Consider the following 114,143-nt stretch of genomic DNA (forward strand, 5'->3'; position numbering starts at 1 on the left):
TTCATGGAGCCCGCGAGGGCGTACGCGACGACCAGCGGCGGGGAGGCCAGGTAGTTCATCTTGACGTCGGGGTTGATCCGGCCCTCGAAGTTGCGGTTGCCGGAGAGCACCGAAGTGACGGCCAGGTCATGGTCGTTGACGGCCTTGGAGACCTCCTCCGGCAGCGGGCCGGAGTTGCCGATGCAGGTGGTGCAGCCGTAGCCGACGAGGTTGAAGCCGACCTTGTCGAGGTAGGGGGTGAGCCCCGCCTTGTCGAAGTAGTCGGTGACGACCTTGGAGCCCGGGGCGAGGGTGGTCTTGACCCACGGCTTGCGGGTCAGGCCCTTCTCGACGGCCTTCTTCGCGACGAGCGCGGCGGCGACCATCACGTACGGGTTCGAGGTGTTGGTGCAGGAGGTGATGGCCGCGACCGTCACCGCGCCGTGGTCGAGCTCGTAGGTGGAGCCGTCGGGGGCGGTCACCGTGACCGGGTTCGACGGGACGCCGTTGGAGGACGCCGGGGAGTCGGAGGCCGGGAAGGACTCCTTGCCCGCCTCGTCGTCGTCGGCGACGTAGTTGCGCACGTCGCTCTTGAACTGCTCGGCGGCGTTCGCCAGGACGATGCGGTCCTGCGGGCGCTTCGGTCCGGCGATGGAGGGGACGACCGTGGAGAGGTCCAGCTCCAGCTTCTCGGAGAAGTCGGGCTCGGCGGCCGGGTCGAGCCAGAGGCCCTGCTCCTTGGCGTACGCCTCGACGAGCGCGAGCTGCTGGGCGTCGCGGCCCGTCAGCTTCAGGTACTTGATGGTCTCGCCGTCGATCGGGAAGATCGCCGCGGTGGAGCCGAACTCCGGCGACATGTTGCCGATGGTGGCGCGGTTCGCGAGGGAGGTGGCGGCGACGCCCTCGCCGTAGAACTCGACGAACTTGCCGACCACGCCGTGCTTGCGGAGCATCTCCGTGATGGTGAGCACGAGGTCGGTGGCGGTGGTGCCGGGGGTGAGCTCGCCGGTCAGCTTGAAGCCGACGACGCGCGGGATGAGCATCGAGACGGGCTGGCCGAGCATCGCGGCCTCGGCCTCGATGCCGCCGACGCCCCAGCCGAGCACGCCCAGGCCGTTGACCATGGTCGTGTGCGAGTCGGTGCCGACGAGCGTGTCGGGGTACGCCTGGCCGTTGCGGACCATGACCGTGCGGGCCAGGTGCTCGATGTTGACCTGGTGCACGATGCCGGTGCCCGGCGGGACGACCTTGAAGTCGTCGAAGGCGGTCTGGCCCCAGCGCAGGAACTGGTAGCGCTCCTTGTTGCGGCCGTACTCCAGCTCCACGTTCTGCCCGAAGGCCTCCGCGGTGCCGAACCGGTCGGCGATGACGGAGTGGTCGATGACCAGCTCGGCCGGGGAGAGCGGGTTGACCTTCGCCGCGTCGCCGCCCAGCTCCTTGACGGCCTCGCGCATGGTGGCGAGGTCGACGACGCAGGGTACGCCCGTGAAGTCCTGCATGATCACGCGCGCCGGCGTGAACTGGATCTCCTGCGACGGCTGGGCGTCCGAGTCCCAGCCGCCGAGGGCGCGGATGTGGTCGGCGGTGATGTTCGCGCCGTCCTCGGTGCGGAGGAGGTTCTCCAGCAGCACCTTCAGGCTGTAGGGAAGGCGCGCGGAGCCCTCGACCTTGTCCAGCCGGAAGATCTCGTACGACTCGTCGCCCACGCTGAGCGTGCTGCGGGCGTCGAAGCTGTTCGCCGACACGACAGTCTCCTTCATTTATGTGCGCGTACCACCGCATCCTGCCGCCACGCCCTCTTGGCGATCCGCTAAGGTAAGGCTAAGTTAGGTAACCCTTACCGGGGTGCGCGGCTGCGGTGCGCCTCGGCAGATATCTCGATGTCGAGATAACTCTAGTACACACGGGCCGACTGGTCATGTCCTGGGGGCTGTGACGCATGTCCTGAGGACCCTGCCGCAACCCCCGACCGCCCCACCGCACGGGTGGGGGCGGTGCGGCGGGGGCTTCTCCCGCGGGCCCGGCCTAGCGGGCCTGGACCGGGCGGTCGTAGACGTTGTCCGGGGTCACGATCTCGGTGATGGCGCGGGCGAACAGGGAGGACGGCTCCACGCCGTCGACCAGGACGTCGGTGTTGAGGACGACGACCAACGTGGCGTCCTTCGAAGGCAGATGGACCGTCACGTTCTCGTAGCCCGGCAGGGAGCCGTTGTGGCCGATCCAGCCGCCGGAGTTGAGCAGGCCCAGGCCGTAGCCCGTGCCGGGGATGCCCACGGACAGGAACCTGGTCCGCTGGCGCTGGGTCTCGGGGCTGAGCAGGGTGCCGTCGGCGACGACCTCGGCCCAGCGGCGCAGGTCGCGCATGTCGGAGATCATCGCGCCGGCCGCCCAGGCCCAACTGGGGTTCCAGTAGGTGGAGTCCTCGATCTCGCCGCTCAGCGTCTGGTTCGTGTAGCCGTGCGCGTGCGGTTCGGGGAACTCGTTGCCCCGCGGGAACAGGGTGTGGTGCAGGCCGGCCGGGCGGATCACCCGCTCGGTGACGACGTCGGCGAGCGGCCTGCCGGTGACCTTCTCGATCACCAGGCCGAGCAGCACGGTGTTGGTGTTGCAGTAGAAGAAGACCTCGCCCGGATCGGCCGTGTTCGCGTGCTGGAAGGCGTACTTGAGCAGCTCCGGCGGGGTGAACGAGCGGTACGGGTCGCTCAGCAGCGCCTGCACGAAGTCCGGGTCCTCGGTGTACGAGAAGAGTCCGCTGCGCATCTCGGCGAGGTGGCGCAGGGTGATGTGACGGCCGTTCGGTACCCCCTTGACGTACTTGCCGATCGGGTCGTCCAGGCGGACCCGGTGCTCGTCGACCAGTTCCAGCAGCGCCGTGACGGTGAAGGTCTTGGTCTCGCTGCCGATCCGGATGTGCAGGTCCTCCCGCATCGGCTCGCCGGTGACGGTGTCCGCGACGCCGGTCGAGCGGACGTAGCTGCCCTTGCCCGGCATCCAGAGGCCCACGGTGACGCCGGGGACGCCCGCCTCCTCGCGCACCTTCGCGACGGCCTTGTCCAGGCGGGCGGTCAGCTCCGGGCCGAGGCCGCCGCCCGGGGGGTTGTGGTCGTTGTCGTGCGGGGCGACGGAGGGGACGGAGGCGGTGGCGTGTTCGGCCGCGGCGGGGGTGGCCGCCATGGGGGCCAGCACCGCCGCCACCAGCGCGGTGGCGGCGAGGAGCGTGCGGTACGGGATACGGCGGGGGGTGTGTCGCATACGGGCGGCGCCTCTTCCAGGTCGGGACCGGTTCGGAGCGCCGGGCTCGGGGCTCCGCGACTCGGGGATCTCGGAGGGCAGGATCACCGTCCGGGTGCCGGGAAGGGTCCGCGGGAGAGGTGCCGTCCCGTGAGTCCACTCGTTCGCAGCAGGAGCGGCCGGGGGCGGCGTGGTGCTGTCTGTGCGGGTCCGGGCCGGTCAGGCCACCGCCAGCCGGACGTGCTCGGCCGTGTCGCGGTGGATCGGCGACTCGGTCTCGGTGAGGGGGGCGCCCGAGCCGCCGCGGCGGGTGGCGACGATCTCCGCCGCGATGGACAGTGCCGTCTCCTCCGGGGTGCGCGCGCCGAGGTCCAGGCCGATCGGGGAGCGCAGCCGGGCCAGCTCCCCGTCGCCCAGGCCGGCCTCGCGCAGCCGCAGCTCGCGGTCGGCGTGGGTGCGGCGCGAGCCCATCGCTCCGACGTACGCGACCGGCATGCGGAGCGCCTCCGCGAGCAGCGGTACGTCGAACTTGGCGTCGTGCGTGAGCACGCAGAGCACGGTGCGCGCGTCGGTCTCCGTGCCGCGGAGATAGCGGTCCGGCCAGTCGACGACGATCTCGTCCGCCTCCGGGAAGCGGGCCGCGGTGGCGAAGACGGGGCGGGCGTCGCAGACGGTGACGCGGTAGCCGAGGAACTTGCCGGCCCGCACCAGTGCGGCGGCGAAGTCGATCGCGCCGAAGACGATCATCCGGGGCGGGGGGACGGACGACTCGATGAACAGGGTGAGTCCGCCGGGGCAGTTCGAGCCGTTCTCGGAGACCTCGACGCTGCCGGTGCGGCCGGTGTCCAGCAGGGCGCGGGCCTCGGCGGCGGCGAGGCGGTCGAGCCTCGGGGGGCCGCCGAGGGTGCCGGTGTACTGGCCGTCGGGGCGGACGGTCAGGGCGTGGCCCAGCCGGTCCGCGGGGCCGCGGGCGATACGGACCACGGCGGTGGCGTCGCCCTGTGCGGCGGTGGCGAGGGCGGTGGCGAGGATCTCGCGGTCCGCGTTGCCGGCGCGGACGGGGGTGACGAGTACCTCGACGGTGCCGCCGCAGGTAAGGCCTACGGCGAAGGCGTCGTCGTCGCTGTAGCCGAACCGTTCGCGGACGGGCCGGCCGTCCTGGAGGGCCTGTTCGCAGAGTTCGTAGACGGCGCCTTCCACGCAGCCGCCGGACACCGAGCCGATGGCTGTGCCTTCCGTGTCCACGGCGAGGGCGGCGCCGGGGTCTCTGGGGGCGGAGCCGCCGACCGCGACGACGGTTGCCACGGCGAAGTCCCGGCCCTCTTCGAGCCAACGGTTCAGTTCTTGGGCGATGTCCAGCATGGGGGCCTCCCGGGTTGTCGTGCGGGTGCGGGTGCGGGTGCGTGGTGGCATTTCGCGCAGTTCCCCGCGCCCCTAAGAGGTGCGTGTGTGGCCGCGGGCCCGTCGGGGCTGGTCGCGCAGTTCCCCGCGCCCCTTGTCGGCGTGACCGTGCCGCCGGACGGGCAGAACCCGGCGCCTGCAAATCGGGGGTGCGACACACCCCGCCAGGGGCGCGGGGAACTGCGCGACCAGCCACAGCGCACCCACAGCGACACACGCACCCTCAGACCTCTCAGGGGCGCGGGGAACTGCGCGAACGCCCACGACGGGCCCGCAGCGACACACGCACCCTCAGACCTCTCAGGGGCGCGGGGAACTGCGCGAACGCCCACGACGGACCCGCAGCGACGCACGCACCTTTTAGGGGCGCGGGGAACTGCGCGGATGGGTACGACGTGGCCGCGCTCCGGCTTGGTTACTCCGGCCCTGGGGTCAGGATTCGGTCGGGGCGGAGGGGGAGGTCGCGGTGGCGGACGCCCGTGGCGTGCCAGACGGCGTTGGCGATGGCCGCCGCAGTCCCGACGATCCCGATCTCACCAATGCCCTTGATGCCGACCGGATCGTCGTCGTCGTTCTCCTCGATCCAGTACGTCTCCACCGGCGGCACATCCGCATGCGCGGCGAAGTGATACCCCGCGAGGTCCGCCCCGACATGCGCACCGGAGACCTGGTCACGGGCGGCCTCCTCGTGCAGGGCCATGGACAGCCCCCACGTCATACCCCCGACGAGCTGGTTGCGCGCGGTGAGCGGATTGACGATCCGGCCGGCGGCGAAGACCCCGAGGAGGCGCCGGACCCGTACCTCACCGGTCATCGTGTCCACGGCGACCTCGGCGAACTGGGCGCCGTAGGAGTGCCGTTCCTTCTGCGGCAGCGCGCCGATCTCCGCGGTGGTGTCCGCGTGTGCCGTGACGCCCTCGGGCGGCAGCGCGGCCCCCGGAACCAGCAGTTCGCGCAGTTCGCGCGCGGCGGCACCGACCGCCCAGGCCCAGGAGCGGGTGCCCGCCGAACCGCCGGCGATCCCGGCAGGCCCGAGGTCGCTGTCGCCGATCCGGATCCGGATCCGCTCCGGCGTCACCTCCAGCGCGTCGGCCGCGAGCGAGGTCAGCGCGGTACGCCCGCCGGTCCCGATGTCCGCCGCGTTGACCCGCACGGTGAACGTGCCGTCCGCCTCGGCGGTGATGGACGCGGTGGACGGGAAGGCGATGACGGGGAAGAAGGACGCCGCGGTGCCGGTGCCGAGCAGCCAGCGTCCGTCGCGGCGCAGACCGGGCCGCGGATCGCGCGCGTCCCAGCCGAAGCGCTCGGCGCCCTCGCGGAAGCAGTCGAGCAGTTGGCGGCCGCCGAAGGGCAGTCCGGAGACCGGGCCGACGGCGGGCTCGTTGCGGGCCCGCACGGCGATCGGGTCGAGGCCGAGCTCTTCGGCGAGTTCGTCGATCGCGCACTCCAGCGCGAAGGAGCCCGGGGCCTCGCCGGGTGCGCGCATGTAGGTCGGCGAGGGCACGTCGAGCCGGACGACCCGCAGGTCGGTGTGGTGGGCCTCGGCGTCGTAGAGGACCCGGGAGACCGAGGCGGTGGGTTCGACGAACTCGTAGACCCGGGAGGTGAGGTTGAGCCCGCTGTGGTCCAGCAGCCGGAGCCGGCCGTCGGGGTCGGCGCCGAGCCGGACCCGCTGGATGGTGGGGCTGCGGTAGCCGGCGAGGGTGAACATCTGGCGCCGGGTCATGACCACCCGGACCGGCCGGTGCAGGTGGGTCGCGGCCATCACGGCGGCGACCTGGTGGACGCGCAGGCCCTTGGAGCCGAAGCCGCCGCCGACGTGCTCGGAGCGGACGCGGACCGTGCCGGCGTCGAGGGAGAACATCCGGGCGAGGTCGCCGGCGACCCAGGTGGTGCCCTGGTTGGAGTCGACCAGTTCGAGCCGGCCGCCCTCCCAGCGGGCGGTCGCGGCGTGCGGCTCCATCGGGTTGTGGTGGTGCGCGGGGGTGGTGTAGCGCCGGTCGACGACGACGGCCGACGCGGCGAGCGCGGCGTCGGCGTCGCCCTTGTGGGTCACGGCCAGGGCGTGCGGCGCGTCCTCGGGGGTGTACACACCCGGGTGGTCCTCGTGGAAGGCGACGTCGTGCGTCTCGTCCTCGTAGTGGACCACGAGCGTCTCGGCGGCCTCGCGGGCCTGTTCGGACGTCTCGGCGACGACGAGGGCGACGGGCCAGCCGCGGTGCTGCACCCGGTCGTCCTGGAAGAGGGCGACCGTGGGGTCGAGGGCGCCGAGCATGCCGACGAAGCCGGTCTCGACGCGCGGCGCGTTGCCGGGGTGCAGCACGGCGAGCACGCCGGGCAGCGCGAGGGCCGGTTCGGTGTCGACGCCGGTGACCCGGCCGCGGGTGACGGACGACAGCACCAGCCAGCCGTGGGCGAGTTCGGCGAACGGCTGCTCGGCCGCGTACCGGGCCTCTCCGGTGACCTTCTGCGGTCCCTCGACGCGGGTGCGCGAGGTGCCGACGGCCGCGGGGGGCGCGGTGGTCGTGGTGGTGACGGTCATCGTGTGGCCTCCTCGGCCAGTTCGGAGAGCACGGCCACGACGAGGTTGCGGATCAGCGTGACCTTGTAGGCGTTGTCGGGCAGCGGCGCGGCGGCGGCGAGTTCGGCGTCCGCCGCCGCTGCGAAGGCGTCCGCGGTGGCCGGTCCCCCGGTGAGCGCGGCCTCGGCGGCGTGGGCGCGCCAGGGCCGGGAGGCGACCGCGCCGAACGCGAGGCGCACGTCGTGCACCACGCCGTCCCGGACGTCGAGCGCGGCGGCGACGGAACCGATCGCGAAGGCGTACGAGGCCCGCTCGCGCACCTTGCGGTAGCGGGAGTGCGCGGCGACCGGGGCGGGCGGCAGGGTGACGCCGGTGATCAGGGCGCCGGGCGGCAGGGCGGTCTCCTGGTGCGGGGTGTCGCCGACCGGGAGGTAGAAGTCCGCGAGGGGCAGCTCGCCGGTGCCGTCGGCGGTCTCGTAGGTGACGCGCGCGTCGAACGCGGCGAGGGCGACGCCCATGTCCGACGGGTGGACGGCGACGCAGTGCTCGGAGGCGCCGAGGATGGCGTGATTGCGATGCTCGCCGTGGATCGCGGGGCAGCCGCTGCCGGGGTCGCGCTTGTTGCAGGCGCTGGTGACGTCGGTGAAGTAGGCGCAGCGGGTGCGCTGGAGCAGATTGCCGCCGACGGTGGCCATGTTGCGCAGTTGCCCGGAGGCGCCGGCGAGTACGGCCTGGGTCAGGGCGGGGAAGCGGTGGCGTATCTCGGGGTGGACGGCGAGGTCGCTGTTGGTGACGGTGGCGCCGATGCGCAGGGTGCCGTCCGCGGTCCGCTCGATCCGGTCCAGGGGGAGGTCGGTGACGTCGACGAGGCGGCCGGGGCGTTCGACGCCGGTCTTCATCAGGTCGACGAGATTGGTGCCGCCGCCGAGGAAGCGGGCGTCGGGGTCGGCGCCGAGCAGGGCGACCGCTCCGGCCACGTCGTGGGCGCGGCGGTAGTCGAATTCCCTCATGCGGCGGTCTCCTCGGCGGTGGTGGCGGACTCGGCGGCGGCGCGGGCGACGGCCTCGACGATGGAGACGTAGGCGCCGCAGCGGCACAGGTTGCCGCTCATCCGCTCGCGGATCTCCTCGGGGGTCAGGGGTGGCGGTCCGGCTTCGGGGCGTACGTCCTCGGTGGCGGCGCTGGGCCAGCCGGCCGCGTGCTCCTCGATGACGGCGATGGCGGAGCAGATCTGGCCGGGGGTGCAGTAGCCGCACTGGTAGCCGTCGAGGTCGAGGAAGGCCTGCTGGACCGGGTGCAGCCGGTCGCCGTCGGCGAGCCCCTCCACGGTGGTGATCTCGCGTCCTTCGGCAGCGACCGCGAGCTGGAGACAGGAGAGGGAGCGCCGGCCGTCGACGAGCACCGTGCAGGCGCCGCACTGACCGTGGTCGCAACCCTTCTTGGTGCCGTTGAGGTCGAGGCGCTCGCGCAGGGCGTCGAGCAGGGTGGTGCGGTGGTCGACGGACAGCGGGTACTTCTCGCCGTTGACCTGGAGGGTGACGGCGCTGGAGGTCGACGCGGGGGGCATGATCGCCTTCTTTCGCGGTTCCGGACGGCCCCTGCGGGCGCGGCCGGGCACGGTCGTTACGAGGAAGGGTGGGTGGCGCGGTACCTGGAAATGGGGGCAGGGACACGGAAGGATGAGGGGGAGCGCGCGGGCGCGGTGTGGGCACCGGAAGGTGCGGTACGCCGGTCGTGCGCACGACCTGCCCGGCTCGCCCGGTACCGTCCGCGACGGACCCGGCCCGTCCCCCGACCTGAGACCACTCGGCTCCGCCGGGGACAACCGGACAACTGTCCGCTACTCTCAGAACGTAGCGGACAGCTGTCCGGATCGCAAGGACGGACTCGGCCACGGACCGCGAGGAGGACCGATGAACCTGAAGAAGGACGTGCCGCAGCGCTCGGACGCGCAGCGCAACCGCGAGCGCATCCTGGCCGTGGCCCTCGACGAACTGACCCGGTGCCCCACCGTCCCGCTGAGCCTGATCGCCAAGAAGGCCGGCGTCGGACAGGGCACGTTCTACCGCAACTTCCCCGACCGCGAGGCCCTGGTCCTGGAGCTGTACCGGCACGAGATGCAGCAGGTCGCGGACGCCGCCGAGGAGTTGCTGTGCACCCGCCCGCCGGAGCGGGCACTGCGCGAGTGGCTGGACCGGCTGGCCCGGTTCGCGATGAAGAAGGCCGGTATCGCGGAGGCCATCAGACAGGCCACGAGCACGCCGGGCGCCCGGGCCAAGCCGGGCCACACCCCGCTGACGGACGCGGCCGAACTCCTGCTGCGCACCAACGAGAAGGCCGGCACGATCCGGCCGGGAATCACCGCCGACGATCTCATCCTCGCCATCTCCGGCCTCTGGGCGGTGGACCCGGAGAGCGACTGGCAGCCACGGGCGGAACGTCTGCTGGATCTGGTCGTGCGGGGACTGCGCGCGGGGGCGCCGAACCCGGGACCGTGAGGGCCGCCGAGGCCGGATCGTCCACCCCGGCGGGCGAGTTGGTGTGCCGACGGGCGGTGGAACCGTGCGGACGGGGTAGACGGGCGGAAAGCCACAGAGGCCGAAAGGAGGCAGGGATGCCGCTCACCTTCCGCAAGAGCTTCCGAATCCTGCCGGGTGTCACGCTCAACGTGAACAAGCGTTCATGGTCGATCACCACCGGCGGGAAGCACGGTCCGCGTCGCACCGTGAACAACAAGGGGCGTCGTACGACATCGATGGATTTGCCCGGACCTTTCGGGTGGCGTCGAACCCGTTCCGCCAAGCGTCACTGACGCCCCTTCACCCAGACGGCCCCCCCAAGAGGCGCCATCTCATATCTGAGATAGCCTCACCCTCATGGCAGACGACTACCTCGTACGTATCGGCAAGCTCATCCGTGACGCCCGGCAGCATCGGGGCTGGACACAGTCGCAGCTTGCCGAGGCACTCGGAACCAGCCAGAGCGCCGTCAACCGCATCGAGCGCGGCAATCAAAACATCAGCCTTGAGATGATCGCTCGAATCGGTGAAGCGCTCGACAGCGAAATCGTCTCACTGGGCTACGCGGGCCCGATGCATCTGAGGGTCGTGGGGGGCCGTCGGCTGTCCGGCGGGATCGACGTCAAGACCAGCAAGAACGCGTGCGTGGCACTGCTGTGCGCCTCACTGCTCAACAAGGGGCGCACAGTGCTGCGCCGGGTGGCCCGCATCGAGGAGGTCTACCGCCTCCTGGAGGTGCTCAACTCCATCGGCGTACGCACCCGTTGGATCAACGAGGGCAAGGACCTGGAGATCATCCCGCCGGCCGATCTGGACATGGCGGCGATCGATGCCGACGCGGCCGTACGGACCCGGTCCATCATCATGTTCTTCGGTCCGCTGCTGCACCGCATGGACCGCTTCAAGCTGCCCTACGCCGGCGGCTGCGACCTCGGCACCCGCACCATCGAGCCGCACATGATCGCGCTGCGCCGGTTCGGTCTGGACATCGCGGCGACGGAGGGCCAGTACCACGCGGTGGTGGACCGCTCCGTCCGCCCGGACCGCCCGATCGTGCTGACCGAGCGCGGCGACACCGTCACCGAGAACGCGCTGCTCGCGGCGGCCCGCCACGAGGGCGTGACGACGATCCGCAACGCGTCCTCGAACTACATGGTCCAGGACCTGTGCTTCTTCCTGGAGGCGCTGGGCGTCGAGGTCGAGGGCATCGGCACGACCACCCTGACCGTGCACGGTGTGCCCACGATCGACGTGGACGTGGACTACTCCCCGTCGGAGGACCCGGTCGAGGCGATGAGCCTGGTCGCCGCCGCGGTGGTGACGGAGTCCGAGCTGACGATCCGCCGGGTGCCGATCGAGTTCCTGGAGATCGAGCTGGCGGTCCTGGAGGAGATGGGCCTCGACCACGACCGCAGCCCGGAGTACGTCGCCGACAACGGCCGTACACGGCTGGTCGATCTGACGGTCCGCCCCTCCAAGCTGGAGGCGCCGATCGACAAGATCCACCCGATGCCGTTCCCGGGCCTGAACATCGACAACGTCCCGTTCTTCGCGGCGATCGCGGCCGTGGCCCAGGGCAAGACCCTCATCCACGACTGGGTCTACGACAACCGGGCGATCTACCTCACGGACCTCAACCGCCTCGGCGGCCGGCTCCAGCTCCTCGACCCGCACCGCGTGTTGGTCGAGGGCCCGACCCGCTGGCGCGCCGCCGAGATGATGTGCCCGCCGGCCCTGCGCCCCGCCGTGGTCGTCCTCCTCGCGATGATGGCCGCGGAGGGCACGTCCGTGCTCCGCAACGTCTATGTCATCAACCGGGGTTACGAGGACCTGGCGGAGCGGCTGAACTCGATCGGCGCGCAGATCGAGATCTTCCGGGACATTTGATTCGACGATGCCGCCGCACCCCGTCCGACCTGCTACTCGGCGGGCCGGGGAGGAGTGCGGCGGCATCTCTGGGACTTTGTGTCCGCGGGGGGGGCTTCGAGCCGCGCTCGGCAGGCTCTGCCGACCGGCTGCGGCTACGCGAAGACCGCGTGCCACTGTGTCACTTGATGGCAGGTGCGGGGAGAGTCAGGAGAACGTGATGGCGGCGGTCGGACGCGCAAGGGGTGGGATGAGTGACGCGCGGCGCCGGCGGCTGAGGCTGGAGATCTCCCGAGAGGCGTCACGCCTGTTCTGGGAGCACGGCGTCGACGCGACCAGCGGCGAGCAGATCGCCGAGGCCGTCGGGCTGTCGGTGCGCACTGTCTGGCGGCATTTCCGCAGCAAGGAAGCCTGCGCGGAACCGATCGTCGCGCAGGGTATGCGATGGGAGATGGCCATGCTCGCGAGCTGGCCCGCCCACCTCTCCCTGGAGGACCACCTCGCTGCCGAAACCCATGGATTCGGCCGACAGACCGACCCCGTCGCCTTGTTGGACAACGAACTCGCGATGAAGATGATCCGCCTCGCCGACACCGAACCTGCCCTGCGGACGGCCTGGCTGATGGCCTGCGACCAGATGGAACGCGAGATGGCCCACGTCATTGCCGCCCGGCTCGGAAAGGCTGCCGGCGACCTCGACGTACGCCTGCACGCCGCCACGTCGTCGGCCGCCCTACGCGTGATCAGCGAGGACATCGGCACAGCCCTGCTGGCGGGCGTCGACCCCGCGGATTTCTCCGACGCCCCGATCCGCGTCGCGGAAGCACTGCGCCGGGCCACCGGAGGAGCGATCGGTGACCCGATCGCTCCAGCAACCCCATAGCCCCGGGGGCCGGTGAAGGGTTCAGGGGGTGAGCAAGTTCGATGTCGGATCGTGCGCCGACCGATCGTTTCAAAACGGTCGGCGGGTCTCAGATGGTGCACTCCGTGTCGGGGTCCGGGGTGTGCAGGGTGATCAGGTAGTCGGCGACCGCCGTGTTGACGCAGGCGTTGGTCCCCGAGGCGGCGATGGTGTGCTGTTCGCCGTTGACCTTCAGCATGCTGCCGCCCAGGGTGCGGGCGAGCCGGACTCCGGCGTCGAAGGGGGTGCTCGGATCACCGGTGATCGAGATCGTGAGTGTGGACGGCAGTCCCTCGACCCGGTCGGAGAAGGGGTATGTGGTCTTCGGCTCGGCCGGCCAGGAGGCGCAGGCGTCCTGGGCACCGTCGCTGCCCCGGCCCGGGTCGGCGAACGGCAGCATGGTGTAGGCCTTGCTCCGGAACCGGGCGGCCTGTTCCGGGGTCAGACGCGCCTCGTCCATACAGTTGATCGCGAAGTTGGCCACGTCGTAGTTGCTGCCGCCGCCGTCGGGTTCGCGCCCGGCGAACAGCTGTGACGCCTTGACGAACCGGTCCGGCCTGCCCGCCCGCAGCTCGGTGAGGCCCTTGGTGATCACCGGCCAGCTCTCCTTGGAGTACAGCGCGACGATGACCCCGCCGATGAGGTCGTTGTATGTGAACTCCTGCCCTTCGCCGTAGGGGACGGGCCTGTCGAGAAGAGGACGGGCGATCTTGTGGAACTCTTGGGTCGCCTTCTTCGGGTCGTCACCAAGTGGGCAGTCCTTCTGGGTGGCGCAGTTCGCGGCCATCACGTCGAACGAGCGCTGGAATCCGGCGTACTGGGACAGCCGGCGCTCGCTGCCGAGTCGGGGGTCGACGGCACCGTCGAGGACCAGGGCGCGTACGTTCTGCGGGAAAGCCTCCGCGTACAAGGCTCCGATCCGGGTGCCGTAACTCTGCCCGAGGAAGCTGAGCTTGTCGTCACCGAGAGCGGCACGCAGGATGTCCGTGTCGCGGACGCTGTCGCGGCTGGAGACGGCGGCGAGGTTCTTCGGCCCGCCGGAGGCTTTGGCGCACTTGTCCGTCAGTGCTCGGCTGTCCTTCTCGGTGTAGGTGCCCGCGGCCAGCAGGAATTCGGTCTGGGTGTCGCCTGCGAGGTATTCCTCGTCGGTGAAGCAACTGATCGCCGGTTTGGTGGCCCCCACCCCGCGGGGATCGAAGCCCACGAGGTCGAAGTGTTCGGTCAGCGGGCTCTTGGCCAGCGCCTTGGCCGTCACCGCGGCGAAGGACATACCGGGTCCGCCCGGTCCGCCGGGGTTCAGTACGAGCGATCCCTTCGCCCTGCCGCGTGCCGGTACCCGCAGGAGCGCCACCTCGCCGCTCGGGCCGTGTGGTTCGGCGTAGTCCAGCGGCACCTTCAGGCGGGCGCACTCCAGGCCCGGGGCGGCGAAGATCTTCTCGTCGGCCTTGGTGGTGGCGTAGTCGGCGCAGGCGCCGAAGGAGAGTTTCTGGCTGTAGAAACTGTCCAGGTCGGCGGAGGGTGATGCCGACTCCGGGTGGGGAGCGGCGGTGGATTCGGTGTCGTTTGTGCAGGCGGTCACCGTCAGCAGCAGCGCCGTCGCCAGCACGAGCCCCGGCGCTTTGGTGGACAAGGACATGGGGGTCTCCTTACGAAGGGGGCGGACGGCAGCGGTCAGCGGTGCGAATTCGGCTGCGGGTGCCGGCGCGTGTGCGGGCGAGGCTGAGCGGGGGCCGTGGTCGACCGGGGCTGGGAGAGGGTGTGCAGGCGGTGGGCGGAGCGGCGGGCGGCCCAGGCGACGACCAGCAGGGCGAGGCCGAGGAGGGGGTAGCCCATGGCGATCTTCGCGAAGCCGAGCCAGCCCGTCTCATCGGAGTCGTAGAGCCACTGCTGGACCACGAAGCGCGCGGCGAAGACGGCGGCCAGTGCCAGGGTCGCGATGTCGTAGTAGAAGCGGCAGATCCTGTCCTTGCGCCAGGTGTCTCCCTTGCCGGTCACGCCGTTCCACACGAGGCCCGCCAGAGGGCGGCGGACGATCACGGACGCGGTGAAGAGGACGGCACCGGCGAGGCTGAGCCAGATGCCGAGAAGGAAGTAGTCCTTGGCGGAGCCGGTCCACCAGGAGATCCCGGCGGCGAGCGCGACGCCGAGCAGCCCGTTGACGGCAGGTGCGACTGATTCCCTGCGGATGATGCGCACGGCCATGACGGCCAGGGCGACGGCGAAAGCGGTGACGATCGCGCCGTTGAGGCCGAGCAGGGAGTTCGCCACGACGAACGCCATGACCGGAAGCGTCATGTAGACCATGCCGGGGACGCCGCCCCACTGTTCCAGCATCGTCCTGTTCCGGTGCGGCACGTCACCGGGTTGCTGTCGTGTGGCGCCGGCGGCTGTGGTGTCGCTCCCGTGCGGAGTGAGGTCAGTCATGATGCGTCATCAACTCATCTCTGTCGGATAGGACGGTCCGGCTTGCCGACCGCGATCACCGGATTCCCCCCAACCTGTTAGGCAAACAATGGCCTAGTTGATTAGGCAGAAAACCGGTGTGTGCCGGAGGGAGACAGGCAGTAAGTGGGTTTGAGGCATGGCTGATTGCCGCTGGGCGGCAGGTGCCGGGGGTCAGACGGTGCGTGCCTGCTGCTTGGCGGCGCGCATGTCGGCGACGACCTCGGTCACCATGCGCAGTGACGCGTCGTCCAGGACGTTGCCGAACTCGATGACCTCGACACGGCCTTGCAGCCGGGAGGCGAGGTCCGGCATTTCGGTGGGGACGACGGCGAGGTCGATGTCCGCGAGGTCGGCCTCCGCGGCGTCCGTGAGCACCCGGATGTTGGTGATGCCGGACTGGACCAGGGAATCCCGGATGCCGGCCGCCTGGTCGTCGGTTGTGTAGTAGATGCCGACGGTACGGTCCTGGGGGACGGAGGCGATCTGCACCAGGGTCTGGATGTGGGGGGCGACGACGATGCCGACCACCTCGGTGGTCCGCCTGTCCCACAGTCCCCGGACGGCCGCGAGGTGGAAGAACGTGGTGAGGACCAGATCGGCGGGCTCGTCGCCTGCCTCGAACTCGCCGAGCACCAGGGGCTTCACCCGCAGGCCGAGGCGTTCCTCGAACTCGTCGGCGAAGTAGCCGGCCCGGTCGGCGTTGCACTCGACGAAGCAGATCTTGAGCTGGTTCTCCTCGGCGCGGACGGCCAGGGTCGCGGCGAGCGTCTGGATCTCAGTGGTGGAGAGACCGAGTTCCACACATTCCGCCACTGCTGCGCCGAGGACGGCCCGTGCCCGGTCGCGGGCCGCGAAGCCCGGTTCGTCGGGCCCTGTCTCGGCCACTGCGGTGCCGCCGCGTCCCCGGCTCTCGACCAGGCCGCGTTCGCGGAGCTCGGCGTAGGCCCGGGCGACGGTGTTGCGGTTGACGCCGAGGTTGTCCGCCAGCAACCGGGCGCTGGGCAGGCTCGCTCCGGCTTCCAGGTCACCGCTCTCGATCATGAATGTCAGCTGGGTGATGATCTGGTGGTAGACGGGCATGCCGGACTGGCGGTCGAGCTGGATCCCGTTGCCCACCACGGCCGGTCACTCCCTTCGGACGACAGCCCACCGTACCCTTCGCCGCTGTCGGTTCGTCCGGTCGGCCCTGGCCCTCCGGCGCAGGTAGGGGCGTATCCGGCCGCGAGGCCGGCCGGGCCGGCGGGTCGGTGCCAGTTACGAACTCCAGCCACCGCCGACGGCCCTGCTGGAGAGGTAGGAGCCGCGCAGGGCCTTGCGCAGGCCCGGTACGGCGGTGTCGAAGTGGGCGGCGAGTTCGTGGAACCGCTTGCGGTGTGCGCGGGCTTCCTTCGCGGTCAGAACGGTGTCGACTTCCGTCTCCGCGGCGAGCACGGCCAGCGTGACGTCTTTCAGGGGAAGGGCGGAGGGGTCGGCGCCGGAGAGGACGGCGGCGCGGACCCGTTCCTGAAGGGTGCGGACCTGCTCGGGCTCCGTGACCGTGACCTTGTCGGTCCCGAGCACCCCGAGAAGGGCGGCCCGGGTGACGTCGAGAGCTCCGGCGTCGGCGAGTTGGTCGCGTACCGGGCGGTCGGCGGTGTGGGCCTTGTTGTGCACGAACTGGAGCCAGTTCTTCGGCTTCTCCGTCGGCAGGTCCTTCCAGACCTCCGCGAGGAAGGGGTCGTCGGGCGGGCCGTCGGTGAGCCGTACGACCTTTCCGCCGTCCGCCCCGAGGAGCCCGTCCAGGGTCATCTCGGCCAGCGCGCCGGCTCGCAGCAGCTGGCCGCGGCCCTGGAGGTTGAGCAGTTCGAACGTGCCTTTGTCGACGGTGTAGCAGAGCAGATAGAGCTGCTGGGGCAGAGTCCGTGCGGTCGGTGACATCACATCTCCTCGGCTGTGGGCGGGTCGGTCATGGCTGCGTCCGCCGGAGATGGCGGGCGAGGAAGTGATCGGCCATGCGGAAGAGGTCCTTGTTGTTTTCGGGATTGACGAAGCCGTGGCCCTCGTCCTGCTTGACCAGATAGGTGACCTCGACGCCCCGGGAGCGGAGGCTCTCGACGATGCGGTCGGACTCGGCCTGGACGACGCGGACGTCGTTCGCGCCCTGGACCACCATCAGGGGGGTGCGGATGTCGTCCACCCGGCTGAGCGGGGAGCGGGCCCACAGACGGGGCAGCTGCTCCGGGTCGTCGGGGTTGCCGGCGTACAGGTGCCAGTTGTTGGTCAGGTGGGGTTTCACGAACTCCGGTACGGTCCGCAGGAAGTTCGCCAGGTCCGAGATGCCGAAGCAGTCGATCGCCGCGGCGAAGACATCCGGGGTGAAGGCGGCGCCGACCAGGGCGGCGTAGCCGCCGTAGGAGGCGCCGAAGATCGCCACCCGGTCCGGGTCCGCGATGCCGCGGCCGACGGCCCAGCGGACGGCGTCCAGCAGGTCGTCGTGCATCGTGCCGGCCAACTCGCCGATGCCGGCCTTCAGATGGGCCTTGCCGAAGCCGGCCGATCCCCGGAAGTTGACCTGGAGCACGGCATACCCCCGGTTGGCGAGCAGCTGCACCGCCGGGTCGAAGCCCCAGCTGTCACGGCTCCAGGGTCCGCCGTGGACCAGCAGGACCAGCGGAATGCCCGACCGCTCGCCTGCCGCCGGCAGTGTCAGATAGGACGGGAGGGGCAGTCCGTCGCGGGCGGTGATCACCGCCGGCTCCATGGGTGCCAGCACGGCCGGATCCAGGTCGGGGCGGGAGCGGAAGAGCAATCGGCCGTCGCCGGTCGCGTGGTCGTACAGGTAGGTGACGCCGGGCGCGCGGTCGTCGGTGAAACCGACGACCCAGCGCATCCCGTCCCGGTCCGACGACAGGGCGGCGATGTCCCCGCCGGACAGCTTCTCCAGGTTCGCCAGCACCGCCGCGAAGTGCGGGTCCAGCGGGCGGATCACCTGGCGCGCGCCCAGATACCGCGCCCCGATCAGCTCCCCGGTGCGCCGGTGACGGATCAGCGGCGACGGCAGCGAGGGAAAGACCGCGCAGCGTGTGTCGAGGTCGAACTCCGGATGGCTGTCGACCTCGTCCTCCTCGCCGGTGGCAAGGTCGAGACGGACCAGACGGGTCCGGTCGCTGTGCCGGTTGGACCCGATCCACAGACCGGTGCCGTCCGGGGTGGGCGTGAACGGGTGCACACCGAGCGGGTAGTCCGGCCCCGCGAAGCGCACCAGCGGTTCCGCCGCCCCGGCTTCCGGAGTCCACCGGGACAGTCCGAGGTCGCCGTCGGGTCCGAGGCCGTGGACGTACAGGTCCCCGGACGGGGTGCGGAGGAAGTCTGCCGCTCCCCCGGGATTGCGCGCGAGCACGGTCGTCTCCCCGGAGGCGACGACGATCTCGTACAGGTCGAACGCGGCGGGATCCCGGCGGTTCATCCGCAGCAGCACCCGTCCGGGACGAGAGGGCGCGGACTCGACGCCCATGACCCGGACGCCGGGGAACGGAGTCAGATCGACGGCCGTGGCGCCGGGGTCGTCCAGATCGACCCGGTACAGATGCCAGTTCTCGTCGCCGCCCTTGTCCTGCTCGTACAGCAGCCAGCGCGGGTCGTCCGCCCAGTGGTAGTGATGCACGCTCCGGTTGTCGTCCGCGCTCACGCACCGGGCGTCGGACAGGTCGCCGTCGGCGTCGGCGACCCAGACGTTCAGCCGCTCCCGCCACGGCGCCAGAAAGGCGATCCGCCTTCCGTCGGCGGAGATCGACGCTCCCGCGCGCTGCGGCGGGTCGAAGAGCTCCTCCACGGTCAGATACGGCACCTCGCTCCGAGTACTCCGCATGCCCTTTACTCCTGACGTCTCATCCGTTTGTCACTGGACGACACTTTGTCACTTAGTGACATCTGCTGCAAGGTGCGCTTCCCCGATCCGCTCCCGGATCGACGCAGATCCCCAGGTCCGGCGGAGTTGCCCCTGAGCCGGCGGAGCCTGCCGCCTTCCCGGGTGACCGGGGTGTCCCGTCGAGCGAGCACCCCGGTCACCCGGTGCGGCCGGGGTGGCGTCAGTCGGTCTTGACGGGGGTGAGGGTGAAGCCGTTGTTGGGCTTGCCGGCGAGGAGGTCGGCCAGGCCGCCGCTGAGGGCGTAGGTGGTGCCGTCGGGGCCGGCGGTGACGTCGCTGGTGACGGGGTCGTCGACGGTGTCGGTGACCTTGACGGTGGCGCTCTTCCAGCCGTCGCGGGATGTCACGTGCTGGATTCGGGCGGGCTCACCGGTCAGCAGGCCGCTGCTGACGGTGGTGAGGGAGCCGTCCTTGAGCAGCCGCATACCGGCCACGGGTGCCGCAAGCGGTGCGGAGAGTTTGATCAGCCGGGCCCGGTCGGGGTGCTTGACCGGTACCCGGACGAGGGAGCCGTCGGCCATGGTGATGACCAGCTGGTCGCCCTTCACCCACTCCACGGCCGTCATGCCGACGTCGTCGAGGAGGTTGGGGATGTCCAGTTCGCCTTGGAGGAGGCTGTTGCGCGCGAGGACCGTGGCCCGGCCCTCGCGGTCGATACGGAAGATCGTGGGGGTCAGCTCGTCGACGGCGTAGGCGGTGCCGTCGGGCGCCATCGTGATGTCGGAGACAAGGTGCTGCCTGCCGTCCAGGAGGAGCGCGGTCAGGTCCACGCACCAGTCCTGCTCACCCGTCTCCAGGTCGTAGCTTCCCACTCCGGCGACGCGGAACGGAGCGTCTGTACGGGAGCGTTCGGCTGTGCCGTAGTCCACGTTGCCCACCAGGACGCGGCCCCGCCGGGGATCGGGGACGACGGCCTGGGCCGAGGTCATCTCGGGGTCGTCGACGAGGACCCGGACCGCTCCCTCCGGTGTGACGGCGTGGACCTTGCCCTGCTTGAGCGAGCCGACCAGGAACGTCTTCGACGCGGTGTCGTAGCCGAGGGAGTGGGGGAACACATTGGCCCCGTCCGCCTTGATCACACCGGGTCCCGGCCGTCCCTGTGCGGTCGGCGTGAGCCGGTTCTCCGTACGTTCGACGGCGGTGACCTTGCCGGAGCTGCCGGAGCTGCCGGAGGACCCGTTCACGGCCAGTGCCGTCCCGGTCGCCGCGAGCACGACGAGCGCCGCACCCGCGACCGCCGTCTTCAGCTTCAGGCTCCTTCCCCTTCCCGCCCGTGGGGCTTCTGCCGGCGCCATGGCGCCGTCCGTGACGTCGCGGCCCAGCAGGGCGGCCAGCCGGTCGAGCGCGCCGGCACCGGCCGGGGCGGCCTTGGAAGGACCGAACGGGCTGGGCTCACTCGCCGGCAGCCGGGTGAGCAGGCCGGCGGCGAACTCGGCCTCGGGCTCGACCAGGGCATCCGCGAACACCACGGTCCGGCCCAGAGCGCGGGCCAGGTCCCAGCCGTGGACCAGGTGCTCCAGGGTCTGGAGATGCAGGGCGACCGCCCCGGGCACCTCACCGAAAGGGATCCGCACCGTCCGCTCCGGCGCGCCGGGCTCGGCGAAGGCCGCTGCCAGCGCCGCGCCGCTCTGCCGGAAGGACTCGGACGCCGGCCCGGCCTGGCCGGTCAGCGCGATACGGAAGGAACTCTGGCCGTCCCGGAGGTGATCGACGAGTTCCCGGACGGTCCAGTCGGAACAGGGTGTGGGGTTGCCCCACTGGTCGTCGCCGATGGACTCGACGAGTACGGCGACGGTGTCGACGACGGTGACAAAGCTGGCGGACATGATGATGACCTCGCGAAGGCGTGCGGCATCGCCCGGCGACCACGGTGGTCCCGGCTGCGCACGCGAGTTGGGATGAAGGAAAGGAAGAAGGAATCAGGGACGAGGGATCAGGACGGAGCAAACCAGCGGGGCAGGGTGATGTCCGTGCCGAGCGGCCCTACGTGGTCGTTGGTGTGCGGCAGCAGACGCAGCGCCGCCTCTGACGCGGAGTCACGTTCGGCGGTGACCACCACCAGCCGCAGCCCCGGGTCCTGCGGAACGGCGATCGAATGCTGCATCACCTCCAGCTCTCCGACCAGAGGATGCGTCATCCGGTATGTGGCGAGGTCCCAGGCCCGTACCCGGTGCTCCGCCCACAGACCGGCGAAGGTCTGACTGTTCATCGACAGGTCACCAATCAACGCCGCAAGCTGCGGATCGTCCGGATACTCCCCCGCCAGCAACCTCAGCCGGCCCACGACGTCACGGGCCTTGTCCCGCCAGTCCGCGCCGTACAGATCCCGGGTGTGCGGATCGGTGAACACCATCCGCACCGTGTTGGGACGTGTCTCCGCACGCTCCGGAGCCGCCGGGTCCAGATGCCCCGCAATCAGCGCGTGCCCCGCCGGGTTCCACGCCAGCACATGACTGCGCCGGCCCAGAAGGATCACGGGTGCCGAAGTACCGACAGCATCCAGGAGCTGCCGCACCTCCGGCGTGACACGATCCGCCGGCAACCGGCGCCTGCGCACCCGGGGGCCAGCCTGTACGAGCGTGTGCAGATGGGAACGCTCCGCATCGCTCAGCTTCAGGGCACCGGCCAACGCATCCACCACCTGGGGCGACGCTCTGGAAGTCCCCTGCTCCAGCCGGATCAGATACGCCACGCTGACCCCCGCCAGCTGGGCGACCTCTTCACGGCGCAACCCCGGCACCCGCCGCCGCTCACCAAAGTCCGGCAGACCCAGATCAGCCGGCTTCAACTGCGCACGCCGCGCCGCGATGAACTCACCCAGTTCGCTCATGACCGGAAGTCTGCACTCACCCGCGAGAAACAGCCTGCTACAAACCGGGGCACCCACCTCCGGCCTCCGTGCACCGGCCCGGTGCGGTACTCGCTCGCCAGGAACCGGACGCCCGGCAGCGTCTCCACCCGGCACCTTCCCCTCCTCGGCCCGGAGATCACCGACGCCGCGGGAGTTGAGTGTTCCGTCCGGTGTCGGGATGTCGCCGTGGATCGTGCCGGACGAACTGTGGGACCGCCTTGAACCGCTGTTCAGGGCGGACCACCGATGCACGAACACCGGCCCGCACCGCCGCCCAGGTACGACGCAGCCCGGTGGCCGGCACTGTGGGTGCCGGCCACCGGGCTGTGTTGATGCTGCCTACTGCGGGGTGAGGGTGAAGGACTGGGCGGTGCCGCCGGTGCAGGTCCACTGCTGGAGCCGGGCGCCGTCGGCCGTGGAGACGTCGGTGACGTCCAGGCACTGGGCGGGATTGCTGCGTGGCGTCAGGGTGTAGGTGCCGCCCGCGCCGGGGACCGGCTTCCACTGCTGGTTGCTGCCGCCGCCGTAGGCCCAGAGCTGGATCTTCGCTCCGCTGCCCGCGCCCGCCCCGCCGGTGATGTCCCACACGGCGTTGGCCCCGTTGCGGCTGACGACCCGGTAGTAGCCGCTGTCGGTGGGCTGGAACTGCCACTGCTGGTTGGTGCTGCCCGGCACACAGGTCCACTGCTGGACGGCGGCGCCGTTGGCGGTCGAACCGGCCGCGTCGTCCACGCACTTGCCGCTGTTGGCGTTGGTGACCGTGTACCACTTCGCCGGGTCGACGGGCCCGGTGGTGCCGCCGCCCGCGTCGGGCCAGATGTACGTGCCCACCGTCTTGGCGGGCAGTGTGCTGCTCACCTGCTGGCCGCCGGCGCGCAGCGTGAACGGCTGGTTGGAGGCCGTCTGGTTGACCACGACGGTGACCAGGCTGCCGTCCGGGTTGAGGAAGGCGACGTTGGTGACCGTGCCGCTGTTGCCGTTGTTCGTCTGGACCCGGGTGGCACCGCGGGCGACGAACTTCGAGAACTGGCTGACGATGTAGTACTCGGGCAGCGCCCAGTACGTGTCCGGGTTGCTCGGCGACTGGATGAGCATGGTCGGGTCGGGTGCGCCGGACCACTGCTCGGGGCTGCGGTTCTGGTCGAGCATCGTGACCCAGTCCTGGTACATGATCGACTGGTTGCGGAAGTACTGGACGATCCGGTCCGCGCCCGCCGTGCCCCACACGGCACGCTCGGTCATGGCCACGTCCTTGGTCGGGTAGCTCGACTTGACCTGTCCCATGGCGGTCGGATCGCCGCCGTAGTCGTGAAAGGCGACGCCGTCGACCGCGTTGAACGCGCTGCTGGGTGAGCCCGGATTACCCAGGACACCGGCGGCGTAGGCCGGGCCGTCGCCGAAGTTGTGGTCGTAGGCCCAGATCTTGGTGGCCGCCGCGCCGTTGTTGTTCAGCTCGGTGCGCAGTGCGGAGGCGATCCTGCGTTCCTGGTCGGCGGTGAGCGTCATGCCCGGGTAGTCCGGCGGCGAGAACAGCGGTTCGTTCTGCATCGTGACCGCGTGCAGCGGCAGTCCCTGGGCGGCGTAGGCGGTGACCGCCTTGCGCAGGTACGTGGCGAGCACGGGGATGTTCGCGTCGGGAAGCGTGCCGCCGATCAGGCTGTTGTTGCTCTTCATCCAGGCCGGCGGGCTCCACACACTGCCGAACAGCAGCAGGTTGGGGTTGATCGCCTTCGCTTCCTTGAGAACCGAGATGATCTTGTAGTCGATGTCCTTCTGGATGGAGAACCGCGACAGGCTCGGGTCGGCCGCGCCGTCGTCGTAGGTGTAGAACTGCCGCGCGGTGAAGTCGCTCGAACCCAGCGCGATCCGGGCGATGTTGAACCCGGCGCCGTTGACCGGGTCGACGAGCTTGCGCAGTGCCGCGGTGCGCGCGGCGGGGGTCATCCGGGACAGGTTGTAGATCGTGGACTCCTCCAGGGAGGAGCCGACGCCCAGGATGGACTGGTAACGGGTGGACGTGTCCGCGGTGATGGTGGCCGTGCCCGAGGCGGTGACCGCGGTGAGGTCGGCCTGCCGCGACAACTGGTACCGGGTCGAGGCGAGCCCCGCCGCCGGGTTGCTGAACCAGTTGGCGTTGGCGGGGCCGAACCCCGAGGCGGTCGACTCCGAGCTGAAGTACACCTGGACGGGAGCGGCGACCGCTTGTGCCGCCGGTGCGTTCACTGTGGTCAGAGTGAGGGGCGCGAGCAGCGCGCCGACCGCCGTCGCGGTCAGCGCGAACCTGGCCCGGCGGCTGCGCACCACGGGCCCGGCGGCTCGGGAGCGCGGTCGCCGCCAGTGGGGGTGTCTCAGAGGCACGGAAACTCCTGATGCGACCGCGGTGGACGGTCAGTGGGGTGACACAGGGGATTCATGACTTTTTACAAGCCGTGAACTTAGAGCGGTGCCGAAGGAGCGTCAACCCTCGCGTCACAACGAGCGGCGTGGGCCGCATCCGGTTTCGCGTTTCGCCGGGCGGCCCGCGCCGAGCATCCGGGAAGGGTCAGGCACGAGCGAAGTGGAGATGTATTCTCCAATTAGGCTCCGCGGTGCGGGACCCCCGGCCGCCCACCCCGAAAGCGAGACGCTCCGCATGGCCGCACCCCACTCGTCCGGTGCGTCCGAGGAGACCGGTGGGCCGGTCAGGCCGCGGCTGCGGCGGGACGCCGAGCGGAACCGGAGCAAGCTGATCGCCGCCGCGCGCGAGGTGTTCCGGGTCCACGGCCTGGGCGCCACCCTGGACGACATCGCCCGCCACGCCGGGGTCGGAGTGGCCACCGCGTACCGGCACTTCCCCAACAAGCAGGCCGTGCTCGACGCGATCGTCCACGACCTGTTCGCGCGGATCGTCGAGGCCACCCGGCAGGGCGCGGAGGATCCCGACGCCTGGCGCGGGCTGACGACCGGCCTGGAGCGGGTGGCCGCGCTGCACGCGCTCGACCGCGGTCTGCGCGACGCCCTCTTCCGGTACCGCGCCGACCGGCCCGCGACCGTCCTCGCGGAACAGCGCGCGCAGATCCGGCACCACGTCGAGGTCAGTGTCGCGCGGGCCAAGGAACAGGGTGTGCTGCGGGCCGACGCGGAGCCCTGGGACCTGATGATGATCCAGCAGATGCTGGCCGTCATCACCGACCACACAGCCGAACCCGACCTGTGGCGGCGGTATCTGCGGCTTCTCCTCGACGGCCTGCGCACACATCCCGTGGGCACCGACACCCTGCCCGGCGCCGACTTCGGCGCACGGCTGAACGCCGACCGCCGGCACCCCGGGTGAACGCCCCGCCAACTCCCCCCGACCAGTGGGCGATCCCCCGCCGACGTCCCGGTTTCCATGCCCGGCATGCTGTTAATGTCCGGCGTCGTGACCAACTTGCTGATATCGCGGGCCCCTGCGGGGCGTCCGGAGGGCGGGCCCCGCGGGGTCCGCCTGGGCGTGGGGCTCGTCGCGGGGGCCGTGCTCGGGTACTCCGTGGTGACGGCGCGGCTGCACGGGGACATCCGGTACGTGCTGGCGTGTCTGCGCAGCGGTGAGGCGGTCGGGTTCTCGCCGTCGGAGACGTTCACGCACCGGCCGTACTTCTACCGGTGGTTCCTCTACGGCGCCGACCAGCTGACGGCCGGGCCGACCGCCGTGCGCGAGGCGATGCTGCGGGGCATCGGTGTGCTGCTGTGTCTCGCGGCCGGGTTCGCGCTGCGCCAGGCGCTGCTGCGGCGGCTGCCGCGCCGGGAGGCGGATCTGACCGGGGCCGTCGTCGCCCTGGCCCTCGCGCTGGCGCCGCGTACGGACTTCCTCCAGCCTGAGTGGGCGGCCGCGCTGCTGTCCGTGCTCGCCGTGGCCGTGGTGCTGGCCGTCGAACGGCCGCTGCCCGCCGCCGCGCTCGCCGCGCTGCCGCTGGGGCTCGCGGTGATGATGAAGTACTCCACCGCCGCGACCGCGCTCATGGCGCTGCTTGTGCTGTTCGCCGTCGACCGGGTGCGGGCGCTGCTGCTCACCGCCGCTACCGGTGTGTCCGGTGCGCTGCTGCTCGGCTTCAGCCTCTGGTCGGGCTCGCACGAGTGGCAGTGGATCCGGGACATGCCGCAGATCAACCAGGGTGCGCTGTCCCGGCAGGGCCTCAGGCCCGGGGACGTCTTCGCCAAGTCGGCCGACTTCCTGGCGGACCGGGCCGTACTGAGCCCCGTACTGCTTCTGCTGCCCGCGGCCCTGCTGCTCCTGCTCGCCTGCCAGGGGGACCGTCGGCGGCGTACCGAGTGGGCGCTCGTCGCCCTGGTGACGTTCGCCGTGGGGCTCGGTGCCGTGGTGGTGCAGGGGAACTGGTTCGCGTATCACGCCGCCGCGCTGCCGGTGGGCGCCGCCGCCGTGTGGGGGCTCGCGGTCGCGCGCTGGTACGGGACGCACGGGCGGGCGCCGCTGGGGCTGCTCGCGGTGAGCGCCGCGGCGGCCGTGCTCGCGCCGCTGTACTCCGAGGCGCCCGGGGCGCTCCAGCGGTCGGCCGTCGTATGGCTCGGGGGAGTTGCCGCCATGGGGGCCGCGCTGCTCGACGTACGAGGTGCCCGCGCGGCCTCCGGTCTCCGCCTGCCACCCGTCCTCGTGGGGCTCGCCGGGGTCTTCCTCCTCGCGGTGACCGTGTGGCCGGCCGCGCCGCATCTGATGGACCGCGGGAAGGTCGGGTCGACCAACTCCGCGTATCTGGCCGCCTCGGACAAGAAGGCCGACGCGGCGGCGGAGGTACGGCGGCAGCTGCCGGACGGGGCGCTGGTGCAGTACCTGGCGTTCGGCGACGAGGCGTACTTCATCGGGCACGCCTCGTCGTGCCGCTATCCGATCCCCACGTTCCTTCAGCGCACGCGCTATCTGCCGGATGTCAGTGGCCTTGACTCGTATGCCGAGAACGCTCGTTGTCTGGATGTGGATCCGCCGGAGTACGCGGTGCTCGACCGGGGGTGGTTTCCGCCGGCGAAGGTGGATCGGTCGCTGGCGCGGCGTGTCGAGGAGCGGTATGCGTGCCCGGTGGCGCCTCCTACGCGGCTGGTGGTGTGCCGGTTGCGGTGAGCGGGCCGGGTTCTCGAGCGCCGGACGGGCCGGGGGGTCAGCGCACGCCGATCAGGCCTGTCACCCGGTGTGCCATCTCCACCGCGTAGTTCTGGCCTCGGTCCTGCGGGTAGACCTGGGCCATCGTGGCCAGGGTGACGCGGGTCATGGCCGTTGTGTGCGGGGGGATCAGCGCCCGGTACTCCGGGGTGACGACCGGCTGTGCGAAGGGGGCGCGGGAGAAGTGCCAGTCGGTGATCCAGGAGCGGTCGAAGCCGGGGTTCAGGCGCTGGAGCCACGGCACGTAGGCGTCGAGCAGTTCCTCCGGGTCGGAGGTGAAGCGCCAGTCGTCGCGCGGGACGTAGTTGCCGACGTACACGATGTGCTTGCCGCCGTACTCGGCCCGGTCGACCATGTTGGTGTGCTCGACGACGGCGAGGAACGGGAAGTCCGTGTCGTTGACGTTGAGCCAGTAGTACGGGATGACGCTGCGGTCCAGCTCCAGGACGAAGCAGGTGGCGCCGAGGTACTGGTTGCGCCACACCACGTCGTCGGCGGGCAGTCCGGCGGCGCGCGCGAAGACGGGCTGCGGGGTGGTGACGATCAGGTGGTCGAAGCCGTACGAGGAGCCGTCCTCGGCCTCGACGGTGACCGTGTCGCCCTCCTGCCGGATCCCCGACAGACGCTTGCCGAACTCGATCTTTCCGCCACGGTCCGTCACCGCGTCGGCCAGGGCCGCGTACACCTTCTCGAACCCGCCGTGCACATAGCCCAGTTCGAAGGTGCGGCAGTGCACGCGGGCCCACAGCCAGGCCATGGACACGTCCTCGGCCCGCTCCCCGAACTTGCCGCGCAGCAGGGGCTCCCAGATCTCCTCCGTGGCCCGGCGCCCGGCCCAGCGGCGCAACCACGCGAGGGCCGTACGGTCGTTGAAGCGCTCGCCCTTGCGGACCGCCTTGAGCAGGGCGGAGGAGAACCCGAAGCGCAGGGCCGGTATCGGCGGCAGGAAGCGCAGCATCTCGACCGGGGTGCTGAACGGGCGCAGCCGGCCCGCCCGGAAGATGCCGGTGGTGGGCTTGTGGAAGCGCAGGGACGGGCCGAGGCCCAGCTCCTCGATCAGCTCGATCATCGCGCGGTCGGAGCGGAAGATGTGGTGGTAGTAGCGCTCCAGCGGTGTGCCCTGCACGGTCAACGACCCGGCCAGGCCGCCGAGTTCGTCGGCCGCCTCCAGGACGGTGACCGAGTGACCGGCCTTGACGGCGTCGTGGGCGGCGGTCAGTCCGGTGGCGCCGGCGCCGATGATCCCCAGGTTCACGCGAAACTCCACTTCCGGTTGAGCAGGAACTGCACCGCCAGGACCAGCGGCAGGGAGGCGGCCTTGACCAGGTTCGGGTCGATCCCGAGCCGGTCGGCGAAGAGCCAGAGCAGTCCGACGGTGAGGGCGATGCCGCACAGTCCGACGGCGTAGAAGCGCACGAAGCGCAGGAGCAGCCGGTCGCGTCGGTCGAACGTGAACAGCGCGTTGAGCACGAAGTTGTTGGTGATGCCGAGCGAGGTGCTGACGCCGTTCGCGAGCTGCTCGTGCCAGCCCAGCACGTTGTAGAGCAGCGCGAAGGCCGCCAGGTCCAGCAGGACACCGCTGCCGCCGACGAGGGTGTAGCTGACCAGCTGCCGTACGTCCCGGCGGCGGCCGCCGGTCCGGGCGGGTGTGTCAGTCGCCGTCATGCCGGACCACCTGCCGGACGATGTACAGCGGTCTGCCCTGGACCTCGCTGTACGTGCGTCCGATGTAGGTGCCGAGCACGCCGAGCGAGAGCATCTGCACCCCGCCGAGGAAGAGCACGACCACCATCAGCATCGTCCAGCCGGAGACGGTGATGTCCGGGAAGAACACCTTCATGGCGAGGGCGTAGACGATGCCGGCGAACGACAGGGTCAGGACGAGGAATCCGAGCCGGGTGATCAGCTTCAGTGGCACCGTCGAGAAGCCGGTGACGCCGTCGATCGCCAGCCGTGCCATCTTGCGCATCGGGTACTTCGTCTCGCCGGCGAACCGTTCGTCGCGGTCGAAGCGCACCTCGGCCTGGACGAAGCCCATGGAGGCCACGATGCCCCGGACGAACCGGCTGCGCTCGCGGTAGCGCCGCAGTTCGTCGGCGACCCGCCGGTCGAGCAGCCGGAAGTCCCCCGTGTCCACGGGTATCTCGGTGTCGGTGCAGGCCCGCAGGACGCGGTAGTACGCGGCGGCCGTCGACCGCTTGAACAGCGAGTCCTGCCGGGAGCGGCGGCGCGCGTGCACGATCTCCGCGCCGTCCCGCCACGCGTCTATCAGCTCCAGGCTGACCAGCGGCGGGTCCTGGAGGTCCGTGTCCATCACTATGACGGCGTCGCCGCGGGCCTCGTCGAGACCGGCGGTGATCGCCATCTGGTGGCCGAAGTTGCGCGCGAAGTCGACTATCCGCACCCGTGGGTCGTTCTTGGCCAGATCGCCGAGTATCTCCAGCGAGGTGTCCACGGAGCCGTCGTTGACGTAGACCAGCTCGAACGACAGCTCCGGTCGGGTGCCGATCGCGGCGATCAGCTCGTCGTGGAAGCGGCGGATGCCGTCCTGTTCGTTGAACACGGGCAGCACATAGCTGACGAGTTGTCCTCGCCCGGGGCGCGCCCTACTCGGTGGGGCCGGTGAGGGCCCGGTGTCAGATGTGTCCAGCATGCGGTGAAACTAGGCACTCGTGCTGAACGGAAAGCAAACACACGGCAGTTTCCTTGGTTCGAACAGCTGGCGGACAGACCTTACACAGCCATTCGCGGCGCATCCCGCCGAACGGAGGTGTTGTGTCCGGCTTTCGGGGGCATCCGGGTACTGCTTGGGACCACAGGCAGCAGACATGTTGATTCCGGTTGTTCCGCCTCACCGGCGGCCTGGGCTCTTGGAGCAGTCATGATCACTCCTTCCGCCACTGCTGTCCGCACGCTTCTCGCGCGCTACGCCGACGCGCGCATCGCGCACGAGAGCGGGCCCACCGCGGCCACGGTCCGCCGGCTCGACGACGTCTCGTACACGCTGTGTGTGCTCACCGCCCGCACCGAGATCGCGGAGGCCCTCGCCGCGGCGGACGCGCTGTTGCGGGTCGCGGAGCCTGCGGCCCGGGTCGGCCGTGTGGAGCGGGTGGAGCACGGGGACCGGGCGGGGCGGGTGGAGCGGGCGCTGCCTGCCTAAGCGAGCGCTGCCCGCCTAGGGGAGAGGGCTTCCCGGGTCAGGAGCGCAGGGGGAGGGCTTCCCCGGATCAGGACTCGTCCCGTGCCGTCCGGTGGAGTTGTTCCAGTGCGTCGAGGACCACCGTGCCGGCGTACCACTGGAGCCACTCCCCCGTGGTCCGCTGGACCTGGTCGAAGGCGGCGAGCTGGGTGCGGGTGAAGCCGGTGACCGGGTGGGTGTGGTGACTGGAGATCACGCCCCGTACGCCGCCGTCCGGGTCGACCAGCGGCACGCTGTGGCAGCCGCGGCTGCCGCTGTCGAGGATGACCTGGCGGGTCTCGCTGTCGAAGACCTCGGCGGTGGCGATGTCGCGCACGGTGACCTGCCGTACCGCCTCGGCGGCGCGCGAGCAGGACGTACCGCCCTCGACGAAGGCGAAGTAGTCGGTGAACGCCCGGGGATGGCCCTGGTGCTTCTCCATACGCAGCGCCCCGCCTTCGGAGAGCTGGGCGTTGCCGGCGTCGGCGCCGGCCACCTCCAGGACCCGTCTCAGTGCCGCGCCCAGCACCTGCCCCTGGTTCTTCGCGTCGAGCGGCCCCGCCCGCAGCGCCTTGAGGGAGGGGGCCGCGGTGCGGGCGCGGTACGGGAACCACTCGGCCGCGTCCGGCGCGGGGGCGGGGGTCGCGGTGAGTACGGCGGCGATCTGGTGCAGCTTGACGTTGAAGCGTTGCGACACGTTCCGCATGAGGGCGAACGCGTCCGCGGGGTCGTCCAGCCGGTAGCGGCCCATCAGTACGCCCTGGGCGAGCGCGACCTGGGAGCGCGCCCGGATCTGGGTCTCCAGACCCGCCACCCGCTCCTGGAGCTCGCGGTTCTCCACCCGCAGGCTCTCCTCGGCCGCGGCGTCCACGGAGGAGGCGGTGGAGGCGGTGGAGGCGGTGGAGGAGTCGTCGGCGGGGGGCAGGGGTGCCGGGGAGAGTTCGTCGTTGGCCATGGCGACCTCAACTGTTCGGATGCAGACACACGGAACCGGCGTGGACCGGCGAACCCGTACCGCACCCCGGAACACGGGGCTCCGGACGAGGGCATGGCGATCCACGCGCGCGTGCCTACTTCCCAAGCACGTCCGTGACTTTAACCGCTGTGACGTGCGTGGTACTCCCCACCCCCGGCCGGACCGAGGTCGTGGGCGGCGGCCGGGGATCAGTCGTCCGGGATGCCGGGGCCGCTGAGGGCCGGGACGGTCTGTTCCGGGTGGGCGAGGGAGCGGGCGCTGTTGCGGAACTGGGCCAGCCTGTCGATGACCGACGCGCCCATGGGGGTGTGACCCCAGACGCTGATGCCCTGGTGGGTGCTGGGTTCCCAGGTCGACTCGTCCACGACGAGCGGGTTCCAGCCGACCTCCCACTCGAAGCCGGAGGGGGTGCGGGCGTAGTAGGACAGCTCCTTGTCGTTGGTGTGCTGTCCGACGGACAGGGCCATGTCGAAGCCGAGTTCGTGCACCCGCTGGTAGCTGCGGGCCATGTCGTCGAGGGTGGCGGCCTGGATGTTGAGGTGCTGGACGCGGGTGCGGACGGGGTCGACGGGCAGGCCGCGGACGCCGGCGACGGCTATGGAGTGGTGGCGTTCGTTGACGCGCAGGAAGCGGATCCTGAGTCTGGCGCCGCTGATGGTCTCGTCGATGTAGTCGGTGAGGCGGGCGTCGAAGACGGTGGTGAAGTAGCCCCGGATCAGGGTGGGTCGGGCGGAGGTGAGGGCGATGTGGCCCATGCCGGAGTCTCCGGTGACGAAGCCGGACGCGAGCATCCTCAGGGGTTCGGGCGAGGTCAGCGGGGTGGTGTAGATCTCCTGCGTGATGCCCTTGGGGCCGGGGAAGCGCAGCAGGCGTTCGACGCCGCGCAGGGCCGCCTCCTCCGCGGTGCCCTCGGCCACCGGGACGCCGTGGGCCCGGACGCGGGCCTCGATTCGCTCGAACGTGGGGTGGTCGTCGATGTGCCAGCCCGCCGCGACGACGTCCTCGGCGGGGCCGCGCCGGATCAGGAAGCGGCATTCCTGGTCGTCGAGGCGGAACCGGGTCAGGCCGGAGTCGGGGTCGTCGCGGTGCATGCCGATGGCGTCGGTGCCGAAGCGGCGCCAGTCGGCGAGGTGGTTGGTCTCGATGACGAGGTAGCCGAGGTGGACGGCGCCGAAGACGGACGGGGGGCCGTTCATCGGCGGCCCGCCAGGAAGTCGGCGCACAGCCGGTTGAAGAGTTCGGCGCGCTCGAACTGGACCCAGTGGCCGGTGTTGGCGACCAGGTACAGGTCGCAGTCGGGCATCCTGTCGGCCAGCATCCGGCCGCCGCTGGGCCGGTTGACGCGGTCGGCTGCTCCCCACACGACCAGTGTCGGCACGGGCAGCCTGGCCAGGCGGGGGTCCCGGGTGAAGTCCATCCGCCACAGGGTTCGCAGGGCGTGCGGGCCCGTGGGCCTGCGCAGCGGGGGGTTGGCGATCACCTCGGGGTCGATGCTGGCCTCGTAGCGGGCGTCTATGACGTGGTCGGGGACGTCGGCGGCGTTGAAGACGAGGTGGCTGCGGATGAACGCTTCCAGTTTTGCCCTCGATGGGCCTTCGCCCGAGTAGTAGTTGAGGAGGCTGCGGAGGCCCGGGGTGGGCAGGGTGCGGGTGGTGCCGATGCCTCCGGGGCCCATGAGGACGAGGCGGTCGACGCGGTCGGGGGTGTCCAGGGCCAGGCGTAGGGCGCAGGCGCCGCCGTAGGAGTTTCCTATCAACGATGCCTTTTGCAGGCCGAGTTGGTCCATCGCGCCGCGGATGTGGTGGGCCAGGTGGCCGAAGGGGTCGGTGGGGTCCACGCCCTTGGTGCTGCGGCCGTAGCCGGGGAGGTCGGGGACGATGACGCGGTGGTGGCGGGACAGTGGGGCGATGTTGCGGGTGTAGTTGGGGACGCCCGATGCGCCGGGGCCGCCGCCGTGCAGGAGCAGCACGGGTGGGCCTTCGCCGGTCTCGGAAATGTGGATTTCCTTGCCGGCGACGGTGACGGGGTATTCGTGGAGGGGCGGTAGGTCTGTGTGGGTGGGCATGGGGGTCCTTACGGGGGGTTCTTCGGGTGCGGGTGGAGTGTGGCTGGTCGCGCAGTTCCCCGCGCCCCTACTCGGCGTTGGCGTCCCCGGCGGGGGGCAGTTGCGGAGCTCTAGCCGGGGGTCTTCGGGTGCGGGGCCGTTGGGGCTGGTCGCGCAGTTCCCCGCGCCCCTGCTCGGGGTTGGGCATCCCCGGCGGGGGGTAGTTGCGGGGGTCTAGCCGGGGGTCCTCGGGTGCGGGTGGGGTGTGGCTTGTCGCGTAGTTCCCCGCGCCCCTACTCGGGGTTGGGGGTACCCGGCGACGAGTTGGGGGCGGGGGGTGGGGGTGGGAGGGGGGTTGATTTGGGGGCTGCGGCGTAGACGTAGGCGTCCGGGCGTAGGGCGACCGTGGCCGCGTGGTGGTGGGTGAACCAGCGGAGCAGTACGTCGTCGCTGTCCACGAGGGTGCCGACGGCCGGACGGGATCCGGCGGGGGTGACGGTGAGGGAGGGGACGCCGAGGCGGTCCCAGGCGTGGCGGGGTGTCGGGGTCCCGGCGTGCAGCAGGAGCCAGCGGTCACCAAGGGCGTCGTCCAGCGGTACGCGGATGCCGTCCGGGCCGGTCACGAACGGCTGCGGTATCTGGTGCCCGGTGGCGCCGCCGCGGGCGGTGGCGAGCAGGCCGGTCGCGTAGTGGGCGCGGGGGATCCACTGGGAGTTCTGGAGCCGGCGGCTGAAGCCGGGGACGCGGTCCAGGGCGCGCAGCCCGGTGTCGCGCAGTGCCGTCACCAGCGGGCGCCGCTCGGTGATCACCCGGCCGACGGTGACGGCCCGCCGGGTGACCTCCCGGACATGCGGCCTGCGTTCGGCCTCGTAGCTGTCGAGCACCGCGTCCGGCAGCTCGCCGCGCAGCACGGCCGCCAGCTTCCAGCACAGGTTCGCCGCGTCCCGTACTCCGGCGGCCATGCCCTGTCCGATCCACGGCGGCATGGCGTGCGCGGCGTCGCCCGCGAGGAAGACCCTGCCGACCCGGAAGCGGGACGCGAAGCGGACGTGGTGGCTGTAGACCGTGGCCCGCAGGATCCGGACGCTGTCCCGGCCGATGCCGTACCGGGACACCAGCGCGTACACGGCCTCGTCGGTGACCAGTCGCTCCTCGTCGTCGCCCGGCAGGACCGGGAACTCCCAGCGGTGGTGGCCGAGCGGTGTCGGGCAGTCGACCGCGGGCCGGGCCGGGTCGCAGCGGAACCGCAGCCGGTCGTGGTCCGGCCAGGGCTTGAGCACCTCGGTGTCGACGACGACCCAGCGGTCCTCGTACGTCCGTCCCTCGTACCCCACGTTGAGCTGCGCCCGGGTGAGGCTGGAGCCGCCGTCGGCCGCGACGACGTAGGCCGCGCGGATCCGACGCAGGGTGTCGTCGGCGGCGCTGACCAGGGTCAGTTCCACACCGTCGGCGTCCTGGCGCAGCCGCAGGCACTCGTGCCGTAGCAGCACCTCCACGTTGGGGTAGCGGTCGACGCCCTCGCGCAGGACGCGTTCCAGCGCGGGCTGGTAGAGGAACATCTGCGGCGGATGGCCGTGTCCGCGCGGGGTCGGGCGGGCGCTGACGAAGGTCCGGCCCCTGGCGTCCACGAAGTCCAGCGGCCGTTCGGCGAGCATGTCCCGCTTCAGCCGCTCGGCGAGTCCGGTGCGCTGCCAGATCCGTACGACCTCCTCGTCCGTGGAGATCGCCCGCGCCCGGGTGAAGACCTCGGCATCGCGCTCGACCACCACGACCCTGAGGCCGGTCGCGCCCAGCAGGTTGGCGGCGGTCACCCCGGTGGGCCCGTAGCCGATGACGGCCACGTCGTACGCGTCGGTGCTTTTCTCGGCGCTGGTCCCGGTCACGGGGCACCACCTCACTGTCGTGCCTGTCGCATCGGCTCTGCTGCATCGGCTCTGCTGCATCGGCTCTGCTGCGTCGGCTCTGTTGCATCGGCTCTTGCTGTAGCGTTTACTCCAATTGGAACAGTCGCTACGGTAAGCACGGCGACGGAGGCCGGTCAAGGGCCGGCGACCCGACGGACGGCGAGGAGCGGGACATGACGGGAGAGCAACTGTGAGGACCGGCGTACCCACGAGGCCCGGCACACCCCGGCGGATCGACGTGCACCAGCACCTCGTACCGCCCTTCTACCGCGACCTCCTGATCCGCTCGGGCCTGGCGGAAGCCGGCGGCCGGGCCGTGCCCGAGTGGAGTCCCGAGGCCGCGCTGGAGGTGATGGACCTGCTGGAGACGGCCACGGCGATCCTGTCCGTGTCCACACCCGGCACCGCGTTCCTCACCGAGCCGGCCCAGGCCACCGGTCTGGCCCGGCGGCTCAACGACTTCTCCGCCGCGCTCCCGGCCCAACACCCGGGCCGCTTCGGCTGGTTCGCCACCCTGCCGATGCCCGACGCCGCCGCCTCCGCGGCCGAGGCGGCCCGGGCGCTGGACGGACTGGGCGCCGACGGAGTCACGTTGCTCGCCAACAACCGGGGCGAGTACCTCGGCGCCGCCGGCCAGGACGAGCTGTGGCGGACCCTGAACGACCGGGCCGCCGTGGTCTTCGTCCACCCGGCCGAACTCCCGGCGCCGCCGGTCGAGAACATCCCGCCGTTCGCCGCGGACTTCCTCCTGGACACCACCCGGGCCGCCTACCTCCTCGTACGCAACAAGATCGTGCGCACCTACCCGGACATCCGGTTCGTCCTCAGCCACGCGGGCGGCTTCGTGCCGTACGCCTCCCACCGCATGGCCGTCACGATCGCCGGTGAGACCGGGCGCAGCCCCCTCGACGTGCTGGACGACTTCCGCGGCTTCCACTTCGACACCGCGCTGTCCTCCAGCCCCGCCGCGCTGCCCACGCTGCTCGCCTTCGCGCGGCCCGGCCATGTGCTGTTCGGCAGCGACTGGCCGTTCGCGCCGGCCGTGGCGGGCCAGTACTTCCTCAGCGGGCTCGAAGCGGCCGGTGTCCCCGCCGTGGACCGGGCCAACGCCGAGGCCCTCTTCCCACGCCTGCGCACCACGGTCCCCGCCGCCGCTCCCCGGCCCGGCCTGCGCCACTCGGCCCGGCGGACCGCGGCCCGGCTGCTCTTCAGGCTGGTCCAGCCCGGGACGGACTGAGGACGCCGGTCCCGCTGCTCCTGTAGGGCCCGCTCCACTTACAGTGGGCGCCACTGAGGGTGAGCGTCGGAGAGGTACGGGCATGGCGGGGACCAGCGAGCGCAAGCAGCGCGCGAACGGCGTGGAGTCACGGGAGCGCATCCTCGACGCCGCGGCACGCATCGCGGGCGAGCGCGGCTACGACGGTACGTCGATCGCGGCGGTGAGCGCCCGCTGCGGGCTGCCCGCCAGCTCGATCTACTGGCACTTCAAGGACAAGGACGACCTGATCGCCGCGGTCATCGAGCGCTCGTCCGCCGCGTGGCTGGCCGCGGTCGAGCTGCCCGGCGCCGAGACCGGCGGCCCCCGCGAGCGGGTCTCGGCCATGGTGGCGAACGTGGCACGCGCCCTCGTCGACGACCCCGACTTCCTGCGCCTGGGCCTGATGCTCGCCCTGGAACACCGCCCCACCGAGCCGCGCGGGCGGACCGTGTACATGAACGCCCGGTCCGTCGCCCGCCGGCACGTCAGCGAGACGATCAACACCCTGTTCCCGGACCTCGCCGAGCCCGACGTACAGACCCTCACGACCTACGCCGTCTCGGGCGCCGACGGTCTGTTCGTGCACCGGGAGGTCACCGGCGAGAGCGTGGACCTCGTGGCCCTCTTCGAACTGCACGCCCAGCTCTGCTACGACGCCGCGGTCCGGATGGCGGGGAGGGCGGGCGGCAGTGGGAAGGGGAAGCGCGAGGTGAGCGGGGGCGGGACCTGACTGGCGCCGGGCATGCCACCCGTCGGTCCGTCAGCCCGGCTCGCCCGTGAGCACCGCCTGGACGCGGTCCCCGGCGCCGAGTGGGGGCGGGGAGTCGTCCCGGGTGGCGGCCGGCGGCGAGACGGCTGCCGTCCGCGGCGAGGGTGTGCTGTCGCCGCAACCGCGGGCGAGGTCCCGCTCCGTCATCGGATCGTCTCCGCCGTGTGCCGGGCGTGCACCCAGCCGAGGGGGGGCGTAGAAGCGGTGCTGTACGGAGAGTTCGTCGCGTGCGCCGGTCAACGGGCCGTTCTCCCGGACCGGTTCGGGGAAGGTGTGACCGCCTTCGAGAGTGAGGTGGAGACCGGCCACGACCTGGTGGCCGCTGAGCAGGGCGGCGGCGGGGTGCCGGGGGACGCGGGGGCTACGGAGAAGTGTCGGCCCCGCGAGCGGGCACGGCCAGGGCCGGCCGGGGACCGTGACCCCGGCCGGCCCTCGGGGCCTGTCGTGTCAGCCGTTCACCAGCGTCACGTCCTGCGTGCGCAGGGCGTGGAAGTGGGGCAGCGGGATACCGCCCTGGGGGTTGAGTTCCATCAGGGTGGCCTCGACGTTCGCCGCGCCCGCTTCCAGGGTGGTGGAGGGCTTGCCGGTGTTCGCCCAGCGGCGCAGGGCGCCGTCGCAGACGGCACGGGTGCCGCCGATGCCGTGGCGGACGTTCTTGGCGGCCTGGGAGACGGTGGAGCTGACGAAGACGGGGCCGGCGCTGCCGAGGCACCGGTAGGTGCCGGTGAGGGTGATCGTGCCGTCGGTGGCGATCTTTCCGGTGGGGTCGACGGTCACCGTCTCCAGCGGGGCGGCTGTGGCGGTGGCCGTGGCCGCGGTGGTGCCGGGGACGGCGGCCAGGGCTAGTGCGGCGGCGATGCCGAGGGCGGGGCGCGGGAACATGGGGCCTCCTGGGGAAGGGGTTTGCGGGGCTTCCACAGGTAGCGGTCCGGCGGGGTCGTGGGCGTGATCGTCACTCCATCGGTGGCGAGTCCGCGTCTACGGTCGTGGAACCGTCCGGGTGTTGTCCGCGTGTTGTCACGTCTGGCGCTCGTCGGTTCCGATGAGTTCTCGGCGGGAGGATGGTCTGTTCATAGGGACGGAGGACTTACGGAAACGGATCCGTGGGTTCGGTTCCCTGGACCCGGAGGTGCGCCATGTGTTCACACCAGCCCTCGTGCCTGTCGGCGGACGCGGTCGCGCCGCATCTTGTGAGTGCGCATCCTGAGCAGGGGTGGAGTCTGCTGTGCGACGGCACGATCGTCTTCGACGATTCCGGTGAGCTGCTGCCCGACGGTCGCGTCGTCGCCCCGCACCGGGCGCCGGTGAATCCCCTGGCAATGGCCGCCTGACTGCCACCTGCCCAGGTATCACGCCGGGTGCGGGTCGTGGTGGGCTGGTCGCGCGGTTCCCCGCGCCCCTGTCTGCGTGCGGGCAGGCCCCGTTGCATCGGTTATGGGAGTACCGCGAAGCCGTCCAGTTCCACCAAGGCTTCTGTGTCCCACAGGCGGGTGATCTCCACGACTGCCATTGCCGGGTAGTGGCGGCCCGCCAGTCTTCGCCAGGTGCGGCCCAGTTCGGCGGCGTGTTCGCGGTAGTCGGCGACGTCCGTGGCGTAGACGGTGACCCGCGCCAGGTCGGCCGGAGTGCCGCCCGCCGCCGCCAGCGCGGCCAGGAGATTGGCCAGAGCCCGCTCGAACTGACCGGTCAGCGTGGTGCCGACCACCTTGCCCTCCGCGTCGAGCGCGGTCTGTCCCGCCAGGAAGACCAGCCGTGACCCGGTCGCGACGACGGCGTGCGAGAAGCCGGTCGGCGGGGACAGCTCGGGCGGGTTGACTCGTTCGGCGGTCACAGCGCTCCCTCGTCGGATTCCCGGGCCTTGCGGTACGACGCATACAGCTCCTTGGCGATGATGCCCCGTTGCACCTCGCTGGCCCCCTCGTAGATCCGCGGCGCCCGCACCTCCCGGTACAGATGCTCCAGCGGATGCCCGCGCCGCAGGGCGCGCGCCCCGTGCAGCTGGACCGCGGCGTCGACGACGTACTGCGCGGTCTCGGTGGCGAGCAGTTTCGCCATCGCCGCGCGCCGGGGCACATCGGGGTCGCCCGTGTCGTAGGCCGTGGCCGCAGCGTGGACCATGAGGCGGGCCGCCTCCGTGCGCAGGGACATCTCGGCGACCTGGTGGGCGACGGTCTGGAGGTCGGCGAGTGTGCCGCCGAAGGCCTCGCGGGCCGTGGTGTGGGCGAGGGTCGCGTCAAGGGCGGCCTGTGCCATGCCGACGGCGAAGGCGCCGACGCTGGGGCGGAACAGGTTGAGGGTGCTCATCGCGACCCGGAACCCCTGGTCGGGTGTGCCGAGGACGTCCTGGCGCGTGACCGGGACGGCGTCGAAGCGGAGGGCGCCGATGGGGTGCGGGGAGAGCATCTCCAGGGGGCTGCCGGTGAGGCCGGGGCGGTCGGCTGGGACCAGGAAGGCGGTGACTCCGCGGGCGCCGGCGTCGGGGGTGGTGCGGGCGAAGACGGTATAGAAGTCGGCCTCGGGGGCGTTGGAGATCCAGCACTTCTCGCCGGTGAGCCGCCAGCCGCCGCCGTCGCCGTCGCCGTCGGGCCCGTCCGGTTCGGCGGCGAGGGCGAGCGCCGCCGCGTCGGATCCGGCGCCGGGCTCGCTGAGTGCGAAGGCGGCCACGGCGGAGCCGTCGCTCACCGCCGGAATCCAGCGCTCGCGCTGTTCGGGTGTGCCGTGGGCGTGGACGGGGTGCGCGCCAAGGCCCTGGAGGGCGAGGGCCGTCTCGGCCTCGGTGCAGGCGCGGGCGAGGGACTCGCGCATCAGGCAGAGGTCGAGGGCGCCGGAGTCGAAGAGACGGGAGATGAGCCCGAGGCGGCCGAGTTCGGTGAGCAGCGGACGGTTGACGTGCCCCGGCTCGCCGCGCTCGGCGAGGGGGCGCAGTCGCTCCGCGGCCAGGGTGCGCAGTTCGGCGCACCAGGCGGTCTGTGCCGGGTCGAGCGAGAATGCGGGCACGGCCGGACCTCTCTCCCCGTGGCCGGGTCGTGGCCACCCTCCGACGGTATCGCGCGCCATTGACTGTCGTCACTAACACGTTACGCTCCAGGTGTGGGTCCGCCACAGGGCCCGCCAAGCCGGATGCGCAATCCAGGCCCTGGCCGTACCAGGCAAGGGGGCGATCCACCCATGGACGGTCCGACCCGCTCCGCCCACGTCGACACCTTCGCGCGCGACCATCTCCCGCCGCGCGAGCAATGGCCCGAGCTCCGCTTCGACCTGCCGGAGCTGCACTATCCCGAACGGCTGAACTGCGCCACCGAGCTGCTGGCGGGCGGCGCGCCGGACGCCCCGGTCTTCCACACGCCGGACGGCCCCTCGTGGACGTATGCGCGACTGAGCGCCCAGGTCGACCGGATCGCGCATCTGCTCACCGGCGAGCTGGGTGTGGTGCCCGGCAACCGGGTGCTGCTGCGCGGCCCCACCACCCCGTGGCTGGCGGCGTGCTGGCTGGCGGTGCTGACGGCGGGCGCGGTCGCGGTGACCGTACTGGCCCGGCAGCGCCCGCACGAACTCGGCACCGTCTGCGAGATGGCCGAGGTGCGGCACGCCCTGTGCGACGTCCGCTTCCGCGACGATCTGGCCAAGGCCGGGATACCCGGGCTGCGGATCACGACGTACGGCGGTGACGACCCCGACGACCTGCTGCGGCTCCCGGCGCCGGACACTCCGTATCCTGCCCTCGACACCGCGGCCGACGACGTGGCGCTGATCGCGTTCACCTCCGGCACCACCGGGCGTCCCAAGGGCTGTATGCACTTCCACCGGGACGTGCTGGCCGTCGCTGACACCTTCGCGCGGCACGTCCTGCGGCCCCGCGCGGACGACGTCTTCACCGGCAGCCCCCCGCTCGGCTTCACCTTCGGCCTCGGTGGCCTGGTCGTCTTCCCGATGCGGGCCGGCGCGAGCGCCCTGCTGCTCGAACAGGCGGGTCCCGGGCAGCTGTTGCCGGCGATCGCCGAACACCGGGTCTCGGTGCTGTTCACCGCGCCGACCGCGTACCGCGCGATGCTCGCCGGGTCCGCGGGGCACGACCTCTCCTCGTTGCGCCGCTGTGTCTCGGCCGGCGAGAACCTGCCCGCGGCCACCTGGCACGCCTGGCACGAGCGCACCGGCCTGCGGATCATCAACGGCATCGGCGCCACCGAACTGCTGCACATCTTCGTCTCCGCCGCGGACGAGGCGATCCGGCCCGGCACCACCGGGATCCCGGTGCCCGGCTGGCGGGCGCGGGTGCAGGACGCCGACGGCAGACCCGTGCCCGACGGCACGCCGGGGCTGCTCGCCGTGCAGGGCCCGGTCGGCTGCCGCTATCTCGCCGACCCCCGCCAGAGCGAGTACGTCCGCGACGGCTGGAACCTCACCGGCGACACCTATGTCCGCGACGCCGACGGCTACTTCCGGTACGTGGCCCGCGCCGACGACATGATCATCTCGGCCGGGTACAACATCGCCGGGCCCGAGGTGGAGGACGCGCTGCTGCGGCACCCGGACGTCGTCGAGGCGGCCGTGGTCGGCCGCGCCGACGAGGAACGCGGGCAGATCGTGGTCGCCCACGTGGTGGTGGCGGAGGGGGCCGGACGGGACGCCGACGCGCTGCGCGCCTTCGTCAAGGCGGAGCTGGCGCCGTACAAGTGTCCACGCGAGATCGTCTTCCTGGACGCGCTGCCGCGCACGGCGACCGGGAAGCTCCAGCGGTTCCGGCTCCGCGAGGAGAGCCGGGCCCACCCCTGATCCGGACAAGGACACCTAGGTGACCAGCAGCGATGTCGACGACCTAAGATGATCAACGTGTCCGACCAGCATGCTCCTCGGTCCCTGATCGTCACGCTCTACGGTGCCTACGGCCGTGACTTCCCCGGCCCCGTGCCCGTGGCCGAACTGATCCGGCTGCTCGCCGCGGTCGGCGTCGACGCGCCCTCCGTACGCTCGTCGGTGTCCCGGCTGAAACGGCGTGGGCTGCTGCTGCCCGCCCGCACCGCCGGCGGCGCCGCCGGGTACGAACTGTCGCCGGACGCCCGCCAGTTGCTGGAGGACGGCGACCGCCGGGTGTACGCGTCGCCGCCGGACGAGGACGAGGGCTGGGTGCTCGCGGTGTTCTCGGTGCCGGAGTCGGAGCGGCAGAAGCGGCACGTCCTGCGCTCCCGGCTGTCCGGCCTCGGCTTCGGCACGGCGGCCCCCGGCGTGTGGATCGCGCCCGCGCGCCTGTACGAGGAGACCCGGCACACCCTGCAACGCCTCCGTCTCGACAGCTACGTCGACTTCTTCCGCGGCGAGCACCTCGGCTTCGCACCGACCGTCGAGGCCGCCGCCCGCTGGTGGGACCTGACCGCGATCGCCAAGGAGCACGAGGCGTTCCTCGACCGGCACGCGCCCGTGCTGCACGCCTGGGAGAAACGCCCGGACACCCCGGCCGAGGAGGCGTACCACGACTATCTGCTCGCCCTGGACTCCTGGCGCCATCTGCCCTACGCCGACCCCGGCCTGCCCGCCCGGCTGCTCCCCGCGGACTGGCCGGGCGTGCGCTCGGCGGCCGTGTTCCGTGGGCTGCACGCGCGGCTGCGGGACGCGGGGACGGCGTTCGCCGGGATGTGACACGAACTCCGCAGCCACACACGGGAAAGACCCCGGGAGTCACTCAAGTGTGCTGTGACCTCAGGCACATCCCGCGCCCCTAAGGCAACGCTCAGGTTCCTCTGGCCCTCCTCTCAAGTTTCCCGCCTAACGTCCCTCGGGTCGTACGACGGGCGGGAAACGAGGACTGTTGCGGATGACCAGCACGGCCAGGGCGCAAGGAGCCACCATCTGGCTCACGGGACTGCCGAGCGCGGGCAAGACGACCATCGCGCGGCTGCTCGGGGACCGGCTCACCGCCGAGGGCCACCGGGTGGAGGTGCTCGACGGCGACGAGATCCGCCGGTTCCTCTCCGCGGGCCTCGGCTTCTCGCGCGAGGACCGGCACACCAACGTGCAGCGCATCGGCCTGGTCTCGGAGGTGCTCGCCCGCAACGGTGTGCTCTCGGTCGTCCCCGTCATCGCCCCCTACGCCGACAGCCGGGACGCCGTGCGCCGACGGCACGAGGCGAGCGCGACCCCGTACTTCGAGGTGCATGTCGCCACACCGGTGGAGGTGTGCGGCGAGCGGGACGTGAAGGGGCTGTACGCCAGACAGGCCGCGGGCGGGCTGACCGGGCTGACGGGCGTCGACGACCCGTACGAACCGCCGGCCGACCCCGCGCTCGTCCTCAAGACGCAGGACCAGACGCCCCGGGAGTCCGCCGACCTGGTCCATGATCTGCTCACCGGGAGGGGGCTCGTATGAGTGGCTTCACCCTCTCCCACCTGGACACGCTGGAGTCCGAGGCGGTGCACATCTTCCGTGAGGTGGCGGGTGAGTTCGAGCGGCCGGTGATCCTGTTCTCCGGCGGCAAGGACTCCATCGTCATGCTGCATCTCGCGCTGAAGGCGTTCTCCCCGGCCGGTGTGCCGTTTCCGCTGCTGCACGTGGACACCGGGCACAACTTCCCCGAGGTGCTGGACTACCGGGACCGTGTGGTGGCCGCACATGGGCTGCGGCTCCATGTGGCCTCCGTACAGGACTACATCGACCGGGGTGTGCTGCGCGAACGCCCCGACGGCACCCGTAACCCCCTCCAGACCGTGCCGCTCACCGAGAAGATCCAGGACGAGAAGTTCGACGCCGTCTTCGGCGGCGGACGCCGCGACGAGGAGAAGGCCCGCGCCAAGGAACGCGTCTTCTCCCTGCGCGACGAGTTCTCCCAGTGGGACCCCCGCCGCCAGCGCCCCGAACTCTGGAACCTCTACAACGGCCGCCACGCCCCCGGCGAACACGTCCGCGTCTTCCCCCTCTCCAACTGGACCGAACTCGACGTCTGGCAGTACATCGCCCGCGAACACATCGAGCTCCCGGACATCTACTTCGCCCACTACCGCGAGGTCTTCCGGCGCGGTGGCATGTGGCTGACCGCGGGCGACTGGGGCGGGCCCCACGCGTCGGAGACCGTCGAGAAACGCCAGGTCCGCTACCGGACCGTGGGCGACATGTCCTGCACCGGCGCCGTCGACTCCGACGCGACCACGCTGGACGCCGTCATCACCGAGATCGCCGCGTCCCGGCTCACCGAGCGGGGCGCCACCCGCGCCGACGACAGGCTCTCCGAGGCCGCGATGGAAGACCGCAAGCGCGAGGGGTACTTCTAGTCATGACCATCGACACACTGAGGTTCGCCACCGCGGGCTCCGTCGACGACGGCAAGTCCACGCTGGTGGGCCGGCTGCTGCACGACTCCAAGTCGGTCCTCGCCGACCAGCTGGAGGCCGTGACCAGGGCCTCGCGCGGGACCGCACCCGATCTGGCGCTGCTGACGGACGGTCTGCGGGCCGAGCGCGAGCAGGGCATCACCATCGACGTGGCCTACCGCTACTTCGCCACCCCCAGGCGCCGGTTCATTCTCGCCGACACCCCCGGCCACGTGCAGTACACCCGCAACATGGTCACCGGCGCCTCCACCGCCGAACTCACCGTCGTCCTCGTCGACGCCCGCAACGGCATCGTTGGACAGACCCACCGCCACGCCGCCATCGCCGCCCTCCTGCGCGTCCCCCACGTCGTCCTCGCCGTCAACAAGATGGACCTCGTCGGCTACGAGCGGTCCGTGTTCGACCGGATCGTCGAGGACTTCACGGGCCACGCGGCCGAACTGGGCCTCCCGGGCTTCACCCCGATCCCGGTGTCGGCGCTCGCCGGTGACAACGTGGTGGACCGCTCGGCACACATGGACTGGTACGAGGGACCGGCGCTGCTGGAGTTCCTGGAGCACGTGCCCGTCGGCACCGGGCAGAGCGACACGCCCGCCCGCTTCCCCGTCCAGTACGTGATCCGGCAGGGCGAGGAGCGGTACTACGCGGGCCAGTTGGTGGCCGGCTCGCTGCGGGTCGGCGACCGGGTGACCCTGCATCCGTCCGGCGAGACCTCCGAGATCGCCGCCATCGACGTGCTCGGCAGCCCCGGGGACACGGCACACGCCCCGCAGTCCCTCAGCCTGCGCCTCGCCGACGAACGGGACGTCTCGCGCGGCGACATGATCACCACCGGCGGGCGGGCACCGACGCTCACACGGGACGTCCGCGCGGCCGTCTGCCATCTGTCCGACCGGCCGCTGCGGACCGGCGACCGCGTCCTGGTCCGGCACACCACCAGGACCGTGAAGGCCCTGGTGACGGACCTCGCGGCGACCGGCACCCTGTCCGCGAACGAACTGGGCCGGATCACCCTGCGCACCGCCGAGCCGCTCGCGCTCGACGCCTACGCGCAGTCCCGGCGCACCGGATCGTTCATCCTCATCGACCCGGCGGACGGGTCGACGCTCACGGCGGGCATGGTCGAACCGTGGAACGCCTCCTTGTGAGGCAGAAGGTCAACGTCGTAGGACTGAAGGTCAACGCCTCAGCTTGAGCCGGGGTTTGGGCGCGTCCATCCGGCCGGTCTGCGGGCGGCGGCTGCCCGCGCGGTACGGGTCGGGCCAGGCGACGCCCGGACCGTCGTAGCCCTGCTCGGCGGCGGCGTGCAGCGTCCAGTTGGGGTCGTAGAGGTGCGGGCGGGCGAGTGCGCAGAGGTCGGTGCGCCCGGCGAGGATCAGGGAGTTGACGTCGTCCCAGGAGGAGATGGCGCCGACGGCGATCACCGGAACGCCGGTCTCGTGCCGGATCCGGTCGGCGAACGGCGTCTGGTACGACCGTCCGAACTCCGGCTGCTCGTCCGCGACGACCTGCCCGGTGGACACGTCGATCGCGTCGGCGCCGTGCGCCACGAAGGCCCGCGCGACGGCCACCGCGTCCTCGGCGGTCGTGCCGCCCTCCGCCCAGTCCGTGGCGGAGATCCGGACGGTCATCGGCCGGTCCCCGGGCCACACGGCCCGTACGGCGTCGAAGACCTCCAGTGGGAAGCGGAGCCGTGCGTCGAGCGGGCCGCCGTAGGCGTCGGTGCGCCGGTTGGTGAGCGGGGAGAGGAAGCCGGAGAGCAGATAGCCGTGCGCGCAGTGCAGTTCGAGCAGATCGAAGCCCGCGAGTGCGGCACGCCGGGCGGCGGCGGTGAACTGCTCCCGGATGTCCGCCAGTCCGGCCGCGGACAGTTCCTCGGGCACCTGGCTGTACGGCTTGTACGGCAGTGGCGAGGCCGCGACGAGCGGCCAGTTGCCCTCGTCCAGCGGCTCGTCCATGCCCTCCCACATCAGCTTGGTCGAGCCCTTGCGCCCGCTGTGGCCGAGCTGCACGCCGATGGCGGTGCCGGGCGCCCGGTCGTGCACGAAGTCGGTGATCCGCCGCCACGCCCCGGTCTGCTCGTCGGTGTAGAGGCCGCCGCAGCCGGGCGTGATCCGCCCCTCGGGGCTGACGCAGACCATCTCGGTCATCACCAGGCCGGCGCCGCCGAGCGCCCGCGCACCCAGGTGGACGAGGTGGAAGTCGCCGGGCAGGCCGTCGGCGGCGGAGTACATGTCCATGGGCGATACGACGACCCTGTTGCGCAGGGTCAGTTCGCGCAGCCGGAACGGGGTGAACATCGGGGGTGTGCCGGGCGGGCAGCCGAACTCGCGCTCGACGGCCTCGGTGAAGTGCGGGTCGCGCAGCCGCAGGTTGTCGTGGGTGACCCGGCGGCTGCGGGTGAGCAGGTTGAACGCGAACTGGCGTGGCGGCTGGTCGAGATGGCGGGCCAGGTCCTCGAACCACTCCAGGCTGGCGCGGGCCGCCCGCTGGGTGGAGGCGACGACGGGTCTGCGCTCGGCCTCGTAGGCGGCGAGGGCGTCGGGCAGGTCGGCGTGTTCCTCCAGGCAGGCGGCGAGTGCCAGCGCGTCCTCGACGGCGAGTTTGGTGCCGGAGCCGATGGAGAAGTGGGCGGTGTGCGCGGCGTCGCCGAGCAGCACGACGTTGCCGTGCGACCAGCGCTCGTTGACGACCGTACGGAACGTCGTCCAGGCCGATTTGTTGGACCGCAGCGGGCGGCCGCCGAGGGCCTCGGCGAAGATCTTCGCGCAGCGCTCGACGGACTCGTGTTCGCCGAGTTCCGCGAAGCCGGCCGCGTGCCAGACGTCCTCGTGCATCTCCACGATGACGGTGGAGGCGTCGGGTGCGTACGGGTAGCCGTGCAGCTGCATCACGCCGTGCTCGGTCTCGGCGATCTCGAAGCGGAACGCGTCGAACGCGAAGTCCGCGGCGAGCCAGATGTAGCGGCAGCGGTGGGTGGTGATGTGCGGGCGGAAAACGTCCGCGTAGGCGTCGCGGGTGGTGCTGTTGACTCCGTCGGCGGCGATGACGAGGTCGTGTGTCCGCGCCAGGACGGCGGGGGCGGGGGCCGGTTCCCGGAAGCGGAGTTCCACGCCGAGGGCGTGGCAGCGGGTGTGGAGGATCTCCAGGAGGTGTCTGCGGCCCAGGGCCGCGAAGCCGTGTCCTCCGGAGGTGTGGCGGGTGTCTCTGTGGACGATGTCTATGTCGTCCCAGCGGGTGAAGTGGTTCTGGAGGGCCTCGTATACGACGGGGTCGGCGTGTTCTATGCCGCCGAGGGTCTCGTCCGAGAGGACTACGCCGAAGCCGAAGGTGTCCGTGGGGGTGTTGCGTTCCCAGACGGTCACTTCGCGTGTGGGCGTCAGGCGTTTCAGGAGGGCCGCGGTGTAGAGGCCTCCTGGGCCGCCTCCGATGATCGCGATACGCGGGGGGTGGTCTTTCGCCGTCGGCGGGTGCGGGATCGTCGTGGCTGGTCGCGCAGTTCCCCGCGCCCCTTGGGTTGGCCCGGTCCCCTTGGCTTCGAGCATCTCTACCGTCCGCTCCATTTTGGGGGGCGTTTTTCTGCGAAGGCGGCGTGGAACTCTCTGTAGTCCTCGCCCGTCATCAGCAGGGCCTGCGTGGAGGCGTCCAGTTCGATCGATGCCGCCAGGGGCATGTCGAGTTCCGACGTCAGCAGGGCCTTGGTCTGGGCGTACGCGAGGGCCGGGCCTTCGGCGAGGCGGCGGGCCAGGGTCTGGGCGGCCTCGTCGGCGCTGCCCTCGTCGGTGAGTTCGCTGATCAGGCCGATGCGTTCGGCCTCGGGGGCGCGGACGGGGTCGCCGAGCATCAGCAGCCGGGTGGCGTGGCCGAGGCCGACGACCCGGGGCAGCAGGTAGGCGGCGCCCATGTCGCCGCCGGACAGGCCGACGCGGGTGAAGAGGAACGCGAAGCGGGCCGTGGGGTCGGCGACCCGGAAGTCCGCGGCGAGGGCGAGGACCGCGCCGGCCCCCGCGGCCACCCCGTGGATGGCGGCGATCACCGGGAAGGGGCATTCGCGGATCGCCCGTACCACCTGTCCGGTCATCCGGTTGAAGTCCAGGAGCTGGGCGGTGTCCATGTCCAGGGTGGCGCCGATGATCTCGTCGACGTCGCCGCCCGAGCAGAACCCGCGGCCCTCGCCGGCCAGTACCAGGGCGCGCACGGACCGTTCCCGGGACAGCTCGGCGAGCAGGTCGCGCAGGTCGGCGTAGGCGCCGAAGGTGAGGGCGTTGAGCTTCTCGGGGCGGGCGAGGGTGACGGTGGCGACGCCGTCGGTGTGCTCGACGCGCAGATGCTCCCAGCGGGGGGTGCGAGCGGCGGACCCGGTGAATGGACTCATGACGTGCGGCCTCCTCGGGCGGGCACTGCCTCACTGAGCTCGTCCCCACCAAGTTATCACCCATTCGTGACTACCGTCATAGGTGCGCTATACGCCTGCGCGGGGAAGAAACCGGACGGGGATCACGGAGGGCATCCGGGCCGGCACGGAGCGCACGGCACGTCACCGCTTCTCCATGAGTCGTCAATAACGCGGTAACAGTGGGATCCACCGTGAGAGACAGGGCGTTCACCGGGGTAAGTCGCCCGATGACGGGGCCCGAAAGGTCCCGGCGTCGCCCACCATGCGGCCCTGATGGAGAGCGCCGTACCATTCCTCAAGTTGAAAGCAGGACCGCCTGATGTCCACCTCAGGGATGCCTGCGCCATGAACGGACTCGCCTTGCAAGATCGCCCCTCCGCCTCCGCCTCCTGGCGGATCGCGCTGCCGCATTCCGCCGCGGCCGTGCCCGTCGCCCGGGCGCTGGTCCGTACGGCGCTGGCCGAGCTGGAGCACGGGGCCGACTGCGACACGGCCGAGCTGCTCACGGCGGAGCTGGTCGCGAACGCCGTGGAGCACACCACCGGCGAAGCCCCGATAGAACTCGTTGTGGAGCTGCTGCCCACCGGCTGCCAGGTCGAGGTCCACGACCCCGACCCGGCGCCGCCGGGTGATCTGACCCGTCCGCCGGAGCGTGAACCCGATCCGTGGCAGGAACACGGGCGCGGGCTGCTGCTGATCCGCGCCCTCAGCTCGTCCTGCGGCCACCGCGCGACCGAGTCCGGCAAGGCGGTGTGGTTCACCCTGCCCGCCGTACCGCCGCAGTGGCGTCCGTCCTGACCCGGACGCCCGCCCGGGACCGGGACCGGGACCGGGACCGGCTCAGGCCAGTGTCGCCACCAGCACGGCCTTGATGGTGTGGAGCCGGTTCTCCGCCTCGTCGAAGACGACGGAGTGGGCCGACTCGAACACCTCGTCGGTCACCTCCAGCGAGTCCAGTCCGTGCCGCTCGTGGATCTCGCGGCCGACCTTGGTGCCCAGGTCGTGGAAGGCCGGCAGACAGTGCAGGAACCGCACGTCCGGATTGCCGGTGGCGCGCAGCACGTCCATGGTCACCGCGTACGGCACGAGCGCGGCGATCCGCTCGTCCCAGACGTCCTTCGGCTCGCCCATGGAGACCCAGACGTCGGTCGCCACGAAGTCGGCGCCGAGCACCCCCTCCGCCACCGACTCGGTGAGGGTGATCCGGGCGCCGCTGCTCTCGGCGAGCGCGCGGGCCCGGTCGACGACGGGCTGCGCGGGCCAGTAGGCCTTCGGGGCGACGATCCGGACGTCCATGCCGAGCAGGGCGCCGGTGACCAGGTAGGAGTTGCCCATGTTGAAGCGGGCGTCGCCGAGGTAGGCGAAGGCGATCCCGGCGACCGGTTTGGTGCAGTGCTCGGTCATGGTGAGCACGTCGGCGAGCAGCTGGGTGGGGTGCCAGTCGTCGGTGAGGCCGTTGAAGACGGGCACGCCCGCGTGGGCGGCGAGTTCCTCGACGGCGCTCTGGCTGTCTCCCCGGTACTCGATCCCGTCGTACATGCGGCCGAGGACCCGGGCGGTGTCCTTCACGGACTCCTTGTGCCCGAGCTGGGAGCCGGACGGGTCCAGATACGTCGTCGAGGCGCCCTGGTCGGCCGCCGCGACCTCGAACGCGCAGCGGGTGCGGGTCGAGGTCTTCTCGAAGATCAGGGCGATGTTCTTCCCGGTCAGCCGCCGTGTCTCGGTCCCGGCCCGCTTGGCCGCCTTGAGCTCGGCGGCCAGCTCGACGAGCCCGAGGAACTCCTCCCGGGTGAAGTCGAGCTCCTTGAGGAAGCTGCGGCCGGCGAGGGCGGTCGGGACGGTCGCCATGGGCGCTCCAAGGTCGTTACGACGAGTGATCTATTGGAAGTCTATACGACCAGTAGTAAATCTATACAGCGCCCGGCGCCCGCCCCCGGCCCCGGCCGCCCCAGCCACGGTCCCGGCCCCGTCTCCCGGCTACACCGGGTCCCGTTCCACCGGGCAGCTCATGCAGCGCGGCCCGCCTCTCCCCCGGCCCAGCTCGCTGCCCGGGATCTCGATGACCTCGATGCCCTGCTTGCGCAGATGGGTGTTGGTCGTGGCGTTGCGCTCGTAGGCGACGACGACGCCGGGCTCGACGGCGAGGACGTTGCAGCCGTCGTCCCACTGCTCGCGTTCGGCGGCGTGCACGTCCTGGAGCGGGGTCAGCACCCGGATCTCGCTCAGCCCGAGCGCCGCGGCGATCGCCCGGTGCATGTGCTCCGGGGGGTGGTCGGTGACCTTGAGGTCGCGGTCGCCGACGCCGGGTTCGATGGTGTACGAGCGGAGCATGCCGAGCCCGGCGTACTGGGTGAAGGTGTCGCCGTCGACCATCGTCATCACCGTGTCGAGGTGCATGAACGCCCGCCGCTTGGGCATGTCCAGCGCCACGATCGTGGTGGCCGAGCCGGCCGCGAACAGCTTGTGCGCGATCATCTCCACGGCCTGCGGGGTGGTCCGCTCGCTCATCCCGATGAGCACGGCCCCGTTGCCGATCACCAGGACGTCCCCGCCCTCGATGGTGGACGGGTAGTCGGCCTGTCCCTCGGACCAGACGTGGAAGGTCTCGTCGCGGAAGAGCGGATGGTGCCGGTAGATCGCCTCGAAGTGCACGGTCTCGCGCTGCCGGGCCGGCCAGCGCATCGCGTTGATGGAGACACCGTCGTAGATCCACGCGGAGGTGTCCCGGGTGAACAGGTGGTTCGGCAGCGGGCCGAGCAGGAAGTCGTCCAGTTCCATGGCGTGGAAGCGCACGGACGTCGGTTCGGGATGGGCCCGCAGGAACTCCCGCTTGGTCGCCCCGCCCACCAGCGCCTCCGCCAGTTCGGCGGCGGGCAGGGACGCGTACGCCTCCCGGAGGTGGTCGGTGGCGAGCGGCCCGTACTCCTTCTCGTCGAAGACCCTGTCCAGTACGAGCGTCCGGGCCGCCGGGATCTCCATGGCCTCGGTGAGCAGATCGCCGAAGAGATGGACGGCGACCCCCCGGTCGCGCAGCACATCGGCGAACCCGTCGTGCTCGGCGCGCGCCCGGCGCACCCACAGCACGTCGTCGAAAAGAAGGGCGTCCTTGTTGCTGGGGGTGAGCCTTTTGAGCTCGAGATCGGGCCGGTGCAGGATGACGCGGCGCAGCCGCCCGGCCTCGGAGTCGACGTGGTATGCCATGCCTCCATCCTGACCATTCGGGCAGACGTTCACCCACGTTTCAGCGACAGCGGGCCCGGCGGATGTGCGATCGGTGCCGGTCAGCCGCTCGGCTGGGGCTGGAGGAGCTCCGGACGGGCCAGCAGCCGCCGGGCGGCCTGACCCGGGGCGAGGGCGGCGCGGGCGACGATCCAGCCGGCGAGGGTGTGCGGGTCGGCGGGGTCCCGGTCGAGGGCCGCCCGGTACAGGTCCAGGGCGGTGGCCGGGTCGGCGGCGGCCAGATGGTCGTCGGCGGTGCGCGGGCCGGCGGACACGGTCGCGAAGGCGTGTGTACGGCGGTCGGGCCAGGGATGCCGGTCCGCGCGCAGCGCGGGGTGGCCCTCGCGCGGGCCGGGCAGGACGTTGCGCAGCCGCCACTCGGTGCGGTGCAGGGCGGCGGCCGTACGGGCGCGGGTCAGGGCGGCCGGCCGGACGGGTTCGCGGAGCCAGTCGTCCAGCGTGCGGGCGAGGCCCGTGACGAGCCGGTGTCCGGGGGCGGTGAGCCGGCCGCTGGTCAGCAGGGTGCGGACGACAAGCCGGCTCTGGAGCCGGCGCAGCGCGAAGTGGTAGGCGGCGGTGTCGGCGTGCACCGGGTCGGACATCCGGTCCCGCCAGAAACCGGCGACGGCCGTGAAGGCGTAGGCGCCGTGCAGCAGGCCGGTGAGGTGGCGGGGGTCGCCGCGCCAGGGCGCGTAGTAGCGCTCGGCGCGGTCGTCGTCGACGAGCGGGAAGAGGTGCAGCAGCGCGCCGAGCTTGCTGTGCTGGAACTCGTGGACCATGGCCTCCGCGAGCGGGAGCGCCGTGGCCGGGCGGGAGATCAGCATCGCGCCGAAGGAGTCGCCGCTGGACGCGGAGACCAGCACGGTCGGCGGGGCGGGCGGGGTGCGGGAGGTCCGCCCCCAGGGCACGACGGCCCGGATCCACGCGGGGTCGAACCGTCCCGGGCCGGAGCCGCCCGGCGCCGCGAGGAACGCGGCGGCCTCCCCGAACAGGGACTGCCAGGCCCCGGCCTCGGCCGGGTCCAGCCGGGCGGGCGGTACCGGGTCGTCGAGGTCGCGGTAGGGATCGAGGTCGTCGAGCGGGATGGCGACGGGGCCGTGGGGGGTGGAGTGGGTGAGGGTGCGGAGGGGAAGCCAGGGGGCGGCGGCACCGGGATCGGCGGCCACGTCGCCGGTCCCCGGCCGGCACCGCACAACGGACCGAGACGCACCGCCCCGCGCCGGGCCCGTCCCCTTCAGGGTCAGTTCGCCGGCGTGGGTGTGGGCGTGGGCGATGGTCCAGCCGGGTGCGCCGGGCGGGAGTCGGGCCAGGCCCAGGCCCGGCAGGTACAGGGCGCCGTCCGTCAGGGCGACCCTCAGCTCGGCGTCCGTGCCCGACCCGAGGGACGCGCTGACGGCGAGCGCGCACAGGTGTCCCGCCTCCGCCCAGAGCGGCGGACCCGTCGCCGTGCCGTGCACCCGGCGCAGCATGTGGGCGATCCAGCCGCCGGTCGTGGGCGCGAGCAGCAGCCGTTCCACCGTCTCGGGCGCCCGCTCGGCGGCCTCCTTCACGATCCGCCAGGCCTCGGCGGCCGGCGTCAGAGGCGTCGGCACCGCTTCGAGCCGGTCGAGCAGCGTGCGCAGAAGCAGCAGCCGCCGCGCCCGTTCCCCGCGGACGAGGAAGTCCACGGCCTCGGCCGAGCCGCCCCCGGTGGCCAGCTCCGCGAAGAGCCGCTCGGGCATGCGGAACGGTGCGGGATGCGGCTCGCTGGTCATTCCCGGGGACCTCCGGTCGTGGGCGGGCATGGGAGAACCCCGCGGCAGGCTCGCTGCCGGCGGGTGGGCGGGCTCCTCAGACCGCCCGGGGAGGCCGCGGCTCGCCGCCTCTGACGCTGCCGCGTGAGCGCAGTACGTCGGCGAGCTGGCGCGCCTCGGGGCGGAGCGGGGTCAGGGAGTCCACCGCGGTGAGCGGCAGCGTCGCGAGATCGGCCAGGTCCGACTCCCAGACGTTTGCACCCGCCACGGGGACGGGCCCGCGGTCGGCGGCCTCGGCGTCGTGCTGTGCGGGTGGCTCGAGCAAGATGCGGTCCCCCTTCTCGACGGTGGCACGCAATGCCCCGTGTCCTGTTCCATCATGGCCATTCATGCCCACATCTGAAACCGTACGATCACGCCACCCGATCATCCGGGGCCGCGACGGCCCTCCTTCGGTGTCTCCAACTCCGTTAGCGCCTCAGCGAGTTCATGCCTCCGCCGCGAATCGTCGTCCAGGGCGACCACGGCGTCGTACAACTCCCACAGAGCGGCGGGACGGTACCGGCGGAGGTGGTTGAGGATGCCCGCGGCCTCCGTACGCGCCTTGGGGTGACGAGGGAGCGTCCCCGTGACGTCGGGGCCCAACTGAGCCACCACCAGCTGCCGTTCGACGGGGTCGTTCATCAACGAGTAGGCGAGCAGCGCGTCGACGGCCCGCACCAGGGGCGAGACGTCGCGCCGCGCCGCCGGTGGTCCCGCGGGCGACAGGATCTCGGTGCGCTCCGGGCTGCGCAGACGGATCTCGGGATGCTGAAGAGTACGGCCCTCTTCTCTGAGGGCTCCGAGGCGTTCGCGGACGGCGGGAAACAGCTCCTCGGGGTCGGGCGGGGCGGGCGGCGCCGGGGTCAGGCCGGGGAGCAGGCCGAGCAGCACGTCGGAGAACAACCCGGTGGCGCGTACGGGGTCGTTGGCGGCGGCGCGGCCCCGCCCCGCGGCGCGCAGGACCGTCTGCCGGTGTGCGAGCGTGCGCCTGCCGACGGGCAGTTGCGCCGGTGGCAGCGGGTCCCGGAAGGCGAGCGCCTCCTCGAACGTCTCGCAGGCGTCCACCACCCAGAACTGCTCGGCGAGGCCGGGCACGGCGTCACTGGCGTACCGGTCGAGCGCCGAGTCCAGGTCGATCCCGACCTTGTCGGCGGTGGTGGCGTCCGCGCAGAACAGCCGCACATGGCCGGACCGGTCGAGCACTCCGTGCCCGCCCCACCACACCCACAGCACGTCACCCTGTGCCAGGGCGAGTTCACGGACCAGGACCCGCCGGAGCGTGGCGTGGTCGGCCGGCCGGTGGGCGATGCCGGGGCGGTACGGCGGCAGCGGGGCGAGGTGCAGCCGCAACTGTTCCGCGGGGACACCGGCGTCGCGCAGCAGTCCGTGCAGGCGTACGGCGTCGCGGGCGGGCCCCGGCAGGTCCCAGCCGCTGCCCGCGTCGTACTGCTCGATGCCGACGATCAGCGCGTGCACCCGGGTCGGATCGGTTCCCGTCACGGCATGCGGTCCACGATGTGCCGGTACACCTCGGGGTTGGTCCAGTAGGCGCTGTGGGAGGCGGGGAAGGGCTGGCGGCTGTGCACGGCGATGTCCGTGGCGCGGCCGGGGAACAGCCCCTCCGCCAGATGGCTGAGCAGGTCCTGGGGGTCGTAGAGATTGAGCCAGTCGGGGACGTGCGGCGGGAGCGGTTCGGGGTGTTCGAGCGACGGCAGGGACCCGGACTCGTAGAGGAACGGGCCCTGTGAGCCGGCCGTGACGAGCAGGCGTACGGCGGGCAGCGGCTCGGAGATCAGGGTGTCCAGGGCGATGATGCCGCCGAGGCTGTGGCCGAGCAGGACGACCGGCGGCTCCAGACCGGCGACCAGGTCGCGCAGGTCCGCGCGGAACGCGGCGCCCCGGCTGAGGTAGCGCAGGATGTCACCGGCGGCGGGGTGGGCGGCCTGGGTGAGGGCGCGGCGGCGGCGCAGCACGGCACGCGAGGCGACGGAGCCGGCGGTCCGGGTCAGCAGGGAGCGCACACCCCGCTCCGTGCCCCGGGGCGGTGCGCCGAGCAGTTCGGCGAGTCGGTCGGTGACGGCGTCCCGGACGTCGCCGACCGGGACGAGGGGCGCGTCGGAGTCCAGCGCGTCCGCGACGATCCGGGCGGTCAGGGAGCGGGCGGCGGCCTCGGCGAGTCCGTCGGGGGCGAGTGACTCGGCGGCGGGGCCGAGCAGCGGGTGCGCGGCGAGTTCGGCGGCGGCGCGGGCCAGCCCGGGGCCCAGCTCGGCGGCGGGGACGTCCCCCTGGGCGGCGAGGGTGGTCAGCCGGGCGCGGAGCCGCTCCTCCGGCGGGACGAACCCGGGTGGCCGCTCGGTCTCGGGTCCGGCGACGGCGGCGGCGTGGGCCAGCTCCGCGTACGGGTTGGCGTAGAGCGCCGCCCAGACGTCCTCCGTCCGGGGGATGTCGTCGGGACTTCGGGAAGTACCACCGTCCGGCGGCAGACTCGCGCCGTCCGCCCCGAGAACGGCCCCGTGGGTGCCTCCCCAGTAGTACGGCACGATGCGCAGATCGCCCCGCAGCTGCGTCAAACCCGCGGCCACGCGCCCGGCCAGCGCGGAGAAGCCCGGCTCGCGCACACCTGTCCCATGGATGAGGACGACCGCTGTCATCATGCCCCCGTGACCCTGCCGGAGTCGCGTTTACGACTCTCCGTGCGACGTCAATTCCGCTTTATTCTACGAGCGTTGAGGTCACGCGACCGGGGGTGCGCGGAACTTGCGCGGCGGGCCCACGGCCGGACGACCGGTCCGCACAACTGAAAGAGCGGGGAGACAGGGATGAGCCCGGACGCGTTGATCGCGCACTTGGTGGGGGCATCGGCTCTGATCCTGGTGGCCGCCCACGCGGGCGGCTGGCTGGCCCGGCGGCTGGGACAGCCGTACATCGTGGGCCAGTTGCTGGCCGGTATGGCGCTCGGTCCGTCCCTGTTGGGCCTGTTGGCTCCGGAGGCGTACGACGCGCTCTTCCCGGCGGAGATCGGGCCCGCGCTGACCGGGTTCGCGCAGTTCGCGCTGGTGGTCTTCCTGTTCGCGGTGGGCTACGAGCTGGATCTGAAGGTGCTGGGTGCGCGGGCGCGGTCCGCGGTGGGGGTGGCGCTGGCAGCGTTCGCGGTGCCGATGGCCGTGGGCAGCGGCTGTGCGCTGCTGTTCCAGGGCTGGCTGCACGAGCTGGGGATGCCCCGGGAGCTGTCGCCGGCCATGGTGGTGTTCCTCGGGGTCGCCCTGTCGATAACGGCGGTTCCGGTGCTGACGGCCATCGTGCGGGAGAACGGGCTCGCGCCCACCGTGCCCGGTGTGGTCGCCGTGACGGCCGCCGGGCTGCTCGACGTGATCGGCTGGACCGTGCTGGCCGGGGCGCTGCTGGACACCGAGGGGCACGGCTCGCCGGCCTGGCCGTGGCGGGCCGCGATCGCCGTCGCCTTCACCGCGCTGATGCTGCTGTTCGCCCGGCCGCTGCTGCGCAGGCTGCTGTGGAGTCCCCGTGTGGAGCCGTCGCTGCGGCTGGCGCTGCTGATCGGCTTCGCGCTCGGCTCGGCGTGGGTGACCCATACCATCGGGCTGCATGTCATCTTCGGTGCGCTGCTCGCGGGGATCGTGGTGCCCCGCGAGGAGGGCGGCACCCTGGACCCGGAGCTCGTGCGGCCCCTGCACGACGTGGGCTCCCTGCTGCTGCCCTTCTTCTTCGTGATCTCCGGGCAGTCGGTGGTGCTCAACGGTATCGACGGCACCGGCTGGATCACCTTCGCGGTGGTGACCGTCCTGGCCGTGGTCACCAAGGTCGGCAGCGGCACCCTCGCCGCCCGGCTCGGCGGCCTGGACCGGCACGACGCCCGCACGGTCGGCGTACTGCTCAGCGCACGCGGCCTGACCGAGCTGATCGCCCTCAACGCGGGCCTCCAGGCAGGCCTGTTGAGCACTCCGCTCTACACGGTCCTGGTCTTCATGGCCCTGGCGACGACACTCTTCACCCAGCCGCTGCTGTATCTGGTACGACGGCAGGCGACACGGGCCGGCCGCGCCGCACCGTCCCCGGCGCCCGCGCCCGTCGGCCCGCCCGCGCCCGAAGCCCCGCCCGCGCCCGGCACCCCGGCCACGGTGGGTGACCCGGCCGCCGTGGGCGGCCCGGTCCCGGCACAGGTCCGGGAAGCGGGCTGAACCGGGGCGTCGGCGACGGTCACCGCCGGCGGCGGACAACCACGCCGACCCGCGACGGACGGCGGCGCTGAGGAGCAGCGGATGGTGGCGCCGACCCGCGACGGACGGCGGCGCTGAAGGGCAGCGGACGGCGGCGCCGACCGACCGCGGACGGCGGCGCCGGCCGGTGTCGGTGCGGCAGGTACCGGCCGGCACGCGCGCCCTCCCCGGGCGGCCGCCGTCCGGCCGGTCACCGCACCGCGCCCCGCGGCTACAGCGGCATCGGTGCCAGGTCGCATTCGATGCGGCGGCGCTGACGGGCCGACTGGAGCCAGGGGTGGTCCGGGCGGACCACCCGGGCGAAGCCCTCCGTCGCCCTGCGCTGCAACTCGTCGGCCTCCGCGCCGAGGCCGAGGCCCCGCAGGTCGAGGGCGAGGTTGGCGGTGCAGGACAGGGTCAGCGGGTGGTCCTCCCCGGCGACCTCGGCCAGCAGCCGCACATTGGCCTCGTCGAGTTCGCGGGCCCGCTCGAAGTCGAGCCGCGCGTAGACCGTGTTGGCCTGGCCGATCCCGACGGTCAGCGCGAGCACGTGCCGCGCTCCCACCGTCGCGGCCAGGTGCCGTGCCGCGTCGTCCTCCAGCTCCTGCGCGCCGTCCAGGTCGCCGAGCGCCCGGAGGGTGGCGGCCAGATTGGCCTTGGACAGCTGGGTGTACGCGTGGTTCTGCCCGAGCCGGACGCCGTAGCGCTGGACGGCGTCCTGGCCCAGTGCCCGGGAACGGTCCAGGTCGCCGGCGAGGCGCTGGTCGACACAGAAGTTGATCTCGGTGGCGAGGGAGTCGGCGTGGTCGATGCCGTACCGGGCGATGAAGTGCCGCAGTGTCTCCTCGCTCAGCTTGCCGGCCTCGGCGACGGCTCCGTCGCGGCGGCGGCACAGCGCGAGGTTCCGGGCGAGGCGCAGGGTGAGGGGGTGTTCGTCGCCGAAGGTGCCGGCGGCCCGCCGGTACAGGTCCTCCTGGAACTCGCGGGCGCCCGGGTAGTCACCGCTCTCCCGCATGTCGACGGCGAGCCCGTTGAGGGTGTTGATCGTGAAGTAGCTGGCGGGGCCGTACATCATCTCGCGCTGCCGGCCGATCTCCTGGCCCAGTTCGAGGGCCTCGCGGAAGCGGCCGCACAGGCGCAGGTCGACGGCCCAGCTGTGGCCGGCCCGCAGGGTGGTGGGGTCGTCGGGGCCGAACAGTGACCGGGCAAGTTCGGTCGCCTCCCGGCCCAGCTCCTGGGCCTCCTGGAAGAGTCCCTGGTAGCGGCGGGCGTCGGCCATCTCGACCAGGCCGTCGATGAGTTCCTCGGGCTCGACCTCGATCCGGCGGGAGACCTCCAGGGCCTGCTCGGTGATCGGGATGGACTCGGCGATCTGGCCGATCTGGCGCAGCAGGAACGCGAAGGACTTAGCCATCCGGATGACGAAGATGTCCTCCTCGCCGGAGGCGGCGAGCCAGGAGTTCCAGACTTGCCGTCCGTAGTCGGCGGCGCCCTGGTGGTCGCCCCAGAAGTAGAGGAACAGCACGGTCGAGGAGACCAGTTCACGCACGTACCGGTCGGTGCTGGTGAGCGCCTGGGAGGCGAGGACGTGCGGCAGCAGGGCCTGGTAGGCGCGCCACTCGGCGGACGATCCGTAGTCGCCGGGCTTGGCGGCGGACAGCAGCTGGTGGGCGGCGTCGCGCATGCGTTCGCGCTCGTCGGGTTCGAGTTTGCCGAGGAGGACGGTCTGGAGCAGGCGGTGCATCTGGAGGGTGTCGGTGCGGGGGTCGACCTTGAGCAGGGAGAACTGGCTGAGGTCGCGGATCGCGCGGTTCAGCTTGATCGGCTCGCGCAGCAGGGGGTCGACGTCGGAGGTGATGTTGATGCCGCGGCTGGCGCGGAGCATGGACCGCGGGATGGGCTCGGGGGCCATGCTGGCGCAGATGTCGAGGAGTTGCCGGGCGCCGGGGTTGTTCGCCTCGATCCGCTCCAGCGAGATGTCCCAGGCGGCGGCGACCGACACCTGGTAGTCGGGGGCGGGTTCCAGCTCCAGGATCTCGGGGCTGCGCTGGTTGAGCAGGTCCAGGTACTCGTCGACGAGCATGCCGGTGACGGCCCGCCAGGCGCCCGCCTGCTCGACCGCCAGCGGCAGGTCGCCCAGCGCCTCGGCGAGCCGGTCGGCGTCCTCCGCGGACAGGTCGGGCGAGCGCTTCTGAAGCAGCTCGATCGACTCCTCGCGTTCGAAGACGTTCACCGACAGGGGTGTGGCGACCCGTTCCCAGGCCCGGTTGCGGGAGGTGACGATGACCTTGCCGGGCCCGTTGGTGGGGAAGTAGTTGCGGACCGTCTCGATGTCCTCGGCGTTGTCGAAGACGAGCAGCCAGTTGTTGTACGGGGCTCCGGCGCGCAGCGCCTCCAGGACCGCGGGCACGGCGGTGTTGGCGGTGGGGGCGCCCTCCTGGCCGATCGGGGCGACGCCCATCTGTGCGGCGAGGCTGGCGAGGGCGGCGAGGATGAGGGACTCGCGCTCGGCCGGGATCCAGCACACGACCTTGTACTCGTGCTGATGGGTGTACACGTATTCGAGTGCCAGCTGGGACTTGCCGACCCCGCCCAGACCGTGCAGCGCGTGCGGCAGCACCGCCGCCGTGTCCTGGGCCCCGAGCTGGTCCTCCACGGCCCGCAGCAGCACCTGGCGGCCGACGAACGAGGTGTTCCGCAGCGGAACGTTCACCAGAAGAGCCGGCGTTGCGGTCGTGGTACCAGGCATCGGGGGCTCAGCCTCCAGGGGTTCGGGATCGGACACTTCGGCAACCGGGCTCGGCACGGACTCTCCAGGGGGTGGATCAGGGACGCTCGACGCTGCATCACTGCCTGCGGGGGTGCCGGAAAATCCCGGCGCGCCGGTCTGGTTCACCTCTGCGGGTGTACCGCCCGGCAAACCGGCGTCCACCCGTTCGGGGGATGGTGGCCCGTGCGGGGCGAAGAACGGTTCGATGCGCCTGGCGCGTTCGGTGTACGGACCCGACAGCGCGCGCATCACGGCCAGTTCGCTGCGGGCCCAGCCCGGCTCGGCCGGGTCGGGGAGGGTGGCCCGGCCCGGGTCGCGCAGCGCCGCGCGCAGGGCGACACCGCGTGCGCCGGCCGCGGGCAGCTCCCCCACCAGGCTGACCGTCCGGGTGAGTTGGGTCCGGGTGGTGGTGGCGAGCAGTGCCTCGCGCACGCCCTCGGCGAACTCGGGGTGTCCTTCGCCGCCGCTGTTCCAGTCGATGAGCCCGCCCATGAGGATCTCGGCGAGGTGGTCGGGGCCGGTCTCCGGCATGGTGCGGCGCCGGTACTGCTCGACGAGGTCGAAGTCGAAGGGGATGGCGGCGAGTTGGGTGGCGAGCCGCCGGGCCGGGGGTGTGGCCAGCTGGAAGAAGCGGCGTACGGCGGCCGCGGCGGCGCGGGGCAGGCGCGGGGCGCGCAGTCCGGGCGCGGGGGCGCCCTTGGTGAGGGTGCCGGCCAGCACGACGGGCAGCGTCCTGCGGACGCCGCGGGTGCCGGTGACGAGGTCGGCCCAGGCGGCGAGCGAGCCGGGCTTGAGGGAGAGCACGGGGACCGGCACCGAGCCGTCGCCGCCGTCGGGCAGGGGGCGCAGCGGGTCGGGTCCGGCGGGCGGCGCCAGGTGTTCGAGGCCGTGGTTGGGGACGCCGAAGCCGCCGGCCTCCAGGACCGCGGGGTGCGGGTAGAGCGAGGAGCGGTGGCGCAGATGGGGCGGCAGCAGATGGACCAGGGCGGTGGGTCCGCCGTGCGCGAGGCGGCCGAGGAGCGCGTCGGCGGCGGGCGCGGCCCAGCCGTGGGTGAGTCCGTCGGTGACGACGAGGAAGACCCGGCCGCCCCGGCCGTCGAGGAGTTCGGCCGCGTCGGCGACGGTTCCCCCGGTGTCCCAGCGCAGGATGGCGGCCCCGGTGCGCGGCAGCGTCACGCGCACGGTCCGCACACTGCGGAAGGCGCCGCTGTGTTCGGCGGCCTCGGCGAGGCGGGCGGTGGTGTCCTCCCAGATCCGCATGGTGGGTGCCTCGTCGACGAGCAGCACCAGGTCGAAGGCGGAGGTGCGGGCGGGACGCAGAAAGGGCATCCACATCCCGTCGACGACGCCCTGCTCGGCGGTGGTCTCCTCGTCCAGCTCCATGACGTCGGGGGACGGCACCCGGCGGGCCAGCCGGTGCAGGGCGCGGGCGAGCCGGGCGGTGGCGCGACCGGGTCCCGGCCGGGCCGGGCCGGTGGCGGGCAGCAGCGGGGGGCCGAGGGGCAGGGTGAGCGGCCCCTCGGGGTCGGGTAACAGCTGCGCGCCGGACGTGCCGGCGGGCTGCCGCGGGCCGTCGCCGTCCGCGCGGGGTGCGGGGTGGCGCCGCGGGGCGGGGCGGCCGGCCGGTGGCCGCGGGTCCGCCGGGGGTGAAGTCGGCTGTGGGGCAGGGGTGTTGTGGGACTCGACGGGGTGGGCGTCGACCGGCTGTGGCGCCTTCCCTGGCGGGCCGGCCGGTGTACGGGTGTCGGCGGTCCCTCGGCCGTGCCGGTCCCAGTACGCCGCGAGCCAGACCGCGTCGCCGACGTCCTGCCAGCGGGTCACGGACCGCGAGCCGGGCCCGGCGGCGTCGGCGCTCTCCCCGGCGGGCTCACCGGACTCCGGGAACGCCGAAGGGGGCGACGAGCCCGAGGCCGGGTCACCGTCGCCGAGTCCGGATGCGCGCTCCCTGGGAAAGCCGTTCATTCAGCGGCCCTTCGCGAGGTCGCGGAGGAGCATTTCCATGAGCGTACGCCCGTGACCATCGCTCTGAAAACCACCGGCAGTAGTCAACTGGACCGCATTGAGCAACTGATCCAGGGAGTGTGTGCCCCCTGCCTGGACCCGCCTGACGAACAGGTCCACCAGGTCTTCCGTGCCCGGCGGGCGCTCCCCGAGGTGCCCCTGAACCATGGCCAGAAGTTGCTCCCGGCTCGGCACCCGCATCTCCAGCGGCAGACAGCGCCGGCGGAACGCGGCCGGGAACTCGCGCTCCCCGTTACTGGTGATCACCACGACCGGGAACTCCCGGCACTCGATCCGTCCGCCCACGACGTGCGCCCGTCCGGAGGGGTCGCTGGTGTGCACGCGCGCCGAGTCGGCGGCGTCGCGCACCAGTTCCGGAACCTCATAACTTCCGTTCTCCAGGACGTGCAAGAGATCGTTGGGCAGGTCGATATCACTTTTGTCGAGTTCGTCCACCAGGAGTACCCGAGGGCGATCGTACGGCAGCAGAGCCGTGCCGAGCGGTCCGAGGGTAATGAAGTCACCCAGCACCGGCGGGAGTTGACCAGACTTTGAGAAGTCCGAGGTCCCGGCTCCGGCCGGCCCGGCCGCGGCCTCCCGCACACCGGCCTCCCGCAGGCCGGCCTGCCAGGCGGCGATGGCCTGCGCCCGGCCCATGGCGTCATGGACGTACAGCCCGTCCCTGAGCGTGGTGCGGCTGACCACGTTCCACTCCAGGACCCGCCCGAGCCCGAGCTCCCGCGAGATGACGTACGCCAGCGTGGACTTGCCGACGCCGGGCGGGCCGGTGATCAGCAGCGGCCGGCGCAGCAGCAGGGCGGCGTTCACGACGTCGATGCCGTCGGGTCCGAGCTGCGGGGTGATCTCGCCCGGCCCCAGGCGGCGCTGCGCGGCCTCGGGGTCGTCCGGCGGCGTGGGCTCGGCGGGGCCGCCGCGGAACCGGCGCCAGGGTGGCGGCGCGGGCAGCGGCGGCGGCACCTCCGGGGCGGAGCCGGTGGCGTGGAACACGCGCCAGCCGTTCGGTTCCGGGTGCTCCTGGGCGCTCATGCCGGGTGCCTCCTAGCTGGCGAGGTCGTTGTGGTCGAGCGGGTCGGCGTCGAAGGCGGGGTCGAGCGGGTCGAGGTCGAAGGGTTGCAGGTCGACCAGCCGGGTCGGATCGTCCCAGAAGAAGCCGATGTGCCGGCCGAGGTCGTGCGACTCGCGCCGCTCGGCCTCGTAGCGCCAGCGGCGGATGGCCCTCGGCAGGTGCTCGGGCATCACCACGGACGCGAACACGGCGGTGACCGTCTCGCGGCGAGCCGCCTCGAAGACACCTCTGCGGTCCCAGATGGCGAGCCCTATCCCTTCCGCGATGGCCGTCTTCAGCGCCTCTCGCGCGAAGCCGCCGGTCGGCGAGTCCAGTACCACCGCCGTATGTCTGGCTTCCCCCGCGAGGGCCATCTGCCACGCGTCGGGACGGTCCGCGTCCGGTTCGCTCCAGCCGTGCACGAGGACACCGTGTTCGCGCAGCGCCCGCCAGCGCTCCCGCCACTGGGCGCGGACCAGCACGTCGTCGGTGCGCATCCGCTCCAGACTGCGTACGTGCACCCCGAACCGCGGTCCGATGGGCAGTGGACGCCCGTCGCCGAGAGCGAGCCTCAGCCTCGCCACATCGTGGTGCAGGAGGTCGTACGGAAGGACGAACTCGATGTACAGCGGCGGTGTCCGGCCCGATTCCGGTTCGCGGCGCTCGGCCCAGAGCCGGCCGCTGCGCCGGAACACGTCCTCGACGGCCGCGCCGAGTCCGTCGAGGGTGGTGACGACCGGGTCGGCGGGGAGCGGGTCCCAGTGGCCGGGCACGGCGTTGAGCCAGGTGCGGACGACGATCTCGCCGGAGCCGTCCCCGGCGGGCTCGACGGCGACGACCAGACAGTGCGGGATGTCGGGGTCGGAGACGGACGCGGTCCGTTCGCCGCGGCGCCGCCGGACCGCCTCGTTGAGGTCGGGGTGGTCCGCCGCCCAGGTGTCCACCCAGCGGGTCAGCTCGCCGCGGTGGCGCGGTGCGAGGGCGTGCCGGGCGGCGAGGTCGACGAGGAGTACGGCGGGCGGCAGGCCGTCCGGCTGGACGTTCCACTGGACGACGTGGGCGAAGAGCCGCTCGGGGGTCAGTCCCGGCGGCAGGTAGAGGCCGTTGAGTTCCCTGGCGAGGTCGTCGCGGAGCGCGCCGGCGGACATGGCGGGGCCCGCGTCCGCCAGTAACGCGCGGGCGGTGCTCTCGTCGCGGGCGGAGAGCGGGCCGGGCGGGACCACGGCCGCGGCGGGCGGGGCGGGCGACGGCAGCAGCCGTTCGAGCTTGTCGGCGGCGGCCGCGCCCTCGAAGAGTTCGACCACCCTCACGAGTACGTGTTCGCCGCCCGCCACGCTCAGGGCGGCCCGGACCAGCACCACGACGTCCTGACGGAGCTTCACACCCCGCACGTCCACGGGCTGGGCCAGCTGCTCCCCGAGCACCAGGGCGAACTGGGTCCGCTCGTGGGGCTCCTCCATGCAGCTCAACTCGCACAGTGCTTCGGTGAGTTGAAACGTCAGCCTCAAGGCGCGGCCGGAATCCTCCGGTTCGCCGAGCTCCACGCCTGTCCCCACCGACCTTCCCCCTGAGTCGGTACACCTGTCTGACCGGCCAGCGAAGTTAGCACGGCAACCAGCGGTTAACCAGGGGCCAATGGGGCCGGAACCCCGGTCTCCGGCCAAGATCGCCCTTTGGGGAAACGACTTGGCCGGATACCGTCGTCGAACCTCACAACCGGGGGTCCACCGGCTCCGACTCCAGGGCCAGCACCCCGAACACCGCCTCGTGCACCCGCCACAGCGGCTCGCCCTCCGCCAGCCGGTCGAGCGCCTCCAGACCGAGCGCGTACTCGCGCAGGGCGAGGGAGCGCTTGTGGTTCAGGAAGCGGCGGCGCAGCCGGTCGAGGTTGTCGGGGCGGGTGTACTCGGGGCCGTAGATCAGCCGCAGGTACTCCACTCCCCGGACCTTGACGCCCGGCTGCACCAGGCGGCCCTGCGGTCCACGGACCAGTGCGCCCAGCGGCTTGACGACCATGCCCTCGCCACCGCGGCCGGTCATCTCCAGCCACCAGTCGACACCGGCCGCCACGGAGTCCGCGTCGGCGGTGTCCACGTAGAGCCTGCGGGTGGTCTGGAGCAGGCCGGAGGTGTCGTGCTCCACCAGCCGGTCCAGCAGGGCCAGCTGCTCGTCGTGGGGCAGCGCCGTGAGGCTCCGGCCCTGGGCCGCGAGGATCTGGAACGGCGCGAGGCGTACGCCGTCCAGGCCGTCCGTGGCCCAGCAGTAGCGCCGGTAGACCTCGGTGAACGCGGCGGCGTCCGCGGCCCGGCCGCGCTGCCGGGACAGCAGGCCGGTCACGTCCACCCCGCGGGCCGCCGCGCTCTCCAGCGCGGCCACGGCACCCGGGAACACCGCCCCGGCCGCGGCGCCGACCGCCGCGTACTGCGTGCGCAGCAGCCCGGACGCCTTGAGCGACCACGGCATCAGCTCGGCGTCCAGCAGCAGCCAGTCCGTGGCCAGTTCGTCCCACAGCCCGGCCTCGTCGACCGCCGAGCGCAGCCGGGCGAGGATCTCCTCCGTCGTCGACGCGTCGCCGAAGAAGGGGCGGCCGGTGCGGGTGTAGAGGGAGCCGGTCGGTCCGTCCACACCGAAGCGGGCCGCGGCCGTCCCGGCGTCCCGGCACACCAGGGCCACCGCGCGCGAACCCATGTGCTTCTCCTCGCACACGACCCGCGGCACACCGTCGGCCAGGTACTGCGCGAACGCCTCCGCGGGGTGCTCCAGGAAGCCCTCCACGGCACTGGTCGCCGTCGGCGCCATGGTCGGCGGCAGGTAGGGCAGCAGACGCGGGTCGATCGCGAACCGGCTCATGACCTCCAGGGCCGCCGCCGCGTTCTCCTCGCGGACCGCGACCCGCCCGGCGTGCCGGGTCTCGACCGCCCTGCGGCCCTGCACGTCCGTGAGGGCCAGCGGCCGGCCGTCCTGGCCGCCGGGCGCCTCCGACTTCAGCGGCTTCGTCGGCTCGTACCAGACCCGCTCGGCGGCCACGTCGACGAGTTCGCGCTCCGGCCAGCGCAGCGCGGTGAGCTTGCCGCCGAAGACGGCGCCCGTGTCGAGGCAGATGGTGTTGTTGAGCCAGGTGGCGTCCGGGACGGGCGTGTGGCCGTAGACCACGGCGGCCCGGCCGCGGTAGTCCTCCGCCCACGGGTAGCGCACCGGCAGCCCGAACTCGTCGGTCTCGCCGGTGGTGTCGCCGTACAGGGCGTGCGAGCGGACCCGGCCCGAGGTGCGGCCGTGGTACTTCTCGGGCAGCCCGGCGTGGCAGACGACCAGCCGGCCGCCGTCGAGGACGTAGTGGCTGACGAGCCCGTCGATGAACTCCCTGACCTCCTTGTGGAACTCCTCGTCCTCGCCGGCCATCTGCTCGATCGTCTCGGCGAGCCCGTGGGTGTGCTGGACGTTGCGGCCCTTGAGGTAACGCCCGTACTTGTTCTCGTGGTTGCCGGGCACGCACAGCGCGTTGCCCGACTTCACCATGGCCATGACGCGGCGCAGCACCCCCGGGCTGTCCGGGCCGCGGTCGACGAGGTCGCCGACGAAGACCGCGGTACGGCCGTCGGGGTGGACGCCGTCGGCGTAGCCCAGCGCGCCGAGCAGGGACTCCAGTTCGGACGCGCAGCCGTGGACGTCGCCGATGATGTCGAAGGGGCCGGTGAGGTGGGTGAGGTCGTTGAAGCGCTTCTCGGTGACGACGGTGGCGTTCTCGACGTCCTCGACCCCGCGCAGGACGTGCACCTTGCGGAAGCCCTCGCGCTCCAGGCCCCGTACGGAACGCCTCAGTTCGCGGATGTGGCGCTGGATGACCCGGCGCGGCATGCCGGCCCGGTCGGCGCGGCCCGCGTTGCGCTCGGCGCACACCGTCTCCGGCACGTCGAGCACGATGGCGATGGGCAGCACGTCGTACTTCCTGGCCAGCTCGATCAGCTGGCGCCGGGCGTCGGACTGCACGCTGGTCGCGTCCACGACCGTACGGCGGCCGGCGGCCAGGCGCTTGCCCGCGATGTAGTGCAGGACGTCGAAGGCGTCCTTGGTGGCGCCCTGGTCGTTCTCGTCGTCGGAGACCAGGCCCCGGCAGAAGTCCGAGGAGATCACCTCGGTGGGCCTGAAGTGCTTGCGGGCGAAGGTGGACTTGCCGGAGCCGGAGGCACCGACGAGCACCACGAGGGAGAGGTCGGTGACGGGCAGGGTGCGTCCCTGGATCTCGGTGGTCATGCGGCCTTCTCCTCCTTCTCGGCGGCGGTCCTCACGGGGACGGTCATCTCGGGGGCGGTCTTCTCGGGGGCGGTCTTCGCAGGGGTGCTGGTGGCGGTGGTGAACACGGCCATCTGGGTCGGCGGGCCCACCTCGGGGTCGTCGGGTCCCACGGGCCGGAACCCGACCTCGTAGCCGTGCCGTTCGGCGACGGCGTCCGCCCACCGGCGGAACTCCTCGCGGGTCCACTCGAAGCGGTGGTCGCCGTGCCGGACGTGTCCGGCCGGGAGGGACTCCCAGCGGACGTTGTACTCGACGTTCGGGGTGGTCACGAGGACCGTGCGGGGGCGGGCGGCGCCGAACACCGCGTACTCCAGGGCGGGCAGCCGCTCCAGGTCCAGGTGCTCGATCACCTCGCTGAGCACGGCCGCGTCATAACCCTTGAGCCGGTTGTCGGTGTACGCGAGCGAGCCCTGGAAGAGCTGGACGCGGGACGCCTGGCGCTCGCCCATACGGTCCAGCTTGAGCCGGCGCGAGGCGATGGTGAGCGCCCGTACCGACACGTCGACGCCGACGATCTCGGTGAACCGGACGTCCTTGAGCAGCGCCTGCACCAACTGGCCCTGGCCGCAGCCCAGATCGAGGACGCGCGCGGCGCCGGCCTGCTGGAGCGCGGCCACGATCGCGTCGCGCCGCTGCACGGCGAGCGGCGTCGGCCGCTGCACCTCCTCGGTCTCGTCCTCGACGGCGTTGTCGAGCTCCTCCACCGCGCTGTCGTCGATCTCGGCGAGCCGCACCAGCTCAAGGCGTTCCATCGCCTCGCGCGTCAGCGACCAGCGGCGCGAGAGATAGCGGCCGGCGATCAGCTTCTGCTCCGGGTGCTCGTGCAGCCAGCCCTCACCGGCCCGCAGCAGCTTGTCGACCTCGTCGGCGGAGACCCAGTAGTGCTTGGCGCCGTCGAGCACAGGCAGCAGGACATAGAGGTGGCGCAGCGCGGCGGCGAGCGTCAGCTGCTCCGACTCCAGCACCAGCCGCACGTACCGCGAGTCGCCCCACTCGGGGAACCGGGCGTCCAGTGCCACGGGTTCGACGTCCACCGCCCACCCGAGCGGCTCGAACAGGGCGCGTACGAGGCCGGGTCCGCCGCGTGCGGGCAGCGCGGGCACCTCGATGCGCAGCGGCAGCGGCTCGGCGGCCCGCTCGGGCCGGGCGTTGCACACCCCGCGCATCGCGCTGGAGAAGACGGCGCTCAGCGCCACGGCGAGCAGCGAGGAGGCCGCGTACGGGCGGTCGTTGACGTACTGGGCGAGCGCCGCGTCCGGGGCGCCGCCGCGGCCCTTGCCCTTGCCCCGCCGGACCAGTGCCACCGCGTCGACCTCCAGCAGCAGCGCCGCCGTGCAGCGCTCGACGCCGGCCTCGGGATAGAGGACGTGCGCGGTGCCGTAGGAGGTGGAGAACGTCTGCGCCTTGTCGGGATGCTTGTGCAGCAGGAAGCCGAGGTCGGTGGCGGGACGTCCGGGTACGCCGGTGGTACTGATCGTCAGGAACATGGGAGGCCTCTCCGGCCGGTGGTCGGGTTGGGTTGGGTGCCGTACGCGCGAAAGCCCCCAGGAAGGTGATCCTGAGGGCGGGGCAGGACGACGGTCCTACTTTCGCATGCGGGGGTGGACCGGCGCCTTCGGATATCGCACGGTCCGGGCGCCCGTCCGGTCAGGGCAGTTGTGCCTGCACCTGGGACGAGATCAACTCCAGGTGGTCCAGGTCGTGCAGGTCCAGGATCTGGAAGTAGAAGCGGCTCGCGCCGGCCTCGGCGTAGCGGCCGATCTTGTCGACGACCTCGGCCGGGGAGCCCGCCAGGCCGTTGGTCTTCAGCTCGTCGACCGCGCGGCCGATCACCGCGGCGCGGCGGGCGACCTCCTGGTCGTCCTTGCCGACGCAGGCCACGAGGGCGTTGGAGTAGACGAGGTCGTCGCCCTTGCGGCCGGCCGCCTCGGCGGCGGCGCGCACCCGGCCGAACTGGCGCTCGCTGTCCTCGACGGACGCGAACGGCATGTTGAACTCGTCGGCGTACTGGGCGGCGAGCCGCGGGGTGCGGGTCGGGCCGTGGCCGCCGATCAGGACCGGGATCTTCTCCTGGACGGGCTTGGGCAGCGCCGGCGAGTCCTTGAGTTCGTAGTGGGCGCCCCGGAAGTCGAAGGTGCGGCCGGTCTCCGTCGCCCACAGGCCGGTGACGATCGCCAGCTGCTCCTCCAGGCGGGCGAACTTCTCCTTCGGGAAGGGGATGCCGTAGGCCTGGTGTTCCTCCTCGAACCAGCCCGCGCCCAGGCCGAGTTCGACCCGGCCGCCGGACATCTGGTCCACCTGCGCGACCTGGATGGCGAGCACACCCGGCAGCCGGAAGGTGCCCGCGGTCATCAGGGTGCCGAGCCGGATCCGGCTGGTCTCGCGGGCGAGACCGGCCAGGGTGATCCAGGCGTCGGTCGGGCCGGGCAGCCCGTCCACGGAGCCCATCTTGAGGTAGTGGTCGGAGCGGAAGAAGGCGTCGAAGCCGAGGTCTTCGGTGGCCTTCGCCACGGTGAGCAGAGTGTCGTAGGTGGCCCCCTGCTGGGGCTCGGTGAAGATGCGAAGATCCATGACGCCATCCTGCCCCTTGTGGCGGCGGACGCCCGCACCTGCCCCTCTCTCCGCAGGCCGCGCGGCGGCCGTCCGCCTCCAGCCCGGTCGTCCTCGGTCGTCCTCGGTCGGGTGAAATTCGTCAACCCCGTCGCCGGTGGGCGCCCGCCCCAGTGACCGGCCCTCCCGGTGATCGTTGGCTCGGGCGGAGCCGGACCGCCCGGCGCCCGCACCGGCCGTTCGGCTCCGGGGCGTCACCCGCATCGGCCCCCTCCGGGGGCCACGGGCCGAGGAGGCCGTCATGTCCGAAGAAACCGTGCCGCAGCAAGGCGGGCCGGGCCGGCCGAAGGGGCTGCTCCAGCAGATGGAGGAACTCATGGCCGCGCTCAGCGCCGACCTCAACGCCCTGGACGCGGACCTCCAGGCGGCGGGCGGCGGCGACGGACACGGCACGGAGACGCCCGAGGGCGACGGGAAGGGGCTCAGCGCGTCCGGCGTGTGAGCACCCGCCGGACGCCACGCGAACGCACCCTCCGCATCGCCCGACGCCGCTCGAAGGCTCCCATCACCGACGGCGTCCCGCCCTAGCCCGCCTCCCGCTCGGGTACGACCGACTCCCGGTCCGCCAGCCTGCGCAGCATCTCCCGCACCCGGTCGCGGGACTCGTCGGCCGCGTCGATGGCCTCCATGCACTGCCAGTACGTCCCCTCGTCGGCCGCGGAACAGGCCACGCCGACGAGGGCGATACCCACCTCGCCGAGGAGTCCGCCGAGGTACATCAGCGCCTGCCGGGCGTCGCCCAGCTCCGTGAGCTGGGCGGCGCGGAGCTGATCGAGGCCGAGCCGCGGCTCGTCCAGCACCCCGCAGCCCCGGCCCGCCAGCTCGGTCAGACCGAGCGCCTCGCCGCGCAGCTCGGGCGGGCCGTAGACCGCGAGCCTGCTGCCGATCGCCTGTGCCAGGGACTGTGCCTGCCACACCTCCGTCATGATCTCGGGTATGTCGCCGCTTGCCGCCAGTGCGCGCCGGCTCGTCACGATGAGCCGCAGAGCGTCCATGGGCCACCCCGTTTGTTTCGACGCGCCTGGTCCGCGCGCCCGCCCGAACTCCGTTCTCCACTACCCAGAGTGAATGGGTGTGAGACGAAAAGCCAGAGGAAGACGGAAATCTGCGGACAACAATTCGGATTCAGGCCGTAGTTGAACTACGGAGAGTGATAACGGACGAGCCGATTCCCCGAGTTGTCCCGATTCCGGGTTCAGGGTGCCGGGAACCGCGACTCGTTGCGGTCGATCTTGGCGTCGAGCGCGGCCAGCGGGTCGACGCCGAGCACCTCGCACAACTGGAGCAGATACGCGAGCACGTCGGCGACCTCGTCGTTGACGCGGTGGGCGGTGTCCGCGTCCTCCATGACCCGCGCCGACTCCTCGGGCGTCAGCCACTGGAAGATCTCGACCAGTTCGGACGCCTCCACGCTCAGCGCCGTCACCAGGTTCTTCGGGGTGTGGTACTGCTGCCAGTTCCGCGCGGCCGCGAACTCGGCCAGCCTGCGCTGAAGCGCGGCCATGTCGGGTCGGCGTTCTTCACGTTCTCCAGTCACGGATCAAGGTGTACCACCGTGACGCCGTCCGTCCCGCCGGCCCAGGACGCGTCGCTCACCGCGCCGACACAGCGGATGTGCCCGCGCCGGCCCATCTCGACGGCGAGCCGCAGCAGTTCGGTGCGCTGGCGCGGGTCGAGACAGTGGTCGAGGCCGTCGGCGAGCACGGTCAGCGACTGGAGCGCGGCGGGCACCTCGCCGGCCGGGTCGACCTCCAGGACGCCGGGGCCGGTGAGCAGGACCAGGGCGAGGGCGACATAGCGCAGTTCGCCGTCGCCGAGCCGGGCGAAGTCGGTCCGCGGACCCGCGCCGCGGTCGAGGAGGGCGCGGACGGTGGCCGGTCCGTGCGGTTCGGCGAGCACGTCGGCGACCTCGCCCGCGCATCCGGCGCGCACGGCCTCGACGAGTCGGGCGTGCCGTCTGCCGCACTCGGAACGGGTGCGCCAGAGCACGTCGGCCAGGTTGTCGCAGCCGCCGAGCAGGCGTCCGGAGCCGGTCGGGACCGGGTCGCGCATCCGGTGCGGGCGGGGGTCCACGGGGAAGACGGACCGCAGGGCCACCACCATCTGCTCCGCGGCGGCGAGGACATGGCGCTGTCCGTCGGTCTTGCCGGCCACCCGCAGCGGCAACAACGGGGTGCCGAGCCGGTCGTCGGGCAGGGGTGCGCGGGTGACGGCCGCCGAGCCCCCCGTGTGCCAGGCGGCCTGGACGGTACGGCGGCTCGGATCGCGCAGCGCGGTCTCCAGGAGCACCAGCCCGCCGACGGTGAGCCGTTCGCCGACGATCCGCAGACCGGGCTCGGCCTGTACGGCGACGTCGAGCCGGACCGGTCCCTCGGGGCCGTCGGCCGTGCAGCCGATCCGGAAACCCCGGCGGCGCTGGGCGTCGGGCCGGGCCCGTTCGGGGACGCAGGCGGCCGGGTCGGCGAAGGTGTCGCCGAGCGCCGCGCCCCCGGCGAGCCGGGCGAGTGCCTCGTACGCCCGTAGCGCGGTGGTCTTCCCGCAGCCGCTGGGCCCGGCGAACAACGTGACCGCGCCGAGCGGGAATCCGGCCCCGCGGTGGCCGGCGAACGCGGCGAGCCGCAGCTCGGTGAGACGGGGGCGGGCGCCCGCGGGTTCGCCCTCCTGCCCCGGTGGGGTGGGTGTCGCGGCCGCGGGGCCCTCGGCAGGGTGCGGGGACGGGGAGGTTCCGGGGGACACGGCCATACCGGGAACGTAGGACCGGCCCGCCGAGGCGAACCGTTCCGGCTGGGGCACCTTCCTACGAACGGGCGACCACACGCCCCCAGAACACGGCCGGCTCGGACGGGCCTCCGGGCCCCCGGGCCTCCGGGTCAGACCCCCGGCACCCCGACGCCCGCCATCAGCCCCTGCACCTCGGTCCCCGGGGGCGTGAGCAGAAAGACGTTGCGGTCGACACGGTGCATTCCGCTGGCGAGGCCGAAGACCACACCGGTGCTGAAGTCCAGTACCCGCTTGGCGACATCGGTCTCGGCGCCGGTCAGGTCGAGCAGGACCGGAATACCCGCCATCAGCGTCTCGGCGACCTCGCGGGCGTCGGCGAACACATTGATCCTGAGCACGACGAACCGGCGGCGGGCCTCGGTCTCGGCGTCCGGCAGGGCACGGTGACCGACCGCGGACGGCCAGGCGTCACGTCCTCGCAGCGGTACGACCTGGGCGAGCCCCTCCCACTGTTCATCGGTGACATCGCGCCTGTTCACCGGCTCCCCCCGATCTGCCTCGTCCTCGTCCCCTGCACCAGCCAATTCTTACGGCAAGTCACCCGTTCGGCCCAACAGCGACACGGTGTGCGACCGGACTCGTGTCAGAAGACCTCTTCCGTCCCGTCCGTCGGCGGCCGCCCCACAGGGCCGTACCCGTTCCTCCGGACCTCCACTCCCGCGCTCGCGGCCCGTAAGGCTCGTACAACTCGTAAGGCTCGTACGGCTCGTATGGCTCTCGTACGGCTCGTACGGCTCAGGCGTTGTCCTCGGCCGGGGCCGGCGGCCGGACCTCCGCCACCACCGCGCGGGCCCGGGGTTCGGGCACACCGGCCGCGATCAGTTCGGCGAGGGCGACCGCGCTGCCGTCGTCCTCCGCCAGTTCCCCGGTGTTGACGCACTCCAGCAGGGCGATGGTGAGGCCCTCCAGCGCGGCGCTCATGGCACCCGGCGAGAGGTGGGTGTGGAAGACGCCCTCGCGCTGGCCGCGCTCCAGGACCCCGGCGACCGCGGACCTGGCCGGCGCCAGGATCTCGGCGACCCGCTCGGTGCCCAGGTCGCGGCGGGCCAGGCCCAGGAGCATCCGGTAGCGGTCACCCACCGGCCACAGGGCGAACGTGAACATCGCGAGCGCCCGCTCGGGCTGTTCGTCCTGGAGGCGCTGCGCGTGGAGCGCGCCCTGCATCGCCTCCTGCGCCTCCTCCGCCAGCGCCTCAAGGAGGGCCGCGCGCCCCGGGAAGTGACCGAAGAGGGTGCGCCGGACCACTCCGGAGGCGCGCGCCAGCTCCTCCAGCGTGATGTCGGGATCGCGGCCGAGCTCCCGGCGGGCCGTGGCCAGGATGCGCGCCCTGTTCGACCGGGCGTTGCGTCGTTGCGGCTCACGGGCCACGGGCTTGGTCACGGGCACAACCTCAGCGGATCGGATACGGGCACACCACGTGCCGGACGAACGGCACGTACTCCCAGTTAACCGCAGGTCACCGCGCCCGCCTCGCGGGGGTGTGACGCACCGCACAGGCCGGGCGGGGAAAATCACGGATTCCACTGACGCTTCGGCACCCCGCGCCCGTATCTACTGTCGTACGAATCGTTCCCGTCAGGAGGTCGCATGCCCATCTCACGCACCAAGGTGGGAAGCCTTTTCGTCTTCGGTGCCATGGGTCTGACCCTCACCGCACTCGCCTATCCGGCCATGCTGGGTGTCGAGAACACGTCCAGTGACCAGAACCGGATCATCGCCAACACCCAGTGGGGGCCGCTCACCGAGGCGGACCGTGACTTCGTGGTGAAGGTCCGGGCCGCCGGGCTCTGGGAGTACCCGCTGGGTGAGATCACCATGGAGAAGGGCACCACGCCCGAGATGAAGGAGGCCGGCGCGCATCTGATCGTCGGTCACGCCGGACTCGACAAGCTGTGCCGTGAGATCGCCCCGCAGCTGAACATCACGCTGCCGAACCAGGCGAGCCCGCAGCAGCAGCAGTTCGTACAGACGGCGGCGGCGGAGAACGGCAAGACGTTCGACTCGACCGCGACCCAGATCATGCGGGTGACGCACGGTCAGATCTTCCCGGTGGTCGCCAAGATACGCGGTACGACCCGGAACTCGCTGGTCCGTCAGCTGGCCGACCTCGCCAACGACACCGTGCTCGACCACATCACGATCCTGGAGAAGACCGGGATGGTGAACCACGAGCAGGTGAACTTCCAGCAGACCGCGCCGCCCAACCTGCCCAAGGACCAGCTGACCCCGCCGCCCCCGCAGCCGGGCACCCCGGTCCTGGTGCTCGAACCGCGCCCGGACCTCAACGTGCGCACGGCCAACCCGGCACCGAGCCCGACCCCTTCGGCACCGCCGAGCGGCCAGGTGGGCTGACCCCCTCCCCCAGCTGACCCCCGTCCCAGCTGACGCCCGTCCCAGCTGACGCCCTCCCCGGCTGATCCCCTCCCCGACCGGGTCCCGCGCCTGCGGGGCCCGGTCGGGCGTGTTCCGGTTGCCCCGTGGGCCCGGCGGGCGATGCCGAAACCCTGACGTCATCGCGGGCGTGCGCCCTCGATGCGCCCCCGATGCCCCGCTTGTCACCACCCCGATCCGCGCACTACTGTCGCCACGCCTTGGTGAACGGGAAATCCGGTGTGATGCCGGTGCGGCCCTCGCCACTGTGATCGGGAAGTCCGGCTCCAGCCCTCAGGGGCAGCCACTGGGAACAGCCTCCGTCTCACCACGACGGGGTCCGGCCCGGGAAGGCGGAGCACGGGCGGTGGTACCCGTCAGCCAGGAGACCGGCCAAGGTGCGTCGTCCATCCACGAGGTGCTGGAGAGGGTCTGCTGAGCCATGCACATAGCCGAGGGTTTTCTGCCTCCGGCGCACGCGATCGCCTGGGGCGTAGCGTCGGCGCCGTTCGTCGTCCACGGAGTCCGTTCTCTCACCCGTGAGGTCAGGGAGCACCCGGAGAGCACTCTGCTCCTCGGAGCCTCGGGAGCCTTCACCTTCGTCCTGTCCGCGCTGAAGCTGCCGTCCGTCACCGGGAGTTGTTCCCACCCGACCGGCACCGGCCTCGGCGCGATCCTGTTCCGGCCCCCGATCATGGCGGTCCTGGGCACCATCACCCTGCTGTTCCAGGCGCTGCTGCTCGCCCACGGCGGTCTGACCACACTCGGTGCCAACGTCTTCTCGATGGCGATCGTCGGACCGTGGGCCGGGTACGCCGTCTACAAGGTGCTGCGGCGCTTCGACGTGCCGCTGATGCCCGCCGTGTTCTTCGGCGCGTTCGTCGCCGACCTCTCCACGTACTGCGTGACGAGTGTGCAGCTGGCGCTCGCCTTCCCCGACCCGGGCAGCGGGTTCCTGGGCGCGCTCGGCAAGTTCGGCTCCATCTTCGCCGTCACCCAGATCCCGCTCGCGGTCAGCGAGGGCCTGCTCACGGTGCTGGTGATGCGGCTGCTCGTGCAGTCCAGCAAGGGTGAGCTGACCCGGCTGGGGGTGCTGCTGACCAAGGGTGCGAAGCAGGAGGCGGTGGCGGCCCGATGAAGCGCAACACGAGGATCAACGCCCTGCTGCTGCTCGCGGTGGCCGCGCTCGCGGTGATTCCGCTGGTGTTCGGTCTCGGCGACCACAAGGAGGAGCCGTTCACGGGCGCCGACGCGGAGGCGGAGACGGCGATCACCGAGATCGACCCCGACTACGAGCCCTGGTTCTCGCCGCTGTACGAACCGCCGTCGGGGGAGATCGAGTCCGCGCTGTTCGCCCTTCAGGCGGCGCTCGGCGCGGGTGTGCTCGCCTACTACTTCGGCATCCGGCGCGGCCGGCGGCAGGGTGAGGAGCGGGCGCTGCGCGGCGCCGGACCGACCGGTGCCGGGACCCCCGGCGCCCGGACCCCGGCCGCCGGTGACGCGGAGCCGAGCGGGAGCGCAGCCGGTCCGGCCGGGCAGGTCTGAGCCGGCGTGCTGCCGATCGACGCGGCGGCGCACAGCAGCCGCTGGCGCCGCCGGCACCCCGTGGACAAGGCGGTGCTCGGGCTGGGGCTCACGGTGCTGGCGATCTCGCTGCCGCCGTGGCCGGGCGCGGCCCTGGTGCTGGTGACCGCGCTGGTGGTGCTGCTGGGTCCGGCCGGGGTGCCGGGCCGCAAGCTGTGGCGGGCCTACCGGGTGCCGCTGGGTTTCTGTGTCACCGGCGCGCTGCCGCTGCTCGTCCAGGTCGGCGGGGGCGGCGGATTCCTCGCGCTCGCCGACGACGGGCCGGTGCGCGCCGGTGAGCTGCTGCTGCGGACCTCGGCGGCCTCGCTGGGCGTGCTGCTGTTCGCGTTCACCACGCCGATGTCCGACCTGCTGCCCCGGCTGATCCGGGCGGGGGTGCCCGCGCCGGTGGTGGACGTGGCGCTGGTGACGTACCGGATGAGTTTTCTGCTGCTCGACTCGGTGCGGCGGATCCGGGACGCGCAGGCCGCGCGGCTCGGCCACACCACCCGGGCCGCCCAGTGGCGTTCGCTGGCCGGGCTCGGCGCCACCGCGTTCGTCCGGTCCTTCGACCGGGCGGCCCGCCTCCAGTCCGGGCTCGCCGGACGCGGCTACGACGGCACGCTGCGGGTCCTCGTCCCGGAGGCCCGTGTCTCGGTGCCCTTCACGGTCGTGAGCGTCGCGCTGCTGCTCGCGCTGGCCGCCCTGGCCCTCGTACTGGAAAGGCCGCTGTCATGAGCGAGCCCGTTCTCGTCGCCCTGCGGGGCGCGTCCTTCGCCTACGAGGACGGGCCCGCCGTGCTCACCGGGCTCGACTTCGAGGTCCGGGCGGGCCGGGCGCTGGCGCTGCTGGGCCGCAACGGCAGTGGCAAGACCACGCTGATGCGGCTGCTCAGCGGCGGACTGCGGCCGCACGCCGGGGAGTTGACGGTCGACGGGAAGAAGGTGTCGTACGACCGCAGGGGGCTGACGCGGCTGCGGACCAGCGTCCAGCTGGTGGTGCAGGACCCGGACGACCAGTTGTTCGCGGCGTCGGTCGGACAGGACGTGTCCTTCGGGCCGCTGAACCTCGGGCTCTCCGACGCCGAGGTGCGGGCCCGGGTCGACGAGGCGCTCGCCGCCCTCGACATCTCCGCCCTCGCCGAGCGGCCCACCCATCTGCTCTCCTACGGCCAGCGCAAACGGACCGCGATCGCCGGGGCCGTCGCCATGCGGCCCCGGGTGCTGATCCTCGACGAGCCGACCGCCGGGCTCGATCCGGACGGGCAGGAGCGGCTGCTCGCCACGCTGGACGGGCTGCGGGCGAGCGGCACGACCGTCGTCATGGCCACCCATGACGTGGACCTCGCGCTGCGCTGGGCGGACGACGCGGCCCTGCTCACCCCGTCCGGCGCGCACACGGGTCCGGTGGCGGAGCTGCTCGCGCGCACGGACCTGCTGGCGGGGGCCGGGCTGCGGCTGCCGTGGGGGGTGGCGGTGGCCGGGCTGCTGCGGGCGCGGGGGCTCCTGGCGGAGGGCGAGCGCGGGCCCCTGACGCCGGAGGAGCTGGCGGCGCTCACGCCGGTGGGCTCGACGGAGCCGTGACGGACGGTCCCGGAACGCGGTTCGGGGCGCGGGACCCCGGTCCGACCCCGGCATCCGTACGACGGTCCGGCGGCGGAGTGCCGGTGGCCGTACCGCCGGCCGGGGTGGCCGCGGCAACCCCGGTGGACCCCAGACAGCAGCCCCTCCCACCCCAGCCGCACCCCGAGAGGAGCACGTCACACCCCCTAGGAGAACAACGTCACAGTCGCGTCCTCTGCTGCTGTGTCGTCGATCTGACCTAGCATCCCCGGCATGACGGTCCTGCCTGACGACGGGCTCTCCCTGGCCGCCGAGTTCCCGGAAGCTACGCACGAGCAGTGGCAGCGCCTTGTCGAGGGTGTCCTGCGCAAGTCGGGCAAGGAAGTCTCGGGAGCCGCGGCGGAGGACGCCCTTTCCACCCAGCTGGAGGACGGGCTCACCACCCGCCCCCTCTACACGGCGCGCGACGCCGCGCCCGACCCCGGCCTGCCCGGGTTCGCCCCGTTCGTCCGCGGTGGCCGGGCCGAGGGCAGCACGACCGGCGGCTGGGGGGTGCGCCAGCGCCACGCGGCGGCCGACAACCGTGCCGTCCTGAGCGACCTGGAGAACGGCGTCACCGAGCTGTGGCTGGTCGTCGGCGACGCCGGCGTCCCGGTCTCCGCGCTCGGCGCGGTGCTCGACGGCGTCTACCTCGACCTCGCGCCGGTCGTCCTCGAAGCCGGCACCGAAGTGGCCGCCGCCGCGGACGAGTTGCTCCGCGTCGCCGAGGAGCAGGGCGTCGCGCCGCAGGCGCTGCGCGGCAACCTGGGCACCGACCCGCTCGGTCACGAGGCCCGCACCGGGCGGACGTACGACACCGGGCCGGTGGCCGCGCTCGCGAGGCGGTGCGCGGACGGTTACCCGGGGCTGCGCGCGCTGACCGTCGACGCGCTGCCGTACCACGAGGCGGGCGGCTCGGCCGGTCAGGAGCTGGGCGCCTCGCTCGCGACCGGCGTGGCGTATCTGCGGGAGCTGACCGCGGCGGGGCTGAGCGTCGAACAGGCCTGTGACCAGCTGGAGTTCCGCTACGCGGCGACCGCCGACCAGTTCCTGACCATCGCCAAGCTGCGCGCGGCCCGCCGGCTGTGGGCGCGGGTCGGCGAGGTGTGCGGCGCTTCCGGACGGCAGGTGCAGCACGCCGTGACCTCCACGGTGATGCTGACGCCCCGCGACCCGTGGGTGAACATGCTGCGGGCGACGGTGGCCACGCTGGCCGCCGGGGTGGGCGGCGCCGACGCGGTGACCGTGCTGCCGTTCGACCACGCGCTGGGCCTGCCGGACGCGTTCGCGCGCCGGATCGCCCGCAACACCTCCACGATCCTCGTCGAGGAGTCCCATCTGGCCCGGGTGATCGACCCGGCGGGCGGCTCCTGGTACGTGGAGCGGCTCACCGACGAACTGGCCCACGCGGGCTGGGAGTTCTTCCAGAACATCGAGCGGGCCGGCGGACAGGCGGCCGCCCTGCGGTCCGGCATGGTGCGCGAGCGGCTGGCCGAGACCTGGGCCGTGCGCTCGAAGAAGCTCGCCAAGCGCCGCGAACCCGTCACGGGCGTCAGCGAGTTCCCGAACCTCGCCGAGAAACCCGTGGTGCGCGAGCCCGCGCCCGAGCAGCCGTCCGGCGGTCTGCCCCGGGTGCGCCGCGACGAGGCGTTCGAGGCGCTGCGCGCCCGCTCCGACGCCCATCTCGCCGCGACCGGCGCCCGCCCCCGGATCCATCTGGCGGCGCTCGGCCCGGCCGCCGCGCACACGGCCCGGCTCACCTTCGCCGCGAACCTGTTCCAGGCGGGCGGCATCGAGCCCGTCACCGGGGGCGCCTTCGCCGACAGCGGGGCGCGCGAGGTCTGTCTGTGCTCCAGCGACACGCTGTACGAGGAGCAGGCCGAGTCCGTCGCCGCCGAACTGCGGGCCGCGGGCGCCGCGTATGTGTTCCTCGCGGGCCGCCCCGGGCAGTACTCGGGTGTCGACAGTTATGTCTTCGCCGGCTGTGACGCCGTCGCCGTGCTCACCGCCACCCTCGACCGCATGGGAGTGTCGTGATGACCGTCCCCGACTTCTCCGGGATCGACCTCGGCGTGCCGACCGCCGACGGCGGCCCCGACGAGTGGCGTACGGCGGTGAAGAAGGCCGGCGACGGCGACGACCTGCTCTGGGAGACCCCGGAGGGCATCGCGGTCAAGCCGCTCTACACCGGCCAGGACCTGGAGGGCCTGGACTTCCTCGGTACCTACCCGGGCATCGCCCCGTATCTGCGCGGCCCGTACCCGACGATGTACGTCAACCAGCCCTGGACGATCCGGCAGTACGCGGGGTTCTCCACCGCGGAGGAGTCCAACGCCTTCTACCGGCGCAACCTCGCCGCAGGCCAGAAGGGCCTGTCGGTCGCCTTCGACCTGCCCACGCACCGCGGCTACGACAGCGACCACCCGCGCGTGACCGGTGACGTCGGCATGGCGGGCGTGGCCATCGACTCGATCTACGACATGCGCCAGCTGTTCGACGGCATTCCGCTGGACAGGATGACCGTGTCGATGACGATGAACGGCGCGGTGCTGCCGGTGCTCGCGCTGTACATCGTCGCCGCCGAGGAACAGGGTGTGCCGCCGGAGAAGCTGGCCGGGACCATCCAGAACGACATCCTCAAGGAGTTCATGGTCCGCAACACGTACATCTATCCGCCGAAGCCGTCGATGCGGATCATCTCCGACATCTTCGCGTTCACCTCGCAGCGGATGCCCCGCTACAACTCGATCTCCATCTCCGGCTACCACATCCAGGAGGCGGGCGCGACGGCCGACCTGGAGCTCGCGTACACGCTGGCCGACGGGGTCGAGTACATCCGCGCGGGCCGTGAGGCGGGCCTGGACGTCGACGCGTTCGCGCCCCGGCTCTCCTTCTTCTGGGCGATCGGCATGAACTTCTTCATGGAGGTCGCCAAGCTGCGCGCGGCCCGGCTGCTGTGGGCGCGGCTGGTCAAGCAGTTCGACCCGCAGAACTCCAAGTCGCTTTCCCTGCGCACCCATTCGCAGACGTCGGGCTGGTCGCTGACCGCGCAGGACGTCTTCAACAACGTGACGCGCACCTGTGTGGAGGCGATGGCCGCCACCCAGGGGCACACGCAGTCGCTGCACACCAACGCGCTCGACGAGGCCCTCGCGCTGCCCACCGACTTCTCCGCGCGCATCGCCCGCAACACCCAGCTGCTGATCCAGCAGGAGTCGGGCACCACCCGGGTCATCGACCCGTGGGGCGGCAGCGCCTACGTCGAGAAGCTCACCTACGACCTGGCCCGCCGCACCTGGCAGCACATCCAGGAGGTCGAGCAGGCGGGCGGCATGGCGCAGGCGATCGACGCGGGCATCCCGAAGCTGCGCGTCGAGGAGGCCGCGGCCCGCACCCAGGCCCGGATCGACTCCGGCCGGCAGCCGGTGATCGGTGTGAACAAGTACCGGGTGGAGACGGACGAGCAGATCGACGTCCTCAAGGTCGACAACTCCTCCGTGCGCACCCAGCAGATCGAGAAGCTGCGGCGGCTGCGCGAGGAGCGCGACGACACGGTCTGCCGGGACGCGCTGGACGCGCTGACCCGTGCGGCCGGCGGCGAGGGCAACCTGCTGGAGCTGGCGGTGAACGCGGCCCGCGCGAAGGCCACCGTCGGTGAGATCTCCGACGCGCTGGAGAAGGTGTACGGACGGCACGCGAGCCAGATCCGTACGATTTCCGGTGTGTACCGCAACGAAGCCGGCGAGTCCCCGTCCGTCGACCGCACCCGCGCGCTCGTCGACTCCTTCGAGGAGGGCGAGGGCCGCCGTCCGCGCATCCTGGTCGCCAAGATGGGCCAGGACGGCCACGACCGCGGCCAGAAGGTGATCGCGACCGCGTTCGCCGACCTCGGTTTCGACGTCGACGTCGGCCCGCTGTTCCAGACGCCGGCCGAGGTGGCCCGGCAGGCGGTGGAGGCGGACGTGCACATCGTCGGTGTCTCGTCGCTGGCCGCGGGGCACCTCACGCTCGTGCCGGCGCTGCGGGAGGAGCTGGCCGCCGAGGGCCGCGAGGACATCATGATCGTGGTCGGCGGGGTGATCCCGCCGCAGGACGTGCCCACCCTCCTGGAGATGGGCGCCGCGGCCGTGTTCCCGCCGGGGACGGTGATCCCGGACGCGGCGTACGACCTGGTCAAGCGTCTGTCGGCCGACCTCGGGCACGAGCTGTGATCGACCTTGACACCTATGTGAAGGGCGTCCTCGACGGCAAGCGGGCGATCGTGGCCCGCGCGATCACCCTCGTCGAGTCCACCCGGCAGCAGCACCGGGCGCTGGCCCAGGAGTTGCTGACCGAGCTGCTGCCGCACAGCGGCCGGGCGCGGCGGATCGGCGTCAGCGGGGTGCCGGGGGTCGGCAAGTCGACGTTCATCGACGCGTTCGGCACCATGCTGACCGCGCTCGGGCACCGGGTGGCGGTCCTGGCGGTGGACCCGTCGTCGAGCCGTACGGGTGGTTCGATCCTCGGCGACAAGACCCGGATGGAGCGCCTCGCCGTCGACCCGGCGGCCTTCGTCCGCCCCTCCCCCACCGCCGGCACGCTCGGCGGGGTCGCCAAGGCCACCCGTGAGTCGATCGTGGTGATGGAGGCCGCCGGCTACGACGTGGTGCTGGTCGAGACGGTCGGTGTGGGCCAGTCGGAGACGGCCGTCGCCAACATGGTCGACACCTTCCTGCTGCTCACCCTCGCCCGTACCGGCGACCAGTTGCAGGGCATCAAGAAGGGTGTCCTGGAGCGGGCCGACGTGATCGCCGTCAACAAGGCGGACGGCCCGCACGAACGCGACGCCCGTGCCGCCGCGCGCGAACTGGCGGGCGCACTGCGGCTGATGCACGGCAAGGACCCCTTCTGGACGCCGCCGGTGCTCAGTTGCAGCGCGCGTGAGTCGGCCGGCCTCGACGTGGTCTGGGACCGGCTCGAACAGCACCGCACCCTGCTGGACTCCTCGGGACGGCTCGCCGCCAAGCGCCGGGACCAGCAGGTCGACTGGACGTGGACCATGGTCCGTGACGAACTGCTGGGCCGGCTGCACGCCGACCCGAAGGTCCGGGAGCTGGCACCCGAGCTGGAACGGGCGGTCAGGGCGGGCGAGTTGACGGCGACCCTGGCGGCGGAACGGATCCTGCGGGCGTTCGGCGGGGACCAGGACTGAGGGCCCCGCGGGTGAGGACGCGGCCGGCACCACCCGCCCCACCCCCACCCCCACCCGGCTCCTGCCTCTCACCGCCCCCCGCCCCCACCCTGCACTGACCTATTACCCGCCCGTCGCCTCCGCCGCCGCCCGGCCCGCCGCGCGCCCCGAGAACAGGCATCCGCCGAGGAACGTGCCCTCCAGGGACCGGTATCCGTGGACTCCGCCGCCCCCGAAGCCGGCGACCTCGCCCGCCGCGTACAGCCCGGCGACCGGCTGTCCGGAGGCGTCCAGGACCCGGCCGGAGAGATCCGTCTGGAGCCCGCCGAGCGTCTTGCGGGTGAGGATGTTGAGGCGTACGGCGATGAGCGGCCCGGCGGACGGGTCCAGGATCTTGTGCGCGGCCGCGGTCCGGCTCAGGGAGTCACCGGCGTAGGCGAGGGCGTTGCGGATGCCCATGACCTGGACGTCCTTGGTGTACGGGTTGTCGATCTCGCGGTCCCGGGCCTCGATCTGCCGCTTCAGCGAGTCCGCGTCGATGAGGCTGGTCCCGGTCAGCTTGTTCATCCCGGCGACCAGTTGAGGGAGGGTCTCGGCGACCACGAAGTCCTCGCCCTTGTTCTTGAACCGCTCGATCGGCTCGGGTGTCTGCCAGATCCGGGACAGCAGCTGGAGGACGTCCTTGTTGGTGAGGTCGGGGTTCTGCTCGGAGCCGGAGAGCGCGAACTCCTTGGCGATGATCTTCTGGGTGGTGACGAACCAGGAGTAGTCGTAGCCGGTGTCGGTGATCGACTTGAGGGTGTGCAGGGTGTCGTAGCCCGGGATGTCGGGGGTGCCGAAGCGTCTGCCGGTCGCGTCGAACCACATCGACGAGGGGCCGGGCAGGATGCGGATGCCGTGGCCGGGCCAGATCGGTTCGTAGTTCCTGAGGCCCTCGGTGTAGTGCCACATCCGGTCGGGGTTGACGATCCGGCCGCCGGCCTTCTCGGTGATGGCGAGCATCCGGCCGTCGACGTGCGCGGGCACACCGGTGATCATCGACTTGGGCGGGGTGCCGAGCCGGGCGGGCCAGTTGCGGCGGACGAGATCGTGGTCGGCGCCGATGCCGCCGGAGGTGACGATCACCACGGGCGCGGTCCGTTCGAAGTCGCCGACGACCGTACGGGAACTGGGCTTGCCGCGGGCCGCGTTGCTCGGTTCGAGGACGGCGCCGCGGACGCCGGTGACGGCACCGCCGCTGACGATCAGCTCGTCCACCCGGTGGCGGAACCCGAAGGTGACGCGGCCGGCCCGGACGGCGTCCCGGACCTTCTTCTCGAACGGCTCGATGACGGCGGGGCCGGTGCCCCAGGTGACATGGAAGCGCGGCACGGAGTTGCCGTGTCCGTCGGCGAGGCCGCCGCCCCGCTCGGCCCAGCCGACGATCGGGAACCAGCGCACCCCGAGCCCGTACAGCCAGGACCGCTTCTCGCCCGCCGCGAAGTCGACGTAGGCCTCGGCCCATTGGCGGGCCCAGTGGTCCTGGCCGGTGGGGTCGTCGACGCCCCGGTCGAATCCGGCGGTGCCGAGCCAGTCCTGCCAGGCCAGTTCGCGCGAGTCCTTGATGCCCATCAGCCGCTGCTCGGCGGAGTCGACGAGGAAGAGCCCGCCGAACGACCAGAACGCCTGGCCGCCCAGGTTCGACTCCGGCTCCTGGTCGAGCAGCAGCACCCGGCGTCCGGCGGCGGCGAGTTCGGCGGTGGCGACCAGTCCGGCGAGGCCACCGCCGACGACGATGGCGTCCGCGTCCGCGGATCCGCCGGCGGCCGCGAAGGCGGTGGGCGCCACGGCCTGGGAGAGGGCCACGCCGGCCAGCACTCCGCCGGCGACGGTGAGCGCGTGCCGACGGCTGAGCCCGGTGTCCCCGGTGTCCGCGGTGTCCCCGGAGGCGCCGGTGTCCGCGGCCGGGTTGCTCGGGCGAGGTGCGAGGTTCTCCATGGGCTGCCTTCCGGAGGGAAGCGGAAAGTGCGGAGACGTGAAGGCACCCTGCGGCGGAGGAGGCCGGAGCACCTCCCCGAGCAGGGTGTTACCGAAGGTAGCTCAGACATGTACATGCAGACCAGATGTGTGCACGCGCGAGGAGGAGTGGCCGGGGCGATACGCACCGCGGACCACCGGGCGAACGGGGGCCGAACAGGTCTGACCTGGGCCGACGCCCATATCCTTGACCATTGCATTGACCCGCCCTTACCTGCAATTAATATGCAACAGCACCATCAGGGCAAGAGAGCGGGAGATCCATGCCGAACCGACGGATACCAGCGGCCGCGGTCGCGGGAGCGCTACTGACCGGCGTGGCCGCCTGTTCGGCACCCGGGGACGGGACGGAGGGCGGCGCGGCGGCCGACTCCGTCGTCATCGGGGTGGCCTCCGAGCCCGACACCCTCAGCCCGCTGCTCGGCTATGGCAAGGACGGCAACTCGAAGGTCTTCGACGGACTGCTCGCCCTCGACGCCGACCTGAAGCTGCGCCCGGCGCTGGCGAAGGCGCTGCCCGAGATCTCGGCCGACGGCCTGACCTACACGTACGCGCTGCGCGACGGGGTGCGGTTCAGCGACGGCGAGGCGCTCACCGCCGACGACGTGGTGTTCACGTACGACACGATCCTCGACGCCAGGACGAACAACACGTACCGCAGCGAGCTCGACGCCATCAAGGACGTGGCGGCGGTGGGCGGTGACACGGTGGTCTTCACGCTGAAGTACCCCTACGCGCCCTTCGCCGGGCGGACCGTGCTGCCCGTGGTGCCGGAGCACATGGCCGGCGGGCAGGACCCCAACACCGGTGCCTTCAACACCGAGCCGGTCGGTACGGGACCGTACGTGCTGTCGTCCTGGAGCAAGGGCGAGAAGCTCACCTTCAAGGCGAACCCCGACTACTGGGGCGGCGCGCCGAAGGTGAAGACGGTCACCATGGCGATCATCGAGGACGACGACGTGCGCGCCACCCGGCTGCGCTCCGGCGACCTCGACGGCGCGGTCCTGCCGCCGAACCTGGCCGCGACCTTCGACGACGACAGCGCGCGCAAGCGCTACGACGCGAAGACGTACGACTTCCGGGCGGTCACCCTGCCCACGGCCGGCAAGGTCACCGGCGACACCGCGATCCGCCGGGCGCTGGACCTCGCCGTGGACCGCGAGGCCATGGTCAGGAGCATCCTGGACGGCGCCGGCACCCCCGCGTACGGGCCGCTGCCCGTCGGCGACAGCTGGTTCGCGCAGGGCATCGAGCGCGAGCGGGACCTCACCGAGGCCGGGCGGATCCTGGACGAGGCGGGCTGGAAGCCGGGCGCCGGGGGCGTGCGCGCCAAGGGCGGCCAGAAGGCGTCCTTCAGCCTGCTCTACCCGTCCGGCGACAAGGTCCGCCAGGACCACGCCCTCGCCTACGCCTCCGACGCCAAGAAGGCCGGCATCGAGGTCAAGGTGGAGAGCGCGAGCTGGGAGGTCATCGAGCCGCGGATGAAGGACACCGCGGTCCTGGCCGGTTTCGGCAGTACCGGCGACCCCGACTTCGGTCTCTACACCCTGCTCCACTCGTCCCTCGCCGGCGACGGCTTCAACAACATGGCCCGCTACGACAACCCGGTCGTCGACGAGGCGCTCGACACCGCCCGCGAGAGCCGGGACCCGGAGACCCGCGAGGGCGCGTACGACACCCTCCAGCGCGAGCTGGTGAAGAACCCGGGGTACACCTTCCTCACCCACATCGACCACGTGTACGTCCTCGCCGACCGCTGGGACGGACTGACCACACAGGTCGAGCCGCACGAGCACGGCTTCTCCAGCGGCCCGTGGTGGAACCTCGAGACCTGGCAGCCGAAGCAGTCGGAGAAGTGAGGCCGCTGCCCTGGGGGGCGATGGCCCGGCTGGCCGGGCGGCGGCTGCTGTTCGCCGCCCCCGTCCTGCTGGTCGTCACCTTCGGCGTCTTCGCCGTGGCCGCCGCCTCCCCCTTCGACCCCGTGCGGGCCTACGCCGGGACCGCCGCACTCGGCGCGGACGCGGAGACCCTGGACCGGCTGCGGGAGAACCTCGGTGTCGACCGGCCGTTCGTCACCCGCTGGTGGGACTGGCTCACCTCCGCCCTCGGCGGCGACTTCGGCCAGTCCAGCGTGATGCGGCAGCCGGTCGCCCAGGTCATCGGCGAACGCCTCGTGTGGTCCACCCTGTTGTGCACGGTCGCCTTCCTGGTGGCCGTGCTGGCCGGCACGGCACTGGGTGTGCTGGCGGCCCGCCGCCCCGGCTCGTTCGTCGACCGGACCGTCACCTCCCTCGCCTACTCACTGGAGGCGGCCCCCGTCTTCTGGGTCGCGCTCCTCGCGGTCTGGCTCTTCGCCCTCCAGCTGGACGTGCTCCCGGCCGGCGGCCTCACCGACACGGCCAGCGAGCAGGTCACCGCGGGCCAGGTGGCAAGCCACATCGTGCTGCCCGCCGGGGTGCTCGCGATCTCCCAGCTCCCCTGGTTCGCGCTCTACGTCCGCCAGGGCGTCGGCGACGCGCTCGCCGAGGACCCCGTCCGGGGCGCCCGCGCCCGGGGGCTGAGCGAGCGCACGGTGCTGCTCGGGCACGCCCTGCGCTCCGGGCTGCTGCCGGTGCTCACCCTGGTCGGTTCCCGGGTGCCCGAACTCATCACCGGCGCCCTGCTGGTGGAGACCGTCTTCAGCTGGCCCGGTATCGCCGCCGCCACCGTGGAGGCGGCCACCGCCGTCGACTTCCCGCTGCTCGCCGCGCTCACCACCCTGGCCACGGCTGCCGTGCTCCTCGGCAACCTGCTCGCGGACGTGCTCTACGGCCTCTTCGATCCGAGGGTGAAGTTCAGTGACATGTGAACCGGCGGCAAAGGCCGCCGAACCGCGGGGCGGACCGGCGGTCTGGCGCTCGTACGGCACCGACCGGCGCTCCACCCGGACGGTACGGGTGCGGGTCTCGGCCGCCGTGGTCATCGCGACGGTCCTGGCGGTCCTGCTCGTGCCGCCGCTGGTGCAGCTCGACGAGCAGGCGGTCGACCTGGCCGCGAAGCTGCTGCCGCCGAGCTGGTCGCACCCCTTCGGCACCGACGACGTGGGCCGCGATCTGCTTGTGCGCTGCGTCTACGGCCTTCGGGTCTCGCTGCTGGTCGGGGTGGCCGCGGCGCTGACGGCGACCGTGATCGGCACGGCCGTCGGCGCGACCGCGGGCGCGCTTGGCGGCTGGGTCGACCGGGGTGTCATGCGGGTCGTCGACACCATCGCCTCGGTGCCGCATCTGCTGCTCGGCATCTTCATCGTGGCCATGTTCCGGCCCGGAGTGTGGCCCGTGGTGATCTCGGTGGCGCTCACCCACTGGCTGTCGACGGCCCGGATCGTGCGCGCGGAGGTCCTCTCCCTGCGCTCGCGGCCGTACATCGACGCCGCGGTGTCCGGGGGCGCGTCACGGTGGCGGGTGACGGTCCGGCATCTGCTGCCCGCGGTGCTGCCGCAGGCCGCACTGGCCGCCGTACTGATGGTGCCGCACGCCATGTGGCACGAGTCGGCGCTGTCCTTCCTCGGCCTGGGGCTGCCCACGCACACGGCCAGCCTGGGCACGCTCGTGCAGGGCGCCCGCAGTTCGCTGCTGGCCGGGCAGTGGTGGCCGACGCTCTTCCCGGGCCTGTTCATCATCGTCCCCACCCTCGCCATCGCCGGGCTCGCCGGGGCGTGGCGGGAGCGGATCAATCCGCGCCGCCGATCGGAGCTGATGCTGTGAGCGAGACCGAGGTCGAGGTCGAGGTGGCGGCCGACGCCGGTGCCGGGGTGGAGCGGCGGGAGCCGGTGCTCTCCGTGCGGGGGCTGTCGGTGCGGTTCCTGATGCCGGGCGGCGGCCGGATCGCGGCCGTCACCGACGCGCACTTCGAGGTGGCGGCCGGCGAGTGCCTGGCGCTGGTCGGCGAGAGCGGCTGCGGCAAGTCGGTGCTCGCGTCGGCGCTGCTGGGCCTGTTGCCGGCCAACGCGCAGTCGCGGGGCGAGGCCAGGCTCGGCGCGCTGGATCTGCTCGCCGCCGACGAACGCACGCTGGCCCGCACGGTACGCGGCCGCATGGTCGGGCTGATCCCGCAGAGCCCGGCGGCCCATCTGACGCCCGTGCGCACGGTCCGCTCCCACATGGCGGAGACGGTCACGGCACTCACCGGGGTCCGCGGGCGGAAGGCCGTACGGGAAGCGGCCGACCGGGCGGCGGAGCGTGCCGCGTTCCCCGCGGACCATCTGGACCGCCATCCGCACGAGCTCTCCGGCGGTCTCGCCCAGCGGGCCGCCACCGCGCTCGCCCTCGTCGGTGACGCGCCGCTGCTGCTGGCCGACGAACCGACCACCGGGCTCGACCGCGACCTCGTCGACCACACGGTCGACGAGCTGCGCCGCCACGTCGACGGCGGCGCCGGACGCGCGCTGCTGGTCATCACCCACGACCTGGCCGCGGCCGAGCGCGTCGCCGACCGGGTCGCGGTGATGTACGCGGGCCGGATCGTCGAACTCGCCGACGCCGACGCCTTCTTCGGCATGCCGGGCCCCCGACACCCGTACAGCCGGGGCCTGCTCCAGGCGCTCCCCGACCGCGGCTTCACCCCGGTCCCGGGTATGCCGCCCGAGCTCGGCGACCTGCCCGACGGCTGTGCCTTCGCCGGCCGCTGCGAGCGCGCCACGGACGTCTGCGCGGCCCTTCCGCCGGTGACCGACGGCACGGCCTGCCACCACCCGTACGTACCGGAGGACCTCCGTGCTTGAGCTTCGCGCCATCACCGCCGGATACGGTGGCCCGGCCCCGGTCGTGCGGAACGCCTCGCTGACCGTGGAACCCGGCCGCGCGCTGGGTCTGCTGGGCCCGAGCGGCTGCGGCAAGTCGACGCTGGCCCGGGTCGCCGCGCTGCTGCACCGCCCGGACGCCGGCACGGTGATCGTGGACGGCGACCCCGTGACCCGCTGGCGGCACAGCGCCCCGCGGTCCCGGCGGACCGCGTTCGGGGTGGTGTTCCAGCAGCCCCGTATGTCGGCGGACCCGCGGCTGCGGCTGACGGACCTGATCGCCGAGCCGCTGCGGGCGACGGGCCGCCGCGACGAGACGTCCGCGCGGATCGCCGAGCTGGTGCCGACGGTGGGGCTCACCCCTGATCTGCTGAACCGGCGCCCGCACGAGGTCAGTGACGGGCAGCTGCAACGCGCCTGTCTGGCCCGCGCGCTGGTGCTGCGCCCCCGCTGGCTGATCTGCGACGAGATGACGGCGATGCTGGACGCGTCCACGACGGCCGCGCTGGTCGCCGCCGTCGAGGACTACCGGGCCGCGACGGGCGCGGGTCTGCTGGCCGTGGGTCACGACCAGGTGCTCCTGGACCGCTGGTGCGACGAGACGGTCCACTGGACGGACGTCGCGCCGGCCCGCTGACCACCCGCCGGCCGTGAAGCCGGTCAGTCCCCGTAGTCCTCGACCAGGGTGGCGATGAGGGCGAGCAGCGCGTCGGCGCGGCGGCGGTCCTCGCGCCGGGCGGTCAGGGCCCGGTGGGTCTCCCGGAGCCGGGCCAGGGCGGCGGGCTCCTCGTCCTGCACCTCGTCGAGCAGCGGGTAGGTGATCAGGTCCAGGCAGGCGCCGAGCAGTTCGCGGGTGGCCGGTGCGGGCGGGGCGGGATCGGGGTCGGCGTAGCCGCTCGTCAGATGGCGCGCGGGGTCGGTGAGGCTCCAGCCGACGACGGTGTGGTGCTGGATCAGGAGCGCCAGGTCCGGGGCGAGGCCGAGGCGGGCCTGGAGGGGTTCGTCGAGGACGCCGGGGTCGCGCAGGGCGGTCAGTTCGGTGTCGCCGGGCGCGCGGCACAGCACCGACGTCACCTCCAGGCGGCAGTCGCGCTCCTCGTCGGCGCGCAGCCCGCCCGGCAGCACGGGCGGCTTGGCGGGAAGGCGGGCGCAGTCCCCGGCGGCGCCGGTCTCGGTGGGCAGCCGGAACTCGGCGCCGGTCAGCTCCCGGCTCCCCCGGGCGAAGCCGAGGGTGTCCGCGGTGTCCCACAGCCACTCCTGGCTGCCGAAGGTGTCCGCGAGGAACCGCACCCGCTCCTTCGTGTCCGTGTAGGGCGCGACGGTGACGGCGGTGCCCGTGAAGCGGGGGGCGAAGGGCAGCGGGGTGTCCGTCACACTCGCGTGCCAGTCGTCGCCGAGGGTCAGTCTCATCGTGGGTGCCGCCTCATTTGATCTGTACGGCCTTGGGCATGGTGCCGTCCTTGCTCGGGATCTTTCCGTCCAGGATGTCCTGGTGGGTGATCGGCGCACCGGGGTCGGTCGCCTTGCCGCCGAGCGCCTCGGCCCCGGACCCGCCCTTGATGCCGGAGGGTCCGTACGCCGTGATGGCCTGGCCGGCCTCGGAGCCGGGGCCGTGGGTCACGACGACGTCGTCGCCCTGCCGGAAGATGAGCTTTCCGGCCGTTCCCGTCGACTGGTACACCGCGTCCGGCTCCTTGAGGATCTCCAGGACCCGTTCGTCGGTGAAGCCGTGCATCTCGTCGCCGTGGTACTTGGGGTGTTTGCGGAACGTGCCGTCGCCCGCCCGTTCGATGACGCCGTCGGCCGCCTTGACGGCCCGCTGCCGGGCCTTCTCCTCCTTGGTGTAGCCGGGCATCAGGCCCAGCGGGTCGCACCCCGTGAGCGGGTTGCCGACATAGCCGAGGGGGTTGGGCGCGGGAGCGAGCCCCAGCGGGTCCGGGGAGGTGTAGCGGCCGGTCTCGGGGTCGTAGTGGCGGAAGCAGTTGTAGTGCAGGCCGGTCTCGGGGTCGTAGTACTGGCCGGGGAACCTGAGCGGCGTGTAGGCGGTGTTGTCCCTGGCCCAGGCGGTGGTGCCCCAGAGGGTGCTGCGGGTGTGCCAGGCGATCTCGCCGGACTCGCCGATCAGTTCGGTCGGGGTGCCGACCAGGTCGGTGGCGATGGCGAAGAAGCGCCGGTCGATCTCCTCCTGGCGGCTGTCGGCGGTCAGGATCCGCTCAGTCTGGGCCAGCGGGACGACATCGCGGTGGTCCCAGGTGAGCGCGACCGTGTGCGGGGCGCCGGGCCGGCGGCTGGTCTCCTCGCACAGGGTGAGGCCGTCCCAGGTGAACCGGACCTCCTCGGCCACGCTCGCACCGTCGGCCGCGAGCCGCTGCTTCGCGGTGCGCCGGCCGAGCGGGTCGTACTGGTAGCGCCAGCGGGTCCCGTCGGGGGTGGTGACGGCGGTGAGGCGGTTCTCGGTGTCCCACTCGTAGCGCCAGGTGTCGGGTTTGCGGGACAGGCGGGTGCGTTGGCGCAGGGTGACCCGGCCGAGGGCGTCGTGCTCGAAGCGGACGGCTCCGGCGCGGGTGAGGGTGGTGCCGCGGTAGCTGCGCGGGCCGGTGGCGGCGCTGCCCGGGTGCCGGTCCGGCCAGGACGCCGAGGCCTGGTTGCCGGCGTCGTCGTACGCGTACCGCTCGGTCCAGTCCTTGGCGTGCACGGCGGTGACCCGGCCCATGCCGTCCAGGTCGAAGGTGCGGGTGCCGGAGAGCGCGTCCGCGACGGAGAGCAGCTGTCCGTCGGCGCGGTAGGCGTAGGCGCGGCTGTTGACGGCCCGGTCGCCCGCGGTGACGTGCTGGGCGGCGAGCCGGCCGGCCGCGTCCCAGGCGGAGTTGACGGTGACCGTGTCGCCGAAGGCGCGGACCAGTTCGCGGCCGGCGTCGTCGTGGGTGAAGTCGACCTGCCGGCCGCCGGTGGTGAGCCGGGCGGGCAGACCGGCGTCGTCGTAGGCGTAGGCGGTGACGTGGCCGGTGGGGGTGGTCCGGCGGACGCGGCGCCCGAGGTCGTCGTAGGAGTACAGGAGCGGGCGGCCGTCGACGAGTTCGGTCTTGACCAGTCCGCGGCGGTCGTACTGGTAGCGCAGTTCGCTGTCCGCGGCCACCGCCTCCAGGAGGCGGCCCGCCGGATCGTAGGCGTACGTCGTCACCCGGCCGTCGACGTTCTTGCGGAGGACCTGGCCGAGAGGGTCGCGGGTGAAGGAGATGGTCCCGCCGAGGGCGTCGGTGCGCTCGGCGAGCCGGCCCGCGGCGTCCACCCGGTAGGTGAGGGTGCGTCCGTCGAAGTCGGTCTCGGAGACGATGTTGCCGACCGCGTCGTACGTGTAACTCCAGCTCAGGCCCTGCGGGTTGGTGACCCTGGTGAGGCGCAGGTCGTGGTCGTGCTCGAACTCGTGGCGGCCGCCGTCGGGCCGGGTGACCGCGAGCGGCAGGTCGAAGTGGGTGTACTCGTAGGCCGTGGTGCCGCCCGCCGCGTCGGTGTGGGTCAGGCAGTTGCCCTCGCCGTCGTACGTCCAGGACTCGACGGAGCCGCCCGGGTGGGTGCGGCGGACCGGCTGTCCGTCCGCGCCCCATTCGACGAGGGTGACGCCGCCCGTCGGGTCGGTGACCCGCACCGGGCGGCCGAGCCCGTCCCGCTCGGTGCGGCTGACGGCCCCGGACGGGCCCGTCACCGCCACGACCCGCCCCGCCGCGTCGCACACCACCCGGGTCGTACCGCCCCGGGGCCCGGTCACGGAGGTGAGCCGGCCGTGGCCGTCGTAGGAGGTACGGGTGGTGTGTCCGGCCGGGTCGGTGAGCGCGGTCCGGTTGCCGCGTTCGTCGTACGTGTACGTGGTGCGGGCGCCGTCCGGTCCCACGATCTCCACCGGCAGCCCGAACGGGCCCCGGACCAGGCGTACTTCGGAGCCGTCGGGGCGGACGGCCGAGACCAGCCGGCCCTCGTCGTCGTAGCGGAAGGCGGTGGTGGCGCCGAGCGGGTCGGTGCGCGAGAGCAGGTTGCCGCTCGGGTCGTGCTGGAAGCGGGTGGTGTGGCCGAGCGCGTCCGTGGTGGCCAGGATCCGGCAGCCGGGGCCGATCAGATGCCGGGTGGCCCGGCCGTCGGCGGTGGTCAGGACGGTCGTCCGGTGGCCGGTCCCGGCGTCCGGCGCGGTGTAGGTGAGGGTGATCTGGACGTGTCCGGCCTCGCCGCCCTCGGCGACGACCCGGTCCTCGTCGTCGTAGGTGTAGTCGTAGCGGCGGCCGTTGGAGTCGGTCCAGGCGACGACCCGGTGGCGGTCGTCGTAGTGGAAGGTGGTGGCGGCGCCGGACGGCCGGGTGACGGTGGTGAGGTCGCCGTCCGCGTAGCCGTAGCCCATGAGCGGCTGGTCGGTGCCGTCCGGTCCGGCGCCGGCGAGGTGCAGTGCGGTGATCCGGCCGTCCGCGCTGGTCAGCTTCAGCCGGTGGCCCCCGGAGTGCACTAGGGCCAGCGGCAGTCCGTCGTCGGCGCGGTCGACGGTGACGGTGTGGCCGTTGCGGTCACCGGTGCCGGACAGCCAGGCGGTGCCGTCGCCGCCGGGGTCGGTGTGGGCCGGGGCGGTGAAGTGCCGGAAGACGCCCGAGTCGGGGTCGGTGAGGGTGTAGTGGCCGTCCTCGTCGCGGGCCAGCAGGGTGCGGGGGCCGGCCGACCAGGGGCGGGTGGGGGCGCCGGGGACGGGGTGCGGGTAGGTGACGAGGAGGCCGTCGGCGGTGCTGTGGACAACACCGACGGCGTCGATCTCCAGCCGCTCGTCGACCGTCGACGTCCACGCGGGCCCCAGGAAACGGCCGGTCGCGAGACCCGACTCGGTGCGGCGGGTGAACAGCAGCGGCAGGATGCCGGGGATCTCCACGTCGGTCTGCGGCAGGAACATCCGGCCCGTGGCGAGGTCCACCGGGTCGGAGCCGTCGGAGGTGCGCTGTCCGTCCCCGCGCCCGTGCGTCCCCTCCGGGGTGTCGTCGAGCAGCCGGCGCGTCCGCGCCAGGTCGGCCGCCTCCTCCGCGAGCTTCGCCCCGCGCGCGGCGGCGCCTCCGCCACCGGTGGCGAGGGTCAGGGCCACGTCCGGGATCAGCCGTCCGAACCCCTCGGAGGGGTCCTTCATGAAGTTGCTGATCATCTGGCTGCCGGTGCCGACCGGGTCGTTGGCGGCCACCACCAGGCCCGCGGCCAGGCTGTTGAGGGAGGTCGCGTACTCGGCGGGGTGCGTGATGTTGTACGGATCCATCGGGTTGACGGCGCGGACGAAGTTCACGATGCCGGCCGTGCCCTTGATGATGCCGCCGCCCACGTGGTCGCCCATGAGCTGGAGTTCACCGGCGCCGTCGCGCAACTGCTCGGCGTAGGACGGCTTCTCGGGGGCCATGTCACGGGCGGCGCGGATTGCGGAGCGGGCGGTCTCGGCGGCCGCGTTGCGCTGGGTGCGGGCGTCGGCGAGGAGGTCCTGCGCCTCCTTCATCAGCCGCTTGCCGGGGTCGTCGAAGGTGGCGGCCGGGCGGGGCGGCAGGGAGGCCGGGTCGCGCTTGTCGGCGGGCTGGGCGTTGTAGCGGTCGACGGCGCCGTTGTAGTCGTCGATCTTCTTGCGGTGGGCGTCGGCGGCTTCCTCGGACGCCTTGACGCCCTGCTTCCACTTGTCGATCGCCGTCTGCGCCTGTCCCTGCGCCCAGGTGACGGTGTCGGCGAACGACTCCAGGGCGCCGACCGCCTTCTCGCCGGCGTCGGCGGCCTTGTACCACTTGGGCGGCTGGGTGCTCACCGCGGTGCGCAGCGCCTCGGCGGCCTCGCCCTTGAGGCGGGAGGAGTCGAGGCCCTTGAGTCCGTCGCCGGTGCCGTCGAAGGCCGTCTGGAAGGCTTTGAGTTTGCCGGCGGTCGCGGTGATCTTCCCGGGGCTGCCGTAGATCAGCTTGGTCTTGTCCTCGGTCTGGCCGAGGTCCAGCTCGTCGACCTCCGCGCCCATCCGGTTGGCGACCGAACGGGACTGCTCGCGCACCCAGTCGGCGCCGGACTCCCATCCGACGTCCTGGAGCCGGTCGGCGGTCCAGTTGCCCGCGTCCTCGACACGGTTGCCCGCCCACTCGACACCGTCCTCGACCGCGTTCTCGACCGCGTCGGGCGTGATGTCGCTGATGAAGTCGCCGAATCCCACCGTCAGTTCCCCCCGGAGTCACCCTGCTGCTGCTCGGCGCGCTCCTCCGGAGAGGGTCCGAAGGTGTCGTCCAGCGCCTGGTCCCACTCGTCGTCGGAGATGCCCAGCGCCTGGTTGAGCAGCTCGGAGCGCTGACCGCCCTGGCCCTCCGTCAGTACGGTGCGGCCGGTGTCCTTCCACGTCTGCGCCATGTCCTGCCCGGCCTGGTCGAACGACTCGGCGCTCCAGTCGGGGTTCAGGTAGTCGGGTGTGGCGATGTCGCCCCAGCTCTGCTTGGCGATGTCCTCCTCGCCGGCGTGCGGATTGCCGCCCAGCAGGGAGTTGGCGCCCACCTTGAGGGTGCCCGCCACATACTGGTCGTGCTCCCACTGGGTGCCGGCCGCGAGGCCGAGCCGGTTCGCGAGCTCACTGGCGTCCCGGACGAGGGCGCGTACACCCCACTCCCAGCGTTCGCAGAAGTCCTCGAAGTCGACCGAGAGGCCGTGGTGTCCGGCCTCCATGCCGGTCATCGCCAGCTCCGAGAAGCCCTTTCCCATCACCGAGCCGGTGGCGCCGCCGAGTTCACCGAGCTGGTCGATGATCGCGCCGACGCCCTGGGTGAACTTGGCGACCGACGCCTTGTCGAGCTGAAGATCCGCGCCGTCACCGGCCATGGCGTTCCTCCCCTGGATGTCCTGCGTCCTCGGCCTGTCCGGTGTCGACGGCGACCGCGTCCGGGACGATGCCGGTGACCGGCGGGAAGAACATGGAGCCGTCCTCGGTGGCGATGTCCACGGCGAGCCCGGCGGGTTCGCCGAGCGCCGGCACGATCTCGTCGACGATGCGCGCGCCGAGCAGCGCCGCGTAGTCCATGGCCCGGTCGCGCGGCCCGTGGTGCAGGGCGAACGCGGCCAGCGCCGCCTCGTCCGTGAACCCGCAGATCCAGCGCACCCCGCCCGAACGCACCGACCACAGGCCGCCGTCGGCCACCGGCACCAGCAGCAGCGCGCGGCGCATCTCCCCCACCAGGGCACGGGGGTCGTCGTCCCCCCGTCTGCGCCGGGCAATGCGCTCGGCGAGCGCGGTCCGCGGCTCCGGCACGGTCCCTCCCAGGTCCTGTTCGACTCATGGCACCGTAGATCAGGACGCGCCGGAGGGCGAGGGCGGTTCTACGAAGGTCCTGTCGAGGACCCGTAGGGTGCGCGCCGGACGGCGAGGACCGCGATGTCGTCCTCCTGGCCGCCCCTGGTGAAGTCGCGCACGTCGTCGACGAGCCAGCGGGTCAGCCGGTCGGCCGTGATGTCGCCGCGGTGGCCCAGGCGCGCCTGGAGTGGATAGAAGGCGCCGGCGGGCGAGCGGGCCTCGGTCAGGCCGTCGGTGCACAGCAGCAGCGTGGCCCCGTCCGGGAAGGGGAACCAGGCGACGGTGCGCGGTTCGTCGACCAGCGCCGCCAGTCCGAGCGGCACCTGCTCCTCCTCGGCGGCGACCTCGGTGACGGCGCCGTCATGGAGGAGGTACGGCGGGATGTGGCCGCAGACGACCAGCTGGGCCTCGTCGCCCTCGTCCACCGCGACGACCAGCGCGGTGACGAAGCGTTCCGGCTCGTCGCGCTGGTCCGCGTAGGCGTTGTGGCGGACGACCGCCGCCTCCAGCGCGTCGACGAGCGCGGTGAGCGTCGGCTCGCGGTGGGCCGCCTCACGGAAGGCGCCGACCACGTCGATGGCCGCGCCGATCGCGCTGAGCCCCTTGCCCTGGACGTCGCCGATCAGCATCCGGGTGCCCCAGGGGGTGGCCGCGACCTCGTAGATGTCGCCGCCGACGAGTTCGTCCCGCTGGAGCGGCTGGTAGACGCCGTCCACCAGGACGTCGTCGGTGACCACGGGCAGCGGGCGCAGGATCTGCCGCTGCATCGCGACCGCGGAGGACCGCAGCCGCACGAACTCGCGCTCGCGCCGGATCCGTACCCGGGCGCCGAGGACCGCCATGGCGCACAGTCCGGCGGCGAACAGGGCCAGGACGACCCGGTCGGCCACCGAGTCCGCGGACCGGAAGACCGCCGGCACGATGACGCAGCCGCTCGCCCAGGCGGAGACCAGCGCCGTCTGCCGCGGAGTGCACAGCGCCGCGGCGAAGGCCGGCAGGAACACCAGCAGCCCCAGGAAGACCACGGCGGTCCCGGTCAGCAGCCCCAGCGCCACCACCACGGTCGTGGCGAGGACCGTCGCGAGCACGACGTCCCGGGTGTCGGGGGTACGGATGGACGCGCCACCGTCTCCGTCCGGGAAACGGTGCGCCGGGACAACCAGCGCGCGAAGCGAACGGAACATACGCTCACCCAACCACTTCGCGCCCCAGTGACGGCCCGACTGCGAGCGTGTTCGGAGAACGGGCGGGGCCGGGAAGCGGGCGGGGGCGGTGGATTCACCCGGCGGGCGGCGGGCTCGGAACCGGGGGGTTCACGGGGGCGTCGTGTTCGTGGAGCGGACGTGTTCATGAAAGGGGCGACACCGGGTAGACGAGTGGACACGGCAGCTACACCAGGTGATGCAGAGGCTAGGAACAACCACGGGATCACGTTTATGGTCACCCCGCTCAGCAAGCAGACACCGGCCCGCCCGCTCCGCTCGGCACCCGGGCGGTACAGCGCCGTCTGGGACTCCACGGACGGCCGGATCGCCGACGCCCGGCACGCGGTACGCACGTTGCTGGCCCAGGCGGGGCACCACCCCGACCACCGGCCGAGCCAGGACGCCCAGCTCGTCGTGAGCGAACTGGTCACCAACGCCGTACGGCACGCGCCCGGACCCGGCAGTCTCCTCCTGGAGGTGACGCCCGACGGCAGCCGGCTGCGGATCGCGGTCCGCGACAGCTCGCCCGAACCCCCGCGGCTCCAGCCGGCCGACCCGCAGCGCGTCGGCGGGCACGGCTTCCGGCTCGTCGGCCGGCTCTGCGAGCAGCTGCACATCATTGTGCTGGGGGCCGGCAAGCAGGTCGTCGCCCACCTCCGCCTCGGCGAGCCCGGGACCTGACCGGCTCTCCCCTCGGCGCTTCCCGGGTCACGGCCGGCGCGCGGCCGCCGGACGCACCGTGTTCCAGTCCAGGCGCAGGACCGCGAGGTCGTCGGTGTGGCGGTCCGCGTTGAGCGCGCGGGTGCGGGCGATGAGCTGGTCGAGATGGGTGCCGGGCTCGGACGCGCGCAGGGTGTCGATGATGTCCAGCAGTCCCTCGACGCCGAGCCGGGTGCCCGTGCCGTCCGCGAACCCCTCGATCAGGCCGTCGGTGTAGGCGATGAGCGCGCCCTCGGGCGGCAGGGCCAGCTTGGTGGCTGGCCAGCTGCCCAGGCCGGGCGCGATACCCAGGGCCATGCCGTGGGCGGCGTCGACCTGGCGGGTGCCGTCGGCGGTGCTGACGAGCGGCTCGTGGTGACCGGCAAGGTGCAGGGTGAGGGTGCCGGCCTGCGGGTCCAGGGTGATCAGGGTGCAGGTGGTGAACAGGTCACTGCCCGCCCGTTCGGCTATGTGGATCTGCTCCAGCAGATGGAGCAGGTGCTGGTCGCGGTGGCCGCCGAGGGTGAGGGCGCGCCAGGCGATACGGAGGCAGACGCCGAGCGCGGCGGCGTCGGGGCCGTGGCCGCTGACGTCTCCTATGATCGCGTGGACCTGGCCGTCGTCGGTCTGGACGACGTCGAGGAAGTCGCCGCCGAGCAGGGCCTGCGCGCGTCCGGGGTAGTAGCGGCTGGACGCGGTGACGGCGGTGGAGAACAGCAGCGGCTCGGGCAGCAGCCCGCGCTCCAGGCGCGCGTTCTCCTCGGCGCGCAGCCGGCCGATCTGGAGGGCCGCGTTGGCGCGTTCGGCCTGCTTGCGCTGGACCGCGTAGCGGACGGCCCGCTGCATCAGCTCGGGATCGACCTTGCCCTTGATCAGGTAGTCCTGGGCGCCGGCGGCGAGCGCGTCGACACCGGCGCGCGGTTCGTCGAGGCCGGTCAGCACGATGATCGCGGCGTGGGTGCCCGCCTGGATGGCCTGGACCGTCTCCACTCCGCTGGCGTCGGGCAGATGCAGGTCGAGCAGCACACAGGCAACGGATCCCGCCGCCAGCGCCCGGCGTGCCTCGGCCGCCGTGCGGCACCGCGTCAGGGTGTGCGGCAGGTCGGTCTCGTCGAGGAGTTCCTCGACGAGAAGCGCGTCCCCGTCGTCGTCCTCGACGAGAAGCACGTCGTACTGCTCGGCCTGGCCTGCGACAGGAGCGGTCACGGCTGTCTCTCTTCGTCCGGGGCCGTCGGCACGGCCGCGAGGGCGGGCAGGGTGAGGACGATGCGGGTGCCGAGCACGTAGTCGGGGTCGATCCGGATGCCGCCGCCGTGGAACTCGGCGACCTTCCGGCACATCGCGAGGCCGATGCCGGTGCCCGGATAGGCGTCCTTGGTGTGCAGGCGCTGGAAGAGGACGAAGACCTTCTCCTGGAACTCCCGCGCGATGCCGATGCCGTTGTCGGCGACGGCGAACTCCCACATCCCGTCGTCGCACAGGGCGCTGACGTGGACGTGCGGAGTCCGGTCGGGGCTGCGGAACTTGATCGCGTTGGACAGCAGGTTCTGCCACAGCATGCCCAGTTGGGTGGGGTCTCCGACGACGGTGGGCAGCGGGTCGTGGGTGATCTCGGCGCCGGTCTCCTCGACGCTCAGGCTGAGATCGCCGAGCACCCTGCCGAACACCTTCTCCAGGTTGACCGTCTGGTGTTCGTTGTGGACGCGGCCGACCCGGGAGAAGGCGAGCAGGTCGTTGATGAGGATCTGCATCCGGTTGGCGCCGTCGACGGCGAACCCGATGTACTGGTCGGCCTTGTCGTCCAGTTGCCCGCCGTAGCGGCGCTGGAGGAGCTGGGTGAAGCTGGAGACCTTGCGCAGCGGCTCCTGGAGGTCGTGCGAGGCGACGTAGGCGAACTGCTCCAGTTCGGTGTTGGACCGCTTCAGGTCCTCGGCCTGCTCGTCGAGGAGCGCACGGGTCTCCTCGCTGAGCCGCAGTTCCTCCACCATGCGCAGCCGCATGGACTCCACGTCGGCGGCGAGCCGGCGCAGGTCGGCGGGGCCGGAGCTTTCGATGGAGCGCTCGAAACGGCCCTGCGCGACGTCGCGGGCGGACTCGCCGAGCCGGCTGAGCGGGCCGGTGACCCCACGGCGCAGGCCCTCGAAGACCAGCGCCGCGACCAGCAGGATGACGATCGCGATGACGGAGAACATCCAGTTCCGCAGGGTCGTGGCCTGCCGCAGTTCCCGGGTGGCGGCGGTGCGTTCGTCCTCCAGGTGGGCCTGCTGGCCGGTCATCGACCGCCGCAGCGCGTCGAAGTCCGCCTTGCCGGCCTCGGTGCGCGCCTCGCTGATCCGCGGGGCCTCCGCGGGGGAGGCGGCCGCGATGGGCCGGGCCGTCCGCTCCTGCCAGGCGGTGGCGCGTTCCTCCACCTCGGCCAGGTCGGCGCGGGCCTCGGCGTCGGCGCCGATCAGGGGGCGCAGCCGCCCGAGCGCCACCTTCTCGTCGGCCACACCCTGGGTGTACGGCCGCAGGTAGTCGCGGTCGCCGGACAGTCCGTAGCCGCGGATCCCGGTCTCCTGGTTGACCAGGGACTCCTCCACCCGGATCGCCTCGATCAGCGCCGGAGAGTGCCGGTCGACCAGCGAGTCGGTGATCTGCGTGGTACGCCACATCGCCCAGCCGCCCAGCGAACCGAGCACCGCCAGGACGACCAGCGTTCCGGCGACGCCCACCCGCAGCCAGCGACGGGTCGTCCAACCGGCGAACCCGCCCGGGGTGCTCGACGGTTTCCCTGTCATCGCGGTGACTTCTCTCCTTGACGTGCCGTCCTTGCCGCGCGGTGCCGTACTGCCCCGCGGTGCCGCGCGACCTCGTTGTTCCGCGCGGGCAGGCACACAGTACCCACGGCGTGACAACACATGTTGTCCTCGTCCGGATCGGAACCCTAGAGTGGCCGCATGTCTGATCCCCCACCCGGTTCGCGCGCTTCGAGCGAGGATACGGCCGTGCTGATGACCGAGGTGGTGGAGGAACTGACCAGGCGCCTCGCACGGCGGAACGGCCGCCCGCCGGAGCCCGCCGACCGGGCCGACGAGTCCCGCGGGTACGCTCTGGAGCGTCTGCGGGTGCTCACCCACATCAAGCAGGCCGTCCGGCGCCTGGAGGACCAGGCCGCCCACGCCGCCGCGCAGAACGGCGCCGGCTACCCCGAGATCGGTCAGGCGGTCGGTATGAGCAGACAGGGGGCCCGGCGCCGCTGGCCCGGTCTGACCGCCAACAGCACATTCCACCCGGCCCATCGCCCCACACACCGGAGCTCGTGAATCATGGCTGCCGCCGCAACCCGCCCGTACGACGTGCTGCTGGTCGAGGACGACATCGCCGACGCGATGCTCATCCAGGACGCACTGAGCGAGCGCGGTACGCGCAACCTCACCCAGGTCTCCGACGGCATCGAGGCGCTGGAGTACCTGCGCGACCCGGACAACGCGCGACCCGATCTCATCGTGCTCGACCTCAACATGCCGCGGATGAACGGGCGTGAGTTCCTCGCCGTGGTGAAGGAGGACGCCGAGCTGCGTACGATCCCGGTCGTTGTGCTGACCACGTCCGCGGCCCCCGACGACGTCACCGGCGCCTACCACCACCACGCCAACGCGTATGTCACCAAGCCGGTCAACCTGGAGGAGTTCGAGGCTGCGGTCCGCAGTATCGACGTCTTCTACCTCGACATCGCGGTGAAGCCCCCGCGGGAACAGGGTCATTGATCACCGACGGAGGGCGGCGCGACCCCGTCGAGGGTCACGCCGCCCGTCACTGACCGTCCGCACCGGCTGTCGCCCTGTCACTGCGTGGTGAGCATCCCCGCGCGCAGGCGGGCCAGCAGGCGCGAGATCAGCCGCGAGACATGCATCTGGGAGACGCCGAGCCGCTCGCCTATCTGGGCCTGGGTCAGCTCCTCCACGAAACGCCAGTGGATGATCTTCCGCTCGCGCTCGTCGAGTTCGGCGAGCATCGGGGCGAGGGTGTGGAAGTCCTCGATCAGGCCGAGGGCGGCGTCCTCGTTGCCGATGAAGTCCGCCAGCGCGGACTCGCCGTCCTCGCTGCTGTTGATGGCCGCGTCCAGGGAGGCCGACTTGTAGCCGTTGGAGGCGAGTTGGGCCTCGACGACCTCCTTCTCCGGGAGGCTCATCAGCTCGGCGAGCTCGCTGGTCGTGGGGCTCCGGCCCAGCCGGCCGCGCAGCTCCTCGTTGGCGCGGGCGAGCTGCACCCGTGCCTCCTGGAGGCGCCGCGGCACGTGCACGGCCCAGGTGGTGTCCCGGAAGAACCGCTTGATCTCGCCCACGATGTAGGGAATGGCGAAGGAGGTGAACTCCACCTCTCGGGTCAGCTCGAACCGGTCGATCGCCTTGATCAGTCCGATCATGCCGACCTGGACGATGTCCTCCATGTCCTCGGGGCCGCGGCTGCGGAACCGGCCGGCCGCGTAGCGGACCAGGGACATGTTCATCTCGATCAGTGTGTTGCGCGCGTCCTGGTATTCGGGCGTGCCCTCCTCCAGCGTCATCAGCTGGTCGAAGAACAGCTTCGACAGTTCCCGTGCGTCCTTCGGCGCGACCCGCGACGGGTCCGCGATCTCCGGAGTGTCCACCGTCCGCTCGGCGGTGGTCGTTTCAGCGGTGTGCACGGTCGTCGTGACCATCACGCGCCCCTCCCGGTCTTTCGGCGTCGGTCGCCGGTCAGGTGCCCGGCGGTCCGCCGGTCCTGTGTCCGGCGAGCGACCGAGTGCCCCCGCATCCGGAAGACAATCCTCGAAATCACCACGGACTTGCCGGAGATCTTCTGACGGTACCGGCCATGACTGCCCGGGCCGGACCGGGGCAGCCGTGCAGGTGCAGCCAATACTCCCCACAAACCGAGGTGAACCATGACGAAGGATCTGACCCCGAAGTACACGGTGCCCGGCATCGAGCGCGAGGCGGCCGGCCGGCTGATCGGTCTGCTCGGCCTCCGCCTGCACGCGCTCAACGATCTGCACCTGACCCTCAAGCACGTGCACTGGAACGTGGTCGGGCCGCACTTCATCGCCGTCCACGAGATGATCGACCCGCAGGTCGACCGGGTCCGTGAGATGGCCGACGACGTCGCGGAACGCATCGCCGCGCTCGGTGGTGTGGCGTACGGGACGCCGGGTGCCCTGGTGGCCGGGCGCACGTGGGACGACTACTCGATCGGCCGGGCCGACGCGATCGCCCACCTCGGCGCGCTGGACCTCGTGTACACGGGGGTGAACGAGGCGGTCCGCGCCGCGATCAAGGAGGCGGGCGACATCGACGCCGCCACGGAGGATCTGCTCATCGAGCAGCTGCGCGACCTGGAGCAGTTCCAGTGGTTCGTGCGGGCCCACCTGGAGAGCGCGGGCGGCACCCTGGCCACCGACCGGGCCCGGACGGAGGAGGAAGCCGCCGCCAAGGGAGCCGAACTGGGCTGATGCCGGCGCCGGCGCGGCTCACCCCGGGGGCCGCGTACGTTCGGCCGCGCGGACGATGTTGCGGGCCATTCCGCCGAAGACGACCGCGTGGAACGGCGACACGCTCCACCAGTACAGATGGCCGAGGAGCCCGCGCGGGTGGAACAGGGCCCGCTGCCGGTAGCGGGTGCCGCCGGTCCCGTCCTCGTCGACGTACATCTCCAGCCAGGCCAGGCCGGGCAGCCGCATCTCGGCGCGCAGCCGCAGCAGCCGGCCGCGTTCGAGCTCCTCGACCCGCCAGAAGTCCAGCGAGTCGCCCACCCGCAGCCGCCGCGCGTCCCGGCGTCCCCGGCGCAGGCCCACCCCGCCGGCCAGCCGGTCGAGCCAGCCGCGTACGGCCCAGGCGAGCGGGAACGAGTACCAGCCGTTCTCGCCGCCGATGCCCTCGACCACGTCCCACAGCGCGTCCGGTGCCACCTCGGCACGGCGTTCGCGCACGTCGCTGTAGAGGCTGCCGCCGGCCCAGTCGGGGTCGGTGGGCAGCGGGTCGCTGGGCGCGCCCGGCACCGAGGCGGACGACCAGCGGGTGGCGACGCCCGCGTCCCGCACCCGCTGGAGCGCGAGATCAACGGCCCGGTCGAACCCGATCGGGTGACCGGGCGGGTTCGGCACGTACTCCTCGATGTCCCGCTCCCGGCACACCACCTCGTGGCGCAGCGACTCCGTCAGCGGGCGCGCGATGGCGGCCGGAACCGGGGTGACCAGGCCGACCCAGTGGCTGGACAGGCCGGGGGTGAGGACCGGGACGGGGACGATGAGCCGTCGGGGCAGCCCGGCGACGGCGGCGTACCGCCGCATCATCTCGACGTACGTCAGTACCTCGGGGCCGCCGATGTCGAAGGCGCGGCTGACGTCGGAGGGCAGGGCGGCGGCGCCGACCAGGAGTCGCAGCACGTCCCGTACGGCGATCGGCTGGATCCGGGTGTGCACCCAGCGGGGGGTGACCATGACCGGCAGCCGCTCGGTGAGGTAGCGCAGCATCTCGAAGCTCGCGGAGCCGGAGCCGATGATGACGGCGGCCCGCAGCACGGTCGTCGGCACACCGGAGGCGAGCAGGATCCGGCCCACCTCGGCGCGGGAGCGCAGGTGCGGTGACAGCTCCCGCTCGGGTACGCCGGGCGGGGTCAGCCCGCCGAGGTAGACCAGGCGGCCGACGCCGGCCCGCTGTGCCTGTTCGCCGAAGATCCGGGCCGCCTCCCGGTCGGTGCGCTCGAAGTCGCGGCCGGTGCCGAGCGCGTGCACGAGGTAGTGGGCGACGTCTACGCCCTCCATGGCCGCGGCCATGGAAGCGGCGTCGGTCACGTCGCCCCGTACGGTCTCGACCTGTCCGGCCCACGGCTGGTCCCGCAGTTTCTCGGGCGACCGGGCGAGACAGCGCACCCGGTACCCGGCCTCCAGCAGCTCCGGCACCAGCCGCCCGCCGATGTACCCACTGGCACCGGTCACCAGACAGACCCCGGATCCGCCGCTTTCGACCACGTCGTCCACCTCACTCACCCGCCCGCGTACTTCCGTCTCCCCCACCGTGTCGCGAATACGCGGGGAATGCGCCTTGGGGGCCGGCTCGCGAGGTCACGGCTTGGCTCTGACCAGGCCGACGTCGTACGCCATGATCACGGCGTGGATGCGGTCGCGGGCGCCGATCTTGGCGACCACGCGGCCGACGTGCTTCTTGACGGTGGACTCGGTGAGGAAGAGGTGCTCGGCGATCTCCGAGTTCGTCAGTCCCCGGGCGACGGCGACCAGGACCTCGCGTTCGCGGTCGCTGAGGGTTTGCAGCCGGGGATCGTCCGGGCCGGGCGCGTCGGCCGGCGCGAGGACCTGGTGGGCGTAGGCGTCGAGCAGACGGCGGGTGAGCCGGGGGGCGACGACGGCGTCACCGGTGGCGACCGCGCGGATGCCGGCGACGAGCTCCTCGGGGCGGGCGTCCTTGAGCAGGAAGCCGCTGGCTCCGGCCCGCAGGCCCTCGTAGGCGTACTCGTCGAGGTCGAAGGTGGTCACGATGAGGACGCGGGTGCGGCCGCCCGCGGCGATGACCCGGCGGGTGGCCTCCAGGCCGTCCATGCCGGGCATCCGGATGTCCATGAGGACGACGTCGGGGCGGAGTTCGGCGGCCATCCGGACGGCCTCGGCGCCGTGCTCGGCCTCACCGGCCACGTCCAGGCCGGGAGTCCCCTCGATGAGCATGCGCACGCCCATCCGCTGGAGGGGCTGGTCGTCGGCGATGAGCACGGTGGTCATGGCAGCTGTTCTCCCGGCGGTACGTCGAGCAGGACGTCCACGGTCCAGCCGTGGCCCTTGTCGGCCGGGCCGAGGACGACGGTCCCGCCGTACATGGCGGCCCGCTGGCGGATGCCGACGAGGCCGTGGCCGTGGCGGCCGTCGGTGCCGCCCGGCCTCGCGGGCACGGGTGCCCCCGGCGGCGTACCGGTGTCGGTGATCCGGATCCGTACCTGTCCCGCCTCCTCGGCCTCGATGGTGACCTCGGCGGACGTGCCGACGCCCGCGTGTTTGAGGGTGTTGGTGAGGGACTCCTGGACCACGCGGTACACGGTGAGCTGCACACCGCCGCCCAGGGCGTCGAGATTGCCCACGGTCCGGTAGGTCACGGCCACTCCGGCCGTGCGCACCCGCGCGACGAGGGGGTCCAGGTCCCGGATCCCGGGCTGCGGGCCGAGCAGCCGTTCACCCTGCTGTTCCTCGCGCAGTACACCGAGGACGCGGCGCAGCTCGCTCATGGCCTGGCGGCCGGTGTCGCCGAGCACCCGCAGCGCGTCGGCGGACCGCTCGCCCCGGTTGGCGGCGAGGGTCGCGGCGCCGTCGGCGACGCTGACGATGACCGAGAGGTTGTGGCCGACGATGTCGTGCATCTCGCGGGCGACCCGGGAGCGCTCGGCGGCGGCGGTGAGCCGGACGCGCTGTTCCTGCTCGATCTCCACCCGTCTGGCCCGGTCCTCCAGCGCCGCCAGGTACATCCCCAGGATCCGCAGGGCCAGGCCGATGGCTACGGCCGCCGCCGTGGTGGCCAGCAGGAAGAAGCCGCCGATCATGGGGTGGTCCGGCCTGCCGGGAGACACCACCAGGGCGGCCACCAGCAGGGTGCCGGAGGCCAGCGTGACGGCCCAGCCGAGCACCCGCAGGGACCCGTAGCGGGCCATGGTGTAGAGGGCGACGAGCCAGGCCATCCCGGTGGGGAGCCACACGCCCAGCGACCACTGCACGACGGACATGCCCGCGATCACGAGGAACGTGACCGTCGGTGCCTTGCGGCGCCACCACAGCGGAGCGAGCTGCGAGGCGGCCAGCAGGACCAGGACGACGGTCGGCAGCTGGGCGCCGGGTTCGGTGTCGCCGAAGGGGGACGACGGGGTCGAGTCGTTGCGCAGCAGGCTGGGCAGGGACATCAGCACGATGAACGCCATCACGGCGGTGTCGAACAGCCACGGGTGCCGGCCGAACAGCCACGACCGGCGCCTGCGGTCGTCCAGCAGCCGGTCCAGGAACGGGTGCGCCCACGTGGCGTCGAAGCCGGGGAGCGGTGTCTGTGCCGCTCCCCGGCCGGTGCCCGTGGCGGCTGCCGCGCTGTGCGGACTCATGACCACCATTGTCCCGTACCCGGTCAGGCGTCGGTGCGGACGAGGCGGTAGGCCGCCCCTGCGAGGGCCAGCGCCACCCAGCCGGCGAACACGGCGAGCCCGGCTCCGGGCGAGAGGGTGTCGGCGGACTGCTCCAGGGCGTAGACCGCCTGTCCCGCGGTGCTGGGGAAGTACGGGCTGAGGGTGTCGTACAGCGAGTCGGGCAGCAGGGAGGCCAGTCCGGGCAGGATCAGCAGGATGCCGACCAGGGTCGCGATGGCCCCGGCGGAGGAGCGGATCGCCATGCCCAGGACCACACCGAACACGGCGACCAGGGCGAGGTAGACACCGGCGCCGGCCAGGCTGCGCAGCACGCCCTCGTCGCCCAGGGAGAGCGAGATCGTCGTGCCGTCCAGACCCGGTGCGCCGAGCACGAACGCGGCCAGGACACCCAGACCGGTGAGGACCAGGACGACGGGCGCGATCACGGCGGTCTTGGCCCACAGGACCGGCAGCCGGCGCGGGACCGCGGTGAGCGTGGAGCGGATCATGCCGGTGCTGTACTCGCCGGCGGAGAGCAGCACACCGAGCACGCCGACGGCGAGCGAACCGAAGGTCACGCCGGTCAGGGCCAGGCTCACGGCGTCGGTGCCGCCCTCGGCGCCGAGCGGTCCGCCCCGGTCCCCGCCCCCGTCGGGACTGTAGGTGTGGGCGGCGATCGCCCCGAAGAGGACGATCAGGAACACGGCGACGGCCAGGGTGATCCAGCTGGAGCGCAGGGTCCAGAACTTGGCCCACTCCGAGCGCACGACACGCGGGCCGGTGACCTTGCGCACGATCGTGCGGGCCGGGAGCGTCGAGAAGTCGGTGACGGTCATCATGCGGCCTTTCGGGCGGTGTTGGCCGGCGCGCTCTGGTACTCGACGGCGTCCCGGGTGAGGTCCATGAACGCCTCCTCCAGGGAGACGGCATGCGGGGTGAGTTCGTGGAGCACCACCCCGTTCTGGGCGGCGACGGCGCCGATCTCCCGGGCCCCGCGGCCGTGGACCATGAGTTCGCCGGTGGCGGAGGAGGTGATGGTGACGTCGGGGCCGACCAGCAGGGAGCGCAGCCGGGCGGTGTCGTCGGCGGCGACCTTGACGCCGCCGCTGCCGGCGTCCCTGGTGAAGTCGTCGACGGTGGTGTCGGCGAGCAGCCGGCCGCGTCCGATGATCACCAGATGGTCGGCGATCTGGGCGGTCTCGCTCATCAGGTGCGAGGAGAGCATCACGGCGCGGCCCTCGTCGGCCAGCTGCCGCAGGAGGTTGCGCACCCACAGCACACCCTCGGGGTCCAGGCCGTTGACCGGTTCGTCGAGCATCACGATCGCCGGATCCCCGAGCAGGGCCGCGGCGATGCCGAGCCGCTGGCCCATACCGAGGGAGAAGGCGCCGACGCGTTTGCCGGCCACGCTGGTCAGTCCGGCCAGTTCGATGACCTCGTCGACCCGGCTGCGGGCGATGCCGTGGGTGTACGCGAGCGCCATCAGGTGATGGAACGCGGTACGCCCGGGATGGACGGACTTGGCCTCCAGGAGGCTGCCGATCTCGTGCAGCGGCGCCGCGTGTCCCGCGTAGCGGCGGCCGTTGACGATGACGGTGCCGCCGCTGGGCGCGTCCAGGCCGACGACCATCCGCATGGTCGTGGACTTGCCCGCGCCGTTGGGCCCGAGGAAGCCGGTCACCTCGCCCGGTTTGACGGTGAAGCTGAGATTGTCGACGACTGTCTTGTCCCCGTACCGCTTGGTCAACTGCCGTGCCTCGATCATGGGCGCCCTTTCCCGCGTGGGACGTGTGGATCCCGGCCGCGGATCGGCCGCCGTCCCTGCCTTCGACACTAGGAGCGGGCGGGGCCCGGACCGTGGGCCCGGGGGACAGTCCTGAACGGCCGACTGGTCCCGCGGGACCAGTCGGTGACGGCTGCCGAAACGAAACGGCACCCTTGCCGACGGTTGGCGGGCGGCATGGGTATCGTCCGCCTCGATGTCCCGGCCCGCGCTCGGCGGCCGGCACCGAGGAGGAGCACCATGGCCGACCGCCGGCAGGGAACCACGTCGGACGAGCCGCCCGCGTCACCGGCGCGGGAGGCCCGCCGCGCGGGGACACGGGACGCGGTGCGGCTGGCCGTTGTCGTCGGTGCGCTCGGTGTGGTCTTCGGCGACATCGGCACCAGCCCGATCTACACCCTCCAGACCGTGTTCAACCCCGAGGACCCGCACCCCGTCCCGGTCACCACGGACAACGTGTTCGGCGTGGTCTCGCTGGTCTTCTGGTCGGTCATGATCATCGTCACGGTGACCTACGTCCTGCTCGCCATGCGCGCCGACAACGACGGCGAGGGCGGCATCATGGCCCTGATCACCCTGCTGCGGAGGTGGAGCGGGGAGCGCGGGCGGCGCGGGGCCATGGTGCTGGCCGCCGTGGGCATCTTCGGCGCGTCGCTGTTCTTCGGCGACAGCATGATCACTCCGGCGATCTCGGTGCTGTCCGCGGTCGAGGGACTCAAGGTCGTGGAGCCGTCGCTGGGCGACGCGGTCGTGCCCATCACCGCGGTGATCATCGTGCTGCTGTTCCTGGTGCAGCGCAGGGGCACCGCGGCGGTGGGCCGGGTGTTCGGGCCGGTCATGATCGTGTGGTTCGTCACCATCGGCACGTGCGGCGTCGTCGGCATCACCGACCACCCGGACATCCTGGAGGCGCTGTCACCGACGTACGCGCTGGGCTTCCTCTTCGGCCACTGGGGCACCGCCTTCTTCGCGCTCGCCGCGATCGTGCTGGCGGTCACCGGTGCCGAGGCGCTCTACGCCGACATGGGGCACTTCGGCCGCCGGGCCATCACCCGCGGCTGGCTGCTGCTCGTCCTGCCCGCCTGCGTCCTGAGCTACCTGGGGCAGGGCGCGCTGATCCTCGACGACCCGGCCAACATCAGCAGCCCGTTCTTCCTGCTCGTGCCCGACTGGGGGCGCTGGCCGATGGTCATCCTCGCGACGGCGGCGACCGTGATCGCCTCCCAGGCCGTGATCACCGGCGCGTACTCGGTCGCCTCCCAGGCGGCCCAGCTGGGCTATCTGCCGCGGCTGCGCATCGCGCACACCTCCGCGTCCACCTTCGGCCAGATCTACGTCCCGTGGATCAACTGGCTCCTGATGGTCTCGGTCCTCACCCTCGTCTTCGCCTTCCGCTCCTCCGCGGAACTGGCCTACGCCTTCGGCATGGCGGTCACCGGCACCATCACCATCACCACCCTTCTCTTCCTCTACGTCGCCCGCGCCAAGTGGGGCACCCCCCGCTGGCTGCTCGCGCTCGGCGGAGGCGTACTGCTCTGTGTGGACCTGCTGTTCGTGGGTGCCAACCTGACCAAGCTGGTGCACGGCGCGTGGCTGCCGCTGCTGATCGGCCTCACCGCGTTCACCGTCATGACGACCTGGCAGCGCGGCCGGGAGCTGGTCACCGAGCAACGGGCCCGCGCCGAGGGGTCGTTGCCCGAGTTCGTCGACGAGCTCCGCAGCGGCGAGGCGCCCACGCTCCGGGTCCCCGGCACGGCCGTCTTCCTGAACCGGGGCAAGGAGACCGTGCCGCTGGCCATGCGGGCCAACGTCCGGCACAACCACGTCCGGCACGAGCACGTCGTGATCGTCGCCCTGCACATCGATCCGGTGCCCCGCGTCCCGGCCGACCAGCGGGTCGTCGTGGACGAGCTCGGCTACGGCGACGACGGGATCATCCATGTCACCGCCCGGTTCGGCTACATGGAGAAGCCGGACGTCCCCGGAGCGCTGGCCCTGCTCGACCCGGCCCGGACCGAGGGGCCGCTCCGTCTCGACGAGGCGTCCTACTTCCTGTCGAAGATCGAACTCCGGCGCGGAGAGGCCCACACGATGGCGCCCTGGCGCAAGCGGCTGTTCATCGCCACCTCGTACATCACGGCCGACGCGGCCGAGCACTTCAGCCTGCCTCGGGAGCGCACGGTCATCATGGGCTCACACATGGAGGTGTAGCCCCGCCACGGCGACCGTCACCGTCCCCGGGGTCACACCAGTCGTCTGATCTCCCCGCGCACGCGGTAGAAGCCGCCCGACGAGGAGTGCAGCGCGTCCACCACATAGCGGGCGCCGGGCCGGCGGATCGCCCGCGGGAACTGGACGTTCCACTCCGGCTCGTAGCCCTCGGAGAGCACCCGCACCCGCACCCGGCCGCCCTGCTCGAAGCACTCCACGACCACTCCGCCCCCGGCCGCGGGGACGGCGTCGACCGTGGCGACGGCGGCGGCGGTGGTCAGCGGCGCGTACGTGGGCAGGGCGGCCGCCAGCTTGATGTCCGCCGCGACCGGGACGGTGCCCGACTGGGCCGCGTTGATCGCCGCCTCGCTCGCGTCGACGCAGGCGAGTGAGCCGTCGGTGGTGACGAGGTACAGCTTCTCGTCGCGGTACTGCATGGAGAGCGCCGAGCCGCATCCGGTGCCGAGCTTCCACAGCCGGGTGCCGTCGGCGGTGAAGCAGTAGACGGAGGACGAGGAGTCGCCCGCGAAGACGTACCGCCCGCCGGGGGACGTGGCGCAGGAGTAGACGGCGGCGTCGCACTCGTACGAGGCCTCGACGCTGCCGGTGGACTTGGCGAGCCGCTGGACGACCCGCCGCCCGGTCCCGGCGTAGACCGCGTCCTCCTCCTGCCAGCCGAAGAGCACGTTGCCCCCGGTCGGGGTGTGCCAGAGCTGGCGGCTGCCGTCCGCCGCGTAGGCCGTCACGCCCCGGCTGTGTCCGTGGTAGACGGCGCGGTCGTCGGCGCGCACCATCCACCCCTGCTCCCCCGAGGAGTTGCGCGACCACTGGAGCTCGTCCTCGTGGTCGATGACCGTCAGATTGCCGTGGTGGTCGGAGACGTTGAGCACGCCCGCGTGGATGTCGAGCCAGAAGATGTCGACCTCGGCCGCAATGTCGTAGGCCGCGAACGGCACCTTCGCCGACAGGTCGTACACCCGGC

At 72.2% G+C, this 114,143-nt stretch carries 95 protein-coding genes and 1 riboswitch (2 of these 96 only partly in view); of the genes, 36 read left to right on the plus strand and 59 right to left on the minus strand.

From position 1 onward, the window contains the following. The 6 genes from acnA to ACIQAC_RS16275 form a co-directional block, all read right to left on the minus strand. On the minus strand, positions 1-1,724 hold the 5' portion of the coding sequence (gene acnA / locus ACIQAC_RS16250; protein ID WP_402191340.1) for an aconitate hydratase AcnA. It extends 991 nt beyond the left edge of the window; 1,724 of the gene's 2,715 nt are visible here — the first part of the coding sequence; the start codon lies at positions 1,722-1,724; its stop codon lies off the left edge, out of view. A 280-nt stretch (positions 1,725-2,004) separates the two neighbouring features. Further along, positions 2,005-3,231: a serine hydrolase domain-containing protein gene (locus ACIQAC_RS16255; RefSeq protein WP_402191341.1), complete on the minus strand. Its 1,227-nt coding sequence runs from the start codon at positions 3,229-3,231 to the stop codon at positions 2,005-2,007. 198 nt (positions 3,232-3,429) lie between these two features. Beyond that, positions 3,430-4,572, minus strand: coding sequence for an XdhC family protein (locus ACIQAC_RS16260; RefSeq protein WP_402191343.1), 1,143 nt, complete (start codon positions 4,570-4,572; stop codon positions 3,430-3,432). Positions 4,573-5,026: 454 nt separating this feature from the next. Beyond that, positions 5,027-7,153: a xanthine dehydrogenase family protein molybdopterin-binding subunit gene (locus tag ACIQAC_RS16265; protein ID WP_402191346.1), complete on the minus strand. Its 2,127-nt coding sequence runs from the start codon at positions 7,151-7,153 to the stop codon at positions 5,027-5,029. Continuing rightward, on the minus strand, positions 7,150-8,142 hold the full coding sequence (locus ACIQAC_RS16270; protein WP_402191348.1) for an FAD binding domain-containing protein: 993 nt from the start codon (positions 8,140-8,142) through the stop codon (positions 7,150-7,152). The genes ACIQAC_RS16265 and ACIQAC_RS16270 overlap by 4 nt, the downstream gene beginning before the upstream one ends. Then, on the minus strand, positions 8,139-8,699 hold the full coding sequence (locus ACIQAC_RS16275) for a 2Fe-2S iron-sulfur cluster-binding protein (RefSeq protein ID WP_402191349.1): 561 nt from the start codon (positions 8,697-8,699) through the stop codon (positions 8,139-8,141). Before ACIQAC_RS16275 ends, ACIQAC_RS16270 begins: the two co-directional genes overlap by 4 nt. A 346-nt stretch (positions 8,700-9,045) precedes the next feature. Here ACIQAC_RS16275 and ACIQAC_RS16280 point away from each other — a divergent pair, with 346 nt between their 5' ends. The 4 genes from ACIQAC_RS16280 to ACIQAC_RS16295 all read left to right on the plus strand — a co-directional run bounded on the left by ACIQAC_RS16280 (position 9,046) and on the right by ACIQAC_RS16295 (position 12,400). After that, complete coding sequence (locus ACIQAC_RS16280; protein ID WP_402191351.1) at positions 9,046-9,630, plus strand: TetR/AcrR family transcriptional regulator; 585 nt, start codon at positions 9,046-9,048, stop codon at positions 9,628-9,630. 116 nt (positions 9,631-9,746) lie between these two features. After that, entirely contained in the window at positions 9,747-9,944 is a 198-nt protein-coding gene (locus ACIQAC_RS16285; RefSeq protein WP_402191354.1) for a DUF4236 domain-containing protein, read from the plus strand. Between the two features lie 64 nt (positions 9,945-10,008). After that, positions 10,009-11,538, plus strand: coding sequence for a helix-turn-helix domain-containing protein (locus ACIQAC_RS16290; protein ID WP_402191356.1), 1,530 nt, complete (start codon positions 10,009-10,011; stop codon positions 11,536-11,538). Between the two features lie 229 nt (positions 11,539-11,767). After that, positions 11,768-12,400: a TetR/AcrR family transcriptional regulator gene (locus ACIQAC_RS16295; RefSeq protein WP_402191357.1), complete on the plus strand. Its 633-nt coding sequence runs from the start codon at positions 11,768-11,770 to the stop codon at positions 12,398-12,400. Positions 12,401-12,488: 88 nt separating this feature from the next. Here ACIQAC_RS16295 and ACIQAC_RS16300 read toward each other — a convergent pair whose 3' ends face one another. The 8 genes from ACIQAC_RS16300 to ACIQAC_RS16335 all read right to left on the minus strand — a co-directional run bounded on the left by ACIQAC_RS16300 (position 12,489) and on the right by ACIQAC_RS16335 (position 23,978). Beyond that, positions 12,489-14,054 carry an alpha/beta fold hydrolase gene (locus ACIQAC_RS16300; RefSeq protein ID WP_402191359.1) on the minus strand — a complete coding sequence of 522 codons (1,566 nt, stop codon included), beginning with the start codon at positions 14,052-14,054 and terminating at the stop codon, positions 12,489-12,491. 35 nt (positions 14,055-14,089) lie between these two features. Then, positions 14,090-14,842 carry a DUF3159 domain-containing protein gene (locus ACIQAC_RS16305; protein WP_402191361.1) on the minus strand — a complete coding sequence of 251 codons (753 nt, stop codon included), beginning with the start codon at positions 14,840-14,842 and terminating at the stop codon, positions 14,090-14,092. A 192-nt stretch (positions 14,843-15,034) separates the two neighbouring features. Next, entirely contained in the window at positions 15,035-15,982 is a 948-nt protein-coding gene (locus ACIQAC_RS16310) for a GntR family transcriptional regulator (RefSeq protein ID WP_402191364.1), read from the minus strand. A 135-nt stretch (positions 15,983-16,117) separates the two neighbouring features. Then, on the minus strand, positions 16,118-16,780 hold the full coding sequence (locus ACIQAC_RS16315; protein ID WP_402191366.1) for a GPP34 family phosphoprotein: 663 nt from the start codon (positions 16,778-16,780) through the stop codon (positions 16,118-16,120). Positions 16,781-16,808: 28 nt separating this feature from the next. Then, complete coding sequence (locus ACIQAC_RS16320; protein ID WP_402191368.1) at positions 16,809-18,710, minus strand: S9 family peptidase; 1,902 nt, start codon at positions 18,708-18,710, stop codon at positions 16,809-16,811. A gap of 220 nt (positions 18,711-18,930) precedes the next feature. Further along, the gene (locus tag ACIQAC_RS16325) at positions 18,931-20,595 is read right to left on the minus strand and encodes a TIGR03086 family metal-binding protein (RefSeq protein ID WP_402191370.1); all 1,665 of its coding nucleotides are present in this window, start codon (positions 20,593-20,595) and stop codon (positions 18,931-18,933) included. 107 nt (positions 20,596-20,702) lie between these two features. Then, entirely contained in the window at positions 20,703-21,599 is an 897-nt protein-coding gene (locus tag ACIQAC_RS16330; RefSeq protein WP_402191373.1) for a helix-turn-helix domain-containing protein, read from the minus strand. A gap of 360 nt (positions 21,600-21,959) precedes the next feature. Beyond that, positions 21,960-23,978 (minus strand): RICIN domain-containing protein, encoded by a 2,019-nt coding sequence (locus ACIQAC_RS16335; RefSeq protein ID WP_402191375.1) that lies wholly within the window; start codon positions 23,976-23,978, stop codon positions 21,960-21,962. Between the two features lie 274 nt (positions 23,979-24,252). Here ACIQAC_RS16335 and ACIQAC_RS16340 point away from each other — a divergent pair, with 274 nt between their 5' ends. After that, positions 24,253-24,933: a TetR/AcrR family transcriptional regulator gene (locus ACIQAC_RS16340; RefSeq protein ID WP_402191377.1), complete on the plus strand. Its 681-nt coding sequence runs from the start codon at positions 24,253-24,255 to the stop codon at positions 24,931-24,933. Between the two features lie 87 nt (positions 24,934-25,020). After that, complete coding sequence (locus ACIQAC_RS16345) at positions 25,021-26,712, plus strand: hypothetical protein (RefSeq protein ID WP_402191379.1); 1,692 nt, start codon at positions 25,021-25,023, stop codon at positions 26,710-26,712. 37 nt (positions 26,713-26,749) lie between these two features. Here the strand turns inward: ACIQAC_RS16345 and ACIQAC_RS16350 are convergent, their stop codons facing one another. From ACIQAC_RS16350 to ACIQAC_RS16360, 3 genes are read right to left on the minus strand one after another with little or no spacing between them, the layout of a single operon-like run. Further along, positions 26,750-28,006: an NAD(P)/FAD-dependent oxidoreductase gene (locus ACIQAC_RS16350; RefSeq protein WP_402191381.1), complete on the minus strand. Its 1,257-nt coding sequence runs from the start codon at positions 28,004-28,006 to the stop codon at positions 26,750-26,752. Then, on the minus strand, positions 28,003-28,416 hold the full coding sequence (locus ACIQAC_RS16355) for a GtrA family protein (RefSeq protein ID WP_402191383.1): 414 nt from the start codon (positions 28,414-28,416) through the stop codon (positions 28,003-28,005). The genes ACIQAC_RS16350 and ACIQAC_RS16355 overlap by 4 nt, the downstream gene beginning before the upstream one ends. Further along, positions 28,403-29,404 carry a glycosyltransferase family 2 protein gene (locus tag ACIQAC_RS16360; RefSeq protein WP_402191384.1) on the minus strand — a complete coding sequence of 334 codons (1,002 nt, stop codon included), beginning with the start codon at positions 29,402-29,404 and terminating at the stop codon, positions 28,403-28,405. The genes ACIQAC_RS16355 and ACIQAC_RS16360 overlap by 14 nt, the downstream gene beginning before the upstream one ends. A 228-nt stretch (positions 29,405-29,632) precedes the next feature. Between ACIQAC_RS16360 and ACIQAC_RS16365 the strand changes: the two genes are divergently transcribed. After that, complete coding sequence (locus tag ACIQAC_RS16365; RefSeq protein WP_402191387.1) at positions 29,633-29,911, plus strand: DUF5133 domain-containing protein; 279 nt, start codon at positions 29,633-29,635, stop codon at positions 29,909-29,911. Between the two features lie 67 nt (positions 29,912-29,978). Here ACIQAC_RS16365 and ACIQAC_RS16370 read toward each other — a convergent pair whose 3' ends face one another. From ACIQAC_RS16370 to ACIQAC_RS16385, 4 genes are all read right to left on the minus strand, one after another. Beyond that, complete coding sequence (locus ACIQAC_RS16370; protein WP_402191389.1) at positions 29,979-30,884, minus strand: ANTAR domain-containing protein; 906 nt, start codon at positions 30,882-30,884, stop codon at positions 29,979-29,981. 209 nt (positions 30,885-31,093) lie between these two features. Then, a complete protein-coding gene (locus tag ACIQAC_RS16375; RefSeq protein ID WP_402191391.1) occupies positions 31,094-32,101 on the minus strand; it encodes a VOC family protein in 1,008 nt (335 codons plus the stop codon). After that, the gene (locus tag ACIQAC_RS16380) at positions 32,098-32,970 is read right to left on the minus strand and encodes an alpha/beta fold hydrolase (protein ID WP_402191394.1); all 873 of its coding nucleotides are present in this window, start codon (positions 32,968-32,970) and stop codon (positions 32,098-32,100) included. The genes ACIQAC_RS16375 and ACIQAC_RS16380 overlap by 4 nt, the downstream gene beginning before the upstream one ends. 272 nt (positions 32,971-33,242) lie before the next feature. Next, a complete protein-coding gene (locus tag ACIQAC_RS16385) occupies positions 33,243-34,832 on the minus strand; it encodes a bifunctional 3-(3-hydroxy-phenyl)propionate/3-hydroxycinnamic acid hydroxylase (protein ID WP_402191397.1) in 1,590 nt (529 codons plus the stop codon). A 211-nt stretch (positions 34,833-35,043) separates the two neighbouring features. Between ACIQAC_RS16385 and ACIQAC_RS16390 the strand changes: the two genes are divergently transcribed. Further along, positions 35,044-36,090: an amidohydrolase family protein gene (locus tag ACIQAC_RS16390; protein ID WP_402191399.1), complete on the plus strand. Its 1,047-nt coding sequence runs from the start codon at positions 35,044-35,046 to the stop codon at positions 36,088-36,090. Positions 36,091-36,172: 82 nt separating this feature from the next. Continuing rightward, positions 36,173-36,841, plus strand: coding sequence for a TetR/AcrR family transcriptional regulator (locus ACIQAC_RS16395; protein WP_402191402.1), 669 nt, complete (start codon positions 36,173-36,175; stop codon positions 36,839-36,841). Between the two features lie 30 nt (positions 36,842-36,871). Here ACIQAC_RS16395 and ACIQAC_RS16400 read toward each other — a convergent pair whose 3' ends face one another. Next, on the minus strand, positions 36,872-37,027 hold the full coding sequence (locus tag ACIQAC_RS16400; RefSeq protein ID WP_402191403.1) for a hypothetical protein: 156 nt from the start codon (positions 37,025-37,027) through the stop codon (positions 36,872-36,874). Between the two features lie 300 nt (positions 37,028-37,327). After that, positions 37,328-37,762 (minus strand): DUF6299 family protein, encoded by a 435-nt coding sequence (locus ACIQAC_RS16405; protein WP_402191405.1) that lies wholly within the window; start codon positions 37,760-37,762, stop codon positions 37,328-37,330. 254 nt (positions 37,763-38,016) lie between these two features. Here ACIQAC_RS16405 and ACIQAC_RS16410 point away from each other — a divergent pair, with 254 nt between their 5' ends. Then, positions 38,017-38,211, plus strand: coding sequence for a DUF5999 family protein (locus ACIQAC_RS16410; protein ID WP_402191406.1), 195 nt, complete (start codon positions 38,017-38,019; stop codon positions 38,209-38,211). 101 nt (positions 38,212-38,312) lie between these two features. On the opposite strand, the gene ACIQAC_RS16415 is transcribed toward ACIQAC_RS16410, so the two are convergent. Beyond that, complete coding sequence (locus tag ACIQAC_RS16415; RefSeq protein WP_402191408.1) at positions 38,313-38,711, minus strand: RidA family protein; 399 nt, start codon at positions 38,709-38,711, stop codon at positions 38,313-38,315. Further along, a complete protein-coding gene (locus tag ACIQAC_RS16420; RefSeq protein ID WP_402191410.1) occupies positions 38,708-39,877 on the minus strand; it encodes an acyl-CoA dehydrogenase family protein in 1,170 nt (389 codons plus the stop codon). Before ACIQAC_RS16420 ends, ACIQAC_RS16415 begins: the two co-directional genes overlap by 4 nt. A 171-nt stretch (positions 39,878-40,048) precedes the next feature. On the opposite strand from ACIQAC_RS16420, the gene ACIQAC_RS16425 reads away from it, so the two are divergent. From ACIQAC_RS16425 to ACIQAC_RS16445, 5 genes are all read left to right on the plus strand, one after another. Next, positions 40,049-41,653 (plus strand): AMP-binding protein, encoded by a 1,605-nt coding sequence (locus ACIQAC_RS16425; RefSeq protein ID WP_402191412.1) that lies wholly within the window; start codon positions 40,049-40,051, stop codon positions 41,651-41,653. 48 nt (positions 41,654-41,701) lie between these two features. Continuing rightward, a complete protein-coding gene (locus tag ACIQAC_RS16430) occupies positions 41,702-42,514 on the plus strand; it encodes a PaaX family transcriptional regulator C-terminal domain-containing protein (protein ID WP_402191414.1) in 813 nt (270 codons plus the stop codon). A gap of 175 nt (positions 42,515-42,689) precedes the next feature. Further along, a complete protein-coding gene (cysC, locus tag ACIQAC_RS16435) occupies positions 42,690-43,241 on the plus strand; it encodes an adenylyl-sulfate kinase (protein ID WP_402191416.1) in 552 nt (183 codons plus the stop codon). Continuing rightward, a complete protein-coding gene (cysD, locus tag ACIQAC_RS16440; protein ID WP_402191418.1) occupies positions 43,238-44,140 on the plus strand; it encodes a sulfate adenylyltransferase subunit CysD in 903 nt (300 codons plus the stop codon). Before cysC ends, cysD begins: the two co-directional genes overlap by 4 nt. A gap of 2 nt (positions 44,141-44,142) precedes the next feature. Beyond that, the gene (locus tag ACIQAC_RS16445; protein ID WP_402191421.1) at positions 44,143-45,348 is read left to right on the plus strand and encodes a sulfate adenylyltransferase subunit 1; all 1,206 of its coding nucleotides are present in this window, start codon (positions 44,143-44,145) and stop codon (positions 45,346-45,348) included. Positions 45,349-45,378: 30 nt separating this feature from the next. Here ACIQAC_RS16445 and ACIQAC_RS16450 read toward each other — a convergent pair whose 3' ends face one another. Beyond that, positions 45,379-47,745, minus strand: coding sequence for a bifunctional salicylyl-CoA 5-hydroxylase/oxidoreductase (locus tag ACIQAC_RS16450; protein WP_402191766.1), 2,367 nt, complete (start codon positions 47,743-47,745; stop codon positions 45,379-45,381). Between the two features lie 2 nt (positions 47,746-47,747). After that, entirely contained in the window at positions 47,748-48,575 is an 828-nt protein-coding gene (locus tag ACIQAC_RS16455) for an enoyl-CoA hydratase family protein (protein ID WP_402191424.1), read from the minus strand. Between the two features lie 366 nt (positions 48,576-48,941). On the opposite strand from ACIQAC_RS16455, the gene ACIQAC_RS16460 reads away from it, so the two are divergent. Next, positions 48,942-49,394, plus strand: coding sequence for an ATP-binding protein (locus ACIQAC_RS16460; protein WP_402191426.1), 453 nt, complete (start codon positions 48,942-48,944; stop codon positions 49,392-49,394). 42 nt (positions 49,395-49,436) lie between these two features. On the opposite strand, the gene argF is transcribed toward ACIQAC_RS16460, so the two are convergent. The 6 genes from argF to ACIQAC_RS16490 all read right to left on the minus strand — a co-directional run bounded on the left by argF (position 49,437) and on the right by ACIQAC_RS16490 (position 56,244). After that, complete coding sequence (gene argF, locus ACIQAC_RS16465; protein WP_402191427.1) at positions 49,437-50,444, minus strand: ornithine carbamoyltransferase; 1,008 nt, start codon at positions 50,442-50,444, stop codon at positions 49,437-49,439. A gap of 129 nt (positions 50,445-50,573) precedes the next feature. Further along, positions 50,574-51,797, minus strand: coding sequence for an arginine deiminase (locus tag ACIQAC_RS16470; RefSeq protein ID WP_402191429.1), 1,224 nt, complete (start codon positions 51,795-51,797; stop codon positions 50,574-50,576). An 80-nt stretch (positions 51,798-51,877) separates the two neighbouring features. Beyond that, on the minus strand, positions 51,878-53,569 hold the full coding sequence (locus tag ACIQAC_RS16475; RefSeq protein ID WP_402191433.1) for an HEXXH motif domain-containing protein: 1,692 nt from the start codon (positions 53,567-53,569) through the stop codon (positions 51,878-51,880). 76 nt (positions 53,570-53,645) lie between these two features. Next, a complete protein-coding gene (locus tag ACIQAC_RS16480) occupies positions 53,646-53,873 on the minus strand; it encodes a hypothetical protein (protein ID WP_402191434.1) in 228 nt (75 codons plus the stop codon). A 101-nt stretch (positions 53,874-53,974) separates the two neighbouring features. Further along, positions 53,975-55,090, minus strand: a complete 1,116-nt coding sequence (locus tag ACIQAC_RS16485) for a caspase family protein (RefSeq protein WP_402191436.1) — start codon at positions 55,088-55,090, stop codon at positions 53,975-53,977. Next, positions 55,087-56,244, minus strand: a complete 1,158-nt coding sequence (locus ACIQAC_RS16490) for an alpha/beta fold hydrolase (RefSeq protein WP_402191439.1) — start codon at positions 56,242-56,244, stop codon at positions 55,087-55,089. The genes ACIQAC_RS16485 and ACIQAC_RS16490 overlap by 4 nt, the downstream gene beginning before the upstream one ends. A 165-nt stretch (positions 56,245-56,409) precedes the next feature. Here ACIQAC_RS16490 and ACIQAC_RS16495 point away from each other — a divergent pair, with 165 nt between their 5' ends. Next, on the plus strand, positions 56,410-57,786 hold the full coding sequence (locus ACIQAC_RS16495) for a cation:proton antiporter (RefSeq protein WP_402191441.1): 1,377 nt from the start codon (positions 56,410-56,412) through the stop codon (positions 57,784-57,786). Between the two features lie 250 nt (positions 57,787-58,036). On the opposite strand, the gene fxsT is transcribed toward ACIQAC_RS16495, so the two are convergent. From fxsT to ACIQAC_RS16525, 6 genes are all read right to left on the minus strand, one after another. Then, a complete protein-coding gene (gene fxsT / locus ACIQAC_RS16500; RefSeq protein ID WP_402191443.1) occupies positions 58,037-62,536 on the minus strand; it encodes an FxSxx-COOH system tetratricopeptide repeat protein in 4,500 nt (1,499 codons plus the stop codon). After that, entirely contained in the window at positions 62,537-63,622 is a 1,086-nt protein-coding gene (locus tag ACIQAC_RS16505) for an AAA family ATPase (protein ID WP_402191446.1), read from the minus strand. Between the two features lie 12 nt (positions 63,623-63,634). Next, the gene (locus tag ACIQAC_RS16510) at positions 63,635-65,149 is read right to left on the minus strand and encodes a hypothetical protein (protein ID WP_402191448.1); all 1,515 of its coding nucleotides are present in this window, start codon (positions 65,147-65,149) and stop codon (positions 63,635-63,637) included. A 202-nt stretch (positions 65,150-65,351) separates the two neighbouring features. Beyond that, positions 65,352-67,892 (minus strand): polynucleotide kinase-phosphatase, encoded by a 2,541-nt coding sequence (locus ACIQAC_RS16515; protein WP_402191450.1) that lies wholly within the window; start codon positions 67,890-67,892, stop codon positions 65,352-65,354. Further along, positions 67,889-69,421 carry a 3' terminal RNA ribose 2'-O-methyltransferase Hen1 gene (locus ACIQAC_RS16520; protein ID WP_402191452.1) on the minus strand — a complete coding sequence of 511 codons (1,533 nt, stop codon included), beginning with the start codon at positions 69,419-69,421 and terminating at the stop codon, positions 67,889-67,891. Before ACIQAC_RS16520 ends, ACIQAC_RS16515 begins: the two co-directional genes overlap by 4 nt. A 160-nt stretch (positions 69,422-69,581) precedes the next feature. Further along, complete coding sequence (locus ACIQAC_RS16525) at positions 69,582-70,505, minus strand: LLM class F420-dependent oxidoreductase (protein WP_402191455.1); 924 nt, start codon at positions 70,503-70,505, stop codon at positions 69,582-69,584. Between the two features lie 280 nt (positions 70,506-70,785). On the opposite strand from ACIQAC_RS16525, the gene ACIQAC_RS16530 reads away from it, so the two are divergent. Further along, positions 70,786-70,986 carry a hypothetical protein gene (locus ACIQAC_RS16530; RefSeq protein ID WP_402191456.1) on the plus strand — a complete coding sequence of 67 codons (201 nt, stop codon included), beginning with the start codon at positions 70,786-70,788 and terminating at the stop codon, positions 70,984-70,986. Between the two features lie 82 nt (positions 70,987-71,068). Here ACIQAC_RS16530 and ACIQAC_RS16535 read toward each other — a convergent pair whose 3' ends face one another. From ACIQAC_RS16535 to ACIQAC_RS16555, 5 genes are all read right to left on the minus strand, one after another. Beyond that, positions 71,069-71,539, minus strand: a complete 471-nt coding sequence (locus ACIQAC_RS16535; protein ID WP_402191458.1) for a DUF6099 family protein — start codon at positions 71,537-71,539, stop codon at positions 71,069-71,071. A gap of 200 nt (positions 71,540-71,739) precedes the next feature. Further along, positions 71,740-72,048 carry a nucleotide pyrophosphohydrolase gene (locus ACIQAC_RS16540; protein WP_402191767.1) on the minus strand — a complete coding sequence of 103 codons (309 nt, stop codon included), beginning with the start codon at positions 72,046-72,048 and terminating at the stop codon, positions 71,740-71,742. Between the two features lie 29 nt (positions 72,049-72,077). After that, the gene (locus ACIQAC_RS16545) at positions 72,078-73,286 is read right to left on the minus strand and encodes an ATP-binding protein (protein WP_402191460.1); all 1,209 of its coding nucleotides are present in this window, start codon (positions 73,284-73,286) and stop codon (positions 72,078-72,080) included. Between the two features lie 128 nt (positions 73,287-73,414). Further along, a complete protein-coding gene (locus tag ACIQAC_RS16550) occupies positions 73,415-73,804 on the minus strand; it encodes a cell division protein SepF (protein WP_402191462.1) in 390 nt (129 codons plus the stop codon). A gap of 256 nt (positions 73,805-74,060) precedes the next feature. Beyond that, positions 74,061-74,705 (minus strand): TetR family transcriptional regulator, encoded by a 645-nt coding sequence (locus tag ACIQAC_RS16555; protein ID WP_402191464.1) that lies wholly within the window; start codon positions 74,703-74,705, stop codon positions 74,061-74,063. Between the two features lie 207 nt (positions 74,706-74,912). Between ACIQAC_RS16555 and ACIQAC_RS16560 the strand changes: the two genes are divergently transcribed. The 8 genes from ACIQAC_RS16560 (at position 74,913) to meaB (ending at position 84,050) form a co-directional block, all read left to right on the plus strand. Next, positions 74,913-75,677 carry a DUF4142 domain-containing protein gene (locus ACIQAC_RS16560; RefSeq protein ID WP_402191467.1) on the plus strand — a complete coding sequence of 255 codons (765 nt, stop codon included), beginning with the start codon at positions 74,913-74,915 and terminating at the stop codon, positions 75,675-75,677. Between the two features lie 223 nt (positions 75,678-75,900). Continuing rightward, positions 75,901-76,108, plus strand: a riboswitch (cobalamin riboswitch). A 29-nt stretch (positions 76,109-76,137) separates the two neighbouring features. Continuing rightward, positions 76,138-76,833 carry an energy-coupling factor ABC transporter permease gene (locus tag ACIQAC_RS16565; RefSeq protein WP_402191469.1) on the plus strand — a complete coding sequence of 232 codons (696 nt, stop codon included), beginning with the start codon at positions 76,138-76,140 and terminating at the stop codon, positions 76,831-76,833. Next, complete coding sequence (locus ACIQAC_RS16570; RefSeq protein ID WP_402191471.1) at positions 76,830-77,240, plus strand: energy-coupling factor ABC transporter substrate-binding protein; 411 nt, start codon at positions 76,830-76,832, stop codon at positions 77,238-77,240. Before ACIQAC_RS16565 ends, ACIQAC_RS16570 begins: the two co-directional genes overlap by 4 nt. A gap of 6 nt (positions 77,241-77,246) precedes the next feature. Beyond that, positions 77,247-77,996 (plus strand): cobalt ECF transporter T component CbiQ, encoded by a 750-nt coding sequence (gene cbiQ / locus ACIQAC_RS16575; RefSeq protein WP_402191474.1) that lies wholly within the window; start codon positions 77,247-77,249, stop codon positions 77,994-77,996. Continuing rightward, the gene (locus ACIQAC_RS16580; RefSeq protein WP_402191476.1) at positions 77,993-78,841 is read left to right on the plus strand and encodes an energy-coupling factor ABC transporter ATP-binding protein; all 849 of its coding nucleotides are present in this window, start codon (positions 77,993-77,995) and stop codon (positions 78,839-78,841) included. The genes cbiQ and ACIQAC_RS16580 overlap by 4 nt, the downstream gene beginning before the upstream one ends. Positions 78,842-79,093: 252 nt before the next feature. Then, the gene (locus ACIQAC_RS16585) at positions 79,094-80,896 is read left to right on the plus strand and encodes a methylmalonyl-CoA mutase family protein (RefSeq protein ID WP_402191479.1); all 1,803 of its coding nucleotides are present in this window, start codon (positions 79,094-79,096) and stop codon (positions 80,894-80,896) included. Beyond that, positions 80,896-83,070, plus strand: a complete 2,175-nt coding sequence (gene scpA, locus ACIQAC_RS16590) for a methylmalonyl-CoA mutase (protein WP_402191481.1) — start codon at positions 80,896-80,898, stop codon at positions 83,068-83,070. The genes ACIQAC_RS16585 and scpA overlap by 1 nt, the downstream gene beginning before the upstream one ends. Continuing rightward, positions 83,067-84,050, plus strand: coding sequence for a methylmalonyl Co-A mutase-associated GTPase MeaB (meaB, locus tag ACIQAC_RS16595; RefSeq protein ID WP_402191483.1), 984 nt, complete (start codon positions 83,067-83,069; stop codon positions 84,048-84,050). Before scpA ends, meaB begins: the two co-directional genes overlap by 4 nt. Positions 84,051-84,152: 102 nt before the next feature. On the opposite strand, the gene ACIQAC_RS16600 is transcribed toward meaB, so the two are convergent. Beyond that, positions 84,153-86,006 (minus strand): FAD-binding dehydrogenase, encoded by a 1,854-nt coding sequence (locus tag ACIQAC_RS16600; RefSeq protein WP_402191485.1) that lies wholly within the window; start codon positions 86,004-86,006, stop codon positions 84,153-84,155. A 302-nt stretch (positions 86,007-86,308) separates the two neighbouring features. Here ACIQAC_RS16600 and ACIQAC_RS16605 point away from each other — a divergent pair, with 302 nt between their 5' ends. The 5 genes from ACIQAC_RS16605 (at position 86,309) to ACIQAC_RS16625 (ending at position 91,459) form a co-directional block, all read left to right on the plus strand. Further along, positions 86,309-87,904: an ABC transporter substrate-binding protein gene (locus tag ACIQAC_RS16605; RefSeq protein WP_402191487.1), complete on the plus strand. Its 1,596-nt coding sequence runs from the start codon at positions 86,309-86,311 to the stop codon at positions 87,902-87,904. Positions 87,905-87,924: 20 nt separating this feature from the next. Further along, a complete protein-coding gene (locus tag ACIQAC_RS16610; RefSeq protein WP_402191769.1) occupies positions 87,925-88,893 on the plus strand; it encodes an ABC transporter permease in 969 nt (322 codons plus the stop codon). Beyond that, positions 88,883-89,788: an ABC transporter permease gene (locus ACIQAC_RS16615; protein WP_402191490.1), complete on the plus strand. Its 906-nt coding sequence runs from the start codon at positions 88,883-88,885 to the stop codon at positions 89,786-89,788. The genes ACIQAC_RS16610 and ACIQAC_RS16615 overlap by 11 nt, the downstream gene beginning before the upstream one ends. A 101-nt stretch (positions 89,789-89,889) precedes the next feature. Further along, positions 89,890-90,804 carry an ABC transporter ATP-binding protein gene (locus ACIQAC_RS16620; protein ID WP_402191771.1) on the plus strand — a complete coding sequence of 305 codons (915 nt, stop codon included), beginning with the start codon at positions 89,890-89,892 and terminating at the stop codon, positions 90,802-90,804. Then, positions 90,797-91,459, plus strand: a complete 663-nt coding sequence (locus ACIQAC_RS16625; protein ID WP_402191492.1) for an ABC transporter ATP-binding protein — start codon at positions 90,797-90,799, stop codon at positions 91,457-91,459. The genes ACIQAC_RS16620 and ACIQAC_RS16625 overlap by 8 nt, the downstream gene beginning before the upstream one ends. Before the next feature lie 23 nt (positions 91,460-91,482). Here the strand turns inward: ACIQAC_RS16625 and ACIQAC_RS16630 are convergent, their stop codons facing one another. The 5 genes from ACIQAC_RS16630 to ACIQAC_RS16650 all read right to left on the minus strand — a co-directional run bounded on the left by ACIQAC_RS16630 (position 91,483) and on the right by ACIQAC_RS16650 (position 99,318). Next, on the minus strand, positions 91,483-92,232 hold the full coding sequence (locus tag ACIQAC_RS16630) for a hypothetical protein (protein ID WP_402191495.1): 750 nt from the start codon (positions 92,230-92,232) through the stop codon (positions 91,483-91,485). Between the two features lie 13 nt (positions 92,233-92,245). Beyond that, complete coding sequence (locus ACIQAC_RS16635; RefSeq protein ID WP_402191497.1) at positions 92,246-97,012, minus strand: putative T7SS-secreted protein; 4,767 nt, start codon at positions 97,010-97,012, stop codon at positions 92,246-92,248. Positions 97,013-97,014: 2 nt separating this feature from the next. Beyond that, the gene (locus tag ACIQAC_RS16640; RefSeq protein WP_402191499.1) at positions 97,015-97,665 is read right to left on the minus strand and encodes a hypothetical protein; all 651 of its coding nucleotides are present in this window, start codon (positions 97,663-97,665) and stop codon (positions 97,015-97,017) included. Continuing rightward, positions 97,655-98,092 carry a hypothetical protein gene (locus ACIQAC_RS16645; RefSeq protein WP_402191501.1) on the minus strand — a complete coding sequence of 146 codons (438 nt, stop codon included), beginning with the start codon at positions 98,090-98,092 and terminating at the stop codon, positions 97,655-97,657. The genes ACIQAC_RS16640 and ACIQAC_RS16645 overlap by 11 nt, the downstream gene beginning before the upstream one ends. Positions 98,093-98,160: 68 nt before the next feature. Beyond that, complete coding sequence (locus ACIQAC_RS16650) at positions 98,161-99,318, minus strand: PP2C family protein-serine/threonine phosphatase (RefSeq protein WP_402191503.1); 1,158 nt, start codon at positions 99,316-99,318, stop codon at positions 98,161-98,163. 252 nt (positions 99,319-99,570) lie between these two features. Here ACIQAC_RS16650 and ACIQAC_RS16655 point away from each other — a divergent pair, with 252 nt between their 5' ends. Then, a complete protein-coding gene (locus ACIQAC_RS16655; protein WP_402191506.1) occupies positions 99,571-100,020 on the plus strand; it encodes an ATP-binding protein in 450 nt (149 codons plus the stop codon). 27 nt (positions 100,021-100,047) lie between these two features. Here ACIQAC_RS16655 and ACIQAC_RS16660 read toward each other — a convergent pair whose 3' ends face one another. Together ACIQAC_RS16660 and ACIQAC_RS16665 are read right to left on the minus strand one after the other, a co-directional pair. Next, positions 100,048-101,244: a PP2C family protein-serine/threonine phosphatase gene (locus tag ACIQAC_RS16660; protein ID WP_402191508.1), complete on the minus strand. Its 1,197-nt coding sequence runs from the start codon at positions 101,242-101,244 to the stop codon at positions 100,048-100,050. After that, positions 101,241-102,818, minus strand: a complete 1,578-nt coding sequence (locus ACIQAC_RS16665; RefSeq protein WP_402191510.1) for an ATP-binding protein — start codon at positions 102,816-102,818, stop codon at positions 101,241-101,243. Before ACIQAC_RS16665 ends, ACIQAC_RS16660 begins: the two co-directional genes overlap by 4 nt. A gap of 159 nt (positions 102,819-102,977) precedes the next feature. Here ACIQAC_RS16665 and ACIQAC_RS16670 point away from each other — a divergent pair, with 159 nt between their 5' ends. Then, positions 102,978-103,343, plus strand: a complete 366-nt coding sequence (locus ACIQAC_RS16670) for a hypothetical protein (protein WP_402191512.1) — start codon at positions 102,978-102,980, stop codon at positions 103,341-103,343. A gap of 3 nt (positions 103,344-103,346) precedes the next feature. Then, the gene (locus tag ACIQAC_RS16675) at positions 103,347-103,787 is read left to right on the plus strand and encodes a response regulator (RefSeq protein WP_402191514.1); all 441 of its coding nucleotides are present in this window, start codon (positions 103,347-103,349) and stop codon (positions 103,785-103,787) included. Between the two features lie 77 nt (positions 103,788-103,864). Here ACIQAC_RS16675 and ACIQAC_RS16680 read toward each other — a convergent pair whose 3' ends face one another. Next, entirely contained in the window at positions 103,865-104,722 is an 858-nt protein-coding gene (locus tag ACIQAC_RS16680) for an RNA polymerase sigma factor SigF (RefSeq protein ID WP_402191517.1), read from the minus strand. Between the two features lie 225 nt (positions 104,723-104,947). Here ACIQAC_RS16680 and dps point away from each other — a divergent pair, with 225 nt between their 5' ends. Then, positions 104,948-105,511 carry a DNA starvation/stationary phase protection protein Dps gene (gene dps / locus ACIQAC_RS16685; protein ID WP_402191519.1) on the plus strand — a complete coding sequence of 188 codons (564 nt, stop codon included), beginning with the start codon at positions 104,948-104,950 and terminating at the stop codon, positions 105,509-105,511. 18 nt (positions 105,512-105,529) lie between these two features. Here the strand turns inward: dps and ACIQAC_RS16690 are convergent, their stop codons facing one another. The 5 genes from ACIQAC_RS16690 to ACIQAC_RS16710 form a co-directional block, all read right to left on the minus strand. Then, positions 105,530-107,047, minus strand: coding sequence for an SDR family oxidoreductase (locus tag ACIQAC_RS16690; protein WP_402191522.1), 1,518 nt, complete (start codon positions 107,045-107,047; stop codon positions 105,530-105,532). A gap of 75 nt (positions 107,048-107,122) precedes the next feature. Further along, positions 107,123-107,791, minus strand: coding sequence for a response regulator (locus ACIQAC_RS16695; RefSeq protein ID WP_402191523.1), 669 nt, complete (start codon positions 107,789-107,791; stop codon positions 107,123-107,125). Continuing rightward, positions 107,788-109,146 carry a sensor histidine kinase gene (locus tag ACIQAC_RS16700; RefSeq protein ID WP_402191525.1) on the minus strand — a complete coding sequence of 453 codons (1,359 nt, stop codon included), beginning with the start codon at positions 109,144-109,146 and terminating at the stop codon, positions 107,788-107,790. Before ACIQAC_RS16700 ends, ACIQAC_RS16695 begins: the two co-directional genes overlap by 4 nt. Before the next feature lie 23 nt (positions 109,147-109,169). Then, positions 109,170-110,003, minus strand: a complete 834-nt coding sequence (locus ACIQAC_RS16705) for an ABC transporter permease (RefSeq protein ID WP_402191772.1) — start codon at positions 110,001-110,003, stop codon at positions 109,170-109,172. Next, positions 110,003-110,932, minus strand: coding sequence for an ABC transporter ATP-binding protein (locus ACIQAC_RS16710; protein WP_402191527.1), 930 nt, complete (start codon positions 110,930-110,932; stop codon positions 110,003-110,005). Before ACIQAC_RS16710 ends, ACIQAC_RS16705 begins: the two co-directional genes overlap by 1 nt. 258 nt (positions 110,933-111,190) lie before the next feature. Between ACIQAC_RS16710 and ACIQAC_RS16715 the strand changes: the two genes are divergently transcribed. Continuing rightward, on the plus strand, positions 111,191-113,161 hold the full coding sequence (locus ACIQAC_RS16715) for a potassium transporter Kup (RefSeq protein WP_402191529.1): 1,971 nt from the start codon (positions 111,191-111,193) through the stop codon (positions 113,159-113,161). A gap of 32 nt (positions 113,162-113,193) precedes the next feature. Here the strand turns inward: ACIQAC_RS16715 and ACIQAC_RS16720 are convergent, their stop codons facing one another. Beyond that, a protein-coding gene (locus ACIQAC_RS16720; RefSeq protein WP_402191531.1) for a WGR domain-containing protein crosses the window boundary here: on the minus strand, positions 113,194-114,143 show its 3' portion. 517 nt of this gene lie beyond the right edge of the window; only the last 950 of its 1,467 coding nucleotides appear in the window; the start codon falls outside the window, past its right edge — the gene reads right to left on this strand; the stop codon is at positions 113,194-113,196.

Source organism: Streptomyces sp. NPDC088387 (assembly GCF_044753385.1).
GTDB lineage: Bacteria > Actinomycetota > Actinomycetes > Streptomycetales > Streptomycetaceae > Streptomyces.

Excerpts from the sequence above, each read along its gene's own strand:
- ACIQAC_RS16255 (WP_402191341.1), bottom strand. The coding sequence starts at position 3,231 with ATGCGACACACCCCCCGCCGTATCCCGTACCGCACGCTCCTCGCCGCC.
- ACIQAC_RS16260 (WP_402191343.1), bottom strand. The coding sequence starts at position 4,572 with ATGCTGGACATCGCCCAAGAACTGAACCGTTGGCTCGAAGAGGGCCGG.
- ACIQAC_RS16265 (WP_402191346.1), bottom strand. The coding sequence starts at position 7,153 with ATGACCGTCACCACCACGACCACCGCGCCCCCCGCGGCCGTCGGCACC.
- ACIQAC_RS16270 (WP_402191348.1), bottom strand. The coding sequence starts at position 8,142 with ATGAGGGAATTCGACTACCGCCGCGCCCACGACGTGGCCGGAGCGGTC.
- ACIQAC_RS16275 (WP_402191349.1), bottom strand. The coding sequence starts at position 8,699 with ATGCCCCCCGCGTCGACCTCCAGCGCCGTCACCCTCCAGGTCAACGGC.
- ACIQAC_RS16280 (WP_402191351.1), top strand. The coding sequence starts at position 9,046 with ATGAACCTGAAGAAGGACGTGCCGCAGCGCTCGGACGCGCAGCGCAAC.
- ACIQAC_RS16285 (WP_402191354.1), top strand. The coding sequence starts at position 9,747 with ATGCCGCTCACCTTCCGCAAGAGCTTCCGAATCCTGCCGGGTGTCACG.
- ACIQAC_RS16290 (WP_402191356.1), top strand. The coding sequence starts at position 10,009 with ATGGCAGACGACTACCTCGTACGTATCGGCAAGCTCATCCGTGACGCC.
- ACIQAC_RS16295 (WP_402191357.1), top strand. The coding sequence starts at position 11,768 with ATGAGTGACGCGCGGCGCCGGCGGCTGAGGCTGGAGATCTCCCGAGAG.
- ACIQAC_RS16300 (WP_402191359.1), bottom strand. The coding sequence starts at position 14,054 with ATGTCCTTGTCCACCAAAGCGCCGGGGCTCGTGCTGGCGACGGCGCTG.
- ACIQAC_RS16305 (WP_402191361.1), bottom strand. The coding sequence starts at position 14,842 with ATGACTGACCTCACTCCGCACGGGAGCGACACCACAGCCGCCGGCGCC.
- ACIQAC_RS16315 (WP_402191366.1), bottom strand. The coding sequence starts at position 16,780 with ATGTCACCGACCGCACGGACTCTGCCCCAGCAGCTCTATCTGCTCTGC.
- ACIQAC_RS16320 (WP_402191368.1), bottom strand. The coding sequence starts at position 18,710 with ATGCGGAGTACTCGGAGCGAGGTGCCGTATCTGACCGTGGAGGAGCTC.
- ACIQAC_RS16325 (WP_402191370.1), bottom strand. The coding sequence starts at position 20,595 with ATGTCCGCCAGCTTTGTCACCGTCGTCGACACCGTCGCCGTACTCGTC.
- ACIQAC_RS16330 (WP_402191373.1), bottom strand. The coding sequence starts at position 21,599 with ATGAGCGAACTGGGTGAGTTCATCGCGGCGCGGCGTGCGCAGTTGAAG.
- ACIQAC_RS16340 (WP_402191377.1), top strand. The coding sequence starts at position 24,253 with ATGGCCGCACCCCACTCGTCCGGTGCGTCCGAGGAGACCGGTGGGCCG.
- ACIQAC_RS16355 (WP_402191383.1), bottom strand. The coding sequence starts at position 28,416 with ATGACGGCGACTGACACACCCGCCCGGACCGGCGGCCGCCGCCGGGAC.
- ACIQAC_RS16360 (WP_402191384.1), bottom strand. The coding sequence starts at position 29,404 with ATGCTGGACACATCTGACACCGGGCCCTCACCGGCCCCACCGAGTAGG.
- ACIQAC_RS16365 (WP_402191387.1), top strand. The coding sequence starts at position 29,633 with ATGATCACTCCTTCCGCCACTGCTGTCCGCACGCTTCTCGCGCGCTAC.
- ACIQAC_RS16370 (WP_402191389.1), bottom strand. The coding sequence starts at position 30,884 with ATGGCCAACGACGAACTCTCCCCGGCACCCCTGCCCCCCGCCGACGAC.
- ACIQAC_RS16375 (WP_402191391.1), bottom strand. The coding sequence starts at position 32,101 with ATGAACGGCCCCCCGTCCGTCTTCGGCGCCGTCCACCTCGGCTACCTC.
- ACIQAC_RS16380 (WP_402191394.1), bottom strand. The coding sequence starts at position 32,970 with ATGCCCACCCACACAGACCTACCGCCCCTCCACGAATACCCCGTCACC.
- ACIQAC_RS16395 (WP_402191402.1), top strand. The coding sequence starts at position 36,173 with ATGGCGGGGACCAGCGAGCGCAAGCAGCGCGCGAACGGCGTGGAGTCA.
- ACIQAC_RS16400 (WP_402191403.1), bottom strand. The coding sequence starts at position 37,027 with ATGACGGAGCGGGACCTCGCCCGCGGTTGCGGCGACAGCACACCCTCG.
- ACIQAC_RS16405 (WP_402191405.1), bottom strand. The coding sequence starts at position 37,762 with ATGTTCCCGCGCCCCGCCCTCGGCATCGCCGCCGCACTAGCCCTGGCC.
- ACIQAC_RS16410 (WP_402191406.1), top strand. The coding sequence starts at position 38,017 with ATGTGTTCACACCAGCCCTCGTGCCTGTCGGCGGACGCGGTCGCGCCG.
- ACIQAC_RS16425 (WP_402191412.1), top strand. The coding sequence starts at position 40,049 with ATGGACGGTCCGACCCGCTCCGCCCACGTCGACACCTTCGCGCGCGAC.
- ACIQAC_RS16430 (WP_402191414.1), top strand. The coding sequence starts at position 41,702 with ATGATCAACGTGTCCGACCAGCATGCTCCTCGGTCCCTGATCGTCACG.
- cysC (WP_402191416.1), top strand. The coding sequence starts at position 42,690 with ATGACCAGCACGGCCAGGGCGCAAGGAGCCACCATCTGGCTCACGGGA.
- cysD (WP_402191418.1), top strand. The coding sequence starts at position 43,238 with ATGAGTGGCTTCACCCTCTCCCACCTGGACACGCTGGAGTCCGAGGCG.
- ACIQAC_RS16445 (WP_402191421.1), top strand. The coding sequence starts at position 44,143 with ATGACCATCGACACACTGAGGTTCGCCACCGCGGGCTCCGTCGACGAC.
- ACIQAC_RS16450 (WP_402191766.1), bottom strand. The coding sequence starts at position 47,745 with ATGCTCGAAGCCAAGGGGACCGGGCCAACCCAAGGGGCGCGGGGAACT.
- ACIQAC_RS16455 (WP_402191424.1), bottom strand. The coding sequence starts at position 48,575 with ATGAGTCCATTCACCGGGTCCGCCGCTCGCACCCCCCGCTGGGAGCAT.
- ACIQAC_RS16460 (WP_402191426.1), top strand. The coding sequence starts at position 48,942 with ATGAACGGACTCGCCTTGCAAGATCGCCCCTCCGCCTCCGCCTCCTGG.
- argF (WP_402191427.1), bottom strand. The coding sequence starts at position 50,444 with ATGGCGACCGTCCCGACCGCCCTCGCCGGCCGCAGCTTCCTCAAGGAG.
- ACIQAC_RS16470 (WP_402191429.1), bottom strand. The coding sequence starts at position 51,797 with ATGGCATACCACGTCGACTCCGAGGCCGGGCGGCTGCGCCGCGTCATC.
- ACIQAC_RS16475 (WP_402191433.1), bottom strand. The coding sequence starts at position 53,569 with ATGACCAGCGAGCCGCATCCCGCACCGTTCCGCATGCCCGAGCGGCTC.
- ACIQAC_RS16490 (WP_402191439.1), bottom strand. The coding sequence starts at position 56,244 with ATGATGACAGCGGTCGTCCTCATCCATGGGACAGGTGTGCGCGAGCCG.
- ACIQAC_RS16495 (WP_402191441.1), top strand. The coding sequence starts at position 56,410 with ATGAGCCCGGACGCGTTGATCGCGCACTTGGTGGGGGCATCGGCTCTG.
- fxsT (WP_402191443.1), bottom strand. The coding sequence starts at position 62,536 with ATGAACGGCTTTCCCAGGGAGCGCGCATCCGGACTCGGCGACGGTGAC.
- ACIQAC_RS16505 (WP_402191446.1), bottom strand. The coding sequence starts at position 63,622 with ATGAGCGCCCAGGAGCACCCGGAACCGAACGGCTGGCGCGTGTTCCAC.
- ACIQAC_RS16515 (WP_402191450.1), bottom strand. The coding sequence starts at position 67,892 with ATGACCACCGAGATCCAGGGACGCACCCTGCCCGTCACCGACCTCTCC.
- ACIQAC_RS16520 (WP_402191452.1), bottom strand. The coding sequence starts at position 69,421 with ATGTTCCTGACGATCAGTACCACCGGCGTACCCGGACGTCCCGCCACC.
- ACIQAC_RS16525 (WP_402191455.1), bottom strand. The coding sequence starts at position 70,505 with ATGGATCTTCGCATCTTCACCGAGCCCCAGCAGGGGGCCACCTACGAC.
- ACIQAC_RS16530 (WP_402191456.1), top strand. The coding sequence starts at position 70,786 with ATGTCCGAAGAAACCGTGCCGCAGCAAGGCGGGCCGGGCCGGCCGAAG.
- ACIQAC_RS16535 (WP_402191458.1), bottom strand. The coding sequence starts at position 71,539 with ATGGACGCTCTGCGGCTCATCGTGACGAGCCGGCGCGCACTGGCGGCA.
- ACIQAC_RS16540 (WP_402191767.1), bottom strand. The coding sequence starts at position 72,048 with ATGGCCGCGCTTCAGCGCAGGCTGGCCGAGTTCGCGGCCGCGCGGAAC.
- ACIQAC_RS16545 (WP_402191460.1), bottom strand. The coding sequence starts at position 73,286 with ATGGCCGTGTCCCCCGGAACCTCCCCGTCCCCGCACCCTGCCGAGGGC.
- ACIQAC_RS16560 (WP_402191467.1), top strand. The coding sequence starts at position 74,913 with ATGCCCATCTCACGCACCAAGGTGGGAAGCCTTTTCGTCTTCGGTGCC.
- ACIQAC_RS16565 (WP_402191469.1), top strand. The coding sequence starts at position 76,138 with ATGCACATAGCCGAGGGTTTTCTGCCTCCGGCGCACGCGATCGCCTGG.
- ACIQAC_RS16570 (WP_402191471.1), top strand. The coding sequence starts at position 76,830 with ATGAAGCGCAACACGAGGATCAACGCCCTGCTGCTGCTCGCGGTGGCC.
- ACIQAC_RS16580 (WP_402191476.1), top strand. The coding sequence starts at position 77,993 with ATGAGCGAGCCCGTTCTCGTCGCCCTGCGGGGCGCGTCCTTCGCCTAC.
- ACIQAC_RS16585 (WP_402191479.1), top strand. The coding sequence starts at position 79,094 with ATGACGGTCCTGCCTGACGACGGGCTCTCCCTGGCCGCCGAGTTCCCG.
- scpA (WP_402191481.1), top strand. The coding sequence starts at position 80,896 with ATGACCGTCCCCGACTTCTCCGGGATCGACCTCGGCGTGCCGACCGCC.
- ACIQAC_RS16600 (WP_402191485.1), bottom strand. The coding sequence starts at position 86,006 with ATGGAGAACCTCGCACCTCGCCCGAGCAACCCGGCCGCGGACACCGGC.
- ACIQAC_RS16605 (WP_402191487.1), top strand. The coding sequence starts at position 86,309 with ATGCCGAACCGACGGATACCAGCGGCCGCGGTCGCGGGAGCGCTACTG.
- ACIQAC_RS16610 (WP_402191769.1), top strand. The coding sequence starts at position 87,925 with ATGGCCCGGCTGGCCGGGCGGCGGCTGCTGTTCGCCGCCCCCGTCCTG.
- ACIQAC_RS16620 (WP_402191771.1), top strand. The coding sequence starts at position 89,890 with ATGCCGGGCGGCGGCCGGATCGCGGCCGTCACCGACGCGCACTTCGAG.
- ACIQAC_RS16630 (WP_402191495.1), bottom strand. The coding sequence starts at position 92,232 with ATGAGACTGACCCTCGGCGACGACTGGCACGCGAGTGTGACGGACACC.
- ACIQAC_RS16640 (WP_402191499.1), bottom strand. The coding sequence starts at position 97,665 with ATGGCCGGTGACGGCGCGGATCTTCAGCTCGACAAGGCGTCGGTCGCC.
- ACIQAC_RS16650 (WP_402191503.1), bottom strand. The coding sequence starts at position 99,318 with ATGTTCCGTTCGCTTCGCGCGCTGGTTGTCCCGGCGCACCGTTTCCCG.
- ACIQAC_RS16655 (WP_402191506.1), top strand. The coding sequence starts at position 99,571 with ATGGTCACCCCGCTCAGCAAGCAGACACCGGCCCGCCCGCTCCGCTCG.
- ACIQAC_RS16665 (WP_402191510.1), bottom strand. The coding sequence starts at position 102,818 with ATGACAGGGAAACCGTCGAGCACCCCGGGCGGGTTCGCCGGTTGGACG.
- ACIQAC_RS16670 (WP_402191512.1), top strand. The coding sequence starts at position 102,978 with ATGTCTGATCCCCCACCCGGTTCGCGCGCTTCGAGCGAGGATACGGCC.
- ACIQAC_RS16675 (WP_402191514.1), top strand. The coding sequence starts at position 103,347 with ATGGCTGCCGCCGCAACCCGCCCGTACGACGTGCTGCTGGTCGAGGAC.
- ACIQAC_RS16680 (WP_402191517.1), bottom strand. The coding sequence starts at position 104,722 with ATGGTCACGACGACCGTGCACACCGCTGAAACGACCACCGCCGAGCGG.
- dps (WP_402191519.1), top strand. The coding sequence starts at position 104,948 with ATGACGAAGGATCTGACCCCGAAGTACACGGTGCCCGGCATCGAGCGC.
- ACIQAC_RS16695 (WP_402191523.1), bottom strand. The coding sequence starts at position 107,791 with ATGACCACCGTGCTCATCGCCGACGACCAGCCCCTCCAGCGGATGGGC.
- ACIQAC_RS16700 (WP_402191525.1), bottom strand. The coding sequence starts at position 109,146 with ATGAGTCCGCACAGCGCGGCAGCCGCCACGGGCACCGGCCGGGGAGCG.
- ACIQAC_RS16705 (WP_402191772.1), bottom strand. The coding sequence starts at position 110,003 with ATGACCGTCACCGACTTCTCGACGCTCCCGGCCCGCACGATCGTGCGC.
- ACIQAC_RS16710 (WP_402191527.1), bottom strand. The coding sequence starts at position 110,932 with ATGATCGAGGCACGGCAGTTGACCAAGCGGTACGGGGACAAGACAGTC.
- ACIQAC_RS16715 (WP_402191529.1), top strand. The coding sequence starts at position 111,191 with ATGGCCGACCGCCGGCAGGGAACCACGTCGGACGAGCCGCCCGCGTCA.